The sequence below is a fragment of the Pullulanibacillus pueri genome (assembly GCF_014639255.1).
Classification (GTDB): domain Bacteria; phylum Bacillota; class Bacilli; order Bacillales; family Sporolactobacillaceae; genus Pullulanibacillus; species Pullulanibacillus pueri.
Map to the genome: position 1 here is coordinate 57,672 of NZ_BMFV01000005.1, position 107,882 is coordinate 165,553.

The following is a 107,882-nucleotide window of genomic DNA, read 5'->3' on the forward strand; positions in this document are numbered from 1 at the left end:
GCTTCAACAGGTTTTCACTCATCTGAGACAGACGTTTACTCTCTGTTTCTATAATTTCAAGATAATGCTTACGCTCTTGATCAGATAAATGATCGCTTTGCAGCGCCTGGGCAAAACCGCTGATAGACGTTAATGGCGATTGAATTTCATGGGACACATTGGAGATAAACTCCTGACGCATATGCTCCATTTCCCCTAGTTCTTCAGCCATGTGCTTAACGGTCTTCACAATATGGTTAAAGGGATGCCTTTCATTTTGGCCTGGAAATTGATAGGTTAAATCAATATTAAAATTCCCTTGCGCAATATTTTCCATGGCATCAATAATAGAGCCAAATAGCTTTTTTTGCCTTTCTTGTATCCGAGTGATGCGACTCACACAAAACATAATAAAACCAAAGATAATAAAGCCAAAGGTTGAAATCATTAATTGATGGATAAAAAGCGGCGGTGACCATGCAATTCGATTAAACACCCAGTGATCCACGAGAAAGGCGAGTGACCAACAAAGAAGGAGTGCACCGATGATCCCTAAAGCCCCTAAAACATGCTTTAAGATATTCCAAAATTTTTTCATGCATACACCTCCAACCTGTATCCAAGCCCGCGAATCGTAACGATTTTAAACTGTTCTTCATGTTGAGCTAAACGCTGCCTTAGCCGTTTAATATGAACATCAACGGTCCGTTCATCACCTTCATAGTCGAACCCCCAGATATCTTCAATGAGTTGTTCCCTTGAGAAGGTTTTACCGGGTTGCGATCCTAATTTAAAAAGCAATTCAAATTCTTTCAGTGGAAGCGTCAACGGCTGATCACCATCGAAGACCTCGTAGCTCTTTTGATTCAAGGTGAGATCACCAATTTGGATTTTTCTAGAAAGGGAAATTTTATATCTTTTGAGCAAGGCCTTTACCCGTGCAACTAACTCAATGGGTTCAAAAGGTTTTACCATGTAATCATCGGTGCCTAGGTCGAACCCTTTCACTTTTTGTTTCGTTTCCCCCTTGGCTGTCAGCATAAGAAGAGGCAGTTCTTCATCATAGTACCTTCTAATTTCTTGACAGAGCTCCCACCCATCCATATTAGGCATCATAATATCAAGAATGACTAAATCTACTTTTATCGATTCAAGAACACTCAGCGCTTCTTCTCCATCAGAGGCTTCATGGATATCAAATCCTTCTTGGCGTAGGAAAACACCAATCAATTCTCGAATATAAGGATCATCATCAACAATTAATATTTTCGTCATGGTACTCATCCCTCTAAATTTAATTCACTTTCTCAAGCATACACTAAAACGCTTTTTAAGAAACGAGAACCCCCACCTTCATGGGAGTTTTTCTATATTGTGGACTCTTTTAAGATACAATGTTTTTATGAACTGAATATGAACGTAAAATAACCCAAAATGGTCGCACGCTCTTGACCCTCCTCTTAGGGGAGGCTATAACATAGGAAAACAAGGAGGGAAATCATGCTTTATACAGTAAAAGATCTTTCAAAGCTTGGCAATGTGACGATAAAAACCTTGCACCACTATCATAAAATCGGTCTGTTGCTTCCAGAGCAAATCAGTCATTCTGGTTATCGGCTTTACGGGAGAAAGGAGCTTGAACGTCTGCAGCATATCTTGTTTTATCGAGCACTCGATTTCCCTCTCAAAGAGATCAAAAAATTATTAGACAGTGAACCTGATCGTTTGTCGCTTTTACTCAAGCAAAAAGCACTCTTGCTTGAGCGTATGAGACGAACAGAGCAACTCGTGCGGACTATTAACGAATCGATCACGTTCACCGAGAAAGGAGCCATTATGGACGAATCACAAATGTTCAAGGGATTTCAAAGTGAAGAGGAGTGGAAGAAAGCCTTAGAAGAGCAAAGTGCCTATTTGAAGGAAAACTATGGTGTCGATCTTATGGAGGAAAAGACGATTGACATCCAAGAAATGAATGTTTCAGCACAAGAGGCCACAAGTTTTATACAAGCGATGGCACAAGCTTTAACAACAGGGGTGAAATTTGATGATGAGCACGTACAAAGGTTAATGAAAAAACACATTGAATTTCTGAATTCTCATGGTCATGAAACCCAACCCGAACAGTTCGCTCAACAAAGTCGCTTCTTTTTAAATGATGACTTCCATCGAAATATGCTTGAAGATCAGCAAACTGGACTTTCTTACTATCTTTGTATTGCTGCCGAGACCTTCGCAGCACATCACACAGATAAGATCTAAGAGGCTGGGATAAAAGTATATAAGACAAAGGAAAAACCAAACGATTTTAAAGTCGTGCGGTTTTTCCTTTGTACGTAAGTCTCTCCGTCAAGATCCTTCGCTTTCTGCGGACACGGCCTCAGCTCACTCGGGATTGAAATATGTTATCCCGATGGATCTTCAGCTTGTGCTATTCCCGCAGGACTAAGGAAAGCGACTAGGAGAATCATCTTCTCAGAAAAAATCGTGGTTCTTACGATTTTTTTGAGTTTACGTATTTTGACTACGCTTTATATTTGCGTTATGACACTTACTCATGTTTAAAAATATGATTGTCCGTCTTTTGACTTGGCTTATTCCGTATGGCCCAGCCTCTTATACAAAGCAAAGGATAAGGTACCAAAGCAGAATAAAATGTGTAAAACTTTGGTCATTGGGACAATGTAGTTTTCCGCTTCAGAACGCTGCAATTCACTTGTTGCTGACGATGCCTAAGCCTTGGTGACAACCAACCTTAATATGTGAGTGTGAACACACAACATCAGGCTATGCTTAGCGAAGCGCCGAAGTACAAGCAATGCTTATATCAATTGACTTGTGCTAATTCATAAAGATAAAAAATATAATCTGTTGGAACGCCCGCATAACCCATTTGGCGCAGCATTGCAGTTATATTCCCCCGATGATACGTCCCATGATTGACGACATGTTGTACTAACTGTGACAGCGGGGTTTCTAAGCGTCCAAATTCAGGATGTGCACATTCAATAATTTTATCCAGATTGTCTTGATCTTCAAGAAAGGCTTGGAACGCTTCAGAAACATTCTGATACATCTCTTCTATTTGAATGAGATTCTTCCCTTTAATTTCCTTTTGTACACGTGCAACCACTTCCATCGTCTCATCAAAGGCCTCGCCTTTCATAACTGAGAACCATATCTGATCAACACGATAAATATGTGAGAGCACTTCAGCAATCGAAGGAAAAACGCTCTGCACTTCCTTTTCATCAATGCCTTCAGGTAACGATTTTAAATGTTTAAAAATACGTTGATTGGCCCACTTATGGTAGCCATATAAATCTTGCGTTTGTCGTGACATCCTAGCACCTCTTTATCATCAAATTTTTTCTTTTTTAACAGAAGAATGGCAACTCCTGAACACCTACCATTCTCGCATAAACAAAAAGCTGACCTTTATGATGGACCTCATGATCATGCATTAGTGTTAAAAACATCTTCCTTGGACCATTAAAATTAGGAATCTTTGATTGATTTTCCACTTCAAGGTCCTCGTCACTTAAAGCAGCATAGGCAGCCTTTGTTTCCTCTGTCCAAGCTTGAACGGTTTGATAGACGTCATCAAACGTTCTATATGAGTTACCTTTTGGTTCGGCTGCTATTAACTGAGAAAATTCTGCATCTCCAACTTTGACCAAAGTCACAAATGCTCGAGACCAATAGGCAATATGTACAGGAAGCTGGCCGAGTGTCATTGCCCCCTCCCAAGGCTTGAACGTCATATCCGCATCTTTTAGTGTCATTAATACCTTTTCCAGCACATTCCGATGCCTTAACCATTCTTGCATCATTGTTTCAACCTGAGTCACTATAACACTTCCTTTCACTTTTTCTTCAATGTTAACGAAACATGACTGACAACGGGCGTCAGTGAAGTTCATTCGACTGATAATATGTCAGGAGATCAGAAGCCACCGCGACTAATTTTTCCCTTAAGATCTGAGGTGCGATAACATGAATACTCTTTTCATAAGAAAGGAGAATGTGAGGAAGATAACCTAGCGCTGACTTCTTATCCATTCTAAAATGAATCTCATCTCCTTGGGCGTCCACAACAGTATGGCCAAGAAACCAATGAGTGCGTAAGTCTTTCAGTGTTTGTGGATGACCTGCTATATGAATATCTATCAGTTCTTCTTTAGGATTCGTAATCGGGAGTAACCTTTCAAGAAAAAAGGCCTTGGCATCAAAGCCCGGAGGCCGTTCAAAGTGTTTTTCATGTATCGTTAACTGATGAATACGATCGACTCGAAAGCTTCGAATAGCTTGACGCAAATGGCAATGACCGACGACATACCACTTTCCCAGCCAGTAAACCAGTCCATAGGGATCAATAGACCGTAACTGAGACTTAGGGGCATGCTCTTTTTGGTAATCAATACTTAGCGTGCAACAGCCGACTACGGCTTTCTCAATGTCCTGTAAAAGAGGCTGTAGAGTTTGATTGAAGGGAGGTTGAATTACATCTAAACCAAGCGCATAACGATCGATTGCTTCACGCTGGTCCTCATTTGAATACCTTTTCAATTTGGTGATCGCTTGATCGAGCACATCACCATAGGGATAGCCTGCTTCAATCGCAAAGCGCGCTGCATGCACCAGTGCCTTTTGTTCATCGGCATTGAAAAATAATGGGGCTTCTATGAAATCATCGAGCAACTGATAACCGCCATTATGACCTGAGTCAGCAATAATCGGGACACCACTTGCACATAAGGCATCGATATAGCGGTATACAGTGCGAATGTTCATCTCTAACTCTTCAGATAACGCCTTGGCCGTCATCCGTTTTCTTGCTCGTAAAAGCCACAAAATTGCTAGCATATTATCAGACTTTGACAAATTCTTGCCCTCCTAACCAAAGACCGACCTTATGTTTTATTGTTGCATTACACTTCGCCTTTCACCGCATCATTTCCTCCTTCGCTAACATAAGCGGGAATGGGGTAAGACCTGTTATACTAGCATTAGCCTTAGTCTTCCAAGCGACTAAGCACATAGGAGCACAATTTATTAAGGAGGCCATCTTCTAATGGAAAATCTACTCTTCATCCAAACGGGGTTTGGCGTTGATGTTCATGGACAGGATATAACCAAAGCTTCAGTCCGTGCGATTGTAAATGCGATTCATACCAACTCCATGCCGGGAATTAAAAACCTTTTGCCCGGTCAAGACCTTAACAATATGAAAGTCAACATTAAGCTTGCTGTGCCTTGCGATAAGGAAAAACTTGATATTGAGCGAGTAAAAAAGGAAATCCCTTATGGTACAGTGACAGTAGAAGTGATGGATGGTGGTATGAAAACATCCAGTGGTATCTTCCTAGAAGATAAAGAGGATAAAAATGATTTGATGTATATCGTCAATGCTTCCGTTGAAACAGGGTATTAATAAATAATTGACTCTTTAATCAGCCCGAAAACCAAAAAAGTGAGAGCGCCGTCAATAGATGGTACCCCCTCACTTTTTTCATTTTACCCTTTAACCATGGATACTTTTTCTGAAAACCCCCAAAATTACTAAATTCCTTCGAATACTTGACTACTTAGTTTTTCTATTTTACGCTAATATAATAGATGGATTTTTACCCCATTTTCAAAATATTTTAAAGTTGGTGAGGTTTTAAAATTGGCTTCAAGAGATACATCTTCAGAAAAGACATTTTTCGGACACCCACGAGGCTTATTTACACTCTTTTCTACTGAGCTATGGGAGCGGTTTTCTTACTATGGCATGAAAGCACTCCTTATTTATTATATGTATGACCATGTCTACAATGGTGGATTAGGGTTGGATCAAGGGACTGCAGCCTCGATTGTCTCTGTATATGGAGCGTTAGTGTACATGTCTGGGATTATTGGTGGTTGGATCTCCGACCGGATACTCGGAAGTAGACGAACGATTCTTTATGGCGGCATCTTAATTATGCTCGGTCATATCGCCCTTTCTTTTCCAGGTGGACTCGCGGCTTTATTTATTTCCATGGTTCTAATTGTCATCGGTACGGGCTTATTAAAGCCTAATGTTTCAAATGTTGTCGGTGACCTATACAGTAAAACTGATTCACGTCGTGACGCAGGTTTTAGTATTTTCTATATGGGCGTCAATCTTGGTGCTTTTATTGCCCCATACATTGCCGGTACCCTCGGTCAAAAAATAAACTATCATTTAGGTTTCGGTACCGCTGCAATAGGGATGGCGTTAGGTCTTATTTTTTATGTCGTCACCAGTCCTAGAACATTAGGTAAGGCGGGGCTTAATGTTCCTCATCCGCTCTCAAGTGATGAGAAGAAAACCGTTTATAGCCGCATTCTTATAGGCATTATTATCCTTGCCCTTCTTGTTATAATCGGTGCCTTAACAGGTCATCTCACAATTAATGCATTTACTACTGTTATCAGCATTTTAGGTGTCCTTATTCCCTTATGTTATTTTATCGTTATGTTGAGGAGTAAGAGAACCTCTGATGTCGAAAAGTCACGTCTATACGCGTATATCCCCTTGTTTATTGCGGCCGTCATCTTTTGGTCTATTGAAGAACAGGGCTCTGTTGTTTTAGCCATTTACGCGGACGAAAGAACGCAATTATCCTTTGGAGGCTTTACAATAGCTTCTTCATGGTTTCAATCGCTGAACCCTATCTTTATTGTCATTTTAGCACCAGTGCTTGCAGCCATATGGACGAAGCTTGGGAAACGCCAACCAATCACCCCTCATAAATTTTCACTTGGGTTGATTTTCGCAGGGCTTTCCTTCCTCATTATGGTCATACCTGCAATCGTGAATGGGACCAATGCCCTTTCAAGTCCGATATGGCTTGCATTGAGTTTCCTCATTGTGGTTATTGGTGAATTATGTTTGTCCCCAGTTGGATTGTCGGTCACAACCAAGCTGGCGCCTTCAGCTTTTCAAGCACAAACAATGAGCCTTTGGTTACTCTCTGACGCTTGTGCACAAGGTATCAATGCCAAGTTAACGCCTTTATATAATGCTCATACTGAAGTTTCCTATTTCGGTTATATCGGATTAGTTGGTGTTCTTCTTGGTATTGTTATCTTCTTCCTGTCACCTATGATTCACCGTCACATGCGTGGCCTTGATTAAAAAGAATAATATGGAAAAGTATTCGTCACACCGTTTTATTTTCAGTCCCTGCAGCAACATTGCGGGGACTGTTTTTTTGAACTACTGATCCTGAAGTCCTATCACTATCTTAATCTAAATAACCCCTCAAGTAACATTAACTTTTGGGAACTAAATATGGCCCCTTCATTTTTCATTTGTACTTATGTCCGTTATTATTAAGGTATACAAATCATGGGATGGAAAATTTGAATGTCTACTTCGACTTTTGCGCTTGTATGATTTTCTAAATGGAGGTGGCTTTGATTAAAAAACTATTATTAATCGGCGCTCAACGTGCGCACTTACAGCTTTTAAAACAATTTAAAGATACACCACAGCCTCTCATGGAAGTGACTCTACTCACACCCGATAAGTATTATTATCATTCCGGCCTACTGCCTGAACTTATTGAAGGACACAATGAACTCAAAAAAACACGCCTGAATATTGAGCCTCTTGCAACTCAAGCGAATGTCAAATGGATAAAGGCGGCTGCATTATCCTTGGATGCCCCTCGAAAAAGAATTCTGACGGATCGGGGAGACCTTTTAGCCTTTGATATCGTGTCCTTTAATATTGAAGGGCTTAATGAAGGTGGCGAACAGCCATTAGTTGCGGACAAAGCAGTAACTCTTCAGCAAAAATCACGCTTTCTTCAGAGAGTGCCTAAATTGCGCACTTCCGATAATCTCGTCATAGTGGGTGGCAGTCAAACGGCGATAGAAATAGCTTTTTCATTTCAAGCCTGGCGAAATAAAAATAAAGTCATGCAGCCTGTGACTCTCATTTGTCATCCAACGTTTTTTCCAGGCTGTTTCCCAAAGCTTTCTACAAAACTAGAAAAGCGGATGAAGTCTCAGGGCATTCATTTAATAAAAACGACAAGTCTGCCCACAGTACAGGAAAATAGACTCTTAATGGATTCAACAGCTCCTGTTCCTTATACCGACCTATTGTGGCTCACCCCACCACGCGGACCGAGGATGTTTGAACAAGCCCTTCTCCCTACTGATGAAAAAGGGTTTTTAAGGGTTGAAGAAACTTTGCAAGTAAAGGCCTTTCCTTATATATTCGGAGCTGGGGAATGTATTTCCCTTTCTCAAACTCAAGTGGGTGTTGATCTTGATACCATGGTGTCATTACAGGCCGACATCTTATGGGAGAATCTTAGAGGCTATGCCTTAAATGGCGAGGGCTATCTTTATGAGCCACCCAAAAATACGGGATCCACCCTATATATAGGCAATCAAGCAGCCCTTTACCTCTTCCAAAATCACTCACTTAAGAGTAAAAGAGCTTGGCGAGTCAAGGTGCGCGCGTATCACCAGTTTCTCGGAAGCTTGAATAGTCCACCATTACAAGAATGACGTTTGAACTCCTGTTTCTAGCTTTATTAAGATTGGAGCACTTATATAATGGAGTAGCGGGTTTCCAAGGGATTCAGACCAAAAATTCCCTGTCCCTGCGTCTTCTAGACAAGCTTCGGCGCCAGTTCCTCGGAACAATTCTGGCGGCTCTTCGTGAGGTGTCGCTCGCCCTATCCCCGCTGAAGTCTCCGTATTTTGATGACGCTCTCCGTTTCCTACTCCATCTTTGAACACCCACTTTAACTATCCTAAATCGGTTGTCCGCTTAAGCACTAAAGCCACCATCGGACTTCTTATTTTCTTTGATTCTTCTATGAAAAAGGTGTATTAGGTTCCCTTTATTCGTGTAAAGCATGATCATTAAATTTCCGAGTCCGATCCAACGGATCTCGCTTGGGTAATGCCTAAAATAAAGATATACAGAAATGAGTAACATACCTAAAATCGCTTGGAGACTATCCCAATCACTTGATGATTGGCCTTTTTTTATGATCAGTGTTATCCCTAAAAATACAGCTAATAAAATCGCATAGACCAGTCCAACCTCAAACTTAGTTAACGCGCACCAGACACCAAAAGTTACCGCTAACGCCTTTCCTCCTCTAAATTTAAGAAATGGGGAAAACGCATGCCCTAAAATGGGCGCAAGAGCAGTCGGAATCACCAGATAACCACTCACAAAATGACTCTCAACAAGTAGCACTAGTGGAAAGTAGCCTTTTAAGAAATCGAGGACAATCCCCACTATCCCATATTTATAGCCAGCTGATTTCCAGAGATTAGAGGCTCCAGGATTCCCATCACCCACCATTCTAAGGTTCTTTCGTGCGATAAGCCCTAGCCAATAGGAAAACATCAAAGCGCCACAAAGAAACTCTCCTAAGATGACTAAAAGAATCATAGCTGCCGCTTCCTCCCCACTTCAACTGTTCTCCCTTTCCAAGTCACTTCCTTAAGAAAAACGACTTGGTAAACTGAATATAAAATAACAATAAGAAAGAATAGCGTTGAAAGGATATGAAAGATAGGCATTATGAAACCGAAGCGCCCGACGAATTTGACGAAATAAACGATTTGCAGCATATAAAGAAGATAACCAATGAATAGAGGAAGAAAAAAGGATGTCTCTAAAAAGAAGAGAAAGGATTCAGACACCACGAGACCTAAAATCCAGAGAACAACAAAGAGGAGTGTGGGTGCTCTTAAGGAGGTGGTGCTTAACACTGCCCCTTTTCCAAAGCCTTGAAATTCACTCTTAATCCCTTGAGGGTACATACGAAAGGCGACAAGGTCCCCACCGATATAATTATGAACCGCAATCCCTTCTTCAATGAAGCGTGCACCAAGATTTAAGTCATCCAAAATCTCTGATTTAATACTGTCATGACCCTTTACCTTTTCATAATCTTCTCTAGTGGTAAGAATACAGGAGCCATAAAGACCTTTGCGCGGATTCTTAATTTCAAATGGTGAGGTAAAGGCAAAAACCCCAAGAATGTTGAAAACTAACGCTAAGCGCTCATACAACTTTTTCGTGAAATGGTAGGGCACTATCGAAAGAACCCCCCCAGATTTTTGCCGAGCCTTCAATAATATCTCCAGGGCTTGAGGGGCCAAGCGAATATCGGCATCAAGAAAAGCAATCAATTCACCTGTTGACCGTAAAAAGCCATTCCATACTGCCCATGTTTTCCCCGTCCAGCCTTGAGGTAATTTTGGACAATCGATCACCTTCACCCCATAACTTTCCGCAACAGCCTTCGTTTGATCACTGGAACCATCATTGACAACAATAATCTCATAAGGATGATAGGTTTGCGCGTGTAACGAGTCCAACAGATGCGCAATATTTTCTTCCTCATTACGTGCTGGAATAATAATCGAAAGCTTTCCTTTCTCCTTATAAGGCTCCCAATGGATGGGGACCGTCTTCCTCTTCATGAGTATAAAACCTGAAAGACACCCCAATATAATAAAAAAGAATAGCCCCATCACGTTTCACATCCCCTAAAAATAGCAATTTTAAAATCTATTGAACAAGGGAATAACACAAATTTTAGAATACTTAAATTATAAACAAAACGAAGGGATATTACACTATTAGAAAAACCACACCTAAGATATATACTATGCTAAGATGTGGTTCTCCACGATGCAAAATCCTTATTTCTAGTTAACTTTTTCCTAAGCCGAACTTAATACGTCCTTTTTTATTCCTCATCTTCGCTTCTGGCCTCTTTATACAAAACGACAATCCAAGAGCGATGACGGTTAGAATCGTCACCACAACAAAAGCAACATTCACACCATGGATAGCAGGATTGGCGACAGTTGCTGAAGCCTTTGCACTGACAGCAATAGTGGTTTGGATGGTGACCAAAATCGCTGTCCCTATTGAGGCAGAAACTTGCTGCATCGTATTCACCATCGCGGCACCATGAGGAATAAGGTGCTGCGAGAGCTGATTTAGCCCTGCTGTCGTCACCGGCATCATCACCATCGATAAGCCAAACATACGAATCGCATACATCACTGTAATATAGGCAAAGGAAGTCTCAGTATCTAAAAAGGTAAAGCAAAAGGAGGAGAGAGTTACAATCGTTAATCCTGTTATCGCAAGCAACCGTGCACCAATTTTATCAAAAATACGCCCCGTTATCGGTGCCATTATTCCTGACACCAACGCTCCAGGTAAAATGGCTATACCTGATTCCATCGGAGAAAACTCACGCATATTTTGCATATAAAGTGGGATTAATGTTTCTGCTCCAATCAGCCCCATAAACCCAATCATGGCAATCCCTGTTCCAAGGGTGAAAATAAAGTTCTTAAAAACCCGGAACTCTAGCATGGGCGCTTTATGCTTTAACTCTCTTAAGATAAAAGCGGTAAGTGCTATGGCACCGATACCTAGTGAGAGTACCGTACTTGTAGCTCCCCAACCATTATTCCCTGCACAAGTAAACCCATAAAGAAGGCCCCCAAAGCCAAATGAGGAGAAAATAATCGCGATCACATCCACTTTAGGATGCGTAAGCTCCGTCACATTTCTCATCGCGAAAAAGGCAACCACGATATCTATAAGCGCAATAGGCAAAATGATAAAAAACAAGAGTCGCCATGAATGATGCGCAATAACCCAACCTGAAAAGGCAGGACCAATCGCTGGCGCAAAAGAAATGACCAAACCAATATAGCCCATGACCGTCCCTCGCCTATTTATCGGAAATATCAATAAAAAGACTGTCTGCATTAATGGAAGCATAATCCCTGCTCCACTTGATTGAATGACTCTGCCTACCAACAAGAATTCAAAGTTTGGAGCAATTCCGGCAACCAAGGTTCCAAAAGCAAAAATACTCATTGCGGAAATAAAGAGCTTCCGCGTCGAAAACCGTTGGAGCAAAAAAGCACTGACAGGAATCATAATACCGTTGACCAACATAAATACCGTTGTTAACCATTGCGCTGAATTGGCCGTAATATGCATTTCAGCCATAATTGGCGGTATAGCTGTGATCATAAGCGTTTGATTCAATATAGCAATAAATGCCCCAGCAAGTAAAAGCGCTGCGATCGCTACTTTATTATAGGGTTGATGAGGAAGTGCTTCACGATATTTCATTTTCCAAGGCCCCCTGTCTCCCGTTTAAATTTTTAGAAAACTCGACTTGTGCTTCACCGCTTTACTAAGGACAGCCTGATGTACGTGCCTTTGCACACAGTAAAGTTGTCACCAGACCTTAATGGCGACAGTCGAAGTTAAGTTGACACTTATAAGGTCATCCATAAAGTGATACATTCTGACGTTTTAAGAAAAAGCGTAATACACATTCAATACATTTTAACCGTTAATTCACATGCCGTCTACAGTTTTACACTTAAAAAATAACCGTGAATAAATCTCTCTAAAACGCTTATGATAATGCTTATGCTTAAGCTCTATAGGGAGGGAGCATTCATGAATAAGCCACTGATCGCCTTAACAGCAGATTTCGAACAAAATCAATATAAAATCAAAGAAGAATATTGTTTAAGTATCTTAGAGACTGGGGGGTTACCAGTTGCTGTCCCTTACCTCACAGATACACTCTCACTACAAGAGATCCTAAGCAAAGTGGATGGATTAATACTCACCGGTGGAAGTGATATTGATCCTGCTTTATATGGAGAGGAGCCTGCTCCAAGTCTTGGCACTATCGTTCCTGCAAGAGATCGCTTTGAAATTCCTTTGGTTCAATATGCCCTCACCCTCGATCTCCCTATTTTAGCCATTTGTCGTGGGCTCTTGATACTTAATGTGGCTGCCGGTGGATCCCTTTATCAAGATATCTATGCCGAAGCCGGTGCCTCTCTGCAACATAAACAGAGTGCTCCTCGTGATCATGCCTCTCACAGCATTAAAGTAAATAAAGGCACGCTTTTACATCGATTCACGCAAACAGAGCGGCTTCGAATTAATAGCTTCCACCACCAAGCCATAAAACGTATAGCCCCCGGATTTCACCTTAGTGCTGCGGCCCCTGACGGAATAATTGAAGCTATTGAGCATCCTCAAAAAAACTTTACTCTTGGGGTCCAATGGCACCCTGGAAGTCTGCTGCAAAAGGATCCTAGTGCACGTCGACTCTTTCAAGGCTTTATTCAAGCGGCTATGGAATATAACGCTTCAGAATAACAAAAATGCGGAGTGACCCATTAAAAATAGAAAAAAATTGTTGAAACGCTTTTATTGTGTTATTATGTAAGCGATTACATTAAGGATTGGAGTACATCCATGACTGAACTTAGGGATAGAATAATTGAAACATCACTCTTATTATTTGAAAAGCATGGCTTCCATGGCGTCACTGTCAACGACATTGTGAACCATTGTGGCACTTCTAAGGGTGGGTTTTATCACCACTTTCGGTCCAAAGATGAATTGCTCTTTGTGATTCACGACACCTTTATTACATATGTATTAGATAAAGCCCATGATGCCATTTCAAAATACAGTGAGCCCAAGTTACAGCTTCATGCCATCATTCAATCTTTTGCTAAAGTCTTTGATCTATATAAATCGCACATCTCAGTCTTCTATCAAGAAAGCAATTATTTGAAGCCCCAGTTTGAACAGCTCATTAAAAAGAAAAGAGATGAGTTTAAAACTATCGTCTTTCAAGTCATCCAAAAGGGACAACAGACCGGGGAATTTAGAAAGACATTACCTATTGAAATCGCTGGCATGTCTTTATTAGGCATGGTCAATTGGACTTACAAATGGTACCAGAAGGACGGTGAGAAGTCGATTGAAGAAATCTCAGAACTCTTTACAGACATCATTTATCATGGGATTTTAACACATCGCTAAGCAGTTTTGGCCTTTTTATTCACCTTTCAATAAAAGCGCTTACATTTACTATGGTTTAAACCGACTAACGGGTCGGTTTATCAAATAAAAGTTCAAAATCAAGGGAGGGTTATTATGGATTTCGAGCTTTCAAAGGAACAAGAAATGACAAGGCGAATGGTCAGAGCGTTTGCCGAAAACAAAATTAAACCTCGAACTTTAGACATTGATAAAAAGGCCCAGTTCCCCAAAGACCTTTTTGATGAGATGGGAGCATTAGGTCTTCTTGGGCTTCCCTTCCCCGAAAAATATGGAGGCTCTGATGGTGATACACTGACCTACGCTATCGCGGTTGAGGAAATTGGTCGGGTCTGTGGAAGTACAGGACTCAGCTATGCGGCTGCCGTTTCTTTAGGGGCATCTCCTATTTATTATTTTGGAACAGAGGAACAAAAACAACAGTTTCTCACTCCACTAGCGAAAGGTGAAACGCTTGGAGCCTTCGGGCTAACAGAGCCTAACGCAGGGTCAGATGCTGGCGGAACCCAAACGACTGCAAAACTCGAAGGCAATGACTATATTATCAATGGCGAAAAGTGCTTCATCACGAATGCCAACTACGCCTCAATCCTTACAGTGACAGCAGTAACCGGAAAGGATGCGCGTGGAAAAAACATGATTTCAGCACTCCTTGTTCCCGCGGATACACCAGGGGTTACTATCAGAAATGCTTATGACAAAATGGGGGTCCGTGGATCAGACACAGGAGAAATTTTTCTAGACAATGTTCGGGTTCCTAAAGAAAATTTATTGGGGGACCCAGAAAAGGGCTTCAAACAATTTTTGTACACCCTTGACGGTGGACGTATCTCTATTGCAGCTCTTGGACTCGGCATCGCACAGGCCTCATTAGAAAGAGCACTAGCTTATGCCAAAGAACGAAAGCAGTTTGGTCACCCCCTTTCTACGTTCCAGGCTATCCAATTTAAGCTGGCAGATATGGCGATGGAAATTGAGCTTGCCCGTAACATGGTATATAAAGCGGCCTGGTTAAAGGATCAAAAGAAACCCTTCACCAAAGAATCAGCCTTTGCTAAACTCTTTGCCACCGAAACAGCATTTAGGGCAGCCAATCAAGCGATTCAGATTCATGGTGGCAACGGCTATATGCGTGAATATGAGGTAGAACGATACTTACGAGATGCCAAGCTTCTCGAAATTGGTGAAGGCACCTCAGAAGTTCAAAGGTTAGTCATTGCTCGGCAACTAGGCTGCTAGAAAATCCCAACAAATGACTGGAGGCTTCACACCATGTTTTTTAGGAAGATACTTATTGCCAACAGAGGAGAAATTGCATCAAGGATTATTCGAACTTGTAAACGGTTAAACATTCCCACCGTGGCCATCTACTCGGAGCCTGATGCCCAGGCACCTTTTGTGAAATTAGCTGACGAAAGCTTCCCACTCGGAGGATCACAAGTCAATGAAAGCTATTTAAATATGAATAAGATCATAGCCATTGCCAAAAAAGCGGATGTCGATGCCATTCATCCAGGATATGGACTCCTAAGCGAAAATGCTGACTTCGCTAAACGTTGTGAGATGGAAGGCATTACATTTATTGGGCCCAGCTCGACTTGCATTGAGAAAATGGGCAATAAGATCGCCGCGCGCCAAGCAATGAAAGCTGCGGGTGTCCCCATAATTCCTGGAACTGACGAGCCCATTACAAGCATAGAGGTGGCTAAAGAACACGCCGAACATTTAGGTTATCCTGTCATGGTCAAAGCCTCCGCTGGTGGAGGTGGCATTGGCATGCAAATGGTGTCAAATGAAGAAGAGCTCGAAAAGGCCATTGATAGTAATGCCACTCGAGCGAAGAATTTCTTTGGAGACGGTACCCTTTATTTAGAAAAAGTGATCAAAAACGCTCATCACATTGAAATTCAGTTACTCGCTGATCAAATGGGGAACACTTTGCATCTCTATGATCGTGAATGTTCAATACAACGAAGACATCAAAAAGTCATAGAAGAGGCTCCTTCCCCCCTATTATCTGAGGAAACCCGCCTCTACATGGGCGAAACAGCGATAAAGGCGGCTAAAGCTATCCAGTATTCCAGTGCGGGCACTATCGAATTTTTAGTTGATGAGGAGCAACACTTTTATTTCCTTGAAATGAATACACGCCTACAGGTTGAACATCCAGTGACTGAAGAAATTACCGGGCTTGATATTGTGGAAAAGCAGATCGAAATTGCAAGTGGGAAGTCCTTAACGCTTAAGCAGTCCGATATAAAAATAACTGGTCACAGCCTAGAAGCACGTATTTATGCAGAGGATCCGAAAACATTTTATCCTTCGCCAGGGAAAATCACCACAATGAAATGTCCTGAGGGAAAACAAATTCGGCATGAACTTGGCGTGCAAGAAGGCTTTACTGTCTCGCCTTTTTATGATCCGATGATCGCAAAACTCATTGTCACGGGGCACGATCGGATGGAGGCTCTTTACTTATTAAACGAGGCTGTGGATGCTTATATCATTAAAGGGATTAAAACCAATCTGCCTTTCATTCAGCAAATCCTTAAAACCGATGCCTTTAAAAACGGGCGAACACGAACATCCTTTATTCATGACTATATTTAGAAAAACCGGGCAAAACCATGCCTGTTCCTTATTAAAGCAATGGAAATGTTTTCTTATCCTAAGACAGCTTCAGCTACCCAGTTGATTGGAGCGGAAGATACGAGAATCCGAACACCTATTCTCAGTGTGTTCCTCAGCGCCGCTGACTCACGGATACCTAACTAGAGTCCTTCAGGAAAAGCAACTAGCGTTACTTCACGCATACACTTCGAGTTGTTCCGAGAAAGCTAACGACAAAGCACTACGAGTAGACGACGCAGGAACAGGAGATTTGTAGCATAAAGACTTAGGAACACAAATATAACAACCAAGGAACTCGGTTAAAAACGTCACGTCCTGTGACAACACCGATCCTACCCACATCAAAAAATCATAAAAACACGATTTTTCTGCGAGTATTAATCTCTTAGGAGCTTTCCTTCGTACTGTGGGCATGAGGAAAGCAAGCGTCCTGGAGCAAAGCTTCGTACCGCCCTGATGACTAGAAGTGACTCTAATAAGATCTTCGGAAGACCATACATTCTAAAAGCTAGAACGAAAACTCACTCAAGGAATATTAAGGAGGAATTTAAAATGCATCATATTGTTGCCTCGATGGCAGGGAGTATTTGGAAAATTGTTGTTAAAGAAGGGGATGTTGTGGCTAACGGCCAGGATGTCGTCATTCTCGAATCGATGAAAATGGAAATTCCTATCCCTTCTGAAACAGACGGTAAGGTCAAAGCACTCAAAGTAAAAGAAGGGGACTTTGTAAACGAGGGTGACCTCATCGCGATCATCGAGTAGAAAACAACGATCTAAAGGAGTTTTTCAAAACGATGAAGATGCCAAATCACGCCATCATTAAAGAAGTGGGCCCACGCGACGGGCTTCAAAACGAAGCGAGTATTCTTGCCACTGAGCATAAAGTAGAGTGGATCAACCACTTATCAGAAACGGGCCTTTCCTATATCGAAATTAGTTCCTTTGTTCATCCAAAGTGGATTCCCCAGCTCGCGGATGCCCTTGAAGTGGCACGCAACATTCAGCGCCATTCACAGGTGACTTATGCTGCGCTAGTGCCGAACAAAATAGGACTAAAAAGGGCCTTGGAGGCCAATCTTGATGAAATCTCAGTTTTCATGTCTGCGAGTGAGACTCATAACAAGAAGAATATTAACAAAACCATTGCGGAAACACTTCCTGTTCTAGAATCTATTGTCCGAGAAGCCAAGCAGCATGGTTTATCTGTTCGTGGCTATCTTTCGACGGTATTTGGTTGCCCCTACGAAGGCGAGGTCGCTATCGATCAAGTCATTACCCTTTCTCAAAGCCTTTTTAATATGGGGATTGATGAATTATCCTTAGGCGATACCATCGGTGTCGCTAATCCAAAACAAGTGGCCAACATCCTCATCCGCTTACGTGAAGCATTTCCTCACAAAAATATCGCGCTCCACTTTCACGATACACGAGGAACTGCCCTGGCCAATTGCCTCACCGCTTTACAGCTCGGGTTCAACACCTTTGATAGCTCACTAGGAGGTTTAGGAGGGTGTCCTTATGCAAAGGGCGCCTCTGGAAACCTAGCAACCGACGATTTACTTTATATGCTGGAGGGAATGGGCATTGCAACCGGTATTAATCGAAAGAAGCTTTTACAGGCCGCTCAATACATCCAAGGAGTGCTTCCCCAGCCCTTACCGAGTCACCATATGCAAATCTTTGCTAAAGGAGGTAACCCCCTTTGAATACCGTGAGCTTTGAAATAAAAGAAGACATGATTGGACTCCTTACACTGAATCGACCTGAAGCTGCTAATGCCTTTTCTACAGAACTTCTGTCTGACTTAAACAATGTCATTGATCAGGTTGAGCACCTTACAGACCTACGCGTCCTGATCCTGACTGGGAGTGGAAATAAAGCTTTCTGCGCCGGAGCTGATCTCAAAGAAAGAGCAAGTATGAACGAGAAAGAAACCGTTCAAGCTGTTCGACGGATTAAACAGACACTCTCGAGAATCGAAGCCTTACCCCTCCCTACCCTCGCCGCCATCAATGGTGCCGCCTTTGGTGGCGGCTTGGAACTCGCACTCGCCTGTGACCTGCGGTATGCAACTGAACACGCGAAAATGGGCCTGACCGAAACCTCTCTGGGCATTATTCCAGGAGCTGGCGGAACACAAAGGCTCTCTCGCCTGATTGGCATAGGAAAAGCCAAGGCACTTATTTTCACTGCTAAAAGACTGACAAGCACTGAAGCCCAGACCATGGGATTACTTGAAGGCGTTTTTACTCACCAAGAATTTTTTCCTCGAATCTTGGCGGTAGCCCAAGCCATCAGTAAGAACGGTCCCATTGCCATCAGGCAGGCAAAAAAGGCAATAGCATTAGGCTTCGATACGGATCTGCACACTGGGTTACAGATTGAAGAATTATGTTATCTAGCTACGATTCCTACCCAAGATCGCCTAGAAGGGTTAGCGGCGTTTAAAGAAAAACGTCACCCCCATTATCAAGGAAAATAATAATAAATGAGGTGAACTTATTCATGGCCAGAGATGAAAACTTACTTCACACTGTAGAAATGATCAAAAAGGGCGGTGCGACGAAATATCATGAAAAAAACCAGGAAAAAGGTAAGTTATTTGTTCGTGATCGCCTCTCCCTTCTGCTTGATGAAGATATAGAAATTGAGGATGCCTTTTTTGCCCATTGTCAGGATGGAAAGCTCCCTGCTGACGGCGTTGTCACAGGTATCGGTAAAATTAGTGGTCAGACAGTCTGTGTGATGGCCAATGATTCTACAGTTAAAGCTGGATCCTGGGGAAAAAGGACGGTTGAAAAAATCATCCGTATTCAAGAAACAGCACAAAAATTACAAGTTCCCATGTTCTATTTAGTGGACTCTGCAGGCGCTCGTATCACCGATCAGGTAGAAATGTTTCCCGGGCGTCGAGGCGCCGGACGTATTTTTTATAACCAAGTGAAAATGTCCGGCCAGGTCCCTCAGATTTGTCTCCTTTTTGGACCCTCAGCAGCAGGTGGAGCCTATATTCCGGCCTTTTGTGATATTGTCGTCATGGTTGAAGGAAATGCCTCAATGTATCTTGGCTCGCCGAGGATGGCCGAAAAAGTGATTGGAGAGAAAGTCTCCTTAGAGGAAATGGGCGGCGCAAAAATGCATTGCTCCGTCTCTGGATGTGGCGATGTTCTTGTCCAAACCGAAGAAGAAGCCATTCAGTATGCTAAACGTTATCTAAGCTATTTTCCTTCGAACTACAAAACTAAAACAAATCGGATAACAGCTAAGGAACCAACGGTCTTTGAAAAACCATTGTCCGAGATTATCCCTAAAAACCAAAATGCTCCCTTTAATATGTTTGATTTGATTGATCGGCTCATCGATGGAGACTCTTTTTGTGAAATCAAACGTGAATTTGCCAAAGAATTAATTACAGGCTTGGCACGGATAGATGGGCAAGCTATTGGCATTATTGCCAATCAACCGCGAGTAAAGGGAGGCGTCCTTTTCCATGATTCTGCGGATAAAGCGACCAAATTCATCCAGCTGTGTGATGCTTTTAATCTTCCCCTGCTCTTTTTGGCTGATATTCCTGGCTTTATGATCGGAACACATGTTGAAAGAGCTGGCATTATCCGACATGGGGCTAAGATGATTTCTGCTGTTAGTGAAGCCAGTGTGCCTAAAATTTCTGTTATCGTCAGAAAGGCTTATGGTGCCGGGCTCTATGCCATGGCAGGCCCTGCTTTTGAACCGGATTGTTGCCTTGCCCTTCCTTCTGCGCAAATCGCAGTTATGGGTCCTGAAGCCGCAGTTAATGCTGTCTACGCGAATAAAATCGCCGAACTTCCCGAAGAAGAGCGCCTCGCCTTCATCAAACAAAAACAAGAAGACTATAAAGCTGAAATTGATATCTACCATCTCGCTTCCGAAATGGTGATTGACGATATTGTGCAACCTGACAACTTGCGTGACGTTTTGATCACACGCTTTTCAGCCTATGAAAGCAAAAGCTTCACCTTCACCCATAGAAAACATGGCGTGTATCCCGTCTAATAAACTCTTTAATATCTTCTCTAGTATTTTGTATGAATTTGTAGAAAAAAAGTTGTTTTCTATTTTCAAAAAACATAGTATCATTTTCCTAATAATAAAGTCTAATCAGAAAAGAGCAAACCCTTCAAAAGAAGGGGACGCAAAGTTACAGGTCTAAGGTTTCAAACTATGACGGCTGTGCTACCTGAAATAAACGTGATATTTTAGGAGGCCAGCATATGTCAAAATCTTTGACGGTCGAGAAAAAATATGATGCTGATTGGATCGACCTAATACTGACTGCTAAGAAAATGAATATAACAATTGATGAAATTAGGGCATTTTTAAAAATGTCTTCAAAGCACACGCCTTCTTGATCTATCCCTTTTTTCTTTTTGCCCTGACTTTTAAAAGTAAACCATACAAAGTTAAAAAACCATCTCACTAATAGGTGGTTTTTTAACGTTGACTCCATTCGAAACGTTTATTGATATATTGACGAGTGATATTAGAATGGGACAATTTCCTCATTTGGCTGATCTCCATAAGATAGTACTAGCAACATACGTGGTACACGAGGAGGTATCAAAATGCAGTATCCAATGTACAGTCGCTTATCTGGCCACTATCCTACCCATGATCAGGCATATCCAATCACTGACACCCGCATGTATGGATGGAATTTAGGTCAATTAACACCACTTTTAGGGATGGGAAGCTCACTTGCACATTCAATGGGTTATGGCAATTTAGGCAAAATGTTAGGCACTGCCAATCAATTTATGGGGAATCTCCCTTCGATGTTACCGCAAGGCTGGGGGACATCCATGAATACTCCAAATCCGCTGAACCCATTAACCTGGGGCAACATGTCACCTACCGTTCCTCAAGCAGGCTGGGGTAATTCTAGCGGCTTCGGCTGGCTAAGCCCGTTATTCAATGGCACGATTCCATCGACTGGCTACAACGGTGGGCCCCTCCAAAATACAGGCACTCCCCCCTTTGGAACACAGCCTTTCTTTCCACAGGGACCAGCCCCTACTCAAGGCAATTGGCCTGGTTATGGCTATGGATTTTTTTAGTGCGTGATCAGACTCTCGTTTATCAAAAATCGGGGGTCTTTCATTTTTTTACAGCTTCTTCTTTTTTCAACCATTCGCACCAAATAAAACCCATAGAGTTGGTCATAATAACGTTAAGCATCATTTGAGAAGGTGAATGCATGTTTAAAAAATCTAAAAAGAAGATGCCGAACCACCAATTAACGACTCAAGACAACCATCCGATTGCCCATGAGCTACATGTCAATATACATAAAGTCAAAACAGATCTTGGTGAGAGCTCAGACCTTGTTGTACGGACCTTTCACCTCGCTGGACAAACCGATATTACTATTGGACTTCTCTATCTTGAGGGTCTTATTGACCAAACCGCTGTTCAAGAATTTATTCTTGGTTCATTAATGACAAAATTACAGAATACCTTTAAGGGCAAAAAAATCAATCAAAAAAAGCGATGGCTCCCCTTAGTCACTAAGTGAAAGACCTTCCCTCTTAGAAGTATCGAATCAATCTTTTCAATATGAACTGCAATTAATAGGGGTCAGACTGTGCCCTAAATGGCTATAGCCCGACCCTTACACCCCTGCCTATTCTACCGTTTTAGTAAGTGCTCGTATTTCCTCTAAACACTGTGGGTTTTCCAGTGCTGAAAGGTCTCCTCCTTTTTGTTGGAGATAAGCTGATTTTATGGCACGCCTCATGACCTTCGCATTTCTCGTTTTAGGAAGTTCACTCAAAAAGTGAACGACCTTTGGAGCAATAGCCTTCCCTAATTTCCTCGTTGCTAGATCAAGTATTTCTTCTTGGATCATCGTGAAATCCAAGGTTCTCACTTTCAATACAATAAACGCTACAGGGATTTCTCCTTTTATCTCATCCGGTACGCCAATAATGGCTGATTCCAATACATCTGGATGTTCGACTAAAATGCTTTCAATTTCTGCAGGTCCTATGCGTTTGCCGGCAACATTTAAGGTATCATCTGACCGACCCGTAATGGTATAAAAACCCTCACTATCTTTGATGACCCAGTCGCCATGCACCCATGTTTCTTTCCATCTGCTCCAATAAGTCTGTTCATACCGTTCATTATCTTGGTAAAAGCCATTTGTCATGCCGACCCAAGGTTGTTTCAGCACCAGTTCACCCACTTCATCTCGCACAGGTTGCCCGCTCTTATCATAGACTTCGACATCCATTCCCGGCAGTGCCGCATTAAAGGTCATAGGAGAAATGGGTTTCACAAGTACATTGCCTAATATACCTCCAGACACTTCTGTTCCTCCTGAAAAATTAACAATAGGAACCTTTTTCTTGCAGACTTGTTCGAATAACCACATCCATGGCCCATTATTCCACGGCTCTCCCGTTGAACCAATCATTTTCAATGTCGATAGATTGCGCTCACTTACCCAGTGATCCCCTTTGGCCATTAACGAACGTATCAATGTTGGGGAAATGCCTAAATGAGTCACCCGATGCTTCTCGACCACATCCCATAAACGATCAGGCTCGGGGTAATCAGGCGTGCCTTCAAACACCACAATTCTTGCTCCATTCATCAAGCCACCAAAAACGAGAAAAGGTCCCATCATCCAGCCCATATCGGTATACCAGAATAAAGTATCCTCCTGCGCCACATCCATGCCTATTCCAGCATCAAAAGCTGCCTTAATTGGAAAACCATGATGAGTATGAAGCGCTCCCTTTGGCCTTCCCGTTGTCCCAGATGTATACAGAAGCATAAGAGGATCATAGCCATGGGTATGCTCTGTGTTGAAATCGCTTTCATTTTGTCGGAGCGTTTCCCACTCGACATCCCGACCTTCATTCCAAGGCACAATGCTCTTGGTCCGCCGCACGACAATAACCTTTTCGATAGAAGGGCATTCTGCAACGGCTTTATCCGCTTCTTCCTTTAAAACGATTTCCTTGCCTCTTCGATAAAACCCATCAGCCGTAATCAACCATTTAGCGCCAGCCGCACTTATTCTTTTAGCCACTGCATCCGCTTTATAACCTGAGAAAGCAGGAGAAAAAACAGCCCCCATTTTACCTATCGCCAGCATAGCAATCACGGTCTCCGGGAGCATAGGCATATAAAGTGTGACAATATCGCCTGATTGAACCCCCATTTTCTTAAGCCCATTGGCTACTTTATTCATCTCTTTATATAATTCAGTGAAGGTATACGTCAGAACCTCGCCATCGTCTCCTTCCCAAATAAGAGCAGATTTCTGCTTAGTAGTCGCATTTAATGCCCATTTGTCAACACTATTATAAGTGGCGTTGGTCCTTCCATCCACAAACCACTCAGGATATTTTATTCCTTTTGATAGGTCGAGTGATTGACTGTAAGGTGTAAACCAATGGATATCAAGCTCCTGAACCGCTTCATCCCAAAACCAACCGATATCCTCAACCGTCCTTTGATGAAACGTATCATAATCTGTATATCCTAATGCATTCATCCAATTGTAAAGACGCGTCGCTTGTTTTTCATCCTCACTGGGAAACCATACTGCATTTGGCAATGAAGACCCTCCTCCACCATAAAATTATGAATTTTTCACACCATTATTATAACACAGTAAACCGCTTCATTATTTTAGAAACCTTAGTAAAATGACTATGTTAGAATAGAGCCATGAATGTATGTGAGGTGACATTGTTATGGAAAAAGTACTGGATCATATTGGTATAGCTGTTCGAGATCTTGAATACAGTATTAATTTTTATAAAAATGTATTAGGTGGCACGTTGATTGATCGCTATAGAAGCGAAGCTAAGGGCGTCGAGAGTGAAATTGCCATAATGGACGTTAACGGCACTCGGACAGAATTATTGTTACCGACAAACAACAAAACCTCTCCTATCTCCCTGTTCATAAGGATGAAAGGCAAAGGTGTTCACCATGTCGCTTATCGTGTTGAGGACCTCGATAAAGCAATAGAAGATTTAAAACAACAAGGGATTCGCGTGATGGAGAATTCATTACGGGTAAATAAGCACGGAAGACGTTTAATCTATTTGAATCCAGCAGATACAGAAGGAACGATTATAGAATACTGTGATTATCCTTTTCAAAAAGACATTCATTGATTAAAAAGAAGCAATAGTGTTATTATAAAGAAAACAATCATAAAATGTGCATGAGCAGAATTTGCCGGCACCACTTTTAATATAAGTTCTCTACTAGGGGTGCCCTTTATGGGCTGAGACAGAGGAAATCTGAACCCTTGAACCTGATCTGGTTGATACCAGCGTAGGAAAGTGGAGTATGAGAGAATCATATTCTTTTCGTCTATGTCTCTCTGTCTACTCAGAAGACCACTTTCCAATTGGAGAGTGGTCTTTTTTCATTGGCTTTTTTCAAGCAGATTGTTTTTCTCAGGACCATGCATTTGAGGAATTGACGTCCATTTCGGCATAACGTATCTCGCGCTTTGCGCTCAATCCATTTGACAGCAGTCGCTGCGTTTTGTTAGCCAGCTACTCCTTTAGTACGAGCGCAACGCTCTTTTGTGAGTTTCGCTCTAGTTATGTGCGCCATTTGGAAGTTGTGGCTGGCTTTAGTGCGGGCGGCAACCGCTTTATCAGTCAGCACCCTCTTTTGTGCGCGTGCTCGTTATGACGCAATCTATATCAATAGCAACAAACGCTGTGAACCCAGCCTTTTATATGTCCAAGAAAGGAGGTCTTATTGTTGAAACAGCTCCATGTGATTTCGAATGGAAAGCTGCCTTATGAACGCTTTCTTTCCATTGTGGAGAGCATCCATCCCTATGTTTCTGCTATCCATCTTCGTGAAAAACGCGCTTCAGATACTGAACTTGATCAGTGGATTCAAGGCATGATCCATAAGGGCATTCCGAAACAAAAAATAATCATCAATAGTCGAAGTGAATTAGCTGGCCGTTATAAACTCGGGGGTGTGCATTTACCTGCTCACTATGGCTCCCTTCAAGAAATCAAGCAAAAGTATCCCTTTTTAAAAGTCGGTGTTTCCGTTCATCAATTATCGGAAGCCCTTTACTATCAAGAAACTGGAGCCGATTATCTTTTCTTTGGCAATGTCTATGAAACAACTTGTAAGCCTGGCCTCGCAGGAAAAGGGTTAGAAACGTTAAGTGCCATTATCACTTCCGTTTCCATCCCGGTCATTGCCATCGGAGGTGTGATCCCCGCTCGTGTTCCTGAACTTTTTGAGCAAGGTGCCTCTGGCATGGCCGTGATGTCCGGGATTATGGAGGCTAAAGATCCTTTAGAAGCTGTCAAAGACTACCAAGCCTATCACATACAGAAAGAGGTGTAATCGATGAAACCGAAGCAGTTTGATGCCATTATTATTGGTGGTGGTGTTATGGGGTGTTCCATCGCCTATCAATTATCTAAGCGAAAGAAAAAAGTTCTGCTTTTAGAAAAAAATCAGATTGGCTGTGAAGCTTCAAGTGCAGCCGCTGGTATGCTCGGTGTCCAAGCGGAGCTAGAGGCCCATGATCCTCTTTTCGAGCTCGCTAAATCAAGTCGGGCGCTGTTTTCATCCCTTGCCTCAGAAATTAAGGCACTTACACATATCGATATTGAACTCATCCATAATGGTCAACTAAAAATGGCGCAGAATGAAGAACAAGTCGAGTCTTTAAAAGCGATAGGTGATTGGCAGCGTTCGATAGGCGAAGAAGCGATTTGGCTAGATAGAGAGGCCTTGTTAAATCTCGAGCCTTGTTTATCAGAGAATCTGCATGGTGCGCTCTATTTTCCAAAAGAGGGCCAGGTCTATGCTCCCAATTTGACACAAGGATTTGCCAAAGCCTCTGCACTTTTGGGGACAAAAATCCGGGAATATTGTGAAGTGCAAAGTCTTATTCTCTCTCATCACACCGTCCAAGGAGTCAGAACTCTTTTAGGTGATTTTTATGCGGAGACCATCATTGTTGCAACAGGAGCATGGTCAGGTCAATGGTTACCTCAGGAACTCCAACAAAAACAGCCGCTTTATCCCGTAAAGGGGGAAGCTTTTTCATTAACCACACACGCGCCCTTTATTAAAAGAACGCTTTTTACAAAGGGGTGCTATATTGTCCCAAAAAGAGGCGGCCAACTCCTTGTTGGGGCGACAATGCATGCCCATACTTTTGATAAATCCGTCTCGCTTCAGGGACTTTCATCGCTGATGAATAAGGCCAAAGAGATTCTCCCCATTATCGAAACCGCCACAATGGATCGCTTTTGGTCAGGGATCCGTCCGATGACACAAGATGGTTTTCCTTATCTCGGAGAGCACCCTGATATCGACCGGTTGTTTATCGCTACCGGTCATTACCGTAATGGTATTTTATTGAGCCCTATCACAGGTCAGTTGATCGCCGAAATGGTCACAGATCAGCGTCTCTCTGTACCTTTAAATGACTTTCGCATCAACCGTCATATCGATACTCAGGAGGTCTTAACATGACATTAATGATTAATGGCAAGACCATAGATGTTCCAAACTCGGTCCAGACTGTCGCGCAATTATTAGCTCACTTAAAACTCGAGAAAAAGATCACTGTAGTCGAACTTAATCAGACCATCATTGATAAGTCATCTCAAGCTGAAACAGCCCTTACTCATGGGGATCGCGTTGAGATTGTGCATTTTATTGGAGGAGGATGATCAACATGTTAAAAATAGCAAACTATGAATTTCAATCGCATCTATTACTAGGAACAGGGAAGTACTCGGATTTCAATTTACAAAAAAAGGCTGTCGAAGCCTCTGAAACAGAAATATTAACCTTTGCCGTGAGGAGAATGAATATTTTCGAAGCAGATCAGCCTAACTTTTTAGAGATGATCGATGTCGATCAATATACACTTCTCCCCAATACCGCAGGGGCAAAAACGGCTGAAGAGGCTGTTCGTATTGCCAAGTTGGCAAAGGCTTCCGGATTATGTGACATGATTAAGGTTGAAATTATTGGTGATCAAAAAACATTATTACCAGATCCTTTTGAAACGCTTAAAGCCTGTGAGATCCTTTTAAAAGAGGGCTTTATTGTCCTTCCTTACATTTCTGATGATGTCGTTTTGGCTAAGCGGTTACAGGAACTAGGGGTTCACGCTGTCATGCCTGGTGCTTCCCCTATTGGGTCCGGTCAAGGGATCCTCAACCCTGTTCATTTACAATTTATCATCCAACAGGCCACCGTACCTGTTATTGTAGATGCCGGGATCGGCTCTCCGGCCGATGCAGCTCTGGCGATGGAATTAGGGGCTGATGGTGTCCTTTTAAATACAGCGGTATCAGATGCCCAAGATCCCGTCAAAATGGCCTTAGCTATGAAACTCGCTGTTGAAGCCGGACGATATGGCTGCGCGGCTGGACGCATTCCAAAGAAAACTTATGCCAGTGCTAGCAGTCCGACGGAGGGAATGAGCACGGTTGAATCCTGAGAGATATTCAAGACAAACGCTTTTTAAGCCGATTGGGAAGCATGGCCAAGAAAAATTAAAACAATCTCGGGTGCTTGTCGTTGGTGCCGGAGCCTTAGGAACCAGCATTTCAGAGATGTTGGTTCGAGCAGGAGTGGGCCACCTTACCATTATTGATCGTGATTACGTCGATTGGAGTAACCTCCAAAGGCAACATTTATATACAGAAAATGACGCCAAGCACCACCTTCCAAAGGCCATAGCTGCTGAAAGACGACTAAAAGAAGTGAATTCCGAGGTTTTCGTCCGTGGCGTGATTGCAGACTTAGATCACTTGATGATCGAAGAACAGTGTCAGGCTGTTGATTTAATCATTGATGCGACAGATAATTTCGAAACTCGAATGTTAATTAATGACAGTGCTCAAAAGTATAAAGTCCCCTGGATATACGGGGGATGTGTGGGTAGTACTGGCGTCACTTTTACTTTTGTCCCTGATCAGACACCTTGTCTGGCTTGTTTACTTGAAGCGATGCCTTTAGGTGGTGAAACCTGTGATACGGTGGGTATTATTAGCCCTACGGTGCAATACGTCACCACTCATCAGGCCACCGAGGCATTAAAACTGCTCGTCCAAGATAATAGCTCGCTAAGAACTACCTTGCTGTTCTTTGATCTATGGAATAATGAACAATCGGCTATCGATGTCTCCTCCATGAAAAAGACCAACTGCCCTTCATGTGGGGAGGCACCAAGCTATCCTTATCTCAAAGGGGAGCAGCAAACGAAAACAGCGATTTTATGTGGGAGGGACAGTGTCCAAATCCGACCCCCAAGGCCAGTAAAGTTAAACTTAGAGGCCCTTGCTGAACGACTTTCTGTACTCAAAGGCAAAATCAAAGCTAATCCCTATTTAATTAACTTTGAGATCGATGGCTATCGACTCGTCATTTTCCAAGATGGGCGAACACTCGTACATGGGACAAAAGATATCGCGCTTTCTAAAACCCTATACAATCGTTATGTAGGGGGGTAGATCCCATAAAGGATCTAAACCTCTCCCCTTCCGCTCACTTAGACTCCCTCCTTTAAATAGTGTCAGTGAGGGTTTATAAACGCTGATAGTATAAAAACAAAAAACGCAGAAGCTCTCCCTTTCTCCTGAGTGCTTTCTGCGCTTTTTTAATTAAAGGAACTGAAGGAAGTGTCATGAGTGTCAAACAGCCGTCATTAAAGCTGCAGTCGCGCCACACTTTCTTTCACCATTGAGGGCAGAGCATCGAGAATAGACGAGAACTTGAAACCAAGGGCTGCCGCCTGGGCATTCGACAGTCTCCAATCATAGGTAAACATGGCATAAGGAGACAATGTTTTATCTTCATGAGCCCCAACATGAAATAGCGGTGCCTTGCCAACATATTCACCAATCTTCTGGCAAAGCACTTGGATACTTAAATGATCGCTATTATTTCCATTGATAGGACCAACAAAGTCGGTTTCAGTCCCCATGAATTTAAGAAATTCAGCAATATCCGAAGCGGTTACATAGGAGATCGGATGCTCAGTGTCAAAGACTCCAATCGACGTCCCTTTAGAAACATGCTCCACATAATAATCAAAGCGTCCTGTAAAATCATCGGTCCCAGAAACAACCATCGCCACACGGACAGCCACTACTGGAAAGGGTGCCTTCTGAAAAAAATAGGCTTCTGCCTGCCGCTTTCCCTCTGCGTACGTATAGTCATTTACTGTGAGATCATATGGATAGTGCTGAGGTGAAAAATCCTCCTCTACAAGCTCGTCATCCTTATGCTTGTACACCGCCATACTTGAGGTCAATACATAACGCCCTACATGACCTGAAAATACATTGACAGCCATCTGCGCATCTCTAGGGGTAAAACAAATTTGATCATATACCACATCATAATATTGATCAGCAAAGGCTTTAGCCATTCCTTCTTGATCTGTTCTATCCATCTTGACTCTTGTCACCGCATCGCCAAAGTCATCAGGAGTCTGCCCTCTCGTTGCGATCGTCACATCATGTCCCTCATCAAGCAATAGATGCACAAGGCGTCGTCCGAAAAATTGTGTGCCACCCAAAACGAGGATTTTCAGCGTTTACCTCTCCTTATTCTATTCTATTTATTTTTAATTCCTTACTCAGCCCTTTACAACAATTAACTTGATTATAAAAGTCAGAGTCTGTAAATGTCTAAATAAACGCTTTCACTTTTTGAATTTAAATGTCTCCTTCTACTCTCGTAACCTGTCACACTGTTGTAGGCTTCCCTGAGATCCAAAAGTTTAATATAATGGTTCAGTAACCAGGGAAAGTCTACAGTTTTTTACACATATACTCATAGGGATAGATATATAATATTGAAGTGCTCTGTTTTTGAGAAGGAGAAGATTATGACACATTCTAAAAAGACATTAAATTTAATCGTCCTTTTGCTTACAATGATTTCTGGCTGTTCCGACGCCATAAGCTTCCTAGCCTTAGGAGAAGTGCTAACCGCTGCCATGACAGGAAATACCGTGTTTTTCGGATTATCACTTGTCAACGCCAAGGACTTAGCACCTTTAGGGTATTTGGTGGCATTGTTGGGCTTTATGCTAGGAGTTGCTGTTGGAGCTTTTGTTCTACGACATAAACGCCATGTCACTGGCTTAAATACGACAGTCCTTTTGACCCTTTGCATAGAATTTATCGGCCTTGCCCTGTTCGGCCTTTTAGTTTCTTTTGTCACTTCTCCCAATCATTATTTACTCATCGTCCTGCTTGCCTTATCAATGGGTGTCCAAGGGACAACGGCCAGAAGGCTCGGAGTTAATGGTGTGCCTACGACTGTAATCACAAGTACAACCACAGGGATGATTGAATCCTTGGTTTGGAAAGCCCATAATTCTATGAAAAAAAACACCACAGATGGCCCAGTGAATGCCCCCTTAGCAAGCTGGAGTTCCGTTTCAATGTGGTTCATTGATATTGTTATTTACGGAGTAGGTGCTGCACTCTGTGGGTTGCTGGAGTTACATTGGGGACTACACGCCATCTGGATGCCCGTTTGTATTATTGTTATCACGTTTGTGCTTAGTTTGTCCTATACATCAACCCAGAAGGTTAGTAACCAGAATCCTCAGATGTAAGGTTATCTAAAAGATTATGGTCATGATGTTGTAATGGTTTTTCTGCTGGACCTTCGATTACTTCTCCAGTAATGGAAAACCTTGAGCCGTGGCATGGACAATCCCAAGTACGATCGCCATCGTTCCATTCGACTTCACATCCTAAATGCGTGCACGTCGTATCAACGATATGCACGTTTCCATCCTTATCTTTGTATGCGCCTTTTCTCTGCCCTTTAATAGTCACAATTCCACCCTCATCGTGAGAAAAATCTTCAATTTTTCTATTGGGTGCCTCTAACTTTCCTTTAATCAAATGACTCGCCACGTCGACATTTTCAACAAGGAAATTTTTAAGGCTGGGATGAAGATAAAACCGTGAAGGGGTAAATAGCTTTTGCTGGGGGGTACTTTTTCCTAACACAATATCTCTAAAAATAAGTGCTGCTGCTGTCCCGTTGGTCATTCCCCATTTGCGAAAGCCTGTAGCCACCAAGAGATTGGGTTGGCCATTCGTGAGCGGACCAATAAATGGAAGTTTATCTAAAGTCACGAGATCTTGAGCGGACCATCGATAGAGAATCTCCTCCACACCAAGCACCTGATCTGCGAACGCCTCTAAAGCTTTATAATGTTCCAACGTCTCCTTGCCTTGACCGGTCTTATGGCTTTCTCCACCAATCAGTACCCGGTCTTCTCCATTAATGATCACCGAACGGAGGGAACGCACAGGATCTTCAGCACTTATATACATGCCTGAAGGATATTTCTCTTTTGTTTTAACGGCCAATATATAAGATCGATCCGCATGCATTCTTGCAAAATAAAACCCCTTTCCTTCATAAAAGGGAAAATGAGAGCAAGAAAGCACATAACGCGCTGAAACACGTGACCCTTCGCGTGTTAAAATCACCGGGTGTTCTCCAGGCTTTATATTCACAGCAACGGTTTCTTCAAAGATCCGCCCGCCCTTATCCTTTATCATCTGAACGAGATGTGCAAGGTACTTTAAGGGATGAAATTGAGCCTGATTTTCCATCACTAGCCCATTTTTAATCTCAATATTGAATGGAATGCTATCTACCAACCCACCCTCGATACCTAATGTTTCATAAGCTTTGGCCTCTCTCTCAAGCTTGCGCGCATAGTGTTCTGTTGTTGCATAGATATAAGCATCTTGGGTACTCCAATCACAATCAATGTTATGTTCGTTTACCATCTTTTTCACAAAATTTATTGCTTCCGTATTCGCTTCATAATATAACTTTGCTCGGCTCTTCCCGATATTCTGAATGAATTCATCATAAATTATCCCATGTTGTGCGGTCACCTTTGCCGTTGTATGACCTGTAGTCCCATTCAAGATCTTTCCGGCTTCTAAAACAGCGACCTTAAACCCTTCATTGACTAATAAATAAGCTGAAGTTAGCCCCGTAATCCCACCACCTACAATCACAATATCAACGTCTAAATCTTCTTCTAAACGTGGGAATGCCGGTAGCTTTATATCCTCCCTCCAATAGGGTTCAGGGGACTGTGGTAACTGTCCATTTCCACGATCACGGTCATTGTGGGCCATTCTAAATCCTCCACTCCATATGTTTTAATATGATTATGTTTACCATAAGGGAGGGGAGTATACTCCTCGATGTACTCCCAAATGCACGCGAAAATGTTACCCTTTTTCATGCTTCCAAGCTTAATAGGGAAAACCCATTACCCTTACAAGGTCTTCCACAGGAATGCTTTCTAACGTAAAAAAGAGAAACCATTGAAGGTTTCTCCTCGCACTATCTTACCGATTTATCGAACGTTCATCTCGCTTGGCTTTGAGCCTTTACGTCTATTGCAATCAAGCTGATTGATTTTATCCATTTCGTCTGAAGTAAGCGCAAAATCAAAGACATTGATATTCTCTTCGATGCGCGAAGGTGTCACAGACTTAGGAATAGCAATCGTATTATTTTGCAAATGCCAACGTAGAACAACCTGTGCTGGTGTTTTACCATGGGCTTCCGCAATGGCTTTAATGACATCGTCCTTTAAAACGTCGCCACCTTGGTCAAGTGGACTCCAGGCTTCTACAAAAATATCATGCTTCGCACAAAAATCTTTTAAAGCGTTCTGTGCTAAGTAAGGATGGCATTCCACTTGGTTAAGGACTGGCTTCACTTCACATTCTGCGAAGAGACGCTCAAGGTGCTCGATGTCAAAGTTACATACACCAATGGCTTTGACACGCCCCTCTTTATACAGCTTTTCCATCGCTTTATATGTATCAACATATTGATCATATTTTGGAGTTGGCCAATGGATAAGGTATAAATCAACGTAATCCAAGCCCAATCTTTCTAAACTTTCATCATAGGCACGAAGCGTGTTGTCATAGCCTTGATCGCTATTCCATACTTTGGTCGTGATGAAGAGATCTTCACGTGGAATACCGGATTCCTTGATGGCTCTACCGACACCCTTTTCATTCTTATAAATCATCGCTGTATCGATAGAAGTATAACCTGATTTAAGAGCCTTTGCTACTGCATCTGTTGCTTTTTCATCTTCTACCTGCCAAACACCAAATCCAAGCTGAGGCATTTTTAGACCATTGTTTAATGTCACGAAATCCATCGGAACACTCCTTTTCGATTCATTCTTGATTAGTATACAAAGTTTTCATGCAATTTGTCACTTCTTATGCTTTTAGTTAACCTTAATTTGTTATTATAGTGAATATAAACACATCTGTGCAAGATTTAAAGGAGATGACACTGTGCGAAGTACGCTGATCGGCATTTTTTCTGCACTTTTCTTTTCAGTTACTTTTATTTTAAATCGTGCGATGGAACTTGATGGCGGGAGCTGGGTGTGGAGTGCTTCATTCCGGTTCTTTTTTATGCTTCCCATACTCCTAGTCATTGTCGGCTTTCAAAAAAACATCATGCCCGTTTTAAGACATTTAAAGACCCACCCTCTTCCTTGGCTTATTTGGAGCACTGTGGGCTTTGGACTCTTTTATGCACCCATGACGTTTGCCGCTGCATACGGCCCCGGGTGGTTGGTGGCAGCCACCTTTCAACTGACGATTATTGCTGGCACTTTGTTAGTTCCTTTCTTAAGTCCAAAGTCTGCCTCGAAACAAAAAATACCCCTTCGAAGCCTATTGATCTCTTTCGTTATTCTTTTAGGGGTTTTTCTCATCCAATTTACTCATGCCGATGTGGTCTCTCCGCTTAGCGCGCTTTTGTGTATCGTGCCACTGATCCTCTCGGCTTTCGCCTACCCGCTCGGCAATCGCCAAATGATGCAAGTGGTTGGAGAGACCCTTAACACGTTTCAACGTATACTTGGGATGACCATTGCCAGCCTCCCTTTTTGGCTTCTTCTTTCCTTATATGGAGTGACAACTCAAGGTTTACCCACTTCGGGCCAACTCTTACAAACTTTAATTGTCGCTCTATCTTCAGGCATTATTGCAACAGCCTTATTTTTTTATGCGACCGAACGTGTTAAAGGTGATAATCAAAAGCTGGCTGCTGTTGAAGCAACACAGTCAGGGGAAGTCATCTTTGCCTTACTGGGAGAATTGCTCTTTTTAAATGCTCCTCTTCCCGATTTCTATTCCATTATTGGTATTCTTCTTGTTATCATCGGAATGATTTTTCATAGCCTTCAATCTGTCACTAGGAAAACGGAGAGGCAACGAATGAATACTGTTGGATAAAGGAGTGACTATATTGGATATGGTATAATAATCCAAAACAAACGCATTTCTTTTTCAGGAGGATGTCTATGAATGAGCACATACGTACCAGTAACATCGAGCGCTTTACCGGATTTAGCGATCTCTATAATCAAAATCGTCCAAGCGCACCACAAGAAGTTGTCAAGATTTTAACGACCTACTTACAAAAGCGTCCACAAAGAATAATGGATGTTGGCTGTGGCACCGGTCTTTCTTCATTTATATGGTTGGATCATGCGGATCACATTACTGGTGTTGAACCAAGTGATGATATGCGAGCCGTTGCACTAAAACGTTGGCAGGAACAAAATGAGCCCTCTCAACTTAAATTTGTAGAAGGACTCTCTCACCAATTGGATGCTCCATCTGAATCCGTTGATATTATTACATGCTCACAGTCCTTTCACTGGATGGAACCGGAGAGTACGTTAAAAGAATTTGCTCGCGTCCTTCGTCCAGGGGGGATTTTTGCCGCCTATGATTGTGATTGGCCCCCGGCCTTCAATTGGGAGATTGAAGAGCGTTACAAGCAACTCATTGCCCTTGCTGATAGCCGGGCACGCCAGCTCGCAGAACAAGATAAACAGGCGCACAAGTGGAACAAGAGCGAACACCTTCAACATATTCGTGAATCCGGATTATTCCGATTTTCTAAAGAAATCGTCTTTCATAACTGGGAAACATGTGATGCAACCCGATATGCCAATATCGCCCTTAGCCAAGGGGGACTACAAACAGCTTTGAAATTAGGAGCAAACGAACTTTCTTCATTATTTGAGGACTTCCGAAAAGAGGTCGAGAACACTTTTGCGGGAGAGACAAGGGAAATTCTTTTTAGTTATCGCATGCGCATGGGGATTAAGTGATAAATCTTTTTTACATAAGAAAGACGGACACTGAAACATTTTAATCCAAAAATGCACGGTCAACAGCAGGTTCATTAGAGCAGCGATCACGCTCTTCTTGCTAACCATATTTTATACCTCAAACTAAAAGGAACTGGGCGACTCCATTTTAAAGGGGCATACGCTCAGTTCCTTTTTAGATTATTAACGCCTCAATTACTTTCTTATGTTACTCATAATAAATCCACTTTCTGGAAGTGTCGGCATTTTAACATGACTTACCGTCAAATCTTGATCCTTAAGGACATCATATTTCATGTGGTTGGCTAGAAATTCTACGCTTACCCGCATAATATCGATCGTGACGTGTTCTCCCGGGCACCGATGTCCCATGTAAGGATCCCCACCGCCCTGAGGAATGAGATCAAAACAGCTACTTTCCCATTCCGTAAATCGATCTGGGTTAAACTGATCTGGCTCCTCCCACAGCATTGGATCATGGGTCGTTCCATAAAGGTCCAATAAAACCATTGTCCCTTTTTTAAAGGATTGGTTTTGCCATTCAAAATCCTGCTTAACGTTTGCTCCAAGAAAAGGAGCAAAAGGATAAAAACGGCGAACCTCTTGAACAAACCAATACGTATAGTCATCGTTTGCGTTCTTCCTAATTTTCTCTAAACACTCAGGATTCTCATAAAGAGCCAGTGCCTCAAAAGTAATATAGGTAGCTATAGCTACAATCGGTCTGACGATATTAATCAGTTCCACGGCAGCCACTTGGAGGTCAAGAAGGTTTCCGTCTAGATCACGGTGAAAGGCCATCGCATAGGCCGCTGTTTCCTCGGGGACTTGGATCTCCTCTTTTCTTATCTTATCGATGATATCTTTTATCCATTCTTCTTCCCGCTTCCTCGCCTTTCTTCCCCGCCAATGACGAGGGCCCACAGCCCCAAAAGCATCTACCATATTTCCGTAATCCCTTGCCCGGACTTTAACCTCGGCCTCTTTAAGCGGAACACCCGCCCATTTACAAGCCACACGGCATAATAATTCCTGAGCCTCATCGAAGAGAATCATTGTTTCTTTATTTACCCACTTATTCAGACTGTTTTCCCACTCCTGTTTTGTGAGGATTTTAAGCGTCTCTAGCCTCGCGGGTGTCATTAGGGACATGAACAACGCCTTTCGATGCTGATGAGCCTCACCATCCATCGTCTGAACACCGTTTTCTCCAAATAAACTTTTCTGTATTCTCTTAGGAATTGCACCATGACGCTGCATTTTTTCAGAATCATAAAAGAGTTCGGCGGCTTCTTCACCGCTGATACAAAACGCCTCTTTTCCTATAAGACGTGTTTGAAAAAGATGAGATTGAAATTGCTGACACCTTTTTTGAATAAAGGGATAACCCTCTTGCAAGAGTTCCAGTGTACTATCTAACGTTTTGTCCTTAGGGGGTTGTTCACTCGAGTGCATAAATCATAATCTCCTTAGCCTTGGCCATTTTTTTCGATTTATCATTTGCTCAGAGCTTATAATTTATTCTTCTTAAGGTTGGGCTATGATAAGCCTTAATGCACAAGTAAAACTGGGTTGCGTCCTATATTTCCCATATTTCCTATCCCAACCTCCAGACCGCAAATCATCTGCAAGCGCTTTGACATAGCGATTTTCTAGATCATCCGAAATGAAGCCCCATGCCGATTGTGCTTTTCGTACTTCCTTTTCTAAAAAAGCTTCAGGTCGTCCATAAAAGGCTTCTTGAAATCCGTCAATACAATCAAATGGAACAGCGATAGACTTCACATCACAAGACCCACCTAAAGCTTGAGTAATGACATCAATGGGCGGATACCGTCGCTTCTCGACTGCAATTATTTCCGGGAAATATTCTGCGTTCCAAAAAAGATCAAGAGATTGGGGGTCAAAGGTCAAAATAACGACTTGATTCCGGGTTACCCTTCTTAATTCCTGCAACCCTTTGCGAAGATCACTCCAATGGTGAACCGTCACCATAGCCATAGAAGCATCAAAGGCGTGATCATCGAATGGAAGGGCTTCTGCTGTCCCTATTATTGCGGGACCCCTGTTGGCTATTCGTCGTTGCTGACGCATGACTTTAGAGGGCTCAAGCGCTACAACATAGCGATCCTCAGGCTCATAGGACCCCGCACCTGCCCCGACATTTAAGACTGTTCTGGCAGAGCCTAAAGCTGAATGCACATGACTCGCTATCCTTGGATCTGTGCGTCGAATTGTCGAGTATTTTTGTCCATGCTGATCATAATTAAAACCTAAATTCTCAATGCTCATCTTCAATCACTCCTTTTTTAAATCGTCTTTTGGTTATTTATACTTTATAATGATCTTAAATATAAAACAAATATATATTTTTTAATAAATCATAAATTTTATTTATGAAAGGAGAGTACACTATGAATCTCCATGCCCTCCGACTTTTTTACACTGTAACAAAGTGCGAGAGTGTCACCGCTGCAGCTGAGCAGTTAAGAATTAGTCAACCTGCAGTGACTGCTCAAATCAAAAAATTTGAAAGAGAATTAGGACTGCCTTTATTCAAACCAAAGGGCCGAGGTGTTATATTGACCGAATTTGGTGAAAGCCTAGCAAAACAAGCCAAACATCTCTTTGCCTTAGAACAGCACATGGAGTCTACCATAGAAGCCTTCCTTTCAGGAAAAAAAGGCAAGATTCGTATTGTCGCAACCTATCTGCCCGCTAACTTTCTTATTCCAGAATGGGCCGCTACCTTTAAAACCCAATATGAGGAAGTGGACATCACCATTACCACCACTAACTCTCAAGGGGCCTTTGAGCAATTAAGTAGCTACGAAGCAGATATTGCAGTATATGGGGGTGGCGCTGCTCATCATCCTGACACCATAGCATGGGAAGAGCTTTTTGAAGACGAACTATGGTTTGTTGTAGCTCCGCAACATCACTATGCCCACCAAGAGGTATCCTTAGAAGAAATGATGACAGAACCCTTCATCATGCGGGAGGAAGGCAGTTCCACAAGAGAACGGTTAGTCGCACTCTGTCAATCTCATGACATTAAGCCGCCAACAGTAGCCCTGCAGTTTAACGGTCTCCATGAAGCCATTCGAACCGTTATGGCTGGTTACGGTGTCAATTTTATTTCATCACTGGTGGTTCGTGACTATGTTGCCCGTGGTGAATTAGCAAGAGTTAAGGTTCGTGGTCTAAAGCTTGTTAACAAGATCGCCCTCTGCACACGGAAACACGACACACGATCCCCTCTGGTCAATCATTTTATAGAGACTGTAAAGAAAAATGTTTAAAAGTGAAAGCTATGATTAAAGGCAAGCGCTCTACAATAAGAACACTTGCCTCTCTTTACTCATCTACATCATCCTCATTTATTATTGCAAATAATTGATGATCTTCCCATTTCCCGTTAATCTTTACATTTTCCCTTGAAAGTCCCTCTTTTTGGAAGCCCGCTTTCAACAAGACCTTCGCCGAGCCGATATTATGAGGCATAACACCAGCCTCAATTCTATGAAGTCTAAGGGTCTGAAAAGCGTAATCGACGACTAAGCGGACAGCTTCTGTCATATACCCCTTACCATTTTGCTCTTGGTCTAGGAAATAGCCGATCCAACAGCTTTGGAGGTTTCCTCTTGCAACTTCAAAGAGCGTGATTTCTCCAATTAATTGCTCTGATTCTCTTAAATAGATAACGAAAAAATAACCCTGATCTGCTTCTGCAGATGATTTATTGGTCTTGATTCGTTCTAACTGTCCTTCGAGGGTATAAAAATCATCTTTACGGCTTCCTGTATACAATTGAAAAAAATCCTTATTTTTTAATTCAAGCGCTAAAAGCACCTCAGCATCTGCTTCCTCCACCAACTTTACGTAGATCCTATCACCCATTAATGTCGTCATCTCATCTCTCCTTATTGAGAAGATAAAAAATCTCTCCAACTGATGATTGCACAAATAACAACTCACAGCATTTTCTTCAATATATCACAAAAGTCTAAGTGCTTAATCTATGTTTTTCCTAATTCTATGTTTTATTTTAATTCTAGAGGGAATGAAACAAATAGGAGGGATAACATGAGATCGAAAAAGCCAGCAACTAAAATTGCCACTGCTTCGTTGCTCTCACTCTCGCTTTTAGGTTTAGGTGTGCCGTCCTTTATGGGATCGGCTGATGCTGCTTCAGGACCATCTGTGACTTCATCTCAAAAAAATACAAAGGCCATCACAACCCTTAATCAGCTTTACAATCAAGCGTTCTCGGGAGAAATGCCGAAACTAGTTCATGGCCTTAAGGTGGACACAAGCACGATTGACGATGTCCATCATCAAATAGGCTTGCCGGAAGAGCCTGCTCAACCCGATGACCCCTTCGAAAAATATCATGGTTCCATGGGACAAGCAAGTTACGCCTTTGCTTATGGGGCTACAGGAAGAATCGCAGAAATACGCTATTTCGGCACTCAAATTGAGCGCCAGCAAAATCTTGGCGGCATCACTCCAGCGGTATTAAGTCAACAAATCGGAAGTGCCGACCACATTCTATCCGTACCCGAAACTAATGAAACAGATTACGTCTACCAAACAGGAAATTATGAACTCCATTTCGTTGTTGGAGAAGACCAAACAGTAGACCATGTTAATTTAAAAGCAATTGCAAAGTAATCCTTTGAGGAGCAGGGAGATCTGCTCCTTTTACTTGTTCATTAAGACTGCTGTGGGATTTTCCCTTGATCAATAGTCAATCATTTTTTATCCATTTTGAGCATTAGGCTGACCCTTTTAAAAAAATTTCCTTTAATAAAGTTCATTCCACCCTATGAGAATATTAATCCTCATCCTCGTTCATCCTATAACTATCTGTTTGTTCCTATGGAGGCGAAAACCATGGTTCCTAAAAAAGTCACGAAAACCTATTGTTTTAGTGAGTATGATCCTTTAAAGCAAGTGGTTTTATGCCAACCCCAACACATGATGATACGAGATGTCATCAATCAAACGCAAGAGCATTTTAAAGAGGAAGGCATCGATATTGAACGCGCCGTTCAACAGCATCATGAGCTCGTAAAAACCCTTCGTTCGTATAATATTGATGTTCGATTATTACAAAGTGACAAAAAATACCCTGAACAAGTTTTCACACGTGATATTGGCTTTACTCTCGGCCACTCTATTTTCGTTGCTAAAATGGCGAGCGACGTGAGAAAGGGAGAGGAGGATGTCCTCAAACAATGGCTTGAAGAAGAAAAAATTTCTTATTATAACTTAATTGAGGATCGCATTGAAGGTGGGGATGTCATCATTGACAGAGACACCATCTATATCGGATTAAGTAACCGGACAAATCAAGGGGCCGTCAACCATTTAAAAACTTTTTTAACTCGGTTTAACATTGTTCCTATCCCCTTTACGGAAACCTTCCTACACCTTGATTGTGTCTTTAATGTTATTTCCCCAGAAATTGCTTTAATTTTCCCTGAAGCTCTCACTAAAGAGGATATTAAATACTTCCAATCACGGTACGAGCTGATTGAGGTGACAAAGGAAGAACAATTTACCTTGGGGACTAATGTTCTCTCTATCGGCAATAACCGAATCCTGAGTTTACCCATAAATCGGAAGGTTAATGAGGAGCTCCGAAAGCGGGGATTCGAGGTCATCGAAGTCGACTTATCAGAAATTATCAAATCAGGAGGCTCTTTTCGCTGCTGTACGTTACCCATCGTGCGTTATCATGAATGATATTTTAGGAAACATGGCTTATACTATTCAAAAAACCAAGCCCCTACTTGTTCAGCAGGGGCTTGGTTCTGATGATTTTTATTATTTTGCATGCACGCTCGTCGGATGAAAGTCAAGTCCTGATTGTACAGCTTCAATATGACCGGCACGGATAACATAGTCTCCAAAGTGCTCGCCTTCTCGGCGCTCTTTGGCATATTCCAAGAGGAGTGGGCGAAGATTTGCTAAAATCTCTTCTTCTCCAATATTTTCACGATATAATTTATTTAAACGCTCACCAGCAAATCCGCCTCCGAGATACATATTGTACTTTCCAGGGGCCTTGCCAATAAACCCAATTTCAGCCAGCGCTGGACGGGCACAGCCATTAGGGCAGCCAGTCATACGGATCACAATATCTTCATCACGTAACCCTGCCTCTTCAAGGACGGCTTCTAATTTATCGAGTAAGGAAGGCAGATAGCGTTCAGATTCAGCCATCGCTAACCCACACGTTGGAAAAGCCACACAGGCCATTGAATTTCGCTTTAAAGCGGTATGATGTCTCCCTTCAGTTAATCCATATTGTTCAACAAGTGCTGTGATTTTTTTCTTTGCTTGTGGACTCACATTAGCAATAATCACATTTTGATTGCCTGTGAACCTGAAGTCACCTTTATGCACTTTGGCAATTTCCCTTAGCCCTGTCATCAAGGGGTAATCATCAAAATCTTTGACCCGCCCGTTTTGGATAAAGAGTGTCAAATGCCACTTTCCATTACTGCCCTTCACCCACCCATAACGGTCTCCATTGTGGTCAAAGTGGTAGTCACGCGCCTTTTCAAGTGCCCAACCCAATCTTTCATTGAGTTCGTTGAGAACCCAATCGACACCTCTAGCATCAATGGTATATTTAAAACGAGCATTTTTTCTATTGGAACGATTCCCGTAGTCGCGTTGGATCTTTAAGACATTCTCAGCCACTTCAATTATTTTTTCTTTAGGTATAAAACCTATAATCCGACCGATTTGCGGGTACGTCGTTGGTTCTCCATGGGTCATTCCCATGCCCCCACCCACTGAAACATTGAATCCCTTTAATTTACCCTCTTCCAGAATTGCAATAAAGCCCAAGTCCTGTGAAAAAACATCAATATCATTAGACGGAGGAACAGCAATCCCTATTTTAAATTTTCTTGGCAAATAATGTTTTCCATAAATAGGTTCGACTTCTTCCTCATTCTCCCGGCTATCGACGATTTTTTCATGGTCCAACCAAATTTCATGATAGGCCTTGGTCTTAGGTAATAAATGCTCACTCACTTGTTTAGCAAGATCATATACTTCAGCGTGGATTTCCGATTGATAGGGATTTGGATTACACATCACATTTCTATTCACATCTCCACAGGCCGCAATGCTATCCAATAATGCCCGATTCATTTCCTGAATACTTTGCTTTAGATTCCATTTCAAAATCCCATGAAATTGAATGGTTTGTCGTGTGGTTAGTCGAATGGAATGATCTGCATATTTTTGAGCAATTTCATCCATGACAAGCCATTGCTCAGGAGTGATCACACCACCAGGCGCTCGGACCCGGATCATAAACTGATAAGCAGGCTCTAATTTTTGACGCCGACGCTCATTTCGAATATCCCTATTATCCTGCTGATAGCTTCCATGAAATTTCAATAACTGATTATCATCCTCGGAGATGGCACCCGTAATAGGATCCTTTAAACCTTCAGCGATGGTTCCCCTAAGGTAATTGCTTTCGCCCTTTATCCGCTCATTATCACTTGGTTTCCCATTGCGAGTTAGGATATCTTCCTTGACCATTTTAAAACTCCTTCCAATAAATCTTCAAAGTATAAGTCCAATGGCATCAATAAACATCTCGTTGATAACGCTTCTGCTTGCGCAAATCAGTAAGGTAATTTTCAGCAGCCTCTTGATCCATACCGCCTTCTTGTTGAAGAATCGCCAATAGTGTATCGTGCACGTCTTTAGCCATATGCTTCTCGTCACCGCATACATAGACACTGGCACCTTCTTGTATCCATTGGTAAAGCTCCTTACTCTTAGCAAGCATACGGTGCTGGACATACACCTTTTCAGCAGTGTCTCGAGAGAAGGCAACATCCATTCTTGAGAGTACACCTTCCTTTAACCATCTCTGCCAATCCACTTGATAAAGGAAATCGGTTCTAAAATGTTGATCACCAAAAAATAGCCATGTTTTTCCCGTTGCCCCTATTTCTTCTCGCTCTTCTAAAAATGATCTAAAAGGGGCTACACCTGTGCCTGGACCAATCATAATAACGGGGGCATCAGGGTCGGCTGGTAATCTGAAATTAGGATTCTTATGGACATAGACAGAGAGTTTATCTCCCGGTTTGACACGCTCAGCACATTGCACAGAGCAAACACCCGCGCGATCGCGCCCATGAGCATGGAATCTCACTGTACCTATAGTCAAATGGACCTCATCTGGATTGGCTTTATAACTACTTGCAATCGAATAAAGTCGGGCCGGCAATTTCCGGAGAATCCCCAATATTTCCTTTGCCGGAACTTCCCAAGGGGAATAATCGTGCAATAAATCGAGTAAATCGCGGCCATCAATATAAGCCTTTAGCTTCTCCTCATTTCCAGGCGCCACCAACGCCTTAAGTTGACCATTGCTTGAAAGTTGTGCAGCCTTTTCCATGAGTGGCTTCGTGAGTATCGTAATTTCATAATGAGAAAGTAACGCTATCCGTAAAGGGACTTCTCCCACTTTATTAATGGTAACTGGGGCTTCAGGGTCCCACTGCATCTCAGCAATAATGCGGTCGACTAAAGCAGGATCATTTTCTGGGTAAATGCCCAAACTGTCACCCGGTTCAAATTCAAGATTAGAGCCTTCGAGTGACAATTCAAGATGGCGATTTTCCTTATTGGATCCCCGACCACTCAAATTCAAATTTTCTAAAACTTCCGCTTGAAAGGGATGCGTTCTTGAATATTTTGTGACCTGTTGGATGGTGGCTCCCGTTTGCAACTGTGCTATTTTAGTAACATTGGAATCCTCTACTTGACCCACCTGGGAGGAGTCCTGCAATTGACCTAAGACGCCTTCCATCCACTCGGCTGCTAAATCATCAAAATCAACGTCACAATCAACACGCGGATGCAATCGTTCTGCCCCTAATGCTTCAAGGCGCTGATCAAAATCTTTCCCTGTCTGACAGTAGAACTCGTAGGACTGGTCTCCTAGAGCAAGCACAGAAAAGCGTACATCCTTCAATTTAGGAGCCTTTCTACTATTCAAAAATTCATAAAATGACAGCGCATTGTCGGGGGGATCCCCTTCTCCATGAGTCGCTGTAATAATTAATAAATCTTGGACTTTCTTCAAATCCTTTGTTTTAAAATCATCCATAGAAGAGAGAACCACTTTAAATCCTTTTTCCTCTAACTTCTGGCTTAGGTCTTCTGAAAGTGCTTGACAGTTACCGGTCTCCGAACCAAAGAGTACAGTCACCTCTCGCGTTGCTGATGGCTTAATAGACTGTGGAGAGTTTCCCGCAACTGGTTGATTCTTTGCCCGAGATTCAGGCGTCATTAAAAAGGCAGCTGTCTGTGGGGCAGCTAAATATCCACTGAGCCAGATTTTTTGAGTCTCAGTTAATGTAGGCAAAAGTTGATTAAGGATTTCTGTTTGTTCTTGATTAAAGGGACTATTCGTTACTTGCAACTGCAAAGATCTCCACCTCACAAAGGAATCCATCACTTTTTTGTTCCGTATTAAACGGGTCTGTAAGCTCCCACCTAGAGCCTTCTAAAAGGCAAAAGGATAGGGGGACACGGCCAACATCGCCCAAACCATTCAAGTGCCAGCGAATATATCTGTGCATGCTTACTTTATAACTAGGGCCAGCTTACTCCGGAATTTTCTCTATATTGTGTATTTCTATTTAACCATATCTATTCCGATATGTTAACTATGTTTTTGGAATTACTTTAAAAAAATTTTATAATCTCAAGCTTCCTACCTAAAACTAACTATTTTATTGTGAAGTCAACAGAGTAAGAATTCCGAATGGGGCTCACTGTAAGCGGAGAGGATTCCAAAAAGGGGAAATAAAAACCAGCCATACACACGCTCGGCTGGTAAAGAAGGAGATAATTTTTATCAATTCTATTTTTGGAAATTAAGACTGATATTTAAGATTAAAAATTTCACGATCATGCTCAGCAATTTTATGGTATATAAACTGAAGATCAGCTTTCCTTACCATTTCCTTTTCGATTATGTCCACTCTACCAGACAATTCACTCACCTTAACCGACAATTCATTCACCGCTGTTTTAATGTAAGGAATATCCGCAACATCCTCTTTGGTTGCGAAGTTTGCTAAATCATCCTTCGTTGCGAAGTTTGCTAAATCATCCTTCGTTGCGAAGTTTGCTAAATCATCCTTCGTTGCGAAGTTTGCTAAATCATCCTTCGTTGCGAAGTTTGCTAAATCATCCTTCGTTGCGAAGTTTGTCAAATCATCCTTCGTTGCACAGTTCGATAAGTCTGCCTTTGTCGCCATGTTCTGTTTCATGTCTTGAATCTCATTAAAGATCCTATTCAGTAACTCCTCACTCATTTGACTCACCCCCTTTTCTTTTTATTATATCATAACTTCCCAAAATAGCAAACACTTGTTCCTATCCAGTAGAATAAAAGGAAAACCTCCCTATAGTCATTTCTAGGATCTTTTTGTACCATATAATAAAAAGTAAAAAGGAGGCATTTTATGCACCAGACACTTATCAGCGCTAACGATACCTGGGTCTTATGGGCAATTCTCGCTGGATGGGCAGCAGTGAGCATTTACTTAGAGCAACGCTTCAAATGGGCGGCCAAATTAACAGGCGCCATCATCGCACTGCTCGGTGCTCTTATTCTTTCTAATTTATATATTATTCCTACAGATGCCCCTACTTATGACGCTGTGTGGAATTATGTCATTCCGCTCGCCATTCCACTATTGCTTTTTCAAGCCAATCTAAGAAAAATATGGAATGAAAGTGGCCGCATGCTGATCATCTTCTTGATAAGCTCTATTGGTACTGTTGTAGGAGTGACGCTCTCATTTTTCTTCTTGAAAAACGCGATCCCAGATCTTGACAAAATTGCGGGAATGGAAACAGGCTCATATATTGGAGGAAGTGTTAACTTTGCTGCCCTAGCCGCTAAATTTCATACACCAGGCGAACTCGTTTCTTCTGCAATAGTAGCAGACAACCTTTTAATGGCCTTTTACTTTTTTATTTTAATTGCCATGCCCGCTCTTAGCTTCTTTCGTAAACATTTTAGAACGCCCTATATCGATGCCATAGAAAAAGATAGCACGAGTGGTGCCAATAACCAGGCCGCTTCCTACTGGAAGGGAAAAGAGGTCTCTTTAAAAGACATTGCCCTCGCTGCTGGAAGTGCTTTTGTTCTTGTTGCCCTTTCTTTTAAACTTGCGAATTGGTTTGATAAGCTAATCCCATCAGGGGATCATGTGAATTTCTTTTATAACTTACTTAATGGTTTATTTGGTGATCATTACTTAATGTTGACGACCATAACCGTCTTAGCTGTTTCTATCTTTCACCGGTTCTTTGAGAATATTAATGGTGCCCAAGAACTCGGTACCTATCTCATCTACATTTTCTTTGTCGTCATTGGCGTCCCTGCCTCTGTGCCTTTACTGATTGAAAATGCCCCATTGCTTCTGATCTTTGTCCTTATCATCATTATTGGCAATATGATTGTAACTCTTATCTTTGGTAAACTCTTCAAGTTCAGTTTAGAAGAAATGATCCTCGCGAGCAACGCTAATGCAGGTGGACCGACGACGGCTGCAGCCATGGCCATCGCTAAAGGATGGACCGAGCTCATTGTTCCAATATTAGTTGTGGGCACGCTCGGTTATATAATCGGGAATTATATTGGTACTGCTATGGAATACCTCCTTTCACATGTTATGTAATGAAAGGGAGCTGTGAATTCTCAGCGATCGGCTCAACTTTTTACGACTAAAGTAGGAGGGGATTCCATCGAATGAGCCGATGTCATCTGATAACCTTGTGATTAAAGTGAGGAAAAAACAATAAGAAATGAGTGAAAGATGATGCGCATTCAGCACTTACACTTAGAGACTTATCACCTTGAAGAAATGAAGGATTTTTATGTTAATACGCTCTTGATGGAGCTTGTCCGTGAACACCCAGACACTTTTATGGTTCAAATCGGCGACTCATTCATCACTTTTAAACGTAGTCAGAGTCTTCCCTATTATCATTTTGCCTGTCTCATCAATACACAAGGATTTCATGATATCACCCTCCGGCTTGAAGCCAAAAATCTCGGCCTCGAACGCGGGTACTCAAAATTATGGCAAGCTGAACAATTTTATTTTAAGGATCCGGACGGGAATATCGTGGAGATACTAGGAAGAGAAGAACAAATGCCAACATTATCATCTCCTTGGATTAGAATTGTAGAAGTGGGCCTTCCTTCTCCCAATATTGAAACAGTAAAAGAAGGTCTTGTCCCACTTCCTAATCAATATAAGGATGATTCAGAGACCTTCCAATTTTATGGGGATCAAGACGGTGTCTTCGTCCTCGTAAAGGAAGGACGCCATTGGTACCCCACCAATAAAGGAGCGACCATACATCCCATAAGCATCGATATAGCATTACAAAAAGAATTTCGCTTTGACGTCCCTAATCTTCCTTACTTTATGAATAGCTCAAAGCCATGGTCTGACAAAATGCCCGTGACGCAAATGAGAGTCGCCCGGCCTACAGATCGCTTTGACGATGTCGTCCGATTCTATCAAGAAGGGTTAGGTCTACATCCTGTTACTTCCTTCGCTGGGCATCAAGGTTATAAAGGCGTCGTCTTTGGCTTACCTGACGTTCGTTATCAACTGGAATTTACCCAGCATGAAGAAGGCAGTCCTTGTCCTGCGCCAACAAAAGATAACTTACTTGTTTTCTATATACCAGATAAACAAGCGCAAGATACCATCGTTCAGCGGTTGCATACGATGGGCTACCACTCCGTTCCACCTGAAAATCCGTATTGGGAGAAGAGCGGAGTGACCTTTGAAGACCCTGACGGCTGGCGAATCGTCCTTATGAATACAACGGGATTATCATCAGAGTCTTGATTCTTAGGAACCCTCACCGTTAAGTTTGAACACATCTCTCCTCCTTGCATATCTTAAAATGACATGACAAATGCGTATCTTTAAAGGAGACATGATCATGGACGAACAATTCTATGAAGGGTCGTATTATCCCAGTCGAATTATCCCGGGATTCCCTGGTGGCTTTCCGGGGGGGTTTCCCGGCGGTTTCCCAGGTAGTCCGCCATCAAGTGGACCACCTTCTTCAACACCGCAACCACAACAACCACCAGGACCGCCACCCAGTTTCACACCGCAATTACACGTGCCACAAGGTCAGCATCAAACCTTCGCGATCGATGCAGGGGCCATTCGTGGCTGCATGTTCCGCTGGACCTATATTTGGATGAGAGGCAACCAACAGTTTTGGTTTTTCCCTGTCTTCATCGGTCCCCGTTCTATTGCTGGTTTTAGATGGTATGGGCGAAGTTGGAGATTTTTCGGTGTGAATTTAAATCAAATTATACAATTTCAATGTCATTAGGCACCTGAGTTTAAACAAAATAAAAGGTGAGCGCTAGCTACTGTTACTTTTGCTAGTTCTCACCTTATTTTTTAGACCTATTTAAACCAAGCTATTTCTTTTATTGATACTCCTGTTCGATCAATGATCTTTTTTACCCTTGAACGGTTGTCAGGTTCAAGTTGTATTCCTATGCGCTCAGCAATGGTTTCAACAACCTCATCAATAGATAGGTTATCGGTTTGAATATGCTCTTGAAAAAGCGGCCGAGATAAACAATCCAGTCGCTCCTTCATTTGCTGATAGGCCCAAGACTTTTTCCCTTCCCATCTTTTTCTTAAACGCTTTTCTATCGTTTGAGTGGAAGCGAGTAAAGTAAAATGATTGACTTCAAAACCTTGATCTCTAAGTCTACCAATCATCTCTTCAAAATAGACCTCATGGGTTAGCGTCATCGGCGCAATAATGACACCCTTATAATCTTCAGCCACTTGCTTTAATAGTTTGTAATTCGCTTCTCGCCAAAGCGGATAATCTTGAAAATCACTCTTTGCGATTTCCTTTGGTACGTTTCGCATGAAAACATAACCAAAGCGTTCTGGGTCATAAACAAAGGCATCCTTTATTCTTCGATGAAGTTCATAGGCTGTTGTTGTCTTTCCTGCTCCAAACGTACCGTTGATCCATATAATCAAAGTATCACCTCAAATGGTTATTCGACATCTTATCAAGACCTTGTTTCAAGCGCCTAATCCATGCAACAAGCACCTCATAGTAATCTGGGATTTTATGAAAGACTTGGTTGCTGGTTCCTCATTATAAGTATGAACAGTCAATTGCGGTCATCTAAGGCGATCACTGTTTCACTATCAGAAAGATGCCTGCCTCTCCAGAAGATCGTATCACTCCTTTAGGTGAGCTTTTTCTAACAGTATATCACGCTCAGGTTTATATGCTCTCATCTTAGAAAACTTGGCTTCTCGCCAAGCCTTAATGGCGAATGCCAAAGTTACACTTATAAGGTCTTCCTCAAAGTTATACATTCTGACGTTATAAAAAAAACACGCTATCCTAGGTGCTACTAGAATAACGCGCTTCAAGGTCAATCATAAATTAAGATTCAATGTGTGCCTCGTTCTCCTCTTTTGGTTTCGAGGATAACACTTCTTTTTTCAAGAACCAGCTTAAAATGAAGGTTAAGATCATCGCTAAGAAAGAATAGAGATAAATATGTTGGAATGACTCGACAAACATTGTTTTTACCGTAATCATGAGAGACGATGGCAAACCCTCAGGAATCCCCCCTGCCGCAAGATCGTTCATGTGTTCCGTCATGCTTTTAGGAAGCTGTCCACCTAAACTGCTTAGCTTAGAAATAAGTGTTGACGATAGCAATGTTCCAAAAATACTCGTTCCTACTGTCGCTCCAATGGTTTGAAATAAAGGAACAGTCGCCAATGCAACCCCCTTATGTTCTTCTTCAACGGATTCTTGAACGATTAAGTTATCGCCGCCAAACAGAACCCCAAGTCCTAAACCTGATATAACAAAAAAGATAATGATATCGACGATCGTCGTGTTGATGCCTAGATGAAAGGCAAAGAGATAGAAGCCAATGACTGGCATCATAAAACCAATAGCGAATAATTCACGATAACGCACTTTTGTAAGAAGAAAACCACAGATCATCGCTGATCCAATCGCCCCGACCATCATCGGTAAGGTTAAATATCCCGCCTCTGTTGGCGTCAATCCTAACACATTCTGCGCAAAGTAAGGGAAGGATGAGAAAGCACCCATAAGTCCAAACCCGACGACAAAGACAATAATAGATAAGACTAAAATATTTCGATTCTTAAATAAATGTAATGGGACGATCGGTTCCTTCACCTTAGACTCTACCCAGATGAAAGTTCCTAATAAAAGTGCCCCTAAAACTAATAATCCGATAATAAAAGGTGATGACCATGCATAGCCTTCATTTTCCACAAGGACCGGTGTGATGAGCAAAGAAACGATAGAGGCAATCAAAAGGAAGGCCCCAGCCCAATCGATGATGACTTTCTTTTTTACTCTCATTTCACGTAAACCACTTGCTAAAAATAATGCGGCAATGATTCCAACTGGAATATTCACAAAGAAGATCCAGTGCCAATTCACTTGGTCAACAAAATAGCCACCCATTAACGGCCCTAATAACATCGGTATAAACATAATCGGTCCCATAAATCCTTGAACCTTTGCTCGCTGTTCAACCGGAAAAAGGTCACTTGAGATCGTCATCGCAAGCGGCATTAATCCCCCGGCGCCGACCCCTTGTATTCCTCGTCCAATTAACAACAGAGTCATTGAATCTGCACAACCACAGACGATTGACCCTCCAATGAAAAAGCCCATACAGATTAAGTAAATCGTTTTACGCCCGACTAAATCCGCCATTTTCCCTAAAATCGGCATAAAGGCTGACATCGTAAGCATATAGATGCCGGCAACCCAACCATAAAGCGATAGCCCACCAAGATCGCGAATAATTGTCGGCATTGCTGTATTTACAACCGTCTCATCCAATTCAGAAAAGATCAATCCGATGATCAATCCAATCATGACAATAATTTTATGACCCTGCTGCTTTGGAATCGCGGTGTCTTTATTCATTATGTTTTCCACTTTACCAAACCCCTTATTTAATTTGTAACGACATTATATAAAGGATTTGTGAACTGAATATGAACTATGAAAAATCGGGTTTCGGCAAGCCCTCATCAAAAAGGATCCCTCTTTCTATTCATCACCTTTAGTCACTTATTCCCTTAAACTTCTCTTTTAAAAATTTTTCTCATATGATTTCAGTTTGCAGGGTCCACTCTAGTCGCTTCACCCATTTTTGTTGTGTCTCTTCATCGGAACTTTGCACCTTATTAAGGATGATCCATAATTTATACAGACTATAAACCTTCATCAATTCCGGGGTGTAATGAACGTCCCGCTCCGCTTGATAGGCTTGTAAAAAGGTTTGATTCAGCTGATCGGCAATGGAGGGGTAATGCAGCTTCGTATTCCAACACGTCCAAGCTAAATCAACGAGCGGCGGTCCCCATTCTGCCCATTCCCAATCAATAGCGGTGAGATGATGGCCATCGGCAAGGACATTGTGAGACCCAAAATCTCCATGAGTCAGAGTCCATGGATGCTCCTGTGCACCTCTCTCTTCTAATAATGCCTTACTTTGTTTCATCAAAGTCTCGGGGACATAATTTAAATCAAATCGTATCCTTTTAAAGTCTGCCACACGAAGTCCCTGTTGTTCACCCGAATAGGGATGCGAATGAATGGCTGTCGCTAGTAGCTTTCCCATATCATGAAAAAGTTCAATTGAGCTTTTGAAATGGCCTGTATCCAATATCGCTTGTCCATTTTTTCCTTCTTTATAAGTAAACACAATTATTTGTTGCTGCTTCATCGAAAAAAGATCTCTTACTTCTGGTGTGAACGCACCTTGATTTAAAAACCTCAGGGTATTTGCTTCATTCTCCATATCCCCATTTGACCATTGCGCAATTTTCACAACAAGTGGCGGTTCCGTCGCCTCTAATAAATACACGGCATTAGTAAATCCACCCGTTAAACGCACAAGCTTCTTCGCTCCATATTGTTTCATTAAGTATTTTTCTAGCTCACAATCAAGCAAATCAAGCCCTCCCTTTTTCAAGGTATTCATTGAACTGAATATAACCCATTTTAATGGGATCTGGAAGCTTTTTTGCTCAACCCAATGGCATCTTTTACTTTCTTCCCTATAAGAAAAACCAGGCGAAAAGCATGCCCGGTCCTCATTATTAGTTGGCATTAAAAAGTTATTACCAAAATGCTTCGTCAGTATCAAGTGGATTGGAGCGGAAGACGCTCTGGCTCCTTCGGGAACAGCAACCAGCGTTACTTCACGAGTGAACTTCGAGTTGTTCCGAGAAAGCTGACGACGAAGCAATACGAGTAGACGCAGGAACAGGTGACTTTTAATCATAAATACTTTGGAACACACAGATAAACTATTCCAAAATGAGCTGAGGCCACTAAGGATGATCGGCTAAAAACGTCACGTCATTAAGGAACTTCGGCTAAGACCGTCACGTCCGTGTGACACCGCCGAAGCTAGCACTTCCTGTGCGTCGAACGCCGACCCTACCCACATCGTGTGAGCATGAGGAAAGCGAGCGTTCTGGAGCGGAAATCCACACCGTCCTGATGACCAGAAACTTTATACTTTCTTACCTTTTTTCCTGTCCTTAGATATGTGTCATTGTTGGTTCAATGTTATAGGCTTTTCGTTTGGTAAAGTCAATGTCCTTATAATATGTATCTTTAACAAGTATGTTCGGTCCAAGACACTTCACAGCTGGACAATGACAATGCGTACTTTTGGCTTCGGCAGTTTGTCTCCATTTATTATAGGCGTCAATCAGTCGTGTATCTTTAACATTACCGAAGCTTGGAATATCACCAAAATCGGTAACCGTTATTTCCCCATCAAAAATATTCACATTCAAACGAGATCTTCCATCAGGATCATTGCGCACTGAGACATTTTTCTCACCGTACAATCGAGACAAAAGTTCTCTATCTTTCTTATCAGAACTACATGGATAAAAAGGTAAGGTCCCAAACAACATCCATACACTTTGATCACGATGGTCTAATAAACGATGAATCCCCTCACGTATTTCATCTAAGGACGCGACACTTAAGGCACTCGCAAAATCACTTGGATACATAGGATGAACCTCATGCCTACTGCAACCCATTGCAACAATTTGGTCATGGATTGCTTCCAGATGCGGCAGCGTTCGGCTATTCAGCATGGTCTCCGCTGAGATAAACACCCCGCGCTCGCTCAGTGCTTTAGCATTTTCCACCATCCGATTGAAAAACTTTTCACGCACCGCATAGGCCGGTTTCTTCTCGAAGGCTCCAAAACCAATATCCGTAAAATCATCAATCCCTCCATAATTATGAGAGATGTGCAAGACATCAAGGTACGGTACAATGTAGTCGTAACGTTTAAGGTCCAATGTTAAATTAGAATTAATCTGAGTCCGAACACCACGGTCATGGGCATATTTTAACAAAGGCACCACATAATTTTTCACAGATGCTAAGGATAACATCGGCTCCCCGCCAGTGATACTTAATGCACGCAGATCAGGAACTTCTTCCAAACGGCGAATCATCATATCTACAGGTAGCGCATCAGGATCCTTTACTTGTAAGGTATAACCCACGGCACAATGCTCACATCGCATATTGCATAGCGTCGTTGTTGTAAATTCGACATTGGTGAGACGCATTTCCCCATATTGTTCGATATCAAGATAAGCTTCCCACGGATCGTTTGTGGGACTCATCGTTTGGTTTTTGACTCGCATGTTATGATCTCCCTTCCCAAAACAGCATTCCTTTATCATACCATAGGCTTAAAACCCAGGCACCAACCGACCATTGATTTCCACTCTATAACTCATGATATGCTCACCCCATCTTGCAAATGAAAGCGATTATGAAATAAAAAAAGAAGGTCACTCTTTAGGGCAATTCATCGAGAGATTCGATCATTGCACATAGAGTCACCTTCTTAAGATTTACCCTGCTTACCTACCCACGTTTACGTCCATCGACTTTTACGTTAACTGTAGTTCCCTTTTAAGCTTTTTCTTGAAGCTCACAGTCGATAAGACCACCCCTAGTTCATAAAGGAAAACAAGGGGAACGAGAACAATAAGTTGACTAATAAAGTCAGGAGGGGTCATGATCGCAGAAATAATCGCTAAGATTAAATACGCCGACTTGCGCATTTTTTTCAGCTTAGTAGGCGAAACAAGACCAAGGGATGTTAAAAACATCATCGTCATGGGTAATTCAAACAGTAAACCTAATGCAAGTGTTAAAGTCATCAAAAATGAAAAATACTGACGAGCAGTGACGACCATTTTGAATGACATTTCACCAAGATTCATAAGGAAATGAAAAACAATAGGAAAGACTGTAAAGTAACCAAAGGCCACACCGACTGCGAAACTAATAAATATGAAGGGAATATAGGTGAGAGCCACCCTACTTTCCGTCTGAGTTAACGCAGGTTTAATAAAGCGCCACAGCAAATAGCTAAGCACAGGGAGGGTTAAAGCAATCCCTAGTACACCCGCTACCCCTGCATAAAAACGAATGACATCTTGGGGACCCAGCAATACAACATCATATCCTCTTGTTAAAAAAGGAACAATCTTTGGCAAGGTGAATAAGCTCAGGCAGAACACGAGGACAAAAACTCCCCCCGAAATAAGTAATACTTTACGCAGCTCAGACACATGTTCAATGACCGTTTGATCTGCCTCCGTTGTAGATAATACATCCTCTGACAATGGCTTCACCTCCTTAACACTTTCTTCCACCTATTATTCATTTGGGGAATTCTTCTCTGGCTTCACGTCATCACTCATGATGTTATTGGCCGTCCGTTTGAATTCGGATAAGGTTTTACCAAACGCCGATCCAATTTCCGGAAGCTTTTTCGGCCCAAATATAATCAACGCAATAACCAAAATAATAATGAGCCCTGGAATACCGATATTTGAAAGCATGTTCCCGCCTCCTTTTAACCTTAAAATGTCTTACGCTTAAGCAAGTTGTCCACCACTTTTGTGATATTTCAGGATCCCTTCTGCAGCACGATAGGCCAGCCCTCCTAAAGTACCTGTCGGATTAAAGCCACTGTTATGTGGGAAAGATGATGCACCGACCACAAATAAATTATCCATATCCCACATTTGCGAGTAATTGTTGACAGCAGATGTTCCTGAGTCATCTCCCATGATGACACCTCCCGTATTATGGGTGGATTGATAGGTTGTAATGTTGTAGGGGCCCAGTTCTTGCATGGTGTCAATGTGATCTGCCCCCATTTCCTTCATAACTTCCGTACATTTTTGGGCCATGAATTTCGCAAGTTCCCTCTCTTGATTCTCAAAATCAAAAGTCATCCGTAACAAAGGATCGCCATAATTGTCCTTATACGTCGGGTCAAGATCAAGGAAATGATGCTGATGCGGCATACAAGCACCTTGAGCAGCAATCTTTAATGTTCGGTTAGCATATTTTATTGAGTTTTGCTTAAATTCCTTACCCCAAGTGGGTGTTCCCCGGGGAATGTTATTATTTTGTATGGGTCTTTCACCACTTTGGTAAAGTCGAATACCTGCGCCATGGATAAACTTCAAGTCTGAATGATCAAAATTATCACCATTAAAATCATCAAACTCCATGCCTAGAGCCCCTGCTCCGGCGAAGTTGTTAAACTTTTTATTTTTAAAGAATCCAGTAGCACCACCTTGTGACACTTGATAGGCATAATTCTTACCAATAACCCCTGTGCCGGTTGAGGAATCATAAGGTGTTCCGATGCCCGATAAAAGCAGGAGCCGCGTGTTATTAAATACATAAGCGGTAAGAACAACAATATCTGCGGGTTGCTCGATTTCTTCATCGGTAGTCGTATCTATATAGCGTACCCCTGTTGCCTTTCCTCCTTTATGCAAAATCCGTCGCACATTAGAATGGGTTCTGAGTTCAAAATTTCCTGTCTTTTGAGCCACAGGAATGACAGTAACTACAGGGTCAGCCTTCGCACCATACTCACACCCAAAGCGCTCACAAAAAGCGCAATATTGGCACGCAGCTCGCTCAATGCCATCCGGATTTTTGTAAGCTTCAGATAGATTGGCTGATGGCGCTGTATAAGGATGGTAGTTAAGCTTCTTAGCTGCCTTTTCAAACATATCCATCTGTGGGGAATGCTTCATTGGTCCCGTCGGATATTTATCTGAGCGTTTTCCTCCTAATGGATTTTCTTCACCAGAGATGCCGGCCATCTTCTCAAATTTATCCATATAGGGTTCAAGCTCATCATAGGTGATCCCCCAATCCTGAATCGTCATTTCTTTAGGAATTTTATTTTTCCCATAACGGTCTACCGTTTGGCTACGGATTTCAAAGTCATAAGGAAGAAAACGGAAGGTTTGGCCGTTCCAGTGAACACCCGCCCCGCCTAGGCCATCCCCCATGAGAAAGGAGCCGTATTGGCGCATCGGAAGCGCCCGTATTTTTTCATTGTTACGGAAAGTCACCGTTTCCTTCGAAAGATCTTGGAACAGTTCGTAGCGAAGCGCATAGCGCAATTCGTCATGAACCATATAATAATCCTCCGTATGCCTCTCAGCACCGCGTTCTAATCCAACAACTTTTAACCCCTTTTTCGTCAGCTCTGAAGCGATAATTCCGCCACCCCAACCTACACCAACAACCACAACATCTACTTTAGGTAACTTTTTCACCATACTCTCACCTCATTTCATAGTTTTTACATGTGATCTTGAAGACTTTGAGGTTTGATTTTCTGAAAATCTTTATCAATGATATTGGTATAGCCCATTTGATCTCCGGGATATTCCCTCATGCTCCATCCCGCCATATCCTTATTTCCACCATATAAGGGATCACTGTAGGCTCCTTCCAATACGCTACTCCGCAACATGTCAAAAAAACCGCTTGGTGAAATGGTTGTTAAATTCACCTTATCTCCTTCAAAATCTTTTAACACCTTGTCCTGTTGATCTTCAGTAAGATCCTCAAAATTCTTTTTATACTTTGATTGGCTATAGTTTTGCATCTCTTTTAAACCAATTCTAAAGATCTCTCGTCTTCGCATTCTACCTTGATAGCCTTGGGATTTTTCTCCGTGATAGAAGGGCGGTTGCATGTAATCTCTCGCATTAAATCCCCAAGAACCGGCTAATTGATGGTCTATGTAATATCCCACACCTAAGTCTTTCGCACCGGGACCGTTTTCATCTGTTGGAAAAATCCGTTCCACAGCAGCTTCAACTGTCTTGAACTCTGCCTGCGTAAAGAACATCAAAGCATGATTATAATCTTTTCTTGTTTCCTTTTGAGCTGCATTTTGCGTCTTATTATCATGCTTAGTGCCACCCCAAGGAATTAAACCGCCCGCAACACCGCCTACCACGAGACCACCTGCGGCTAGACCAGAATTTTTAATAAATCGTCGACGAGACATTCTCTGTTCTTCTGTCAATTCTTTTTCATTCTTATTATTTTCATCTGCCAAAGCGCTCACCTCCTGCGGCTTATTATGTCACCAAAGAAAATATTCATGCATGTGAATAAAAAAAATGGGCAAGCTACCAGTAACTTTTGTTAGCTTAGTAAGGGAGGTTCTTAGAATGAAAATGAAAGGAAAAAAAGTATTGATCGTTCCTCTTCTCGGTGCAGCAACCTTATTATCTGCATGCTCAGCCCAGAATCCTAATGGTGCATCAGCAAATGACAGTACACCTGACACTCACTTAACCAATGTTGCCGACCAAGGAACAAAAGACAAAGATTTAAGCGATAGCTCGATCATCCCAAGTGAAACCAGTGACAAAACACGAACAACGAACAAAGATGGGTCGAGTTACAAAGGTCTAGGCCAAGACATTTATGGTTCAATTGGGAGCTCCGGTATTCATGAAGGAGGAATTTCCTCTTATTTTGAGTCTATTTTAGAGGGGCAAGGCATTACCGGGGTAAAAGTTTTCGTTGTTGATGATGCCGTTGTGCTTGCACGGGCTAAATCTGAAAATACTTCGAGTCAATATAGTAATGCCCAACGTCATCTTTTGAGTAACACAAGTGGCATGTCAGGGAAGGGCGAGGTTCAGGGAACTGAAGGCAAAGAGGTGAGTACCGATAACTTAGATCAAGCAAGTAAAAGTATTCGCAAAATGTTTAATGGAAATGTTAAAATCCTCACAGCGACCGATCCCAAAGTGCCCGATCTAGTTGAAAAAGTGAAGGCAGACCTTGAATCCTCATCTTATGAAGCTGCCTCAAGAGATTTGTTGACACTTTTGAATATGACAAAGTAAGATTGGATATTGCTTTTTTGGGTATTCTACCGAATATGAGGTCTAAAAACAGTATTTGACTTCAATTTCTACTATCTCAACATGGAGGGTTATATCATGAAACAAATCATGGTCCTTATTAGTGGCTTTATCCTGGCAATAGGGATAACAGCTTGTGGCGGTAATGACAACAATGATAATGATAACAACAATAAAAACAGCAGTAGTTCAGAAACGAAGACAAGCGTTGATGCCACAGCCGCTAACAAAGTTTATCAACAAAATTGCGCCAGCTGCCACGGGAAAAATTTAGAAGGTGCAGCCGGTCCTACATTAAAAACGATCGGAAAAGATATGTCAAAGGATCGTATTTTAAAACAAATCAATCAAGGCGGTGGCGGAATGCCCGCTGGTCTCATTAAAGGAGACGACGCTGATAACGTCGCCGCTTGGTTGGCAAGCAAGAAATAACTAAGAGAAAACTTGGCTTGCACTTCACAGCTTCACTAGGCACAACCTGATGTTCAGGCCTAGCCTTCATACATTAAGGTTGTACTTTTACACTTTGTTAAGCACAGCCTGATGTTCAGGCATAGCCTTCACACATTAAGGTTGTCGCCTAGCCTTAATGACGAAAGCCAAAGTTATAAATTCTGACGTTGCAAAAAGAGGTTGAGACAGAAGTATTTCACTCAAAGAAAAATCCGAACATTCTATTTTGAATGAACGGATTTTTCTTTATTCTTAGTATGAGGCGAATCGCTCCGTCAAAATACTTCGCTTTCCACGGGCACGGCCTCAGCTAACTTTGGAGTAGGTCTTTTAGTGCTCCAAAGTGGATCTTCGGACTCGTGCTGTTCCCGCTGGAGTCTCCGCATTTTGACTACGCTCTCCTTTTCCTACCAAATCTTTGAACTTGCATTGTTCGGTATTTGTATTCATTATTTTGTTTTGTCCCAGCCTCTTTTTCGCGCGTAGCCTTTATCTATAGTCATTATGAATCGGTTGAAATACCTCTTCCCGAGCCTTTCTTACCATCGAAAAATGATAGATATTATCATGGCCATGAAGGATATCATTGTGATGATTGATGATACTTTCGGCGGGCAAAATGGCCGTGTCCGTCGTTGAATGACCGTCATGGACTAATGTCACATCGAATCCATTGATCGTGGCTGTCCGAACGGCTGAATCAATGCAATGCTCTGTTTTGCATCCCATAATCACCAGATGTTCGATGGCGTGATCCTTTAAGTAGCCTAAAAGAGGCGTCTCAAAAAAGGCATTCGTTCCTTTTTTATCAAAAATCTGTGCGACTTCAGGAACCTTAATCTCTTGATGGATTTGGAAGCCTTCTCCCTTTCCACCCGCAACATCTTGATCTCTGACGAATACAATAAGAGAGTCCCACTGCATTGCTTTTTCTATCACTGTATTAATATTTTGGATCAGTAACGTCGTGTTAATAACACTAGGTTCCTGATCAGTGCCCTCAATTAATTCTTGCTGGGCATCAATAACGAGCAAGGCTTGCTTCAATAAAAAACCCCCTATAGCTTTAAATGTTTAATCCCTTTGCTGATCTTGTTATTTTTTTCTTCATAATAACCGCCCCCCTATCATTTCTCGTAAAAAGACATTCTCTGCTCCCACATTAAAGTCCTGCTATTTATCTACATTTGTTTCAAAATATTAGTCACTCGTTGTGTCATATAGTCATAACTCGGTTTATCATCCTTTTTAGCATAAAATCGCAAGCCATCAATCGCCTTAAATAACATATGACAATACAATCGTTCTTCAAAATAAGGAATATCGCCCTCTTGTTCATAATAGACTTCACGGATCTTCTCTGGAAAGCCTAAGTGTGGTGCCCAGAAATGTAGACAGGCAACATCAAACATAAAGTCACCGTACATCGCCATTTCCCAGTCTACAATCCCTGTCACTTTTTGCCCTTCTGCTAGCATATTGCCTAAATGGAAATCACCATGCACAAGTGAGGGCCTATCTGGCGAACATCGAGCAAGCGTCATCATCGCTGTAAACCCTTCTTCAAATAAACCCTTGTCCAAAAAACTATGTTCATATAATGCAGTCCAATTTTTGTGGAACCCCTCCTGATCCTCACGAAAGAATGCCGCTAATGCCTCCAACCAAGTGTGCACCTCAGTTTCTCCAGTTGGAGAAATCGTTCCAAACCCTTTTTCTTTCTCAATAGGTACGCGCTTGATCGCTAAAACATGCTGAGCAATTTCATCGACAAGTTGCTCTTGCTCAAGTACAGCAAGAAGACTCATCGGGGTTCCTTGCACTTTATGACTAATGGTATAAAAGAGTCCATCCATCTCCCCAGCCTTCACGATTCTAGGAATCGGCAGTTGCTCCCCATAGGCACCGTATATATAGCGTGCCTTTTCAAGGCTTTCACTTTCCTGTCTAAAATGAACAACAAAGGCACCTTCCTTTGACTTAAAGCTAAACACCTTGCTCAATTCTCCCATTTCAATAGAAGTAACATCCTGCACCCTTTCCCCTAATAAAACTGCTAGATTTCTTTCAGCCTCTTCAATCCCCATGTCCAATTTAAATGACTTCAAAAAATCAACTTCCTTCCTTTGATCCTAAAACTCTAAAGTAAGGTCTACCCATAATCCTTTATTCATAATAAAATAAATATTATAAAAATAAAAATAATAATGATGAGGTGTTTCTTTGAAAAGTATCACAAAAGCCGTTCTCTCTAATGAGGACATCCATAATATTGTAACCGAGCATTTCGGAAAAGAGACAAGAACGCTTGCAATAGAGGAATTAACCGGGGGTTTTTTTAATACCGCCTATTTACTTACCCTAGATAATCACTTTAAAGTCGTTCTAAAAGTTTCCCCTCCTCATAATGTGAAAGTCCTAAGATGCGAGCGGAATATAATGAAATCCGAAATTGCCGTTTTACAATTACTGAAGCAACAAACCGATATACCCGTACCAGAAGTGTATGCTTATCATTCTAGAATGAATCCCTGTGATCACGACTATTTTTTAATGGAATACATCTCCGGCGTTCCCTTAGATCAGCTCTATGAACAACTTACCCAGGAAGAATTTAATGTCATTAATCAACATCTTGGTATTTTGATAAAAAAGATACATAACATTACCGGCGCTTCCTTCGGGTACATTTTTTCAGATAAGCGGCGTTTTAACACGTGGGGGGATGCCTTTATTGCTTTTATCCGTGATCTGATTTTGGATGCGGCCGAGGCCAATATTGAACTGCCCATTGATGGGACTGATTTGATAAACCTCATAAAGAGTAAAAAGGCATTTTTAGATACCGTTAGAACACCGCGTTTAGTGCACAGGGATTTGTGGTGGGGGAATATTTTCATTGAACCAAAAACGCTTAAAATCACCGGAATCACAGATTGTGAACGCTCACTTTTTGGCGATCCACTCATGGACTTCGTTTTTGGTTTTGTTGTGGACAATAAAGGATTCCACAACGGCTATGGGCACGGCTCTTTTTCTCCCGATGAAACTGAACGATTAAACCTTTATACGGTCTATAGCCTCCTCCTGATTTTAGTCGAAGGGCATTATCGGCAATTAAAAGGAAATGAGCAAGAAGAAGCACGCGTAAGGCAGTCTCTTTTAGAGAAGCTTCATCACATCGAAAGGAATTAGGACAAAAATAGAACGCTGATCAATAAGTACCAGCGTTAACACAAAGTTTATTTTTATTTAAATCCCCTCTCCTCTACATTCGGACAATAACGGTCCCACCACCAGGGGTGGATACAGTTTGGCTTTGTTCAGGCGTGTCTTGAGCGTGAATGTATTGTAGTAATTGGTTGTTTTGTTGAATCACTTGATGTAGCAAACTAGAAATATGATTCAATCGACTGTATATGTCCTGGCTTGGCATATGATACTCAGAAGGGTATGACCGACTATGAGGAGCAGCCTTCCCCGCTCCTTCATTAGAGGAGAAAATAGGATAAGGTTGCCCTTTATAGTCTGTATGTGCATATTGAAGGTTATGTTTATTTGATTGAATATAAGGCTTTGGTGCCATTCTCTGTTCAGATTGAAAGGGGTAATTAGGGTTATGAGAATACATAGAACTCCTCCTCGCCCTATCTTATTCAATCTCTTAAAAAGGGGTACACTTATCCCCAAATTAGTGCTATCGCCCATGGGATAACTATAATTTCTTTACCTCCTAGAAGCTGATCCTCCCATTATTTCGATGTTTCTTCGAGTACACGCTTCAAACGCTTTAAATCACTTTCAATCAATGCGATATCTTCCTTAAATGCTTCTCGTGACATGTTAGGAGCTTGAAATACAGTAAAAATCACTTCACTTCCGCTGCCATTAGGGATTACACGCACCGGAACCTGAACTTGATTCTCCCCCTGACCCACATCATGATCTAAAATTCCCCAATCATTTCTATCTACAAATTTCACTTTCACAGGCCCTTCCGATGTCTCGGCAATCCATTCATTGTCACGATAACTAATGGAATGACAGAAGGCGGTTGCCCAGCTTGGAAAATTTTCGAGGTTATACATAAAGTCATAAACCTCTTTTGGCTGACGTTGAATGGACATACTCACACATTGAGTATTAAAAATAGATTGCAACTTTAGATCACACTCCTTATTCTTCTAATGTTTACTCTCTTTAATACAAGTATAGCCGACCTCTCCCCAAAATCATTGTAAAAAACGGACAGATTCTACTCCTTTGAAAGGCCTTGATTAAAAACTTGAGATGGAGAAAGACCATAATAGCGTTGAAAATTTTTAATGAGATGCGATTGATCATAGTATCCATATCCTCCAGCCCAAACTGCACCCTTTGATGGCTCAGAAAAGCGATAAAGACCCTGTAACAAATATTGAAATCTAAAAATCTCCAATAATTCTTTTGGCCCAAGACCACATTCATTTTTAAAAGCTCTTCTAATATGACGTTCACTATAGTTAAGTTCTGAAGCTAGAGAGGTGATTGTGAGATTCCCTTTATAGGCATGCATATAATGTATACCTTTTTCCACAAGACGCTCAGAGGTTAGAATATTTTGTGCAAGCAGCTGTTCCAATTTCGATTCAACATGATCAATCATTTTGGCTATATCTCCATTCACAGACAAAACCTCTTCTGACCATAAACTTCCTGCTGTTCCCCATACCTCTTGAAGAAAGACTCGGTTATCGCCAAAGGATGAAACTGGGTAATGAAGGACTAACGGAATTGACTCTAGAAAAAAGCGAATGCCAAAAAAGGAACAATCATTTTCTCGGCTTATCGCTTCATAAGTAGGCATGAGACCAGTAATAAAGGCCCCCTTACCACTCGAATGAGAGCGTAAATCAAAGATAATATCTACACAGCCATCAGGAATAATGCGATGCAATTGCTCCGTATCCGTTGCTTGAATATCAACCGTCCAATAACAAGCAACAATATTCCTTAAGAATGGACTAGGCAAATATTCATGATAGCGATAATGGGAATCATTAAGCTCCGTCTGTAAACGAGGGGGTTGTAACGGAAAATAATCATGCATCCTTAAACACTTCCAATTAAGATAAAGATTTTTTGGACATTCATTTGCAGCTTCTCGACGAATCGAAAATACAGTAATGCTGGTTACTTTAGACATAGAAGATTAGACTTTATCATTGCCGCCAAAATATTCCTTAAATACAATTGAAGAAATAAAGACTCTAGTTATCAAATAGTTTATAATCTATAAAATCATTTGTCATTAGAAAGTCGTAGTATACAAAAACATAATTCAATCAAAGAACAGGCTTTCTTTTACTCAATATGGGATAATAAAAACAAACGATGAAAGAAAGAGTGATTTTATGATGAAATGTAAAATCAACCGAAATGCAGCGAAAATAATGAAGGAAATGCTTGAGAGTGAAGAGGCGGAAGGGCAAATGCTTCGTGTGATCGTCACAGAAATTCATGGCAACCATGCCCACTACGCTCTCACCTTCGGGACACCAACGGAACATGACGAAATTGTCCATACCGATAAAGACATCGATGTCCTCTTAGATACCCGTGACAAGGATTACCTTGACGGTGTTTGGATTCAATTTTTCTATGTGCCCGAGGAAGGATTTCAAATCGTCAATCCTTCTAAAGGCCATCCCAATCATTTCTAAGAAAACGATCGCTTGTGACCTTAACTTCTTAGAAAAACCGGGCGAAATGCATGCCCGGTCCTCATTCAGTTGGGCATTAAAAAGCTTTTTTACCAAAATGCTTCGTCAGTATCAAGTGGATTGGAGCGAAAGATGCGAGACTCCATCGGGAACAGCAACCAGCGTTACTTCACGAGTGAACTTCGAGTTGTTCCGAGAAAGCTGACGACGAAGTAATACGAGTAGACGCAGGAACAGGTGACTTTTAATCATAAATACTTTGGAACACAAAGAGTCCATTCCAAAATGAGTTGAGGCAACTAAGGTCGATCGGCTAAAATCGTCACGTCATTAAGGAACTTCGGCTAAGACCGTCACGTCCGTGTGACACCGCCGAAGCTAGCACCTCAACCACCCCAAAAAGTAAAGAGCACTTTTCGGGGACCCCGATGGTGCGTCGAACGCCGACCCTACCCACATCAAAAAATCGTAAAAACACGATTTTTCTACGAGGATTACTCTCTTAGTAGCTTTCCTTAGTCGTGTGGGCATGAGGAAAGCGAGCGTTCTGAAGCGGAAAATCCACATCGTCCTGTTGACCATAATTTTATACATTTCTATTCTTTAAAAAGGGTAAACAACATTCTTTGTTGCTTATCCTTTTTATTTTTACTAATTGATAGCGATGTGAACACATATTTAAATTGGACTGCAGTGGATATATCCAATTGGCTATTTAAAAATTTAAAAAGGGTGGTATGATGAGAATAATATTTTTGAAATCAGTGAATATTCAAGGAGACAATCATGCGTTTAACCATTGATAAGCACTTACCTACCCCTGTGTATAAACAAATTAAAGATGCCATTAAAGAAAAAATTCTTTCTGGTCTACTTCCTGCAGGTTTTATCCTTCCGCCAGAGCGGCGACTTGCTAATATTAACGATGTCAGTCGCAGTACCGTCATTAAGGCCTATGACGAACTCAAAGCCTTAGGATTAGTCAAGGCTCATCGTGGCAAGGGCACCATTGTGGCAGAAAAGACTGAACCAGAGAACCCGAAAAAAAATAAACAAGTTTTTCCACTGTCTTGGCATCCTTTATTTGAAAAAAAGATGCACAACATCAGTGACACGATAAGCGATATGATAAATACGGAAAATCAACGTGAGATGATTTCACTTGCCGCTGGTATCGGGGACCCACAGCTTTTCCCCATCCAAACATTGCAAACCATTCAAAGTGACCGTGTTCACCATGAATTATTCAATTTTTGTGCAGTGGAAGGTTACTATCCTTTAAGAGAGCATTTAAGCCAATTAATGACCCTTCGCAATATTGTAGCTTCTGCGAAGGAAATCATGATTCTTTCCGGGTCAATGCAAGGGATCGATTTTGCCGCCCGTACCTTTCTCTCACCAGGAGATGCTGTCATCGTAGAAGAACCTACTTTCTTACAAGCCATTCAACGCTTTAAAGCTGCTGGTGCTAAAATTATCGGCATCCCACTGGATAAGCAGGGATTGCGGACGGATATTCTGGAGGCCCAATTGGCTCGATATAAGCCTAAATTTATCTACACTATACCTAGCTTTCATAACCCAACAGGTACTGTTATGAGTATGGAAAGAAGATTGGAGCTGCTTGATCTTGCTTACAAATTCCAAGTCCCTATATTAGAAGACGATCCTTATGGTGAACTGAATTTTACAAATGACAAGCCTTTACCGCTTCATGCTTTAGATCATTACGGCTATGTGATTTATCTCAGTACTTTTTCTAAGGTTTTATTTCCTGGAATGCGAGTGGGCTGGGTTGTCGCTCCTGAACCCATACTTAAAAAGTTCGCAATATTAAAACAAATAAGCGATCTACATGTGAATACGCCCGCACAGGTCTTATTAAATCGTTTTCTTGAAGATGGACATTTTGAGCCGCATCTTAATCACATCAAACCGATTTATAAAGCAAGAAGAGACATTATGTTGTCAGTGTTAAAACAAAGCGAAGATGCAACTCCCTTAATCGTTCCTGAAGGCGGCTTTTATCTTTGGTGTAAACTCCCGACTTCGATTTCTCAAAAAGAACTCTTTGCTCTCTGCGCAGCAAAGGGAGTCAGTTATATTCCAGGTCATGTTTTCTATCCACAACAAAGCGATGGTGAGCAATTTATTCGATTAAATTTTACTCATGAGTCACATCAGAAAATTAAAAAGGGCACAGAAATTTTATTAGAATCCGTTTCATATCTTAAGAGCCATGGAAAGCATCACCCGATGAAAAGAGAATCAAGACCCATTGTATAAATTCAAAACACAAAATTTATTAGGAGGAAAAAAATCATGTTTGAAGATAAATTTTCAGATCGCACAAAAAATATTGAAGCCTCAGAAATCCGCGAGGTCCTAAAAGTCACTGAAAAGCCAGAAGTTATCTCTTTTGCTGGCGGGCTCCCCGCACCCGAACTTTTTCCCGTTGAAGAAATCAAAATTGCTTGTGAAGCCGTATTAACCGAAGCTGGCAGTGATGCCCTTCAATATAGTACAACGGAGGGCTATACTCCACTTAGAGAAGCGATCGCTCAAAGGCTAAAGGACATTGGTATAGAAACCGCAATTGATCAGCTTTTAATGATTGGCGGCTCCCAACAGGGACTCGATTTAACCGGTAAATTATTACTGAATGACCATGATACCGTGATCTGTGAGAGTCCCACCTACTTAGCAGCTATTAATGCCTTTAAAGTGTATAATGCCTCTTTTGTAGAAGTGGAAACGGACGAGGAAGGCATGAATATGGAAAAACTTGAAAAAGCACTCCAAGCGCATCCGCAGGCGAAGTTCATTTATACCATTCCCGATTTTCAAAATCCAACGGGTCGCACGCTCAGTCTTGCCCGACGGAAAAAAATGGTCGCCTTAGCGAACCAATACAACATACTTATTGTTGAAGATAATCCTTATGGGGCCATCCGTTTTGCCGGGGAGGCACTGCCTCCAGTCAAGCATTTTGATACAGAAGACCGTGTGATTTATCTCAGTACTTTTTCTAAGATTTTTTCACCTGGCCTACGTCTTGGATGGATTTGTGCCAATGAGGTTTTCATCAATAAATTCGTCCAGCTTAAACAAGCCGCTGACTTGCATACCGATAGCTTCGCCCAACGACTGACCGCAAAATATCTCGAGTTATTTGACCTTGATGCCCATATTGAAAAGATTAAGGCCGTATACAGGATGAGAAGACAAACAATGATTCAATGTATCGAGAGGTTCTTTCCCATGCAGGTCCAGCACAGTTCTCCAGAAGGCGGTTTATTTATTTGGGTGGAGCTCCCTGAATCGGTTGACGCACGAGCCGTCTTTGACATTTGCATTCAGAATAATGTTGCCTTTGTTCCTGGCGAGGCCTTCTTTCCTAATCAAGGAAAACGAAACACATTACGATTAAATTACTCCAATATGTCTGAAGAGAAAATTACAGAAGGTATGCGGCGCTTAGGGACTGTACTGACATCCATATTAGGAGATAACGTGGCAAACTTTTAAACATCCAGGAGTATATAATGCACTGTGAAGGACCATTCGTGGTCCTTTTCACTTTTCTTACGGACCCGTGTTTATTAGAAAACCCAGGTTACACTTTTCCGCCTCGCTAAGCACAGCCTAAGTTAGCCGACTCCCCGTACGAGCGGCCTAACGCGGAGATCAACACCTATTTAATGACCAAAATTTTATACCCTTGCCATTTAAAATGATTTCATTTTCCTTTTAACGGCCTCTCATAAAATAGTATACTAGGGATAGTGTGAATTTTTTAAGAACGTGATTCAGAGACTGGCGCAGCATCTAATGAAAAGAAGTGATTGAATGAACAACTCTCGTTTGAGCCAAAACAAGTGGATTCAACTGCTATTTACATGTGTTCTTGCTATTATCGGTGGCTTTATTTTTAAATGTCTTCATTTACCTATCCCTTGGCTGCTCGGACCGATGATTTTTGTCCTACTAGGCTCAAAGGTTTCGAGAACACTCAAACCTTATTGGCCGCAGAAAATTCGTGATTCAGGCATGATCATTGTCGGCTACATGGTGGGGCTGTCCTTTACACTTGAAACGTTGAAAGAAATCGGAAAACAATTGCCCTCGATGGTATTATTCACCCTACTACTTCTACTCTGTAGTTGTGGTATTGGCTTTATCGTCGCTAAATTATCAAAGATACAATTTCCGACTGTCATGATGGGAAGCATTCCTGGTGGTCTTAGCCAAATGATCACCTTAGCGGAAGAACTTGAAGGCATTGATCTCACTGTTGTGACTTTCTTGCAAGTCTCAAGACTGATGATGATCATCTTCTTTGTCCCTATGCTTGTCTTTAGTCCATTATTTGGCGTCGCCGAACAACACACAACCGCAAGCGTTGCCCAAACGACAACGGCGAGCTGGGGTGGTCTCTTTCCTCACATTATCGTGTTTGCGATTGTCTGTACACTGTGCGCACTTATTGGTAAGAAAATCAAATTTCCTACCGCCTTTTTATTAGGTCCAATGATCGCGACGATCATCCTAAATCTATCAGGTTTTTCCGGACCACAACTGCCGACCTTTATCATTAATGTTTCTCAGTTAATGATCGGAGGGTACATTGGCCTTATGCTGAAACCCAATAATTTAAAGTTAAAATTTATTCTACTCGCGTTTCTAAGTGGCGTTGTCTTAATCACCTGTTCCGTTGGCTTAAGTCTCTTGTTAGCAAAAATGCACGCTATAGCGATGGTGACGAGCTTCTTAAGTCTCTCTCCAGGGGGAATGGACCAAATGGGAATTATTGCGCAAGAAGTCCATGCGAATCTCTCATTTGTCATCTGTTATCAGCTTTTCCGAACCTTATTTATTTTCATTGCAGTCCCTCCGCTGTTGAAGGCCATCTTTAAATCAAGGTTGTTACAAAATAAAGCAGCAGATAAAATTTCTTGAACTACCCACCACTTAGCCCTCTTACGAGTGGCTTGAAGTGGGGGATTCCTAAGTACGGAAGCCTATCGGCTTCTAATGGATTAGGCTATCCCGTAGTCCCTACGGTTAGAAGCCTTAGTGCTTCATTTTTAAGGTTTTGTCCTGCGTTAATATCTCTATCATGATGTGTGCCACATGAAGGGCACTCCCACTCACGAAGGTTGAGGTTCTTAACGTCTTTATTTTGATAGCCACAACAAGAACAAATTTGAGAACTGGCAAAGGTTTTAGAGACAACAATAACTTTTTTTCCATACCATTTGGCTTTGTACTCAAGCATAGTTCTAAACTGTATCCAAGAGACTTCGCTAATCGCTTTGGCAAGATGATGATTTTTGAGCATATTGGACACCTGCAAATCTTCAATACCAATCACATCGTGGTTTTTGATGATGTCGGTTGAGATTTTTTGCAGGTAGTCCGTACGTGCACAGGTGATCCGCTCATGAATTTTTGCAACCTTCATTCGTTGTTTACACCAATTCGAACCGCCCTTAGTACGTCTAGAAAGAATACGCTGAGCTTTCGCTAGCTTCTTTTCGAGTTTACGAAACCATTTTGGATGAGAAAATATCTCTCCTGTACTCAAAGTAGCCAATGCCTTCAAACCAACGTCAACACCAACGGAAGACCCTGTTTTTTCTAAAGGATGCACATCGGTTTCCACAAGAAGGGAGACAAAGTATTTCCCGCTAGGATTGCGCCTAACGGTGGCATTCAGAATACGCCCTTTTACATCACGGCTCTTAGCAAACCGAACAAGACCCAATTTAGGCAGTTTTATTTTGTGGTCAACAATGGCAATATTTCCGTTGATTTCTTTTGTTGTGTAAGACTGCACGCTATTCTTTTTAGACTTGAAGCGAGGGGGTTTGTTTTGTTTTTTGAAGAAGCGTGTATACGAATCCGCAAGATGTTTCAGTGAGGATTGAAGCGCAATGCTGTCCACTTCTTTTAGCCATGTCAATTCCTTTTTCAACTGTGTTAATTCAGCAGAACAGGTAGTGTAGGTTAATCCTATGCCCGTTTCTTTGTATGTATCCTTCCATTTTCCTAAAAAATGATTGAAAACAAAACGACTGCATCCGATTGTTTTAGCCATTAGAATTTTCTGTGCTTATTGGGATAGATACGGAATTGATAGGCCTTGTTGACTAACATTATTCTCACCTCTTTCATATAGGAACGTATATTCCTATTATACTATAGGTTAAGAAGTTTGGCTAGTGCCAACCGACATTTATCCCCACTTACTCATTGGGCTACGCCCCTCTTATGCCTAGAAGTGGGAGTCTTCTGTCGGAAAACGATAAAAGAACTGACTCACTCCAAGACTAGGACCAAACATATTTTTCTCATGAAAAACCCCAACTCATTCAAACTCTCTTGAATGGTTGGGGTTTTTTATCGTTCATGTTATTCTCTCGGTTCTTCGCCAATAATTTTAACTTCTGTTTCAAGTGTCACGCCAAAATGATCCTTCACGCTTTCCTGAACATGTTCAATCACGGATAAATAATCCTTTGCAGTGGCCTGATTCACATTAACGATAAAACCCGCATGCTTTTTAGAAACCTCGGCGCCACCCACACGGTAGCCTTGTAAGCCACTATCCTGAATAAGTTTCCCCGCATAATAACCCGGAGGTCGTTTAAAGACACTCCCACATGAAGGATATTCGAGTGGCTGTTTGGACTCTCTTAAAAAGGTTAACTCATCCATTTTTGATTTGATCTCTTGGCCGTTTCCTGGTTCTAAATGGAAATGGGCTTCTAGAACAATTAAGCCCCTCTTTTGTATTGAACTCGTTCGATAACTCAATTCTAATTGACCTGCACTAACCTTGGATATTTCTCCATCTTCATCAATGATTAAAGCACTTTCTAACACATCAGACACTTCACCACCATAGGCACCGGCATTCATATAGAGCGCACCCCCAACCGATCCGGGTATACCACAGGCAAACTCTAATCCTGTCAGGCTCTTTTCTAAAGCAAAACGAGAGGCATCAATAATTCTTGCCCCACTTTGCGCGGTGATATAGTGGCCGTCCGACTCAATATTCTTGAGTTGCGTAAGATTCAAAACAAGCCCCCGAATCCCACCGTCTCTTATTAAAACATTAGACCCATTGCCCATAATCGTAAGGGGGATCTCATTATTTTTGGCAAACGCAACGACGGTCTGAATATCTTCATAATTTTTCGGGAAAATGAGAAAGTCCGCTTGCCCACCGATTTTTGTATACGTATAGTCCTTTAAAAACTCATCCTGTTTTATCTCGCTATTTTTTAATTGTGTATTTAAATGTCGGAACACTTCTTGTTTTTCCATAGTTTACCCCTTAATTTCTTTTTCAAATAACATTCTTGTTATAACCATAAGATGAAAAAACTTAACATGATTCATTATAACTCAAACGGCCATAGCCTTAAAATAAAGTTTGATTAAAGTTCATTAACAAGACACGACACCATGCGTTACACTCGAAGTTGATTCAAAAATTTGAATTGTTACTAAAGGAGGTGATAATGTAATATTATTAATCAAAAGGAGTGGTTGATTGTGAGTCCATTGATTCCCGAGGTCACATTGAACGACGGTATGTATCTGCCCGCTATCGGTCTTGGTACCTATAGTCTTAATGGTAATGAAGGTGCTCATGCTATAAAAAGTGCTATAGATATGGGTTACAGACTCATCGACACGGCTTATAATTATGAAAACGAAGGAACTGTAGGTGAAGCGGTTCGACGTAGTACCGTTCCGAGACAGGAGCTATTGATTACATCCAAACTTCCCGGTCGCTATCATACATATGATAAAGCTATTACCACCATTCAAGAATCCTTATATCGGGCCCACCTTGATTATTATGATCTGTATCTTATCCATTGGCCAAATCCTCAACAAGATCATTATGTTGAAGCATGGCAAGCCTTAATTGATGCTAAAAAATGGGGATTAGTCTGTTCAATTGGGGTTTGTAATTTCCTGCCTGAACATCTTGAGCGATTAAAACGCGAAACGGGGGTCATCCCAAGCATTAACCAAATCGAGCTACACCCCTTTTTCAACCAGGAAAAACAAAGAAAATGGCATGAAGAGCATCATATCGCAACGGAGTCATGGAGCCCATTAGCCCGAGCAGCCACTATTTTAGAGAATAAAACGTTGCAACAAGTTGCCGCCCATCATCATAAGACCATCGCGCAAATTATTTTGCGTTGGCATTATCAACTCGGTGCGATTTCAATACCAAAATCCGCCTCTCCTCAGCGTCAACTCGAAAATATATCGATTTTTGATTTCTCTTTAGAGGATCAAGAAATGAGTGACATTTTAGCTCTTACTCGTTCTGACGGCAGAATAAACAATCAGGATCCTGCCACTTATGAAGAATTTTAGGGGGAATGAAGTGAAAATCCAAATTATCGGTGGCTCTGGTACGGGTAAAAGCACCTTAGCGAAATTTATAAGTGGGAAAGAAAAAATTCAGTGGATTGATACGGATCGTTATCTTTGGAAGGATGACACCTTTACAGAAAATCATCCAGTAGAAAAACGAATGGAACTTTATCAAAGAGACATGAGAGCAAGCCCTTGTTATGTTGCCTCGGGTTCAGTTTTTTCGTGGTATCCAAAAGGATTTAGTGACCGCGATCTTTTGGTCTTTCTGACCCTTGATGAAGCTGTTCGTATGGAACGATTACGAAAAAGAGAGATTGAGCGCTACGGTCATCATACGATGTGGCTTGATGCAAATGGTCACTATACTAATGATTTTATCGAATGGTGCAAGACGTATCTGACTGAAAAAGATCCAAGCGCGTCCGGAACTTATGCAGAGCAAACCTATCAAATCGAACATTCCAAAAGCCCTGTTTTACAACTCGATAGCTCAAAGCACGTTGAAGAACTCTACACTGAAATTTTAAGGCAACTAAGAACAAATTGACTGCCACCAAGTCATAGTCATAGAAGATAAACTTTTCCTCCGAAGCCTTTCTTCTTCGTCAGCCTATACTCATCTTTAGAAAACTGGACTTGTTGCCAAGACAAGTTATACATTCTGACGTTATTAACAAAAAAATAAACCCTCTAAATCGGATTCAGATTTAGAGGGTTTATTCTTACGGGCTTACCCTTCTAGTAAGCTGCAAGAATAAGACGTGCTCTTATCATTTATACTTGTACGTTACCGTTATAATTTTCAGCAAATCTTAAGATCGCATCAACACCACTTTGATAGCCTCCTGCTTCACGGAAAGATTCGCTAATGCGTTTTGCACCATTTCTATAAGAGGCATCATTTAAGACTGTGAAAACAGCCTCTTTCAAAGCTTCACCCGTCACCGTCTGTAAATCCAATTGAATACCTGCCCCCAGTTCTTCGACACGGTCCGCAACCATTGGCTGGTCACTCCCGGCCGGAAGCATTACCAGCGGAACATTAAAATAAAGCGCTTCATTGGTACTATTCATTCCGCAGTGCGTAATAAAAGCATCCGCCTGTTCCAACACTTTGAGTTGTGGAACATAAGGACGAATGATGATGTTATCAGAGGTCGGCCCAAGGGCATCGATATCCGTGTGTCTTCCCACGCTAAGGATAATATTATAAGGCTCGTTTTTAAAGGTCTGTAAAACCAATTGATAGAAATCGGGCTGATCGTTAAGCACCGTACCCATAGAGATGTAGATGAGAGGGTACTCTTTTTCAAATTTGAAAGGAAGCTCGCCCTCACCCTCCGTTCGCGAAGTAATTGAAGGTCCAATGAACTTATACTGCTCATCGGAAAAGCGCTCGTCATTCATTTGAAAAAATCGAGAGGTAAACACGAGGTTGAAATCTCCATCACAAAGGAGAGCCTTTGGAAAATCCGGTAACTCCATCTTATATTTATGTCTTAATTGTTCAATCATCTTCTTTAATTTATCAGAATCTATCATTGTCCTTAACTGGGACTTTTCTCTTAATTTTTTTAATCGCTCAGTAAACTTATCATCAAGAGCAAAAATAGACCAAGTCGAAATCGTTGGTTTATTCAGCAGGTGACCTATCATTTTCCCAGGTAATGCATTGGCATCATAGAGGACATAATCGATGTCATCACTTACTGTGTCCCTATATATATGATCAACGATCCCTTCAATACGTTCTAGAAAAGAAAAAATCCCATAGGGTGGTTTATCTTTTTTTGACAACTCCAGTTCAAAATCTAACGGTCTAAATTCTGCACCTGCATGTTCTAAACGCACTTTAAAAGGCTCACTGCAGTAATAGATCACTCTCTCCCCATGTCTCGTCAATTCCTTTACAATGCCTAGAGTCGGGTTCACATGACCCTCAGCCGGTAAATTAATATACAAATAGTTTGCCAACAAAAACACCTTCTCAAAAAATTAATAGGTTTGTCTACCCTTCTCCATCGTAAAGAACATGATGAGCCTAGGACAAGATGCAAAGGTTTTAGAACTTTTGTAACCTAGGAAAGGTTTAGATCGAGTGACTAGACTCAAAGTTTGAATAAAGATTTATATACAGCACTTACTCCTAATCCTCCCTTCTACTAAGAAAAACCGGGCGAAAAGCATGCCCGGTCCTTATTCAGTTGGGCATTAAAAAGCTTTTTTACCAAAATGCTTCGTCAGTATCAAGTGGATTGGAGCGAAAGACGCGAGACTCCTTCGGGAACAGCACGTGTCCGAAGATCCACTTGGGAAACTCGATTATCATCCCAAGTTAGCTGAGGCCACTAAGGACGATCGGCTAAAAACGTCACGTCCTGTGACGACGCCGACCCTACCCACATCGTGTGGGCATGAGGAAAGCGAGCGTTCTGGAGCGGAAATCCACACCTTCCTGATGACCAGAATTTTATACATTCTTATATTTTGAGAAAAACCGGGCAAGCGCCCGTTCCTCATATGGATATTGAAATAGTGTTTGTTAATAAAGGGCACCGTCAGCAACCCAGTTGATCTGAACGGAAGGCGCGAGACTCCTTCGGGAACAGCAACCAGCGTAACTTCACGAATACACTTCGAGTTGTTCCGAGAAAGCTGACTTCAAAGCAATACTTGTAGACGCAGGAACAGGGGTTTTTATTCATAAATACTTGGAACACAAAGAGTCTATTCCCAAGTTAGCTGAGGCCAGTAAGGATGATCGGTTAAAATCGTCACGTCCTGTGACAACACCGATCCTACCCACATCAAAAATCGTAAAAAACACGATTTTTCTGCGAGGATTATTCTCTTAGAAGCTTTCCTTAGTCCTGTGGGCATGAGGAAAGCGAGCGACCTGGAGTGGCGATCAACACAATAAAAAAACGAGAAAGGAACATCAGACATTCCTCTCTCGTTCTATACAATCAATACAATATAGTTTTTTGATGACACCCTTTAAGGCTGTGGAATAAAGGTGGAACAAAGCTGATCCAAAATGTCATCAGGCGAATACCCACGCACTTCCCTTTGAAATAAATAGGCATCACTTCTTAAAGCCGTAAGTAACATATCGGATCTAAACACATTGTTGGGTTGACCCCCGCTCCCTGTGTAGATCTCATCAAAAAGAGCGACGAAGAGCTGATGCAGTTCTTCATATAAAGGACCGTACGCTTTTCCAGATGTCTTTCGATGAGTAGACGCCGAATCCTCAACACCCTTAAGCAACTGAGCTTTACTCTCCCTGAAACGAATAAATAGGCTAAGAATCCCTTTTAACCTTGTTCTGGGTGGTTCTGTTTGATTCTCCTCTAAATAGGCATCAATATCCTCAAAGCAGAGAACCACATTATCTTTAATTAAGTCGAGACAGAGTTCTCCTTTATTTCTGTAACGGCGATAAAGTGTCCCCGGACCAATGCCAGCCTCTGCAGCAATTTGATTCATGCTCACTTGCTCCACACCCTTTTGATTAAAGAGCCTGAAGGCAGTGTCTAATATACGCTGACGATTCTCAGCCGCATCTCGGCGTTCCATTCGAGTATAAGAAGTCTTCCCATCCTTCATCATCTATCCCTCCTTATCTATGACGAACAACTTGACAAATGGAGACATCTCCGTTTATTATAAGTGGTAGAGTTCTCCACTTAATAATAACTTAATGAAAAGAGGTTGACAACATATGTCAAATAGTAAAACAGCATTACTCGTTATGGACGTCCAAAATGGTATTGTTCCACACATAGGGGACAATCTAGAGGAAGCACTCGCTACTTATCAGAAGGCCATCCATTCCGCTCGTAAACATGACATTCCTGTGATTTATGTGAGAGTGGGTTTTAGCGAAGGCTATCCTGAAATTAGCCCTAATAACAAAGGCTTCTCACAAATATCAAAATATGGTGGCATGACCGTCAATGATGACGCGACTCAAATCCACGAAGCTGTAAAACCCGAAGGAAATGAACCAGTTGTTACAAAATATCGCGTGAGCGCGTTTGCTGGTAGCAATCTTGAAGTGATCCTGCGTTCACAGCAAATCGATACGATTGTTCTTAGTGGCATAGCGACAAGTGGTGTCGTGCTCTCGACATTACGGGAAGCTGCGGACAAAGACTTTAAAATAAAAGTACTCACTGACGCTTGTTTTGATGGAGATCCTGAAGTTCATAAGGTCCTAATAGAAAAGGTTTTTCCCAAACAGGCTGATACCCTCACTGTTAATGATTGGACAAGTACATTAGATTAAAGCAAAAGGTTCTTTGTAGCTATTACAAAGAACCTTGTATTCATTTATTTGTCTAGACTAGGCGTGTAGATGAGAAAGAAGGAATCATTGTGTTCAAGCGCAAAAGTAAGACCATCGGAAGCTCGAGAAGTGATAGTCAATTTAATAAAAAACTCATAACCCCCATGGTTTTAGGGACTATACTCAATCCTATTAACTCGTCAATTATTGCGGTTGCTTTAATCCCTATTGGTCAGGCTTTTGGGGCTCCACCTTCACAAACAGCCTGGCTCGTTTCTGCTTTATATCTCGCCACCGCCATTGGTCAACCGGTGACTGGCAAATTGATTGATATGTTTGGACCAAGACTACTTTTTTTAATTGCGACATCTTTAGTCGGCATCTCTAGTTTAATGGCCGTTTTTGCTCCTAATTTTTGGTGGCTAGTAGCCGCCAGAGTCTTGCTCGGCTTTGGAACCTGTGCAGGTTATCCTGCCTCTATGTATCTTATCCGCAGTGAAGCTGAACGAACGGGCGAGGAGAGCCCGACGAGCATCCTTACCATACTGGCCATCGCGAGCCAGACCATTGCCGTCATCGGTCCGACATTAGGTGGACTACTCATTGATATCGGCGGATGGCAAAGTACGTTTATCATCAACCTTCCTTTATCAATCGCTTGTATCATCTTAGGCGCTACCCGTTTTCCAAAAGTCTCTAAGGACGCTCTAAGAAAAGATCAAGATATGCTGACCATCGATTTTATCGGGATGATCTTTTTTGGCTTAAGTTTAATTGCTGCATTACTTTTCTTAATGAATCCGAGTGTATCTAAAATTTATTTAATCCTCATTGCCATTATTGCCGGCGCTATTTTTGCTTGGCATGAATTAAGAACAAAGCATCCTTTCATCGATGTACGTGTGTTAGGTGGAAATACCCCTTTATTACTGACGTATGCCCGTAGTTTACTTGCTGCCACCGTTTCGTATAGTGTGCTTTATGGATTCACACAATGGCTCGAAAAAGGGAGGGGCTTATCGCCTTCTCATGCCGGCTTGCTGCTATTGCCGATGTTTTTAACAGCCATCATCGTTTCTAGAACTACCGGAAAAAGTCCAGCAATACATTTGAAATTGGTTGTCGGCAGCCTAGTGCAATTTATCGCCATGGCACTCTTACTCTTTACAAGTCATACGAGTAGTCTTATCTTTCTTGTCATCATTATCTTACTTTTTGGCATTCCTCAAGGGTTATTGAATTTGGCGAACCAAGGGGCTATCTATTTCCAAGCGGCATCCAATCAAATCGCAGCCTCCGCTGGTTTGCTAAGAACATTTATGTACATGGGCGCTATGCTCGCTTCCTGTGCCAACGGACTATTTTTAAAATCTGATACCATTACCAAAGGGATGCACGAGCTCGCCATATTTTGTGTCATCATTGGGATTATCCTAATTATCATCACCTTATTCGATCGCTCCTTAAGTAAAGTAGGAAAACAAACTAAAACCTCGTAAAAATGTTTTAAAATATATAGAGGTAACCAGCTCTTATGACCATCGCCTACTCACCTCGCCCCATCATCAGTAGGCGATGTCCCTTTCTCTAGTTCTCTCTTAATTCGGCGTTTAAGTACAAATTAGCTTACATTCCCCTGTGTTAATTGATGTTTATAAAGCGTTGCATAAAACCCGCCCTGCAACAACAGTGCTTCGTGCGATCCTTGTTCAACCACTTCTCCATTATTTATCACTAAGATATGATCAGCGTCTTGAATGGTACTGAGCCTATGAGCAATAACGAAGCTGGTTCTCCCTTTCATTAAAGTTTTCATGGCCTCTTGAATATGGAGCTCTGTTCGAGTATCCACGCTACTTGTAGCTTCGTCTAGGATTAAAATAGCAGGGTTAGCTAGTACTGCACGAGCAATGGTTAAAAGCTGTCTTTGCCCTTGACTTAAATTACTGCCTTCAGCATTTAATTGTGTTTCATACCCATTGGGAAGCCTGCTTATAAACGCATCAGCATTAGCCAATCGAGCAGCTTCCTCCACTTCTCGGTCCGTAGCTGCCAAGCGACCGTAGCGAATATTTTCCCGGATTGTCCCTGAAAAAACGTAGGCATCCTGTAAGACCAATCCAATCTGTTGTCTTAAAAAATGTTTATCGAGGGTATAAATGTCTTTGCCGTCGATGAAAATTTGACCGGATTGAATATCGTAGAATCGTGAGAGTAAATTGATAATCGTTGTTTTCCCAGCACCTGTTGGACCGACCAAAGCGATCATCTGCCCAGGAGAAGCATGCAAGGAAAGGTTCTTAAGAACAGGAACATCCGATTCATAGCCAAAATTCACCCTATCAAAGATGACCTCCCCCTTAACTTCTTTAAGAGATACTCCCTTATTTTCTTCTAACGTCTCTGAAGCCTGATCTAAGACTTCAAAGACGCGTTCCGCTCCCGCAATCGCCGATTGAAGCAGGTTATATTGATTGGCTAATTGATTGATAGGTTGGCTAAATTGATTGGAGTAATTAAGAAAACTCACAATAATCCCAATGGTAATGAGATCGTGGTAAGCAAAAACCCCACCGCATACCGAAATAACAACAAAGCTGAGATTACGCATAGTATTCATCATCGGACCCATTGATCCGGAAAGACTTTGGGCCTTTATACCGACTAAACGTAGTTTTTCATTAATCTCTTTGAACTCCTCAATAGATTGCGCTTCCCTACCAAAGGTTTTAATCACCCTTAGACCTGATATATTCTCTTGGACAAAACCATTCACTTCACCAAGATGTCTTTGTTGTTCAGAAAAATACTGGCGCGTATATTTTGTCACCTTTTTTGTAATAAGAGCCACCGTTGGTACTGTTAAAATGGTGATGAGTGTCATCCAAAGGCTGAGGCTTAACATCATGACAACACTGCCCACTAATATAAAGAGACTGGAAATCAATTGCACAACTGTTTGGTTAAGTGTATTTGAGACATTTGCAATGTCATTGGTCGCCCGGCTCATTAATTCTCCATGTGTCTTCTGATCAAAGAAACGGATAGGTAAGGCTTGATATTTGTCAAATAAATCTTGGCGCATGTCTCGGACTGTATTTTGAGATAAACTCGAGGCCACATATTGCTGAATCCATGTGAACAAGGCGCCAAGGAAATAAACGCCGAATAGGATAAATCCCATTCGTATCAACCCATGAAAATGATGAGGAACAATATAGTTATCAATGGTTTTTCCTATTAAATAAGGGCCTAAGAGCATTAAACAAGAGATAAGGGCTGTACTAATGACAACGATAAATAACCCTCGACGTTGAAGCTTTAAATAATCCCAAATTCTAAGCAAAGTCCCCTTAGCATTCTTTGACCTTACATGCTGAATTTCTCCCGGGCGCGGCCCTCGACCAGAGTTAAACCCCATTTGAGAAAAATGGGCTGTGTTTTTACTTTGATGAGAAGGATTGTGTTGAGCCATAATATGCCTCCCGCTTACCATATTGAGACCTATAAATGTCTTGATAAACTTCACATGTTTCCAATAGCATTTCGTGCGTTCCTATGCCAACAATAGATCCTTCTTCTAGTACAATGATCTTTTGAGCTTCCATAACTGACGAAATGCGCTGAGCAATAAGGAAGGTCATATTTTCCTCCATCACTTCTTTTAAAGCGTTCCGAAGTCGTCTCTCGGTTCCAAGATCTAAGGCACTTGTACTATCATCTAATATTAAGATAGGAGGCTTAATCAGTAATGTCCTAGCGATAGAAAGCCTTTGCTTTTGTCCCCCAGATAAATTGACCCCTTTTTGGCCAATTTTAGTCTCGTAGCCATCAGGCAATCGGGTGATGAAATCATGCGCTTGAGCCATTTTAGCCGCCTCCTCAATCTCAGCTTGTGTCGCATTCAATCGTCCAAACGATAAATTATCTCTGATAGAGCCAGAGAATAAAAAGGCATCTTGGAGGACCATCCCAATCGAGTGTCTCAATTCTAAAAGAGAGTATTCACGAATATCGTTGCCATCAATCTGAATAGACCCAGAGGTTACATCATATAGTCTTGGGATCAACTGAACGAGCGTGGATTTTCCAGAACCTGTGGATCCAATAATGGCGATGGTTTCACCACGATAAGCTTCAAAAGTGATGTCCTTTAACACCTTATCCTGTAATTCATCTGAGCCATTGTATGTAAAGTCAACATGATTAAACTTTATGTGTTGACCTAATATAGGAGAGGAGGATTCTGCCATCCTATTTTCAATTTTAGGTGTTGTTGTTAACACTTGATGAATCCGCTTAGCAGATACATTGGCCTGTGAGACATTCATAAGCAATCCACTGACCATTAGTAAGGAAGATAGGACTTGGGTCACATAGTTAATAAAAGCCACCAAATCCCCGACCTGAACCGTGTTCATCCATACCAAGTTCCCTCCATACAGGAGAATAGCCACAAGGCATGCATTCATAATTAATGAAACAATTGGGGAATTCAAGGCAATAAAACGCGCGGCTCTTATGGAGACCCTCGTATAATCACTATTCACTTGCTTAAATTGCTTCTTTTCATAGTCATTTCTTACAAAGGCCTTGACGACCCGGATCCCTGCCAAATTCTCTTGTATTCTTGTATTCACTGCATCGAGCTTAGCTTGAACATTTGAGAAGAGTGGGAAGGAAAATCGAATAAGTCCAAAGAGCACAACGACTAAAACGATTAATGTTCCCAATAGAATGAGACCCAGTCGCAGATTCATTAATAACGCCATCACGACACTACCAATCAATAGGCTGGGTGCTCGAACGAGGCCTTGAAGAGCCATTTGTAATAGGTTTTGAACCTGAACAACGTCGTTTGTTATTCTTGTAATTAAGGATCCCGTCTTTAAGGTATCAAGATTTTCAAAAGAAAAGGTTTGTATTTTTTTGTAAAGGACTTCTCGAATATCTGCACCAAAATTCTGTGAGGCGCGACTGGCAAAAAGATTACACCCAACCCCCATAACTAACGAGAGTAGCGCCACCCCCACCATTAGACATCCCACACGCTCAATGAGACTAAGATCCCGTTCTACAACTCCAGAATTAACAATATAAGCGGCTAATCTTGGTTGAAGCAAATCAAAAAACACTTCAAAAAGCATAAAGAGCGGCCCAAGCATGACAAACTTCCAATACGGCTTAATATAGGCTTTTAATCCCCACATGTAGATATCTCCTTTCATTCTATTTGTGTAATGAAAAGACTCCGCTAAGAATTTAATCCATCCAAGTAGTCACCTCTAAAAAAGACGTCCTTTGTTTCGGGACAGGTGCTTCCTCTGGATATCCAATATAAACAAGACCAAGAATTTCATCATTGTCTCCTAGACCAAAAGCTTTTTTCATTCTAGGATGATACATCGGTGCTCCGCTACGCCAAATAGCACCTAATCCCATCCCGTGTGCTCCTAATAAGATATTCTGAATGGCCGCATATGTCGCTGCACGATCCTCCGTACGTTCAATCTCATCGTGGCTTCTAAATGACGTTGCTACGGCTACAATTACAGGCGCGCGTTTCGCCTTCTTCTGTTGAGTGGTTGCAATTAACGTACGTGATTCACCCGAAAGATCCGTCGCCTTTTCAAAAGCAATATCTCTATAGGCATCCCCTAGTACCCTACGTCCGTCACCTTGCATCACAAAGAATCGCCAAGGCTCAGTCATACGATGATTGGGGGCATACGTGGCAAGCTTAAGTAATGCTTCAATCTTTTCTCTGTCTACTGGCTTTTGTTTCACTTTCCCAATACTTCTTCTTGATTCTATTGCCTGTAATAGATGCATATCGATTCCCCTTATCTATGGTTATATAACTCTAACTATTTGCATGCGTAGACTCTGAACTTCTTAAGTCATTCTCCGTCTCCATCATCAGCCAGCCTTTTCTTTTGGTTGGAAACTTGTTCGTTACCTTCTCTTTCATGGAGTTCGAAATGCTTCGTATATTCCTCTATCACCATTTCAATCGCCTTTAATTCTCCAAGAATGACCTGTTTAATCTCTTGAAACTCCGTTGACTCTAATTGTTGTCTTAATGTGTTGTATTTAACGTTCAGTCTTTCTAAAAATTCAAGAGCCCGACCTCTTCGAAATGTTTGAGCCCCACGATGATGCTTTCCTTTGCACCCACCTTCTCGATGATCCTTCCTGTGGTTGGCCAAGTCCTTCATTCTTACACACTCCTTTGCATACATTTGTATACGCTATTTCTATGCATAATGTATACAAATGTATGCAATTTGTCAAATTATTTTTAAATAAGAGTTAATTAAACCCTTCAATCTGTGAAGAGTAAGGCGGCCCTTAATATCAAGAAATGACTGAATTCACCCTGACCTAAGAAAATAAATCCTGACCACCATTCTTGTCCTTATTCTGTCTTCCTTTAAATACAAAAACCCCTCTGGATTCTGGGATCCAAAAGGGGTTAATCTCCATCGTTTAAGTTCAAAAAGTATAAGGGTATTAAAAAACCCTTCAAGGGAGCCGTCTGCCTCCCTGTCAATGTGGTTTAGAGGTTAATGGTAATCTCATATTCTTTTAACCACGCATTTACTTGTAATAAATAATCAAGGACATGCCTAGCCTGCTCATCAGTAATCTCTTGATCTTCTCCTTGAGCAATTTGCATGAGGCGATCGATTTTAACAAAACGTCTCAAAGGTGACTGAGGATCCTCAAGAACGGTGACCATCATTTGCCCAATAGCCTTAAGGTAGGTTTGATCGTTCGTACTAGGATAGCCACTCTTTCTGCGATTGCGCACCTCATCAGGAAGGTAGGGCTTTAAAGCTCGACGAAGAATCCCTTTTTCAATATCGTCTATACTTTTTAATTCGTGAGGGATATTCCAGAGATACTCAACAAGACGATAGTCACAGAAAGGTACGCGAACCTCAAAGCCTGTCATCATACTCGCCCGATCTTTTCTATCAAGCATAAAGGTTAAAAATCGTGTAATGAACATATAAGACATTTGCCGTTGTTTGCGATGTCTGTCATCCTCATTTTCTAATAGTGGGACCTCAGCCAGTGCTTCTTGGTACCTTTGTTTTTGATAAGCCTTTAACTGCAAACGCTCCTTCCACTCGTCCGTGAGAACATCAGCAATAAAGTCTATATTAACTAACCAAGGGAAAGTCTCTGCATCTAAGAACTCCGGCTGATGGAACCAAGGATAGCCTGAAAAAACTTCATCGGCTGATTCACCCGACAGGGCAACGGTGGCTTGCTTCTTCATCTCTTTAAACAAAAGATACAGGGACGTTTCTAGTTCCCCAATCCCTGGAAGATCCCGCGCTCTCATAGGTATTAAAAGATTCTCAGCTAGCTTGTCGGCGCCTATAACTATCGAGTGATGTTCGGTTCCTACATACTCTGATACTTTTCTTACCCACGGCTCATCACGATCACGCCTTAGAAAATCCTCTTTGAAATCAGCTTCATAGTTAACAAAATCTATGGAATAAGTGTGCAGCCTCTTCCCTTTTTCTTTGTATTCTTGCCCGGCGATGGCTGTCAGTCCACTCGAATCTAATCCACCTGAGAGCATCGATACCAAAGGCTTATCCGCAATCAATTGATGTCTGACAGTATCTTCAAGCAGTGTCCTGATCTTTGATACTGTTGTGTCAACATCATCGGTATGTGGCTGACTTTTCAATTGCCAATAAGGGTGTGTTACCTTTTTTGAAGAAGTGAAAAGGGCATAATGTCCTGCCCGCACCTCTTTGATCCCTTTAAATACAGCTTGTCCAGGCGTTCTTATCGGGCCCATGCCAAAAATTTCCGCAAGACCCTCCCTATCCACTTCTGCGTGCACAGCCGAATGAGACAATAACACTTTGATTTCTGAGCCAAAAATAACAGAATGCCCCACCTGAGTATAAAATAACGGCTTCACTCCCAGATGGTCGCGCCCAAGCATGAGGCGCTGTACTTTTTCATCCCAAATACCAAAAGCAAAAATCCCATTGAAGTGGGTGACACAATCCTCCTGCCATTCTAGATAGGCATGTAATACAACTTCAGTGTCTGAAAGCGATTGGAAAACATGGCCTTTTTCTTGCAGCTCTTTCCTTAATTCACGGTAATTATAGAGCTCCCCATTGTATGTCAGCACGATCTTATCATTCCCGTGCTCATAAACCATGGGTTGTTCGCCAGCCTCCGGCGCAATCACAATTAATCGCCTATGACCCAAAGCAGCATGTCTGGATAACCAGAAGCCTTCTGAATCTGGTCCTCTGTGCGTGATCGATGCTGTCATCTTTCTCAATACGGCATGTTGTTCCGACAAATCCTTTTCCCAATCAATCCAACCTGCAATTCCACACATGTTCTTCTGCCTTCTTTCATCAGAAAATTACATAGCAAATGCTAAAGGTTAAAGCTTAAAATCTCAAATTATCCACCTCAATATTCAAAAAATTAATGAGATAGTCCTATATGAAACAAAATGAATAAGGATAAATCGGTAAAAATTATCTAAGTCTTTATTACGAGGGATTATTTTAAATTTACAAGAGAAATTATATGTAAGTAATTACACATAAAAGCGGATATAAAGAGAATGGGCGCAGGACGTTTTGACTATGAATAGCGAAAACTAATCTCCAGATTAATTTCCCCTATTAAAAACCATACCGAAGACTCATGCTTGTATCTCACTGACTATGGTAATCTAGTTATGACTCATAGGTCAATTACAGGACCAAAAAGTCACAATAGGTATACCGGGAACAAAAGGTGAAATCTGACAGTGATGACGATGAAAACACTAAGAAGAAGGAGGTTTGACGATGGCCAAATACGTATGGGTCAACCAAGACACATGTATTGGCTGTGGTACCTGCGAAGGGATCGCACCAGATATCTTTGGCCTTGATGAAGAGGGACTCGCTTTTGTGACATTAGACAATAATCAAGGGATTGTCCCTATACCTGACGATAAGCTTGAAGACGTACAAGAAGCCATGGAGGATTGCCCCACGGAATCAGTCAAAGTAGCTGAACAGCCTTATGAGGAAAACGCTTAAGTTTATTTATTGAAGGGAGTCACTCGTTTTATGAACAAAGAAATCATTTCATTAAAAGAGGTCAAGACATTCCGTTCCCGTTCTGAAGAATTTTTTCCTATCGATTGGTATAAACAGATGCATAGGAATACACCTGTCCATTTTGATGAAGGGACGAATACCTGGCATGTTTTTAAGTACAATCATGTAAAAGAAGTGTTAACCAACTATGATGTTTTTTCAACTGAAGGCCCAAGAACAACGATTCCTGTAGGGGCCAATAACAAAGAAGGCACACTCCCTGACCATGTGAATATCATGGTGGACCCCCCTATGCACCGGAAAAGACGCTCCTTGTTATCCGCAGCCTTTACGCCTCGAAGTTTAAAAGACTGGGAACCCCGTATTCAACACATTGCAACCCAACTCATTGACACTATTCCAGAAAATTCAACCGTTGATATTGTTCAAGCATTAGCAGCCCCTTTCCCCGGTATGGTGATTGCCGAATTATTTGGTGTACCTATCCATGACCAGTCGCAATTTAAACATTGGGTAGATATTTTATTCCAACCTTTTGACAAGTCCAACCAGAAAGAAATCGAACGAGAAAAACAAAAGGCCGCTAAAGAGTATTACCAATATCTCTACCCTATTGTTGTGCAAAAACGTTTAAATCCCTCTGATGATATTATTTCAGACTTAACCTCTGCAGAAGTTGACGGTGAAACCTTTACCGATGATGAAATTGTACGTGTATCCATGCTGCTTTTAGGCGCAGGTGTGGAAACGACTAGCCACGCACTCGCCAATACCTTTTATTCCCTACTTTACGATGACCCCTTTCTCTATGAAGAATTGCGTAATGATGTAGAGCTTATCCCTCAAGCTGTTGAAGAAATGCTCCGCTACCGTTTTCAAATCTCAAAAAGGGAGCGTACCGTAAAAAAAGACAATGACTTACTCGGCACTCCGCTAAAAAAGGGGGATGTGGTTGTTGCCTGGATGAGTGCCGCCAACATGGATGAAGAGGTATTCACCGATCCCTTCACTTTAAATATTCACCGTGCCAATAATAAAAAACATTTAACCTTTGGTAAAGGCCCACATTTTTGTCTAGGCGCCCCTTTGGCACGATTAGAATTAACACTGGCACTTAAAACATTTTTACAAAGGTTTTCTCGTATCGAAGCAGGAGCTACCTTTGATTTAGAAAAAAATTTAACCGATTCAGCCCCGGGTCAATCGTTAACGAGCCTTCCGCTAAAGGTGTATCGATAAAGTGAAGAAGAATATGAAAGACCTCTAATTCTTTCAGAGCTATCTTTAGCCTTAAAGCTCCCTTATGTGCTCCTATTCCCTTAGGTAGGAGCATATTTTTTCTCCAAATTTCCCGTTTTACTCAAATAATGAACCCATTTTATACCTCAAACAATGTGAGGGATTTATGTCAGGCTATTTTTCTCTTTTTAGTCGAGTCACCGAACACTAAAAAAACCCCCACTACCGGCATAGTCCTAATCCGGGAAGAGCTTCACTTTAGGCTTCTTTCATTAGACTATACAAAAGGCTTGAAACGGGTATCGAAGAATCAACCTATTGAGCGGTCCTCTTCAATAGACCTAAATCTTTCATTGGTATATTCTTATTTAAAATGGGTTCTGTTCTCTCTGTAATGAGCTTACCGTAACTCTGATAAATGGGAGCAGAAAATAAGATTCTCGTCATACTTGCTAAATGACAAAAAGTAAACTCCACCCTCCCTTGCTATCACTCCACTTTTTCCATACATCACCAATGGCGAAAAAGGCAAATCGAATACACCCATATTGCTTAGATTGTCCCCTCCTCAGATTGCTTAACCATTCCTCTAAATTTTTTATTGACAAATAAAAGTAGCTATTATTATAATTCACTGTATAGATAATGATAATCATTATCAATTAATCACTTGGTGCAAAAGCTACATGTCTGATTAATAAAATAATCAAAGGGGAAAAGAACATGTCCAAAAAGTTCCTACCACTGCTACTGTTGCTCATTCTTGTGCTTAGTGCTTGCAGCTCCCGATCGTCTGAGGATTCAAAATCCTCTAATGTTGAAAATAAAGACAAAATGGTCACTTATCAATCAGAGAATGGCCCTGTTAAGGTCCCTGCCCATCCTAAAAGAGTGGTTATCCTTGATCTTTCTGCAGGTGAAGTCATGAAGTTAGGCGTTCCTATTGTCGGTGTTGATACATATGCCAAAAACAATCCAAATTACCAGCCTTATTTAAAGGGCGTTGAAGTCGTATCCGCTGATGACCTTGAGAAAATTGCGGCCCTCAAGCCCGACTTAATTATTGGATATTCCAGCACAAAGAATCTCGACAGACTGAAAAAAATTGCACCGACCGTCACTTATACTTATGGGAAGCTAGACTATCTACAGTTATTTGAGGAAATTGGAAAACTCGTGAACAAAGAAAAAGAAGCCAAAGATTGGGTAGCGAGTTACCACGAAAAAGCCCAAGCCCTCTCTAAAAAAATAAAGGCTAAGATCGGTGAAGACGCAACAGTTTCAGTTGTTGAGACTTCGGCAAAACAATTTTATGTCTTTGGAGATAACTGGGGAAGAGGAACTGAAATCCTTTATCAAGAAATGCATTTAAATATGCCTCAAATGGTTAAAGACAAGGCCCTTAAACCTGGATACTATCAGATTTCACAAGAGGTTCTCCCTAAATACTTCGGAGATTACGTCATTTTAAGCGTTGAATCCGGTGCTGATACGTCATTTGAAAAAACGGACACCTATAAAAATATTCCGGCTGTAAAAAATCATCATGTCTATAAAGTGAATACCTCTGCATTCAGCTTTAACGATCCCATTTCATTAGATTATCAACTTAAAGTCTTTCAAAAGGACTTTTTAGGCGAGTAAGATTGACTCGGTCATCGTTTTGGAGATCACCTCATGAGAGTCACAAAGCATAGAAGGGGAATGCCTAATTATAGGATTCCCCTCTCTTTTTTTAAGGATGTCGTGTAGGGAAGGATGAGCAGCGCAATGAGCAAATCGAGACAACAGGTGCCTTTTACTTATAAATTAATCATTGGCATTTTGGTTTTAATGGTGTGCTTTATTTTATCTATGTGCTTAGGGGCTGCCCTTATCAGTATGAAAGATATAGGGTTTGCCCTTTTTACCCAACATAGGAGCGAGTCTATCGATATCATTCGGGAAATTCGCTTTCCACGCGAAATCGGTGCTATTCTTGTTGGCGCTGCATTATCAGTTGCCGGAGCGATCATGCAGGGCTTAACAAGAAATCCACTTGCAGACCCTGGACTGCTCGGATTAACAGCTGGAGCCAATGCAGCACTCGCTTTATGTCTCGCCTTGATTCCCAAGGGTAATTATTTTGTTTTAACCATTGCTTGTTTTATTGGAGCAACTGTGGGAGTTCTGCTCGTTCTTGGCATCGGTGCTCTAAAAAGAGGCGGGTTTTCTCCTTTTCGAATTGTCCTTGCAGGAGCAGCCGTCTCCGCTTTTCTTGAAGCAATAGCCACAGGGATCGCCTTAACCTTTAAACTCTCAAAAGACGTTTCCATGTGGACGGCAGGCGGTTTGATAGGAACCGCGTGGAACCAACTGGCTATCATTGCGCCCTTTATTCTCGTGGGGATCTTAGTGGCCCTGCTTTTTTCAAGGCAGCTTACGGTCTTAAGCTTAAATGAGGAGTTGGCTATTGGTCTGGGACAACATACAAGGCAAATAAAAGCCATTCTTTATGTTGTCATTGTCCTTCTAGCAGGGGCTTCAGTGGCACTTGTGGGTAATATGGCCTTTATCGGTCTCATGATTCCCCATATGGTTCGTCCCATCACTGGTACAGATTATCGCTATATCCTTCCTATATCTGCAATTTTTGGCGCCAGCTTTATGTCATTAGCAGATACATTGGGACGTACATTGTATGCCCCGTTTGAAACACCTGTCGCAGCCATTATTGCCGTCATTGGGCTCCCCTTCTTTTTATTTGTTGTTCACAAAGGGGGTAAGGCATTTTCATGATACACTCATCGATTTTGAGGAGACAAAAAATCATTATCGCTATTTTATGTGCCTTGATCCTTTTAACCTTCATCTGGGGGACAGGAATCGGCAGTGCCGCTATTCCCTATGATCAAGTTATTTCTGCTTTGTTGGGCCACGGGGATTCTCAAGTGAATTTTATATTATTTGATGTTCGCCTGCCACGTATCCTGATCACCCTTTTTGCGGGGATGGCCTTAGCTGTTTCTGGCGCTGTCTTACAAGGCATTACCAAGAATGACTTAGCGGATCCTGGAATTATCGGCATTAACTCAGGAGCTGGCGTCGCCATTGCTATTTTCTATTTATTTTTTCCAATTGATCAAGCGACTTTTTCTTACATGATGCCTGTCGTTGCGTTTGTTGGTGCCTTTCTCACAGCTGTACTCATTTACATCTTTTCAATCAATAAAAAAAGAGGCATGGAGCCTGTCAAGCTCGTCCTTGTTGGCGTTGGCTTTTCCATGGCATTATCAGGGCTGATGATCGTCATCACATCATCTACTGATAAACAAAAGGTAGATTTCATTGCTCAGTGGTTATCAGGAAATATATGGGGGACGAGTTGGCCCTTCGTCTGGGCCATTCTCCCATGGCTCATCATTCTCATTCCATTTACCCTATACAAGGCGAACCGTTTAAATCTCCTTGGAGTAAGTGAACCCCTCGGCATTGGTATTGGCCTCTCGATTGAAAGAGAACGGTTGATCTTACTTTTCACGGCTGTAGCACTGGCTTCTGCTGCGGTTTCGATTACTGGGGGTATCGCCTTCGTTGGGCTGATTGCCCCTCATCTGGCCAAATCATTAATCGGTCCCCGTCATCAGCTTTTTATGCCTATTGCAATATTGATCGGGGGATGGCTGCTCATGATGGCTGATTTAATTGGCCATCATCTCATCCGTTCCGCTGAATTTCCCGCCGGCGTCATGATTGCACTTATTGGTGCCCCTTATTTCATCTACTTGTTATTGAAGAAAGTATGACGTTCTTAACCACATAAGAGCCCCCCTTACCGAGAAACGGATCATCCTCGGCGACGGGGAGCTTTTTTATTCATCCTCTATAGGATCACAAGCCGTATTATTTATATCTGGGTTGGCTAAAGTCTCGTTGTAATGATCAATCTTATAATCTATAATTCTTTGTGTTTCTAGTAATCACGCTATTTGCTTCTAAATGTTATGCTCTTGCTCCTGTAAAATGGCTATGCGCTGGGGAATTGAACTTGCACTCTGCTTGGCCCACGTTATAAGAAAAACCGGCCAGATAATGTTCTATCCGACCGGTTAAACGTATAAGCATCTCTTGTGCTCTGTGAGCAAGAGTGTCCTATTCTTCTATTTCTTCTATTTTCCAAAGTAATTCATTAAACCCTGTGTCACTGCGTTAGCAACATTACTTCTATATTGTGCTGTTTGAATCAAAGCAAGGTCATTGGGATTGGAGATAAAGCCCAATTCCATAAGAATCGCTTTTTCAGGGTTATTCCTCAGTACATAATAATCTCCAAACCTGACGCCATCACTCGGAAGACCGGTTTGTTGTGCTAATTCTTGCTGAATATCTTGGGCCAAGCCTTGACTAGAATCATCATAATAATAGGTTGTTATCCCACTCGTGCTTAAGATGGGAGAAGCATTATAATGAATGCTCACAAAAGCGTCCGCAGGATATGAACCACTCACACTCACTCTATTTGCGAGTGTGACATAGCTGTCGTCCGACCTTGTCATGACTACTGTTGCCCCTGCTTCCCGCAATTGTTCTGCCACTGCTTGTGCCATCTGTATGGTCAATGTCTTTTCATACAGACCATTATAAGCCGTTGCCCCCGGGTCAAATCCACCATGTCCAGCATCAAGAACAATGCTATATCCCTTTAAGGATTGTTGACCAGTAGGCTGGTTATTGGCAGACGAACTGACAAGCCAGCCTGCGATCCATCCTGTACCGCCTCCATTCAGGCGAACCTGGACCCACTGCCCCTGTTGATTGACAATTGAAAAGACATCTCCGCTATTGGCAAAGCCGCGGATGGCGTAATTCACTCCGGGACCCTTACGAATACGGACACCACTCGCATTGACCGTCACCTTTTGATCGGATTGAACATTTTGAGTTGGTGACTCTGTAGCCGTTTTATTCGTGGGATACAAAAATTGTGAAGCAACCCAACCCGTTTGACCGTTATAATCAATTTTGGCCCATCCAAACCGTTTTTCAGAGACAGTTACTACTGTATTTCTCTTGATGTAACCTATCGCATTGGATTGAATGTCTGGCTGGCTCCGTACGATTAATGTTGAAGCCCCTACACCGTATGTACTTTCCTCAGCAGAAACAGACAATGGGAAACTACTTAGAATAAGTATTAACACCATTGAAAGGACGAATAAATAAAGTCCTTTGCCCCGCTTCTGCTCTTTTAATAGTCTTATAGACAAATTCCTCATAGCTTGTACACCCACACTCCTCTTTTTCATAGATTTTAATGATATCCCACTTAGTTAACTGTAACTTCATTATTATGAAGTCTTTTCTGATCAAAAGAATTCAATGAATGGACACTATTAAAATAGCACTTAAAAAGATTATCGACCAATCCCGACAAATTTCAATAGTCTGTTTGTCCTAATTTTTTTAGTGGAAGGACACTACCTCACAAGCAAATATTTTCGACTCATTTATTGACCCTGTATTGGCTTATTAACTTCGAGAGGTCATAGCTTAGACGGTGATATTATCCTGGATACATCGAGGGCTTTGCTGCACATAATAAGAAAGAAAGTTAAACCATATTGAAGGAGGGCTTGTATGCAGAAGGATAAAAAGACTCAAGAAAATATGGGGTCCGCTAAGAAACCAGGATTCGCTGGGACAGATGCCCAAAAAGTAAAACAACAAATTCAAAAGGATGTCAGTGAAGGTCAAGGTGATATGACTTCCCGAGAAGCCGGAGCCATGCGAGATTAAACACCACCCTTGAGTGTTTGCTCTGCTTCACTATTTGTTACTAAGGAAAAGAAGCCGACTCAAAAATCCTGAAAATGGATGACTGAGATGGCTTCATTCTTAAATCTAAAAACCTGAATCTAAAAAGCGCCTACAGCACTAAGGCTTGATTTCTATAGGTAGCTATTCTATTTTTAAGTCACAGCAAAACATCCTTGTGAGTCTTTGATTCCTATTCTTTGGCAGAGAATCTAATGCTCTTACTAAGATATAGGACTTAAAAAATAGTCGGTACCATCCCGCCATCCATGCGGATTGGAGAGCCTTTAAATGCAGAGGCGTAAGGACTACACAGAAACGCGGCAAGTCGCCCTATTTCACTCGGCCGAATAAAACGCTGGATTTCAGATTGCGGGAGATTTTTAGCCATGAAGTCTTTTTCCTTTTCCGAGAAGGTTCGCTCATCACTAGAATAGATCCCTTCTATAATCTGTTGCACATTTTCAGAGAGTGTTGGTCCTGGCATAATTGTATTAACTGTGACCTCTGTTCCTCTCGTTAATTGAGATAAGCTTTTTGACAAGGAGAGTAGCATTGATTTTGTCATACAGTACTGAGGCATTTGCCCCGATGGCATCACGGCTTCCTCACTGGCAATAAAAAGAATGCGCCCCTCATTGCGTCCCAGCATTTTAGGCAGATAAAATTTAGAGAGTCCATTGGCCGCCAGAACATTGGTACGGAAATAGTTTTCCCATACCTCATCATCAACGTCCTCATATTGCATGATGTCATAAATCCCCATGTTGTTAACAAGGATATCAATATGAGGATGCTTTTCAAATAAGGCTTCTCGTTGTTTGCTGTCTACAAGGTCAGCGGTCGCTTTTTGAGGCAGCGTTGCTGGAAATTTCGCTTGAATCTCATTAACTGTTCGTTCTACTCCTTCATCCTTCCGGCCATTAATGAGGACGTTGACGCCTTCCCTTGCTAGTTCAATGGCAATGGCCTTACCTATGCCTTTCGTCGATCCCGTCACTAGTGCTGTTTTATTCTTTAACCCCATCTCCATCATCGTTCTCCCCTTTAATTCTATTCTATTTTTCTAAATGTCTTGAGTCGCTGTCCCATTGTTTAGTGCGATAATGTGCCGGTGTATCCCCTTCCCAATGGCGGAAAGCCCGATAGAATGAACTCTGATCTTCATAACCAACGAGGAATGCCACTTCTTTAATATCAAGTGAGGAATCTCTCAAATACTCGCGCGCTTGTTCATGTCGAGTATGTATCAGCAAATCCTTGAAGTTTGTACCCTCGTCAGTGAGTCGACGCTGGAGAGTACGATCACTTACCCCTAACTCTCTTGCCACCATTTGAATGCTGGGACGTCCTCCAGTGAGGCTTTGTTTCACGATCCATTTGACCTTCTCAGACAATGAATATTTGCCCCTCTGATCATCCAATGATTGGTCTAATATAGGCGTAAGAACTTCCAGTAGCTCTGAGTTATATGAGACAAAAGGACGGTCCAAATCGCTTCGATCTAATGTCAACCGATTACATCCTGCATCCCTCTGAATAGGACAGCCAAAATAGGCTTCTAATGCTTGTACATCGCCCATTGGTTGTGAAAATTCCACGGACCTCGCCTTTAAGAACTTCCCCGTCCCCCGGCGACCTAGTTCTAAGAGAAATGCCAATGTAATGCCCACTAGCATGGCCGGACCTGCTTCCTCAGTATCGAGCCATCTCAGCTCAATCGTACAGCGCTCACCTTCCTCACTTATATGTAAGCATTCGGGAGGACATCGTTGTTTGTACCGAGCCATCCGATTTAGTGCGTCCCTGTAATGACGGGCATGATAAGTCGTGAGAACCGTGGGCGGGTACTGGGAAGGCTCAAAGACGGTCACCATCTTGATGATGCCTTGAGCAATGTCACCAATGAGGTCTGAATACGCCTGCCATATCGCAAAATATTGTGCAGTGGTGACAAAGGGTTCATTGATTAGGGTGAGTGGTAACTGAGCTTGTCGAACCACCTCATGGGGAGCTATTCCCATTTGACGTAACCCTCCCCAAAATCCTTCGGGAACTCTAATATGTAGATGCGAAGTCATCCTTTTGAACCTCCTTTATCTCTCTATTAAATTCATTCATCGGGTATATTTTAGATAGGGACATTGATTACATTACCTATTCAAAGTCACACTGTAACTAGCAAACAACGACACTTTATTTGCCGATGGCGCCAAAAAAGGGGCCATGAATAAACAAAGCTGCCATTCGTTCAGGCAGCTCACTTTAGTTCACGTATCGTATCATATCACAAGACATTTTCATCAAACACTCTTTTCACTAAGGGAGGTCACTTATCGTTAATTCCCTAATCCTTCAATCCCTTGCCCTCGAGAATCTTCTGCATATATTTTTCGACCCTTGCCACTCGGGTTTTAGCTTGTTTGGCTCCCGAAAAGTAAAAAATGTAGGCTCTTTGCCGTCCTGGCGTTAAGGCTTCGAAGGCTGATTTCAAAGCTGGGATTTCATCGAATTTTATTTGAAGTTCTTCAGGAATGGTGTATTCGCCATGCTCTTTAAAGTTGACTTTAAAACCCGCTTTTTCAACTTCAACCGCTTCATAGATATAGGCTTTCAAGAAAGGTTCCTGTTCAACTATTTCCTGAACATTAGTGAAGCGAATCTGGCGCGCCGCTTGTACATTTTCTGTTTGTTGGATGAGAATCCCCTGAGGATCCTGTAACAAAGCCCCCTTGTGAAAGAGAAGGGCACAATATTCTTTAAATCCATGGATTAACACAACGTTTTTTCCTTCAAACGTATAACAAGGATGCATCCATTTGAATTCTTCCGTCAGCTCACAGTCAAGAACAATCCTTCTCAGCTTCTCATATTCTTCCTTCCACTGATTAGCCTTCCTAATAAAGGCATCCACCTTAGGATTCATGCGACTCTTCGTCATCAAGGAACACCTCTCTATGATTTTTCTATAGACCTTATAGAAAGCTTCCGATTATTGTCCGATTAATAATAGGGTATTCATTAGCTTGTGTCAAATAAAAATCTTGAGGAAAGGGGATAGCGAGGGAAACTAAAAATTAGTCTAGAGTTTTTTATTTCCTTGTTGACTTAAACCCCAGTTTAAGTTGTATGCTAAACCTGTCGACGAAGTACAGATCAAATTTGGAGGTCTCCAATGACGTATTATTCCATTAGCGAAGTCGCGACGATGTTCAACATGCCACAATCCACTTTGCGCTATTATGAAAAAAAGGGGTTGTTACCTCTTATCCAGCGAGATGAAGCGGGCCGACGATTATTTTCAGAGGATCAGATCGCCCTCTTTAAAACGGTGATGTGTTTAAAAAGCACACATATGCCCATCAATCATATTAAGCAATATATTGATTGGGTGGTCGAAGGTGATTCAACGATTGATAAGCGACTTGATATGATGCTTGCCCACAAGCAGGAGGTGCTCGCTGAATTATCCTTGATGAAGGAATCTCTCGAGGGCATTGACTTTAAAATCAACCGTTATACCAAACAGATTCAGGAGAGACTAGGATAACAAGACAAGTCGAAAAAAAATAGGAAATGAGGAATGATCATGAAACTTTCAGGGAATACCATACTGATTACAGGCGGAAGCGCCGGTATAGGACTCGCTTTTGCAGAGCGCTTTATAAAAGCGGGTAATACAGTAATTGTTTGTGGACGACGTGAAGACGTTCTTCAAAAAGCCAAAGAAAAACACCCAAGCATAATTACTTATGTTAGTGATATGGCTATTGAATCTGAGCGTGTCTCATTGTTTGATTGGGTCACCACTCACTATCCAGACGTTAATGTTTTAATTAACAATGCCGGCATCCAACAGCGGTTTAACGTGTTAAAAGCGGACGCAAAAAATGATTGGAATGATTTCAATAAAGAGATCATGATCAATATCGAAGCCCCGATCCAGCTCTCTATGCTGTTTGCTCCTTTCTTCGCAAAAAAGGAAGACGCAACCATCATTAATGTGACTTCAGGGCTCGCTTTTACTCCATTTGTGATAGCTCCAATATATTCAGCAACGAAAGCCGCCCTTCATTCTTTTACAATGAGTCTCAGACATCAGTTATCTGCCACGTCTGTAGAGGTCATTGAAGTTGCTCCTCCGGCAGTCAACACAGATTTAGGGGGAGCCGGACTGCATACCACTGGTGAACCCTTAGATGCCTTCGCGGATGGCATTTTCAAAGGGTTAGAAGAGGGAAAACAGGAAATCGGATATGGTTCTTCTGTCAATCGTTTGCGCATGTCACGAGATGACATCGACGACTATGTCGCGAACATGTATCAAGCAACAAAAGACCTGATTGAATAACCTCTTAATGAAAAATGACAGTGTTTCAACAAATAAAGGCAGAACTCGTTACTGTTTCATTAGCGAGTTTTGCTTTTTTGCTATCTATTCTCACTTTACCCCACGACGGCGACTGTCTTAGACCTTTGTTTTTTTTCCTCTAGACACTGTGACATCCCCTATGCGACTGCCCGTCGAAAAAAAAACGCCAGCCTATGGCCGACGCTTTAACACATGACTTTTTTTCTTTCAACACGACATTTTATAGCCATCTTTTTACTGATTATTTCTATTAAAGGTCATCTTTTAGGCCTTTTGCTTTCTTCTTTGGAACAATAAGAACGCAGAAGCTGAGAGAACCAATAACGCTCCAATCGTTATGAAATTCATAGAATGGGTTGCTGTATTTGGAAGCTCGTGCCCTGTCCCAGACTGCGAATTATCACCACTTACGGTATTTGCCTGTGTTCCACTTCCAGAGTGATTATTCGTACTTGTTCCGGTGGTGCTGCTGGATGCCTTTTGAGCCTTCTCAAACACTGTATACGTACTAAAGTGATACGTCTGTGCCGTTACAACGCCATTTTTATAGGTACCTCCAATGTATTCCCATTCTTTAGTAGATGGATTATAGTACCACACTTTTACATTATCAGGGTCTTTAACCTTGGATGGATCCACGGAAAAAGTAAGCGTCACGGGTTGTGTAAATTTAGAAATCGTCCCTGTTGCTGTTTTGATCGTAAAATCATACACCGAGGAAAGGGCACCTTTTACCGGTTTTTGCTTGTCCACTTCAACGGTGACATCCTGACCGTTCCCTAAAAGCTGCGTCGGAATGCTTACCGTTGAGTCACCTTTATTGATTTGAACAGCGGCCTTTTTATCCTGTAACATTTTAATTTGGTCAGCCGTTAATTGGACATTGACTTGATCTTCTTTATAATTTCTCAAGTCGATGGCGAGAGTACCCTTCTCTTTAACAGCCTCGCCATTTAAGTTGCCGATGGTTGCTGTCTTGTCATCGATGACGGGTGTCACCGTCACTTGTTGCTCTGGTTGAACGTCCTCTGCTTTCACTTGTAAGGTCTTTGTGATTTGATGATCACTTTGAGTTAAATTAAAGGACATACTCAGTTCAATGTCATACGTTTGACCTTCTTTTAAACCGGTAAATGTATATTCAGACTGAGCCTTCTTGAATACATCAAACGACTTCACTTGTTTTCCATTTAAAGTAAGTGCACCAAGATGGGGCATGCCATCGGATTGGTCGATGTTCCAAGCTACGGTGATAGAATCCTTTGTCACCTTTTTCGTCGTGAGTTTTACCATATCATCATGATAAACATTGACACCTTTACCAACTAAAGTCTGGAGCGTTTTGGATGCAGCTGATCCTGAATTGAAATTCAATGGGTTATTAGCAAGATTCGCCATTGTTAGATTGGACATTTGCGTCAATACGCTAATATCAGTGATTTTATTTCCTGCTAGATTTAAAGTTTGTAAGTTTTTCAAGCCTTTCAATGGGCTAAGATTGCTTATCTTTCCATCTGGCGCTTCCAAAAGCGATAAGTTTGTAGCATACTCTAAACCGGAAAGATCTGAAATGTTCTCTGCAAAAAGGAAGGTGAGGTTTGCTAAATCTGATTTTGTGATAGTATCTCCCTTTTTAATCCCCAACTGATCGCGAATGATAGTTGCAAGACTTTGATCTTTAAAGGCTACTGCCTCTTCAGTAGATTTAATCTTGCTTTGATCCTTTGTTTGCGTTGTATCTTCTGTTGCCGCTGTTTCATCGGAAGTTTGAGCCGCCCCCTCCGTTTTGCTGGCTGTATCCTCTGACGTTTGAGTTGTCTTTTCCGTAGTATCTGTGTTGGCGCTAGCCGGTTGAACGATGAATCCGAATACAAACATGATGGCTAAAATCGGGATAAAGATTAATCCTCTAGTCTTTTTCATTCATGTCGCTCCCTTCTGTTTTTTAAGCTATAGGTTTCACAAATTCCTAACGAGAGTAAGTATCGCCCGGCTGTGCCCAGGGGTTTCCTTAGAAGTGTAACTTCTGTTGGTTAGAGGCGAGGCGATACCCGTAACTCTCCTGACTGTGTTGGCCCTCTAAAAAGTATACCTTTTCATTCGACAAAGGTTATGTAACTAAAGTCATGGTTGTCCTATTTTTCGACAAAAAGGCTACTCATTAGTTTCATCACATGTCAATTTCCTCATAACAAGGAAATAAAATGATCTAAAACAGAGTAGCCTTTACTTTTTTTCCTATTAATATAATTTTTCACATGCTCTTATCCACAACTCATTTCATCATTGGGAAAAATCCTACTCTCTAAATCTCCAATCCAAGCTATCTTAATTTCCTGACACCATCTTACGTTTGTCGAATGATAATGATCTTATCGGTTATTTTCGACAATCATCCTCAACTTTAAATTTCACTCCGAAAACTGCTTCAATTTTGGTCCCCTTTTATAAACAATTTTAAGGCATATGCAACTTTTTCTGGATTTTCCTCTGCCGAAAAATGTCCACAGTTTTCAATCAATTTCGCTTTGATATGACGCAAACCAAATTCCTTAAATCCATCCATGTAGGTCGCAATATCTACTTGCTCATTTTCACCGCGCAGATAAAGAATCGGTATCGAAATGCTCTTCTCTTTTGTCGCGGCATTGTCTTTTTGATCTTGATCAAAGGATCTATAAAAATCGAACCCTGCTTTCAAAGCACCAGGACGAGTGTAAGCTTCTGTAAAAGATTTTTTTAGGGTCTCGCCCAATTTCTTGCCCTTTCCAGCAAGAACATCATAAAAATAAGAAAAATACAGCAACTCATTCCCCGCCACCAGTTTTTCAGGTAATTGTGGTATGGCATGAAAAGCAAAATGCCAAATATAAGGATTTCTTTTAACCGTATCCCATGGCGGAATTCCCGGGATGACAACATTCATAATGACTGCCCGTGCAATTCTATTTGGAAATTCCTTTAAAAAGGCGTACGTAACCTGACCACCAACATCACACCCGACTAACGTCACATCCGTTAAGGCCATAGTGTCCATTACTCCGCGAACATACATGGCAATATGGCGCTTGCTGTATGACTGTAACGGTATCTTAGAACCTCCGATTCCAGGTAAATCAATGGCTACTACATGAAAATCTTTTACAAGCCACTTCATTACAGATTCGAATTCTAACCAACATGTGGGCCAGCCATGAATAAAAAAGACTGTCGGGTTGGATTCTAAACCCGCCTCAACAACATGCATGGGGATCCCTTTGACCTTCACTTCCTTGTGCCTAAAGAGAGGTCCTGTCCCTTCCTGTATATCCACCATTCTTGATCACTCCCTGAAAATTTTCTTGATCTTATACGATTAATGATAAGGATCTTCCCTGACAATACGAGTCAGTTATTTTCAAAAATTATTTATTTACAATACATCAGAGAGTAGAATGATTCATAAGAATGAACGGAAATGGAGGATTATTTCAATGGAAAGCCTACAAGAACTAGTAAACTCACTGATTCAAAACCCCAATGTGATTGGGATTATTCGATATGGGAGTAGAAAACTTGATGACTTATCTCCTGGTGGTGATTTTGATATCGTTGTGATTTCAAATATGCGTCCTAAAGGCCTTGAAAGTATTCATTTTGACGTAGGTGATATTCCTATTGATCTCAGCTTACGGAGACTTGAAGATCTCCGGCGAGACCAACCGCTCAGTCCCACGATTGATCCTCTACTACCTAAGGGTGAAATTCTATTTGATCGGCAGGGAATTCTGAATAAAGAAATGGAGGGGATTCAAACAAGGTGGAAAATGGAGACGTCTGCTCCGACTGAGGAAGAAATGGCCCTACGTAAGTTTGGTCATCGACACGTACTCGACAAGGTGCGTCACCGCTTTGAAAGTAACCCTCTATTATGTCACTTTCTATTGTCCGAAGATATGTACTGGAAGGTGATCTCTTATTTCTCTGTCCGCTCTATACCTTATGAAGGAGAATCCGCTGCTCTTATCTGGTTAAAGGCGAATGACCCAAAAATATATTCATTAATTGAGCACTTCTATGCACTCACCGACCTCAGTAAGAAGTTCCAACTCAGTGAGCAATTGACAGACCTTGTATTGGCACCGATTGAGGGGCCGTGGAAAAAAGGCGAGATACTTGCCTTACCTTCTGATGAAGAAGTCACCGACTTACAAGCGATGGGGAAATCTGTATACGTCCATCTGTTTGGAAGGGCGCCCGAGTAAATGCCTTTACTACGCAAGGCACTATAAACAGGAGCTCTTTGTCAAGCGAAAAGACATGCCCGTTCCTTATTAAAATAAAGATTTAAGGGACTTCGGTTAAAACCATCACGTCCGTGTGACAACACTGAAGCTAGCATATCAACCACCCCAAAAAGTAAAGAGCACTTTTCGGGGACCCCGACTACCACCCCAAAAAGTAAAGAGCACTTTTCGGGGACCCCGACTACCACCCCAAAAAGTAAAGAACACTTTTCGGGGACCCCGATTGTGCGTCGAACGCCGAACTTACCCATATCGTGTGAACATGCGGATAGCGAGCGTTCTGGAGCGGAAATCACAGCCTATTTGATGACCACAATTTCTTTCTTACTTCCCTAGAAAAAGGCATTGATCATCATCAACGCCTTCTTTTCCATATTATATTACCAAGCACTCATGCCGCCTTTAACATTTGTCACTTTGTCAAAACCTTTTTGCTTTAAAACTTTACTTGCTTTTGCACTTCTCATACCGCTCTGACAAATGACAACCACTTCCTTATCTTTAGAAAGCTGGTTTACTTTATGTGGAAGTTGGTTTAAAGGAATATTTTTAAATTCGCGGATATGATTCCCCTTATATTCTCCGGGTGTTCTGACATCGATGAATTGTTTATTTTTATCTTTTAACTCTTCTTTTAATGCTTCTGTAGTAATGCTTCTTATACCTTTACTGGTCCCCATGTTTTTAAATAGGAACCACACTATAATGAGAGCAATAACGCTATAGAACAACCAATGCGGCATTGTGACACTCCCTTGAGAAAGAATTTGACTCCAAATCTTAATGGCTGTAATGATGACTAAACTAACAAACATCGCTTTTAAAATACTTGGTTTCATTTTTTGCCCTAATTTTTGTCCCTATGTGGCCTCACTCTCTTCTCTCCAAGTGAGAAAAACTTAGCTTCCGCCAAGCCCTAATCAGAGAAGACAAATTTTTCTACCGATCTCTTAATTGCTTCGACGGCTTATCCTTTCTTATTCTTTAAGAAAGGGCAAGCCGTACCCTTTAATTTTTCTTAATCCAAAACTTCTGAACCGCTCCATCTTCTGTTTGCTCGATCAGTTCATGGCCACTTGCCTTTGCCCACGCTGGCATATCATTCATCGCCCCTTTATCGGTGACATGTACCTCAAGCACTTCACCTGAATGTAGTTCATCCATGGCCTTTTTTGTTCTGACAACAGGCATTGGGCAGGCAAGACCTTTTGCGTCTAATACTTTTGCAGCTTCCATCATTCCATCCTCCTTAACTTATAATGTACAGCACAGCGATTTGGACCCATTTCCATCTCTCGTTGTTGTTCAATATTTGGCTTATGTTTGCCCATATTGACTTGACGGATGTCCATATAAGCGTTGGGTTGTGGCGGAAGATTTTCCGTCACCATTTTACGGAACGTTTCTTCATCATGAACTTGTAAACCCTCATTTTTCTTAAACAATTCACCTAATGTGGCCTTAACCGCTCCCGTTCCATCCATTTCACTCATATGGGAAAAGTGAGCAGGACAAACGATAAGTTCTTTAGAAAGCTGTTGATAGGTGTTGTAAAGTGTTTCTCGTAAATCAGCAACCCAGGCCTCCGCTTTACCAGCCAAATCTGGTCTTCCAATCGATTCAACAAATAAAATATCGCCCGTTAAGAGATACTTATCATCAATGACAAAGGATGTGCTTCCAATGGTGTGACCTGGTGAATAAATGGGCTGAACATTGATTTTAGATTGACCGACCACAACATTATGACCTTCAACTAAGGGTTCATAACTATAAGTGACTTCTTCCGCATCCTTTGGTGGTAAGTAATAGGTAGCACTAGCACCTATAGCTTCTGCGAGTGCCCGACCACCTGAAATATGATCGGCGTGAAGATGAGTATCAAAAATGTACTTGATGGTTAGGCTGCGTTTCTTAGCAAAGTCTTGATAAACATCAATCATTCGGGTAGCATCAATGACCGCTGCTTGTCCATCAGAGACAAGCATGTAGGAAAGACAACCTTTACCCAAACGTACAAATTGATAGAGCGCACCACCATGGTCAAAGCTTGCGATTTTTACTGGCTCTAGGTGTTCACTCCAGGCTTTCATACCGCCTTCAAGTGAATAAATCTGTTCAAATCCTGCGTCAACTAATTGTTCACCGATAAATTCAGAAGATCCACCTTTAGCACATACCGTAAGAATGGGTTCATCCTTTGGAAGACTTTTCGCAAGATGGTCAACACCTTCCAGCAAGTTAAAGTAAGGCTCGTTTATTATTTCTATACCTTTACCTTCAATTCTCCAATGATCAAATTCATCTGTATTCCGTACGTCGAGGATAAATAAACGATCACCGTTAATCACTTTATGTGCCAATTCTTGTGATGTCATCCGTTTTAAAGACATGTGTTTCTCCCCTCTTTTAATTAGAATGTTAATGATATATTGGCATCTTTGGCATATTCAACAAAGGTTGCTGTCCCACCGACCTCAATGCCGTCAATAAAATCTTCTTTTTTCAGATTCATGACATCCATCGTCATTTGGCAGGCAATCAGTTTCACATCAAGGTCTTTTGCAATAGTAACAAGTTCCTCTATAGAAGGGACATTGGCCTGTTGAAAACCTTCTTGGAAATGCTCTCGACCTTCAGGAATGGGTAAGTTCTTGTTGGCCTCATTATGAATTAAATTCAAGCCTTCAAATGTAAAGAAGATACCGACCTCTGCATCAGAAGCTGCCGCCGCTGTTGCAATGTTAAATACTTTATACGCATCAAATAATCCACCGTTTGCTGCAATAATCGCTACTTTTGTCATTGATCATTCCTCCAGTTATTTTGATTTATTCTTTCTCGATGGCGCCTTGCCACTCAGACATCCCCGGAACAACATTAATAACTTGACTTAATCCTTTTTCAGTCAGTTGTCGGCTAGCCATATCACTACGGTGACCCGTGCGACAAATCACATAAATATCATCCTCTTGATTGAGCTCTTCAAAGCGCTCTTCTAATTCGCCTAGCGAAATATGTTGAGCACCTGGAATGTGACCAAATGCAAATTCTGCTGGTTCACGAACATCAAGAAGGGTTATTTTTTCGTCGCCTTCGATTTTCTTTCTTAATGAATCGAGGTCGATTGTATAGGGATGCTTGGCGACCTCTTTTTCTTCATCTAAGGATCCCTTTCTTAGATAATGCTTAAGCACGTGATCCTCTTCTACTGTCCCTAGATAGTGCTGACCGGTGCTTTTTGCCCAGGCCTGAATATCCGCTGTTGAACCTTTATCCGTTGCCTGAACTTCTATCACTTGGCCCGGTTCTAGTTCATTAATGGCCTTTCTTGTTTTTACGATAGGCATGGGACACGCTAGACCTTTTGCATCGAGGACCTGATTAACTTTTATAGCCATGTGATCTACACCTCTTATGAAAATGATTTACCGTATTTAGCTTCCCAAGCGATCATACCGCCAACCAAATTCTGTATTTTATAGCCTTTACCCATAAGAATTTGACAAGCTTTGGTACTGCGTCCACCTGAACGGCAAACCATGATGTGCTCTATCGTCTTATCAATTTCATCAAGATGATTTTCAATATCACCTAATGGGATGTGTTTTGCTCCGGCAATCATCCCTTTCGCCACTTCTTCATCTTCACGAACATCAATCACGCTAAGCTGTTTACCAGATCGTAATCCCTCATGGAGCTCTTCAGGTGCAATTTGCTTTATCATGTGTCTTCTCCTTTTACTTTCTATTTTTAGTAGTCAATAATAAACTCAATATACACATACCCGTATAGGTATATAAAAGAAAAAATAAAAAAAATGCTATGATTAGCACCCTTTACGCCCTCTTATACCCTATGGGGTATATAGTAACGTGATATTCCCCTATTGTCAAGGGTCAAAAATTTTTTAACGACTTTTCACTAAAAGGTTAACAGCCTCTTGAATAAGAGTATCCGTCTCCTCACCTTTTTCCAGCTGCTCACGAACGCATTTCTCTAAATTATCGCTGACGATGACAGCAATGGTACGATCAATAGCACTGCGTACGGCTGCCATTTGGGAAACGACATCCTTACAATCTTGCTCTTCCTCCATCATTCGGAGAACGCCTCGAACTTGTCCCTCTATACGCTTTATTCGGTTTTTAAATTTTACATCGTATTCCACAAAAATCACCACCTTGCGTTAGCCTACAACCACAACTATATACCCCTATAGGTATGTTGTCAAGGATGGTTAAGGTATAGCCATACAAAGAGGGCAACCTATAGTGGTGAAATAGCTGTCAACATTGAAAGGTGAGTGCTGGCTGTTCGACCGGCTTCACGGCGAGCGCTTCACGCTGCTGAGTTTTGGGGCCATACCCAAGGTTGAACATCCCCACTCGATCTAAAGACTCTCCATGTCGTCGGACAAGCGACCGGTCCTGACGACATTGCTGATACCGAAGGCCATCTCGCTAGCATCTATGGGGTGAGTGCACCTTTGTGCTGATTAGCACCGACGGTTATATCGTGCTTATCTCCGATGCTGGCGACATCTAGGTAATATCGCTTGGTTGCATCGGGAGCGCGATCGCCAGCGCAGAGCAGAGAAGTCTCATCACGATCAACGCATGCCAAGGCCGAGCCACCACGATATCCCAAATCGAGCTGGATTGTGCTCGCATCACGCTTGGGGGACATGCCCCTCCATTTGAGCGCCTGCTTGAGACGAGCATTGGGGAGATCTAGCACGTGGACTGCGACCGGCCTCCGTCCAGCCTCCTTGGCAGCGTTGGTGAGGCGCTTTTGGCAACCGTGGCGAGCTTCCAGCCAAGGGCGTACACATCTTGGATACTATTGTTCATTCAATCCTACATCTGACATCATGGGACAAGATATACAACTCTTTTTAAGACCTCCTATATTACTGATATTTAATCGGTTTCGGCCCTCCTCACATTCTCCCCTCTATTGTAATAACAATTTAGTAATAGGTAATGACTTTTTTGGGTTCTAAGTCAAATGTTGGGGTAGGAGTAAAGCTCCTACTCTTTATCCCCACTTAAAAATCTAAC

102 protein-coding genes, 2 pseudogenes and 2 riboswitches (1 of these 106 only partly in view) are annotated in these 107,882 nt (G+C 41.8%); of the genes and pseudogenes, 50 read left to right on the plus strand and 54 right to left on the minus strand.

The window, feature by feature from the left end:
- Together IEV91_RS04835 and IEV91_RS04840 are read right to left on the minus strand one after the other, a co-directional pair.
- A protein-coding gene (locus IEV91_RS04835; protein ID WP_188496285.1) for a sensor histidine kinase crosses the window boundary here: on the minus strand, positions 1 to 577 show its 5' portion. It extends 500 nt beyond the left edge of the window; the window shows 577 of its 1,077 coding nt (coding positions 1-577); the start codon lies at positions 575 to 577; the stop codon falls past the left edge of the window.
- Complete coding sequence (locus IEV91_RS04840; protein ID WP_188496286.1) at positions 574 to 1,254, minus strand: response regulator transcription factor; 681 nt, start codon at positions 1,252 to 1,254, stop codon at positions 574 to 576. The genes IEV91_RS04835 and IEV91_RS04840 overlap by 4 nt, the downstream gene beginning before the upstream one ends.
- A 225-nt stretch (positions 1,255 to 1,479) precedes the next feature.
- On the opposite strand from IEV91_RS04840, the gene IEV91_RS04845 reads away from it, so the two are divergent.
- The gene (locus tag IEV91_RS04845) at positions 1,480 to 2,241 is read left to right on the plus strand and encodes a MerR family transcriptional regulator (RefSeq protein ID WP_188496287.1); all 762 of its coding nucleotides are present in this window, start codon (positions 1,480 to 1,482) and stop codon (positions 2,239 to 2,241) included.
- Between the two features lie 565 nt (positions 2,242 to 2,806).
- On the opposite strand, the gene IEV91_RS04850 is transcribed toward IEV91_RS04845, so the two are convergent.
- The 3 genes from IEV91_RS04850 to IEV91_RS04860 are packed head-to-tail and all read right to left on the minus strand — an operon-like array spanning position 2,807 to position 4,863.
- Positions 2,807 to 3,322, minus strand: a complete 516-nt coding sequence (locus IEV91_RS04850; protein ID WP_188496288.1) for a DinB family protein — start codon at positions 3,320 to 3,322, stop codon at positions 2,807 to 2,809.
- Between the two features lie 34 nt (positions 3,323 to 3,356).
- Positions 3,357 to 3,830 (minus strand): DinB family protein, encoded by a 474-nt coding sequence (locus IEV91_RS04855; RefSeq protein WP_188496289.1) that lies wholly within the window; start codon positions 3,828 to 3,830, stop codon positions 3,357 to 3,359.
- 58 nt (positions 3,831 to 3,888) lie between these two features.
- Positions 3,889 to 4,863, minus strand: a complete 975-nt coding sequence (locus tag IEV91_RS04860) for a helix-turn-helix transcriptional regulator (protein ID WP_188496290.1) — start codon at positions 4,861 to 4,863, stop codon at positions 3,889 to 3,891.
- Positions 4,864 to 5,053: 190 nt separating this feature from the next.
- Between IEV91_RS04860 and IEV91_RS04865 the strand changes: the two genes are divergently transcribed.
- From IEV91_RS04865 to IEV91_RS04875, 3 genes are all read left to right on the plus strand, one after another.
- Positions 5,054 to 5,413, plus strand: a complete 360-nt coding sequence (locus IEV91_RS04865; RefSeq protein ID WP_188496291.1) for a Lin0512 family protein — start codon at positions 5,054 to 5,056, stop codon at positions 5,411 to 5,413.
- 237 nt (positions 5,414 to 5,650) lie between these two features.
- Positions 5,651 to 7,126 (plus strand): peptide MFS transporter, encoded by a 1,476-nt coding sequence (locus tag IEV91_RS04870; protein ID WP_188496292.1) that lies wholly within the window; start codon positions 5,651 to 5,653, stop codon positions 7,124 to 7,126.
- Positions 7,127 to 7,407: 281 nt separating this feature from the next.
- Entirely contained in the window at positions 7,408 to 8,514 is a 1,107-nt protein-coding gene (locus IEV91_RS04875; RefSeq protein WP_188496293.1) for an NAD(P)/FAD-dependent oxidoreductase, read from the plus strand.
- On the opposite strand, the gene IEV91_RS04880 is transcribed toward IEV91_RS04875, so the two are convergent.
- The 4 genes from IEV91_RS04880 to IEV91_RS04895 form a co-directional block, all read right to left on the minus strand.
- The gene (locus IEV91_RS04880) at positions 8,503 to 8,748 is read right to left on the minus strand and encodes a hypothetical protein (protein WP_188496294.1); all 246 of its coding nucleotides are present in this window, start codon (positions 8,746 to 8,748) and stop codon (positions 8,503 to 8,505) included. The genes IEV91_RS04875 and IEV91_RS04880 overlap by 12 nt on opposite strands.
- 31 nt (positions 8,749 to 8,779) lie before the next feature.
- Positions 8,780 to 9,415 carry a glycerol-3-phosphate acyltransferase gene (locus tag IEV91_RS04885; protein ID WP_188496295.1) on the minus strand — a complete coding sequence of 212 codons (636 nt, stop codon included), beginning with the start codon at positions 9,413 to 9,415 and terminating at the stop codon, positions 8,780 to 8,782.
- Positions 9,412 to 10,506 carry a glycosyltransferase family 2 protein gene (locus IEV91_RS04890; protein WP_188496381.1) on the minus strand — a complete coding sequence of 365 codons (1,095 nt, stop codon included), beginning with the start codon at positions 10,504 to 10,506 and terminating at the stop codon, positions 9,412 to 9,414. Before IEV91_RS04890 ends, IEV91_RS04885 begins: the two co-directional genes overlap by 4 nt.
- 181 nt (positions 10,507 to 10,687) lie before the next feature.
- Positions 10,688 to 12,139: a DHA2 family efflux MFS transporter permease subunit gene (locus tag IEV91_RS04895; RefSeq protein ID WP_188496296.1), complete on the minus strand. Its 1,452-nt coding sequence runs from the start codon at positions 12,137 to 12,139 to the stop codon at positions 10,688 to 10,690.
- Between the two features lie 336 nt (positions 12,140 to 12,475).
- Here IEV91_RS04895 and IEV91_RS04900 point away from each other — a divergent pair, with 336 nt between their 5' ends.
- The 11 genes from IEV91_RS04900 to IEV91_RS04950 all read left to right on the plus strand — a co-directional run bounded on the left by IEV91_RS04900 (position 12,476) and on the right by IEV91_RS04950 (position 22,073).
- Complete coding sequence (locus IEV91_RS04900; RefSeq protein ID WP_188496297.1) at positions 12,476 to 13,192, plus strand: gamma-glutamyl-gamma-aminobutyrate hydrolase family protein; 717 nt, start codon at positions 12,476 to 12,478, stop codon at positions 13,190 to 13,192.
- Positions 13,193 to 13,291: 99 nt separating this feature from the next.
- Positions 13,292 to 13,867 carry a TetR/AcrR family transcriptional regulator gene (locus IEV91_RS04905; RefSeq protein ID WP_188496298.1) on the plus strand — a complete coding sequence of 192 codons (576 nt, stop codon included), beginning with the start codon at positions 13,292 to 13,294 and terminating at the stop codon, positions 13,865 to 13,867.
- A 114-nt stretch (positions 13,868 to 13,981) separates the two neighbouring features.
- Positions 13,982 to 15,124, plus strand: coding sequence for an acyl-CoA dehydrogenase family protein (locus IEV91_RS04910; RefSeq protein WP_188496299.1), 1,143 nt, complete (start codon positions 13,982 to 13,984; stop codon positions 15,122 to 15,124).
- Between the two features lie 33 nt (positions 15,125 to 15,157).
- The gene (locus IEV91_RS04915) at positions 15,158 to 16,495 is read left to right on the plus strand and encodes an acetyl-CoA carboxylase biotin carboxylase subunit (RefSeq protein ID WP_188496300.1); all 1,338 of its coding nucleotides are present in this window, start codon (positions 15,158 to 15,160) and stop codon (positions 16,493 to 16,495) included.
- A gap of 573 nt (positions 16,496 to 17,068) precedes the next feature.
- Entirely contained in the window at positions 17,069 to 17,281 is a 213-nt protein-coding gene (locus tag IEV91_RS04920) for an acetyl-CoA carboxylase biotin carboxyl carrier protein subunit (RefSeq protein ID WP_188496301.1), read from the plus strand.
- Positions 17,282 to 17,313: 32 nt separating this feature from the next.
- On the plus strand, positions 17,314 to 18,225 hold the full coding sequence (locus IEV91_RS04925; protein WP_188496302.1) for a hydroxymethylglutaryl-CoA lyase: 912 nt from the start codon (positions 17,314 to 17,316) through the stop codon (positions 18,223 to 18,225).
- Positions 18,222 to 19,001, plus strand: coding sequence for an enoyl-CoA hydratase (locus IEV91_RS04930; RefSeq protein WP_188496303.1), 780 nt, complete (start codon positions 18,222 to 18,224; stop codon positions 18,999 to 19,001). The genes IEV91_RS04925 and IEV91_RS04930 overlap by 4 nt, the downstream gene beginning before the upstream one ends.
- 23 nt (positions 19,002 to 19,024) lie before the next feature.
- Complete coding sequence (locus IEV91_RS04935; RefSeq protein WP_188496304.1) at positions 19,025 to 20,554, plus strand: acyl-CoA carboxylase subunit beta; 1,530 nt, start codon at positions 19,025 to 19,027, stop codon at positions 20,552 to 20,554.
- Positions 20,555 to 20,658: 104 nt separating this feature from the next.
- Positions 20,659 to 20,742, plus strand: a riboswitch (cyclic di-GMP riboswitch).
- A gap of 30 nt (positions 20,743 to 20,772) precedes the next feature.
- Positions 20,773 to 20,910 carry an anti-repressor SinI family protein gene (locus tag IEV91_RS04940; protein WP_188496305.1) on the plus strand — a complete coding sequence of 46 codons (138 nt, stop codon included), beginning with the start codon at positions 20,773 to 20,775 and terminating at the stop codon, positions 20,908 to 20,910.
- Between the two features lie 213 nt (positions 20,911 to 21,123).
- Entirely contained in the window at positions 21,124 to 21,615 is a 492-nt protein-coding gene (locus IEV91_RS04945) for a hypothetical protein (RefSeq protein WP_188496306.1), read from the plus strand.
- Positions 21,616 to 21,755: 140 nt separating this feature from the next.
- Complete coding sequence (locus IEV91_RS04950) at positions 21,756 to 22,073, plus strand: spore germination protein (RefSeq protein ID WP_188496307.1); 318 nt, start codon at positions 21,756 to 21,758, stop codon at positions 22,071 to 22,073.
- 108 nt (positions 22,074 to 22,181) lie between these two features.
- Here the strand turns inward: IEV91_RS04950 and IEV91_RS04955 are convergent, their stop codons facing one another.
- On the minus strand, positions 22,182 to 24,128 hold the full coding sequence (locus IEV91_RS04955) for an AMP-binding protein (protein WP_229745408.1): 1,947 nt from the start codon (positions 24,126 to 24,128) through the stop codon (positions 22,182 to 22,184).
- A gap of 139 nt (positions 24,129 to 24,267) precedes the next feature.
- Between IEV91_RS04955 and IEV91_RS04960 the strand changes: the two genes are divergently transcribed.
- From IEV91_RS04960 to IEV91_RS04985, 6 genes are all read left to right on the plus strand, one after another.
- On the plus strand, positions 24,268 to 24,696 hold the full coding sequence (locus tag IEV91_RS04960; RefSeq protein ID WP_188496308.1) for a VOC family protein: 429 nt from the start codon (positions 24,268 to 24,270) through the stop codon (positions 24,694 to 24,696).
- Between the two features lie 85 nt (positions 24,697 to 24,781).
- Positions 24,782 to 24,883, plus strand: a riboswitch (TPP riboswitch).
- Positions 24,884 to 25,300: 417 nt separating this feature from the next.
- Entirely contained in the window at positions 25,301 to 25,909 is a 609-nt protein-coding gene (locus IEV91_RS04965; protein WP_188496309.1) for a thiamine phosphate synthase, read from the plus strand.
- Between the two features lie 3 nt (positions 25,910 to 25,912).
- Entirely contained in the window at positions 25,913 to 27,052 is a 1,140-nt protein-coding gene (thiO, locus tag IEV91_RS04970) for a glycine oxidase ThiO (RefSeq protein WP_188496310.1), read from the plus strand.
- Entirely contained in the window at positions 27,049 to 27,252 is a 204-nt protein-coding gene (gene thiS, locus IEV91_RS04975; RefSeq protein WP_188496311.1) for a sulfur carrier protein ThiS, read from the plus strand. Before thiO ends, thiS begins: the two co-directional genes overlap by 4 nt.
- 5 nt (positions 27,253 to 27,257) lie before the next feature.
- Positions 27,258 to 28,031, plus strand: a complete 774-nt coding sequence (locus tag IEV91_RS04980) for a thiazole synthase (RefSeq protein ID WP_188496312.1) — start codon at positions 27,258 to 27,260, stop codon at positions 28,029 to 28,031.
- Positions 28,021 to 29,046, plus strand: coding sequence for a ThiF family adenylyltransferase (locus IEV91_RS04985; RefSeq protein ID WP_188496313.1), 1,026 nt, complete (start codon positions 28,021 to 28,023; stop codon positions 29,044 to 29,046). Before IEV91_RS04980 ends, IEV91_RS04985 begins: the two co-directional genes overlap by 11 nt.
- Positions 29,047 to 29,240: 194 nt before the next feature.
- On the opposite strand, the gene IEV91_RS04990 is transcribed toward IEV91_RS04985, so the two are convergent.
- Complete coding sequence (locus tag IEV91_RS04990) at positions 29,241 to 30,116, minus strand: NAD-dependent epimerase/dehydratase family protein (RefSeq protein WP_188496314.1); 876 nt, start codon at positions 30,114 to 30,116, stop codon at positions 29,241 to 29,243.
- A 312-nt stretch (positions 30,117 to 30,428) separates the two neighbouring features.
- Between IEV91_RS04990 and IEV91_RS04995 the strand changes: the two genes are divergently transcribed.
- Entirely contained in the window at positions 30,429 to 31,166 is a 738-nt protein-coding gene (locus tag IEV91_RS04995) for a YoaK family protein (protein ID WP_188496315.1), read from the plus strand.
- Here the strand turns inward: IEV91_RS04995 and IEV91_RS05000 are convergent.
- Positions 31,141 to 32,724 (minus strand): FAD-dependent oxidoreductase, encoded by a 1,584-nt coding sequence (locus tag IEV91_RS05000; protein WP_188496316.1) that lies wholly within the window; start codon positions 32,722 to 32,724, stop codon positions 31,141 to 31,143. The genes IEV91_RS04995 and IEV91_RS05000 overlap by 26 nt on opposite strands.
- 224 nt (positions 32,725 to 32,948) lie before the next feature.
- On the minus strand, positions 32,949 to 33,773 hold the full coding sequence (locus IEV91_RS05005) for an aldo/keto reductase (protein WP_188496317.1): 825 nt from the start codon (positions 33,771 to 33,773) through the stop codon (positions 32,949 to 32,951).
- 142 nt (positions 33,774 to 33,915) lie between these two features.
- Between IEV91_RS05005 and IEV91_RS05010 the strand changes: the two genes are divergently transcribed.
- Together IEV91_RS05010 and IEV91_RS05015 are read left to right on the plus strand one after the other, a co-directional pair.
- Positions 33,916 to 34,866: a DMT family transporter gene (locus IEV91_RS05010; RefSeq protein ID WP_188496318.1), complete on the plus strand. Its 951-nt coding sequence runs from the start codon at positions 33,916 to 33,918 to the stop codon at positions 34,864 to 34,866.
- Between the two features lie 17 nt (positions 34,867 to 34,883).
- On the plus strand, positions 34,884 to 35,753 hold the full coding sequence (locus IEV91_RS05015) for a class I SAM-dependent methyltransferase (protein ID WP_268236353.1): 870 nt from the start codon (positions 34,884 to 34,886) through the stop codon (positions 35,751 to 35,753).
- Positions 35,754 to 35,948: 195 nt separating this feature from the next.
- Here the strand turns inward: IEV91_RS05015 and cypC are convergent, their stop codons facing one another.
- Together cypC and IEV91_RS05025 are read right to left on the minus strand one after the other, a co-directional pair.
- The gene (gene cypC / locus IEV91_RS05020) at positions 35,949 to 37,208 is read right to left on the minus strand and encodes a CYP152 family fatty-acid peroxygenase CypC (RefSeq protein WP_188496320.1); all 1,260 of its coding nucleotides are present in this window, start codon (positions 37,206 to 37,208) and stop codon (positions 35,949 to 35,951) included.
- 72 nt (positions 37,209 to 37,280) lie between these two features.
- Entirely contained in the window at positions 37,281 to 38,045 is a 765-nt protein-coding gene (locus IEV91_RS05025; RefSeq protein ID WP_188496321.1) for a class I SAM-dependent methyltransferase, read from the minus strand.
- A 122-nt stretch (positions 38,046 to 38,167) separates the two neighbouring features.
- On the opposite strand from IEV91_RS05025, the gene IEV91_RS05030 reads away from it, so the two are divergent.
- Positions 38,168 to 39,055: a LysR family transcriptional regulator gene (locus IEV91_RS05030; RefSeq protein ID WP_188496322.1), complete on the plus strand. Its 888-nt coding sequence runs from the start codon at positions 38,168 to 38,170 to the stop codon at positions 39,053 to 39,055.
- 58 nt (positions 39,056 to 39,113) lie between these two features.
- On the opposite strand, the pseudogene IEV91_RS05035 reads toward IEV91_RS05030, so the two are convergent.
- Positions 39,114 to 39,665: pseudogene (locus tag IEV91_RS05035) on the minus strand (GNAT family N-acetyltransferase); the annotation flags it as partial.
- Between the two features lie 174 nt (positions 39,666 to 39,839).
- On the opposite strand from IEV91_RS05035, the gene IEV91_RS05040 reads away from it, so the two are divergent.
- Together IEV91_RS05040 and IEV91_RS05045 are read left to right on the plus strand one after the other, a co-directional pair.
- Positions 39,840 to 40,427 (plus strand): YjgB family protein, encoded by a 588-nt coding sequence (locus IEV91_RS05040; RefSeq protein WP_188496324.1) that lies wholly within the window; start codon positions 39,840 to 39,842, stop codon positions 40,425 to 40,427.
- A 222-nt stretch (positions 40,428 to 40,649) separates the two neighbouring features.
- Positions 40,650 to 41,504: a dimethylarginine dimethylaminohydrolase family protein gene (locus IEV91_RS05045; protein ID WP_188496325.1), complete on the plus strand. Its 855-nt coding sequence runs from the start codon at positions 40,650 to 40,652 to the stop codon at positions 41,502 to 41,504.
- 81 nt (positions 41,505 to 41,585) lie between these two features.
- Here IEV91_RS05045 and cysI read toward each other — a convergent pair whose 3' ends face one another.
- The 3 genes from cysI to IEV91_RS05060 form a co-directional block, all read right to left on the minus strand.
- On the minus strand, positions 41,586 to 43,325 hold the full coding sequence (gene cysI, locus IEV91_RS05050) for an assimilatory sulfite reductase (NADPH) hemoprotein subunit (protein ID WP_188496326.1): 1,740 nt from the start codon (positions 43,323 to 43,325) through the stop codon (positions 41,586 to 41,588).
- Between the two features lie 46 nt (positions 43,326 to 43,371).
- The gene (locus IEV91_RS05055) at positions 43,372 to 45,231 is read right to left on the minus strand and encodes an assimilatory sulfite reductase (NADPH) flavoprotein subunit (RefSeq protein ID WP_188496327.1); all 1,860 of its coding nucleotides are present in this window, start codon (positions 45,229 to 45,231) and stop codon (positions 43,372 to 43,374) included.
- A gap of 451 nt (positions 45,232 to 45,682) precedes the next feature.
- Positions 45,683 to 46,126, minus strand: a complete 444-nt coding sequence (locus tag IEV91_RS05060; protein ID WP_188496328.1) for a hypothetical protein — start codon at positions 46,124 to 46,126, stop codon at positions 45,683 to 45,685.
- 150 nt (positions 46,127 to 46,276) lie between these two features.
- On the opposite strand from IEV91_RS05060, the gene IEV91_RS05065 reads away from it, so the two are divergent.
- From IEV91_RS05065 to IEV91_RS05075, 3 genes are all read left to right on the plus strand, one after another.
- Complete coding sequence (locus IEV91_RS05065) at positions 46,277 to 47,500, plus strand: DUF819 family protein (RefSeq protein ID WP_188496329.1); 1,224 nt, start codon at positions 46,277 to 46,279, stop codon at positions 47,498 to 47,500.
- A gap of 786 nt (positions 47,501 to 48,286) precedes the next feature.
- Entirely contained in the window at positions 48,287 to 48,688 is a 402-nt protein-coding gene (locus tag IEV91_RS05070) for a VOC family protein (protein ID WP_188496383.1), read from the plus strand.
- 97 nt (positions 48,689 to 48,785) lie between these two features.
- Complete coding sequence (locus IEV91_RS05075; RefSeq protein ID WP_188496330.1) at positions 48,786 to 49,190, plus strand: collagen-like protein; 405 nt, start codon at positions 48,786 to 48,788, stop codon at positions 49,188 to 49,190.
- Between the two features lie 77 nt (positions 49,191 to 49,267).
- Here the strand turns inward: IEV91_RS05075 and IEV91_RS05080 are convergent, their stop codons facing one another.
- From IEV91_RS05080 to IEV91_RS05115, 8 genes are all read right to left on the minus strand, one after another.
- On the minus strand, positions 49,268 to 49,864 hold the full coding sequence (locus tag IEV91_RS05080; RefSeq protein WP_188496331.1) for an AAA family ATPase: 597 nt from the start codon (positions 49,862 to 49,864) through the stop codon (positions 49,268 to 49,270).
- A 418-nt stretch (positions 49,865 to 50,282) separates the two neighbouring features.
- On the minus strand, positions 50,283 to 51,836 hold the full coding sequence (locus IEV91_RS05085) for an MDR family MFS transporter (RefSeq protein ID WP_229745414.1): 1,554 nt from the start codon (positions 51,834 to 51,836) through the stop codon (positions 50,283 to 50,285).
- A 169-nt stretch (positions 51,837 to 52,005) separates the two neighbouring features.
- On the minus strand, positions 52,006 to 52,857 hold the full coding sequence (locus IEV91_RS05090; protein WP_188496332.1) for a phosphotransferase family protein: 852 nt from the start codon (positions 52,855 to 52,857) through the stop codon (positions 52,006 to 52,008).
- A 595-nt stretch (positions 52,858 to 53,452) separates the two neighbouring features.
- Positions 53,453 to 54,589, minus strand: coding sequence for a radical SAM/CxCxxxxC motif protein YfkAB (yfkAB, locus tag IEV91_RS05095; RefSeq protein ID WP_188496333.1), 1,137 nt, complete (start codon positions 54,587 to 54,589; stop codon positions 53,453 to 53,455).
- Between the two features lie 252 nt (positions 54,590 to 54,841).
- Positions 54,842 to 55,582 carry a twin-arginine translocase subunit TatC gene (gene tatC / locus IEV91_RS05100; protein ID WP_188496334.1) on the minus strand — a complete coding sequence of 247 codons (741 nt, stop codon included), beginning with the start codon at positions 55,580 to 55,582 and terminating at the stop codon, positions 54,842 to 54,844.
- 33 nt (positions 55,583 to 55,615) lie between these two features.
- Positions 55,616 to 55,801 (minus strand): twin-arginine translocase TatA/TatE family subunit, encoded by a 186-nt coding sequence (gene tatA / locus IEV91_RS05105; protein WP_188496335.1) that lies wholly within the window; start codon positions 55,799 to 55,801, stop codon positions 55,616 to 55,618.
- 36 nt (positions 55,802 to 55,837) lie between these two features.
- Positions 55,838 to 57,553: a GMC family oxidoreductase gene (locus IEV91_RS05110; protein ID WP_188496336.1), complete on the minus strand. Its 1,716-nt coding sequence runs from the start codon at positions 57,551 to 57,553 to the stop codon at positions 55,838 to 55,840.
- A 23-nt stretch (positions 57,554 to 57,576) separates the two neighbouring features.
- A complete protein-coding gene (locus tag IEV91_RS05115) occupies positions 57,577 to 58,344 on the minus strand; it encodes a gluconate 2-dehydrogenase subunit 3 family protein (protein ID WP_229745415.1) in 768 nt (255 codons plus the stop codon).
- A 115-nt stretch (positions 58,345 to 58,459) separates the two neighbouring features.
- Between IEV91_RS05115 and IEV91_RS05120 the strand changes: the two genes are divergently transcribed.
- Both IEV91_RS05120 and cccB read left to right on the plus strand, forming a co-directional pair.
- Positions 58,460 to 59,146, plus strand: coding sequence for a hypothetical protein (locus IEV91_RS05120; protein ID WP_188496337.1), 687 nt, complete (start codon positions 58,460 to 58,462; stop codon positions 59,144 to 59,146).
- A 96-nt stretch (positions 59,147 to 59,242) separates the two neighbouring features.
- Complete coding sequence (cccB, locus tag IEV91_RS05125; RefSeq protein ID WP_188496338.1) at positions 59,243 to 59,596, plus strand: cytochrome c551; 354 nt, start codon at positions 59,243 to 59,245, stop codon at positions 59,594 to 59,596.
- Positions 59,597 to 60,106: 510 nt separating this feature from the next.
- Here cccB and IEV91_RS05130 read toward each other — a convergent pair.
- Both IEV91_RS05130 and IEV91_RS05135 read right to left on the minus strand, forming a co-directional pair.
- Complete coding sequence (locus tag IEV91_RS05130) at positions 60,107 to 60,664, minus strand: isochorismatase family protein (protein WP_188496339.1); 558 nt, start codon at positions 60,662 to 60,664, stop codon at positions 60,107 to 60,109.
- Between the two features lie 134 nt (positions 60,665 to 60,798).
- Positions 60,799 to 61,725, minus strand: coding sequence for an aminoglycoside phosphotransferase family protein (locus tag IEV91_RS05135; RefSeq protein ID WP_188496340.1), 927 nt, complete (start codon positions 61,723 to 61,725; stop codon positions 60,799 to 60,801).
- Between the two features lie 115 nt (positions 61,726 to 61,840).
- Between IEV91_RS05135 and IEV91_RS05140 the strand changes: the two genes are divergently transcribed.
- Positions 61,841 to 62,812 (plus strand): phosphotransferase family protein, encoded by a 972-nt coding sequence (locus tag IEV91_RS05140; protein ID WP_188496341.1) that lies wholly within the window; start codon positions 61,841 to 61,843, stop codon positions 62,810 to 62,812.
- A 73-nt stretch (positions 62,813 to 62,885) separates the two neighbouring features.
- Here IEV91_RS05140 and IEV91_RS05145 read toward each other — a convergent pair whose 3' ends face one another.
- From IEV91_RS05145 to IEV91_RS05155, 3 genes are all read right to left on the minus strand, one after another.
- On the minus strand, positions 62,886 to 63,248 hold the full coding sequence (locus IEV91_RS05145) for a hypothetical protein (protein ID WP_188496342.1): 363 nt from the start codon (positions 63,246 to 63,248) through the stop codon (positions 62,886 to 62,888).
- A gap of 121 nt (positions 63,249 to 63,369) precedes the next feature.
- Positions 63,370 to 63,777: an SRPBCC family protein gene (locus IEV91_RS05150; RefSeq protein ID WP_188496343.1), complete on the minus strand. Its 408-nt coding sequence runs from the start codon at positions 63,775 to 63,777 to the stop codon at positions 63,370 to 63,372.
- A gap of 95 nt (positions 63,778 to 63,872) precedes the next feature.
- Positions 63,873 to 64,706, minus strand: a complete 834-nt coding sequence (locus IEV91_RS05155) for an AraC family transcriptional regulator (protein ID WP_188496344.1) — start codon at positions 64,704 to 64,706, stop codon at positions 63,873 to 63,875.
- A gap of 307 nt (positions 64,707 to 65,013) precedes the next feature.
- On the opposite strand from IEV91_RS05155, the gene IEV91_RS05160 reads away from it, so the two are divergent.
- The 4 genes from IEV91_RS05160 to IEV91_RS05175 all read left to right on the plus strand — a co-directional run bounded on the left by IEV91_RS05160 (position 65,014) and on the right by IEV91_RS05175 (position 70,278).
- Positions 65,014 to 65,319, plus strand: a complete 306-nt coding sequence (locus tag IEV91_RS05160; protein ID WP_188496386.1) for an iron-sulfur cluster assembly accessory protein — start codon at positions 65,014 to 65,016, stop codon at positions 65,317 to 65,319.
- A gap of 786 nt (positions 65,320 to 66,105) precedes the next feature.
- Positions 66,106 to 67,605 carry a MocR-like pyridoxine biosynthesis transcription factor PdxR gene (pdxR, locus tag IEV91_RS05165; RefSeq protein ID WP_188496345.1) on the plus strand — a complete coding sequence of 500 codons (1,500 nt, stop codon included), beginning with the start codon at positions 66,106 to 66,108 and terminating at the stop codon, positions 67,603 to 67,605.
- 36 nt (positions 67,606 to 67,641) lie between these two features.
- Positions 67,642 to 68,847 (plus strand): aminotransferase-like domain-containing protein, encoded by a 1,206-nt coding sequence (locus IEV91_RS05170; protein WP_188496346.1) that lies wholly within the window; start codon positions 67,642 to 67,644, stop codon positions 68,845 to 68,847.
- Positions 68,848 to 69,168: 321 nt separating this feature from the next.
- On the plus strand, positions 69,169 to 70,278 hold the full coding sequence (locus IEV91_RS05175) for an AbrB family transcriptional regulator (protein ID WP_188496347.1): 1,110 nt from the start codon (positions 69,169 to 69,171) through the stop codon (positions 70,276 to 70,278).
- A gap of 85 nt (positions 70,279 to 70,363) precedes the next feature.
- On the opposite strand, the pseudogene tnpB reads toward IEV91_RS05175, so the two are convergent.
- Together tnpB and murB are read right to left on the minus strand one after the other, a co-directional pair.
- Positions 70,364 to 71,478 (minus strand): annotated as a pseudogene (tnpB, locus tag IEV91_RS05180) (IS200/IS605 family element RNA-guided endonuclease TnpB).
- Between the two features lie 255 nt (positions 71,479 to 71,733).
- The gene (gene murB, locus IEV91_RS05185; protein ID WP_188496348.1) at positions 71,734 to 72,654 is read right to left on the minus strand and encodes a UDP-N-acetylmuramate dehydrogenase; all 921 of its coding nucleotides are present in this window, start codon (positions 72,652 to 72,654) and stop codon (positions 71,734 to 71,736) included.
- 231 nt (positions 72,655 to 72,885) lie between these two features.
- On the opposite strand from murB, the gene IEV91_RS05190 reads away from it, so the two are divergent.
- Positions 72,886 to 73,728 carry an aldo/keto reductase gene (locus IEV91_RS05190; protein WP_188496349.1) on the plus strand — a complete coding sequence of 281 codons (843 nt, stop codon included), beginning with the start codon at positions 72,886 to 72,888 and terminating at the stop codon, positions 73,726 to 73,728.
- A 10-nt stretch (positions 73,729 to 73,738) separates the two neighbouring features.
- On the plus strand, positions 73,739 to 74,278 hold the full coding sequence (locus IEV91_RS05195) for an AAA family ATPase (protein WP_188496350.1): 540 nt from the start codon (positions 73,739 to 73,741) through the stop codon (positions 74,276 to 74,278).
- A gap of 227 nt (positions 74,279 to 74,505) precedes the next feature.
- Here IEV91_RS05195 and IEV91_RS05200 read toward each other — a convergent pair whose 3' ends face one another.
- Positions 74,506 to 75,705, minus strand: coding sequence for a macrolide family glycosyltransferase (locus tag IEV91_RS05200; RefSeq protein WP_188496351.1), 1,200 nt, complete (start codon positions 75,703 to 75,705; stop codon positions 74,506 to 74,508).
- A gap of 1,023 nt (positions 75,706 to 76,728) precedes the next feature.
- A complete protein-coding gene (locus IEV91_RS05205; protein WP_229745416.1) occupies positions 76,729 to 77,343 on the minus strand; it encodes a TetR/AcrR family transcriptional regulator in 615 nt (204 codons plus the stop codon).
- A 112-nt stretch (positions 77,344 to 77,455) separates the two neighbouring features.
- Here IEV91_RS05205 and IEV91_RS05210 point away from each other — a divergent pair, with 112 nt between their 5' ends.
- Positions 77,456 to 78,022: a cysteine hydrolase family protein gene (locus IEV91_RS05210; RefSeq protein WP_188496352.1), complete on the plus strand. Its 567-nt coding sequence runs from the start codon at positions 77,456 to 77,458 to the stop codon at positions 78,020 to 78,022.
- An 89-nt stretch (positions 78,023 to 78,111) separates the two neighbouring features.
- On the plus strand, positions 78,112 to 79,521 hold the full coding sequence (locus IEV91_RS05215) for an MFS transporter (RefSeq protein ID WP_229745417.1): 1,410 nt from the start codon (positions 78,112 to 78,114) through the stop codon (positions 79,519 to 79,521).
- A 122-nt stretch (positions 79,522 to 79,643) separates the two neighbouring features.
- On the opposite strand, the gene IEV91_RS05220 is transcribed toward IEV91_RS05215, so the two are convergent.
- From IEV91_RS05220 to asnB, 5 genes are all read right to left on the minus strand, one after another.
- Positions 79,644 to 81,497: an ABC transporter ATP-binding protein gene (locus IEV91_RS05220; protein WP_188496353.1), complete on the minus strand. Its 1,854-nt coding sequence runs from the start codon at positions 81,495 to 81,497 to the stop codon at positions 79,644 to 79,646.
- Entirely contained in the window at positions 81,466 to 83,232 is a 1,767-nt protein-coding gene (locus IEV91_RS05225) for an ABC transporter ATP-binding protein (protein WP_188496354.1), read from the minus strand. Before IEV91_RS05225 ends, IEV91_RS05220 begins: the two co-directional genes overlap by 32 nt.
- Positions 83,233 to 83,284: 52 nt before the next feature.
- A complete protein-coding gene (locus IEV91_RS05230; RefSeq protein ID WP_188496355.1) occupies positions 83,285 to 83,854 on the minus strand; it encodes a nitroreductase family protein in 570 nt (189 codons plus the stop codon).
- 68 nt (positions 83,855 to 83,922) lie between these two features.
- Positions 83,923 to 84,240 carry a hypothetical protein gene (locus IEV91_RS05235; RefSeq protein WP_188496356.1) on the minus strand — a complete coding sequence of 106 codons (318 nt, stop codon included), beginning with the start codon at positions 84,238 to 84,240 and terminating at the stop codon, positions 83,923 to 83,925.
- 341 nt (positions 84,241 to 84,581) lie between these two features.
- On the minus strand, positions 84,582 to 86,408 hold the full coding sequence (asnB, locus tag IEV91_RS05240) for an asparagine synthase (glutamine-hydrolyzing) (RefSeq protein WP_188496357.1): 1,827 nt from the start codon (positions 86,406 to 86,408) through the stop codon (positions 84,582 to 84,584).
- 463 nt (positions 86,409 to 86,871) lie between these two features.
- Here asnB and IEV91_RS05245 point away from each other — a divergent pair, with 463 nt between their 5' ends.
- From IEV91_RS05245 to IEV91_RS05265, 5 genes are all read left to right on the plus strand, one after another.
- A complete protein-coding gene (locus tag IEV91_RS05245; protein ID WP_188496358.1) occupies positions 86,872 to 87,108 on the plus strand; it encodes a ferredoxin in 237 nt (78 codons plus the stop codon).
- Positions 87,109 to 87,138: 30 nt separating this feature from the next.
- Positions 87,139 to 88,368, plus strand: a complete 1,230-nt coding sequence (locus IEV91_RS05250; protein ID WP_188496359.1) for a cytochrome P450 — start codon at positions 87,139 to 87,141, stop codon at positions 88,366 to 88,368.
- A 723-nt stretch (positions 88,369 to 89,091) separates the two neighbouring features.
- Complete coding sequence (locus tag IEV91_RS05255) at positions 89,092 to 90,012, plus strand: iron-hydroxamate ABC transporter substrate-binding protein (protein ID WP_188496360.1); 921 nt, start codon at positions 89,092 to 89,094, stop codon at positions 90,010 to 90,012.
- Between the two features lie 126 nt (positions 90,013 to 90,138).
- Positions 90,139 to 91,146: a FecCD family ABC transporter permease gene (locus IEV91_RS05260; RefSeq protein WP_188496361.1), complete on the plus strand. Its 1,008-nt coding sequence runs from the start codon at positions 90,139 to 90,141 to the stop codon at positions 91,144 to 91,146.
- Positions 91,143 to 92,153, plus strand: coding sequence for a FecCD family ABC transporter permease (locus IEV91_RS05265; protein WP_188496362.1), 1,011 nt, complete (start codon positions 91,143 to 91,145; stop codon positions 92,151 to 92,153). Before IEV91_RS05260 ends, IEV91_RS05265 begins: the two co-directional genes overlap by 4 nt.
- A 363-nt stretch (positions 92,154 to 92,516) precedes the next feature.
- Here IEV91_RS05265 and IEV91_RS05270 read toward each other — a convergent pair whose 3' ends face one another.
- On the minus strand, positions 92,517 to 93,623 hold the full coding sequence (locus tag IEV91_RS05270) for an N-acetylmuramoyl-L-alanine amidase family protein (protein ID WP_188496363.1): 1,107 nt from the start codon (positions 93,621 to 93,623) through the stop codon (positions 92,517 to 92,519).
- Positions 93,624 to 93,984: 361 nt separating this feature from the next.
- On the opposite strand from IEV91_RS05270, the gene IEV91_RS05275 reads away from it, so the two are divergent.
- Positions 93,985 to 94,143, plus strand: coding sequence for a hypothetical protein (locus IEV91_RS05275; RefSeq protein WP_188496364.1), 159 nt, complete (start codon positions 93,985 to 93,987; stop codon positions 94,141 to 94,143).
- 256 nt (positions 94,144 to 94,399) lie between these two features.
- Here the strand turns inward: IEV91_RS05275 and IEV91_RS05280 are convergent, their stop codons facing one another.
- The 3 genes from IEV91_RS05280 to IEV91_RS05290 all read right to left on the minus strand — a co-directional run bounded on the left by IEV91_RS05280 (position 94,400) and on the right by IEV91_RS05290 (position 97,102).
- Positions 94,400 to 95,194: an SDR family NAD(P)-dependent oxidoreductase gene (locus IEV91_RS05280; RefSeq protein ID WP_188496389.1), complete on the minus strand. Its 795-nt coding sequence runs from the start codon at positions 95,192 to 95,194 to the stop codon at positions 94,400 to 94,402.
- Between the two features lie 25 nt (positions 95,195 to 95,219).
- Positions 95,220 to 96,242, minus strand: a complete 1,023-nt coding sequence (locus IEV91_RS05285; protein ID WP_188496365.1) for an AraC family transcriptional regulator — start codon at positions 96,240 to 96,242, stop codon at positions 95,220 to 95,222.
- A gap of 266 nt (positions 96,243 to 96,508) precedes the next feature.
- Positions 96,509 to 97,102 (minus strand): YdeI/OmpD-associated family protein, encoded by a 594-nt coding sequence (locus tag IEV91_RS05290; RefSeq protein WP_188496366.1) that lies wholly within the window; start codon positions 97,100 to 97,102, stop codon positions 96,509 to 96,511.
- 234 nt (positions 97,103 to 97,336) lie between these two features.
- On the opposite strand from IEV91_RS05290, the gene IEV91_RS05295 reads away from it, so the two are divergent.
- Together IEV91_RS05295 and IEV91_RS05300 are read left to right on the plus strand one after the other, a co-directional pair.
- Complete coding sequence (locus IEV91_RS05295) at positions 97,337 to 97,711, plus strand: MerR family transcriptional regulator (protein WP_188496367.1); 375 nt, start codon at positions 97,337 to 97,339, stop codon at positions 97,709 to 97,711.
- A gap of 39 nt (positions 97,712 to 97,750) precedes the next feature.
- Positions 97,751 to 98,512, plus strand: coding sequence for an SDR family oxidoreductase (locus IEV91_RS05300; protein ID WP_188496368.1), 762 nt, complete (start codon positions 97,751 to 97,753; stop codon positions 98,510 to 98,512).
- A gap of 285 nt (positions 98,513 to 98,797) precedes the next feature.
- Here IEV91_RS05300 and IEV91_RS05305 read toward each other — a convergent pair whose 3' ends face one another.
- The gene (locus IEV91_RS05305; RefSeq protein ID WP_188496369.1) at positions 98,798 to 100,456 is read right to left on the minus strand and encodes an LPxTATN C-terminal sorting signal domain; all 1,659 of its coding nucleotides are present in this window, start codon (positions 100,454 to 100,456) and stop codon (positions 98,798 to 98,800) included.
- Positions 100,457 to 100,961: 505 nt separating this feature from the next.
- Positions 100,962 to 101,849 carry an alpha/beta fold hydrolase gene (locus IEV91_RS05310; RefSeq protein WP_188496370.1) on the minus strand — a complete coding sequence of 296 codons (888 nt, stop codon included), beginning with the start codon at positions 101,847 to 101,849 and terminating at the stop codon, positions 100,962 to 100,964.
- A gap of 157 nt (positions 101,850 to 102,006) precedes the next feature.
- Here IEV91_RS05310 and IEV91_RS05315 point away from each other — a divergent pair, with 157 nt between their 5' ends.
- Positions 102,007 to 102,777, plus strand: a complete 771-nt coding sequence (locus IEV91_RS05315) for a hypothetical protein (protein ID WP_188496371.1) — start codon at positions 102,007 to 102,009, stop codon at positions 102,775 to 102,777.
- Positions 102,778 to 103,199: 422 nt separating this feature from the next.
- Here IEV91_RS05315 and IEV91_RS05320 read toward each other — a convergent pair whose 3' ends face one another.
- From IEV91_RS05320 to IEV91_RS05350, 7 genes are all read right to left on the minus strand, one after another.
- Positions 103,200 to 103,562, minus strand: a complete 363-nt coding sequence (locus tag IEV91_RS05320; protein WP_188496390.1) for a rhodanese-like domain-containing protein — start codon at positions 103,560 to 103,562, stop codon at positions 103,200 to 103,202.
- A gap of 265 nt (positions 103,563 to 103,827) precedes the next feature.
- A complete protein-coding gene (locus tag IEV91_RS05325) occupies positions 103,828 to 104,055 on the minus strand; it encodes a sulfurtransferase TusA family protein (protein WP_188496391.1) in 228 nt (75 codons plus the stop codon).
- Positions 104,055 to 105,212, minus strand: coding sequence for an MBL fold metallo-hydrolase (locus IEV91_RS05330; protein WP_188496372.1), 1,158 nt, complete (start codon positions 105,210 to 105,212; stop codon positions 104,055 to 104,057). The genes IEV91_RS05325 and IEV91_RS05330 overlap by 1 nt, the downstream gene beginning before the upstream one ends.
- A gap of 20 nt (positions 105,213 to 105,232) precedes the next feature.
- Positions 105,233 to 105,625 carry a DsrE/DsrF/DrsH-like family protein gene (locus IEV91_RS05335; protein ID WP_188496373.1) on the minus strand — a complete coding sequence of 131 codons (393 nt, stop codon included), beginning with the start codon at positions 105,623 to 105,625 and terminating at the stop codon, positions 105,233 to 105,235.
- 25 nt (positions 105,626 to 105,650) lie between these two features.
- The gene (locus IEV91_RS05340) at positions 105,651 to 106,220 is read right to left on the minus strand and encodes a sulfurtransferase TusA family protein (protein WP_188496374.1); all 570 of its coding nucleotides are present in this window, start codon (positions 106,218 to 106,220) and stop codon (positions 105,651 to 105,653) included.
- 14 nt (positions 106,221 to 106,234) lie between these two features.
- Positions 106,235 to 106,546, minus strand: a complete 312-nt coding sequence (locus IEV91_RS05345; protein WP_188496375.1) for a rhodanese-like domain-containing protein — start codon at positions 106,544 to 106,546, stop codon at positions 106,235 to 106,237.
- Between the two features lie 183 nt (positions 106,547 to 106,729).
- Complete coding sequence (locus IEV91_RS05350; protein ID WP_188496376.1) at positions 106,730 to 106,990, minus strand: metal-sensitive transcriptional regulator; 261 nt, start codon at positions 106,988 to 106,990, stop codon at positions 106,730 to 106,732.
- Positions 106,991 to 107,882: the final 892 nt, after the last annotated feature.

Bases quoted from the DNA above. Each gene is read 5' to 3' on its own strand.
- IEV91_RS05235 (WP_188496356.1), bottom strand. From the start codon at position 84,240: ATGAAGGACTTGGCCAACCACAGGAAGGATCATCGAGAAGGTGGGTGC.
- IEV91_RS04945 (WP_188496306.1), top strand. From the start codon at position 21,124: ATGCAGTATCCAATGTACAGTCGCTTATCTGGCCACTATCCTACCCAT.
- IEV91_RS04915 (WP_188496300.1), top strand. From the start codon at position 15,158: ATGTTTTTTAGGAAGATACTTATTGCCAACAGAGGAGAAATTGCATCA.
- IEV91_RS05210 (WP_188496352.1), top strand. From the start codon at position 77,456: ATGTCAAATAGTAAAACAGCATTACTCGTTATGGACGTCCAAAATGGT.
- cysI (WP_188496326.1), bottom strand. From the start codon at position 43,325: ATGGTCAAGGAAGATATCCTAACTCGCAATGGGAAACCAAGTGATAAT.
- IEV91_RS04960 (WP_188496308.1), top strand. From the start codon at position 24,268: ATGGAAAAAGTACTGGATCATATTGGTATAGCTGTTCGAGATCTTGAA.
- murB (WP_188496348.1), bottom strand. From the start codon at position 72,654: ATGGAAAAACAAGAAGTGTTCCGACATTTAAATACACAATTAAAAAAT.
- IEV91_RS05290 (WP_188496366.1), bottom strand. From the start codon at position 97,102: ATGACGAAGAGTCGCATGAATCCTAAGGTGGATGCCTTTATTAGGAAG.
- cccB (WP_188496338.1), top strand. From the start codon at position 59,243: ATGAAACAAATCATGGTCCTTATTAGTGGCTTTATCCTGGCAATAGGG.
- IEV91_RS05070 (WP_188496383.1), top strand. From the start codon at position 48,287: ATGCCCGTGACGCAAATGAGAGTCGCCCGGCCTACAGATCGCTTTGAC.
- IEV91_RS04905 (WP_188496298.1), top strand. From the start codon at position 13,292: ATGACTGAACTTAGGGATAGAATAATTGAAACATCACTCTTATTATTT.
- IEV91_RS05060 (WP_188496328.1), bottom strand. From the start codon at position 46,126: ATGAGTGAGGAGTTACTGAATAGGATCTTTAATGAGATTCAAGACATG.
- IEV91_RS05340 (WP_188496374.1), bottom strand. From the start codon at position 106,220: ATGGCTATAAAAGTTAATCAGGTCCTCGATGCAAAAGGTCTAGCGTGT.
- IEV91_RS05280 (WP_188496389.1), bottom strand. From the start codon at position 95,194: ATGGAGATGGGGTTAAAGAATAAAACAGCACTAGTGACGGGATCGACG.
- IEV91_RS05320 (WP_188496390.1), bottom strand. From the start codon at position 103,562: ATGCCGCATTGGTTGTTCTATAGCGTTATTGCTCTCATTATAGTGTGG.
- IEV91_RS05220 (WP_188496353.1), bottom strand. From the start codon at position 81,497: ATGGCTCAACACAATCCTTCTCATCAAAGTAAAAACACAGCCCATTTT.
- IEV91_RS05145 (WP_188496342.1), bottom strand. From the start codon at position 63,248: ATGTATTCTCATAACCCTAATTACCCCTTTCAATCTGAACAGAGAATG.
- IEV91_RS04865 (WP_188496291.1), top strand. From the start codon at position 5,054: ATGGAAAATCTACTCTTCATCCAAACGGGGTTTGGCGTTGATGTTCAT.
- IEV91_RS05285 (WP_188496365.1), bottom strand. From the start codon at position 96,242: ATGACTTCGCATCTACATATTAGAGTTCCCGAAGGATTTTGGGGAGGG.
- IEV91_RS05330 (WP_188496372.1), bottom strand. From the start codon at position 105,212: ATGTCTTTAAAACGGATGACATCACAAGAATTGGCACATAAAGTGATT.
- IEV91_RS04890 (WP_188496381.1), bottom strand. From the start codon at position 10,506: ATGGGGCTATTCTTTTTTATTATATTGGGGTGTCTTTCAGGTTTTATA.
- IEV91_RS04910 (WP_188496299.1), top strand. From the start codon at position 13,982: ATGGATTTCGAGCTTTCAAAGGAACAAGAAATGACAAGGCGAATGGTC.
- IEV91_RS04995 (WP_188496315.1), top strand. From the start codon at position 30,429: ATGACACATTCTAAAAAGACATTAAATTTAATCGTCCTTTTGCTTACA.
- IEV91_RS04885 (WP_188496295.1), bottom strand. From the start codon at position 9,415: ATGATTCTTTTAGTCATCTTAGGAGAGTTTCTTTGTGGCGCTTTGATG.
- IEV91_RS05345 (WP_188496375.1), bottom strand. From the start codon at position 106,546: ATGATAAAGCAAATTGCACCTGAAGAGCTCCATGAGGGATTACGATCT.
- cypC (WP_188496320.1), bottom strand. From the start codon at position 37,208: ATGCACTCGAGTGAACAACCCCCTAAGGACAAAACGTTAGATAGTACA.
- IEV91_RS04980 (WP_188496312.1), top strand. From the start codon at position 27,258: ATGTTAAAAATAGCAAACTATGAATTTCAATCGCATCTATTACTAGGA.
- IEV91_RS04925 (WP_188496302.1), top strand. From the start codon at position 17,314: ATGAAGATGCCAAATCACGCCATCATTAAAGAAGTGGGCCCACGCGAC.
- IEV91_RS05155 (WP_188496344.1), bottom strand. From the start codon at position 64,706: ATGCATGATTATTTTCCGTTACAACCCCCTCGTTTACAGACGGAGCTT.
- IEV91_RS05000 (WP_188496316.1), bottom strand. From the start codon at position 32,724: ATGGCCCACAATGACCGTGATCGTGGAAATGGACAGTTACCACAGTCC.
- IEV91_RS05305 (WP_188496369.1), bottom strand. From the start codon at position 100,456: ATGAAAAAGACTAGAGGATTAATCTTTATCCCGATTTTAGCCATCATG.
- pdxR (WP_188496345.1), top strand. From the start codon at position 66,106: ATGCGTTTAACCATTGATAAGCACTTACCTACCCCTGTGTATAAACAA.
- IEV91_RS04940 (WP_188496305.1), top strand. From the start codon at position 20,773: ATGTCAAAATCTTTGACGGTCGAGAAAAAATATGATGCTGATTGGATC.
- IEV91_RS05025 (WP_188496321.1), bottom strand. From the start codon at position 38,045: ATGAGCATTGAGAATTTAGGTTTTAATTATGATCAGCATGGACAAAAA.
- IEV91_RS05160 (WP_188496386.1), top strand. From the start codon at position 65,014: ATGAAATGTAAAATCAACCGAAATGCAGCGAAAATAATGAAGGAAATG.
- IEV91_RS04900 (WP_188496297.1), top strand. From the start codon at position 12,476: ATGAATAAGCCACTGATCGCCTTAACAGCAGATTTCGAACAAAATCAA.
- IEV91_RS04895 (WP_188496296.1), bottom strand. From the start codon at position 12,139: ATGAAATATCGTGAAGCACTTCCTCATCAACCCTATAATAAAGTAGCG.
- IEV91_RS04920 (WP_188496301.1), top strand. From the start codon at position 17,069: ATGCATCATATTGTTGCCTCGATGGCAGGGAGTATTTGGAAAATTGTT.
- IEV91_RS05260 (WP_188496361.1), top strand. From the start codon at position 90,139: ATGAGCAAATCGAGACAACAGGTGCCTTTTACTTATAAATTAATCATT.
- IEV91_RS05205 (WP_229745416.1), bottom strand. From the start codon at position 77,343: ATGATGAAGGATGGGAAGACTTCTTATACTCGAATGGAACGCCGAGAT.
- IEV91_RS05270 (WP_188496363.1), bottom strand. From the start codon at position 93,623: ATGAGGAATTTGTCTATAAGACTATTAAAAGAGCAGAAGCGGGGCAAA.
- IEV91_RS05315 (WP_188496371.1), top strand. From the start codon at position 102,007: ATGGAAAGCCTACAAGAACTAGTAAACTCACTGATTCAAAACCCCAAT.
- IEV91_RS05170 (WP_188496346.1), top strand. From the start codon at position 67,642: ATGTTTGAAGATAAATTTTCAGATCGCACAAAAAATATTGAAGCCTCA.
- IEV91_RS05075 (WP_188496330.1), top strand. From the start codon at position 48,786: ATGGACGAACAATTCTATGAAGGGTCGTATTATCCCAGTCGAATTATC.
- IEV91_RS04850 (WP_188496288.1), bottom strand. From the start codon at position 3,322: ATGTCACGACAAACGCAAGATTTATATGGCTACCATAAGTGGGCCAAT.
- IEV91_RS05030 (WP_188496322.1), top strand. From the start codon at position 38,168: ATGAATCTCCATGCCCTCCGACTTTTTTACACTGTAACAAAGTGCGAG.
- IEV91_RS05045 (WP_188496325.1), top strand. From the start codon at position 40,650: ATGGTTCCTAAAAAAGTCACGAAAACCTATTGTTTTAGTGAGTATGAT.
- yfkAB (WP_188496333.1), bottom strand. From the start codon at position 54,589: ATGCGAGTCAAAAACCAAACGATGAGTCCCACAAACGATCCGTGGGAA.
- IEV91_RS05335 (WP_188496373.1), bottom strand. From the start codon at position 105,625: ATGACAAAAGTAGCGATTATTGCAGCAAACGGTGGATTATTTGATGCG.
- IEV91_RS05300 (WP_188496368.1), top strand. From the start codon at position 97,751: ATGAAACTTTCAGGGAATACCATACTGATTACAGGCGGAAGCGCCGGT.
- IEV91_RS05325 (WP_188496391.1), bottom strand. From the start codon at position 104,055: ATGGAAGCTGCAAAAGTATTAGACGCAAAAGGTCTTGCCTGCCCAATG.
- IEV91_RS05310 (WP_188496370.1), bottom strand. From the start codon at position 101,849: ATGGTGGATATACAGGAAGGGACAGGACCTCTCTTTAGGCACAAGGAA.
- IEV91_RS04935 (WP_188496304.1), top strand. From the start codon at position 19,025: ATGGCCAGAGATGAAAACTTACTTCACACTGTAGAAATGATCAAAAAG.
- IEV91_RS05120 (WP_188496337.1), top strand. From the start codon at position 58,460: ATGAAAATGAAAGGAAAAAAAGTATTGATCGTTCCTCTTCTCGGTGCA.
- IEV91_RS05275 (WP_188496364.1), top strand. From the start codon at position 93,985: ATGCAGAAGGATAAAAAGACTCAAGAAAATATGGGGTCCGCTAAGAAA.
- IEV91_RS05005 (WP_188496317.1), bottom strand. From the start codon at position 33,773: ATGGATTTCGTGACATTAAACAATGGTCTAAAAATGCCTCAGCTTGGA.
- IEV91_RS05065 (WP_188496329.1), top strand. From the start codon at position 46,277: ATGCACCAGACACTTATCAGCGCTAACGATACCTGGGTCTTATGGGCA.
- IEV91_RS05040 (WP_188496324.1), top strand. From the start codon at position 39,840: ATGAGATCGAAAAAGCCAGCAACTAAAATTGCCACTGCTTCGTTGCTC.
- IEV91_RS05110 (WP_188496336.1), bottom strand. From the start codon at position 57,553: ATGGTGAAAAAGTTACCTAAAGTAGATGTTGTGGTTGTTGGTGTAGGT.
- asnB (WP_188496357.1), bottom strand. From the start codon at position 86,408: ATGTGTGGAATTGCAGGTTGGATTGATTGGGAAAAGGATTTGTCGGAA.
- IEV91_RS04845 (WP_188496287.1), top strand. From the start codon at position 1,480: ATGCTTTATACAGTAAAAGATCTTTCAAAGCTTGGCAATGTGACGATA.
- IEV91_RS05225 (WP_188496354.1), bottom strand. From the start codon at position 83,232: ATGTGGGGATTAAAAGCCTATATTAAGCCGTATTGGAAGTTTGTCATG.
- IEV91_RS04950 (WP_188496307.1), top strand. From the start codon at position 21,756: ATGTTTAAAAAATCTAAAAAGAAGATGCCGAACCACCAATTAACGACT.
- IEV91_RS04840 (WP_188496286.1), bottom strand. From the start codon at position 1,254: ATGACGAAAATATTAATTGTTGATGATGATCCTTATATTCGAGAATTG.
- thiO (WP_188496310.1), top strand. From the start codon at position 25,913: ATGAAACCGAAGCAGTTTGATGCCATTATTATTGGTGGTGGTGTTATG.
- IEV91_RS05230 (WP_188496355.1), bottom strand. From the start codon at position 83,854: ATGCATCTATTACAGGCAATAGAATCAAGAAGAAGTATTGGGAAAGTG.
- IEV91_RS05250 (WP_188496359.1), top strand. From the start codon at position 87,139: ATGAACAAAGAAATCATTTCATTAAAAGAGGTCAAGACATTCCGTTCC.
- IEV91_RS05175 (WP_188496347.1), top strand. From the start codon at position 69,169: ATGAACAACTCTCGTTTGAGCCAAAACAAGTGGATTCAACTGCTATTT.
- thiS (WP_188496311.1), top strand. From the start codon at position 27,049: ATGACATTAATGATTAATGGCAAGACCATAGATGTTCCAAACTCGGTC.
- IEV91_RS05255 (WP_188496360.1), top strand. From the start codon at position 89,092: ATGTCCAAAAAGTTCCTACCACTGCTACTGTTGCTCATTCTTGTGCTT.
- IEV91_RS05245 (WP_188496358.1), top strand. From the start codon at position 86,872: ATGGCCAAATACGTATGGGTCAACCAAGACACATGTATTGGCTGTGGT.
- IEV91_RS05295 (WP_188496367.1), top strand. From the start codon at position 97,337: ATGACGTATTATTCCATTAGCGAAGTCGCGACGATGTTCAACATGCCA.
- IEV91_RS05265 (WP_188496362.1), top strand. From the start codon at position 91,143: ATGATACACTCATCGATTTTGAGGAGACAAAAAATCATTATCGCTATT.
- tatA (WP_188496335.1), bottom strand. From the start codon at position 55,801: ATGCTTTCAAATATCGGTATTCCAGGGCTCATTATTATTTTGGTTATT.